General features: G+C 37.7%; 107 protein-coding genes and 5 pseudogenes (2 of these 112 running past the window's edge). 62 read left to right on the forward strand and 50 right to left on the reverse strand.

Features of this window, described 5'->3' with window-relative positions:
* The 3 genes from CZ809_RS01060 to CZ809_RS01075 form a co-directional block, all read left to right on the forward strand.
* Window positions 1-128: the final stretch of a UvrD-helicase domain-containing protein gene (locus tag CZ809_RS01060; protein WP_080155597.1), read on the forward strand. Its footprint begins 1,702 nt before the window's first position; only the last 128 of its 1,830 coding nucleotides appear in the window; the start codon falls outside the window, past its left edge; it ends in the stop codon at window positions 126-128.
* An 820-nt stretch (window positions 129-948) separates the two neighbouring features.
* Complete coding sequence (locus tag CZ809_RS01070; protein ID WP_080155599.1) at window positions 949-1,977, forward strand: CHAT domain-containing protein; 1,029 nt, start codon at window positions 949-951, stop codon at window positions 1,975-1,977.
* A gap of 145 nt (window positions 1,978-2,122) precedes the next feature.
* Window positions 2,123-2,758 carry a hypothetical protein gene (locus CZ809_RS01075; protein WP_080155600.1) on the forward strand — a complete coding sequence of 212 codons (636 nt, stop codon included), beginning with the start codon at window positions 2,123-2,125 and terminating at the stop codon, window positions 2,756-2,758.
* 165 nt (window positions 2,759-2,923) lie between these two features.
* Here CZ809_RS01075 and CZ809_RS01080 read toward each other — a convergent pair whose 3' ends face one another.
* The 4 genes from CZ809_RS01080 to CZ809_RS01095 form a co-directional block, all read right to left on the reverse strand.
* A complete protein-coding gene (locus CZ809_RS01080; protein ID WP_080155601.1) occupies window positions 2,924-3,910 on the reverse strand; it encodes a TniB family NTP-binding protein in 987 nt (328 codons plus the stop codon).
* 10 nt (window positions 3,911-3,920) lie between these two features.
* Window positions 3,921-5,732 (reverse strand): TnsB C-terminal domain-containing protein, encoded by a 1,812-nt coding sequence (locus CZ809_RS01085; protein ID WP_080155602.1) that lies wholly within the window; start codon window positions 5,730-5,732, stop codon window positions 3,921-3,923.
* A complete protein-coding gene (locus CZ809_RS01090) occupies window positions 5,725-6,411 on the reverse strand; it encodes a TnsA endonuclease N-terminal domain-containing protein (protein ID WP_144396128.1) in 687 nt (228 codons plus the stop codon). Before CZ809_RS01090 ends, CZ809_RS01085 begins: the two co-directional genes overlap by 8 nt.
* A gap of 151 nt (window positions 6,412-6,562) precedes the next feature.
* Window positions 6,563-7,606, reverse strand: coding sequence for a GMP reductase (locus CZ809_RS01095; RefSeq protein WP_080155604.1), 1,044 nt, complete (start codon window positions 7,604-7,606; stop codon window positions 6,563-6,565).
* Window positions 7,607-8,000: 394 nt separating this feature from the next.
* On the opposite strand from CZ809_RS01095, the gene CZ809_RS01100 reads away from it, so the two are divergent.
* A complete protein-coding gene (locus CZ809_RS01100; RefSeq protein WP_235865754.1) occupies window positions 8,001-8,327 on the forward strand; it encodes a hypothetical protein in 327 nt (108 codons plus the stop codon).
* A 130-nt stretch (window positions 8,328-8,457) separates the two neighbouring features.
* Here CZ809_RS01100 and CZ809_RS01105 read toward each other — a convergent pair whose 3' ends face one another.
* On the reverse strand, window positions 8,458-9,471 hold the full coding sequence (locus tag CZ809_RS01105) for an AraC family transcriptional regulator (RefSeq protein ID WP_080155606.1): 1,014 nt from the start codon (window positions 9,469-9,471) through the stop codon (window positions 8,458-8,460).
* A 210-nt stretch (window positions 9,472-9,681) separates the two neighbouring features.
* Here CZ809_RS01105 and CZ809_RS01110 point away from each other — a divergent pair, with 210 nt between their 5' ends.
* Together CZ809_RS01110 and CZ809_RS01115 are read left to right on the forward strand one after the other, a co-directional pair.
* Entirely contained in the window at window positions 9,682-10,035 is a 354-nt protein-coding gene (locus CZ809_RS01110; RefSeq protein ID WP_080155607.1) for an MFS transporter, read from the forward strand.
* Between the two features lies 1 nt (window position 10,036).
* Entirely contained in the window at window positions 10,037-11,260 is a 1,224-nt protein-coding gene (locus tag CZ809_RS01115; protein WP_080155608.1) for an HlyD family secretion protein, read from the forward strand.
* Window positions 11,261-11,365: 105 nt separating this feature from the next.
* Here the strand turns inward: CZ809_RS01115 and CZ809_RS01120 are convergent, their stop codons facing one another.
* Together CZ809_RS01120 and CZ809_RS01125 are read right to left on the reverse strand one after the other, a co-directional pair.
* Window positions 11,366-12,538 carry a cation:proton antiporter domain-containing protein gene (locus CZ809_RS01120; RefSeq protein ID WP_080155609.1) on the reverse strand — a complete coding sequence of 391 codons (1,173 nt, stop codon included), beginning with the start codon at window positions 12,536-12,538 and terminating at the stop codon, window positions 11,366-11,368.
* Between the two features lie 26 nt (window positions 12,539-12,564).
* Entirely contained in the window at window positions 12,565-12,888 is a 324-nt protein-coding gene (locus CZ809_RS01125) for a hypothetical protein (RefSeq protein WP_080155610.1), read from the reverse strand.
* A gap of 296 nt (window positions 12,889-13,184) precedes the next feature.
* Between CZ809_RS01125 and CZ809_RS01130 the strand changes: the two genes are divergently transcribed.
* A complete protein-coding gene (locus tag CZ809_RS01130) occupies window positions 13,185-13,502 on the forward strand; it encodes a hypothetical protein (RefSeq protein ID WP_080155611.1) in 318 nt (105 codons plus the stop codon).
* Between the two features lie 92 nt (window positions 13,503-13,594).
* Here CZ809_RS01130 and sstT read toward each other — a convergent pair whose 3' ends face one another.
* The 7 genes from sstT to CZ809_RS01165 form a co-directional block, all read right to left on the reverse strand.
* Window positions 13,595-14,836, reverse strand: a complete 1,242-nt coding sequence (gene sstT / locus CZ809_RS01135) for a serine/threonine transporter SstT (RefSeq protein WP_080155612.1) — start codon at window positions 14,834-14,836, stop codon at window positions 13,595-13,597.
* A 400-nt stretch (window positions 14,837-15,236) separates the two neighbouring features.
* On the reverse strand, window positions 15,237-16,910 hold the full coding sequence (locus CZ809_RS01140) for a BatD family protein (protein WP_080155613.1): 1,674 nt from the start codon (window positions 16,908-16,910) through the stop codon (window positions 15,237-15,239).
* A gap of 14 nt (window positions 16,911-16,924) precedes the next feature.
* Complete coding sequence (locus CZ809_RS01145) at window positions 16,925-19,159, reverse strand: VWA domain-containing protein (protein ID WP_080155614.1); 2,235 nt, start codon at window positions 19,157-19,159, stop codon at window positions 16,925-16,927.
* Window positions 19,152-20,117 (reverse strand): vWA domain-containing protein, encoded by a 966-nt coding sequence (locus CZ809_RS01150; RefSeq protein WP_080155615.1) that lies wholly within the window; start codon window positions 20,115-20,117, stop codon window positions 19,152-19,154. The genes CZ809_RS01145 and CZ809_RS01150 overlap by 8 nt, the downstream gene beginning before the upstream one ends.
* Complete coding sequence (locus CZ809_RS01155) at window positions 20,110-20,634, reverse strand: DUF4381 domain-containing protein (protein ID WP_080155616.1); 525 nt, start codon at window positions 20,632-20,634, stop codon at window positions 20,110-20,112. The genes CZ809_RS01150 and CZ809_RS01155 overlap by 8 nt, the downstream gene beginning before the upstream one ends.
* Window positions 20,634-21,584: a DUF58 domain-containing protein gene (locus CZ809_RS01160; RefSeq protein ID WP_080155617.1), complete on the reverse strand. Its 951-nt coding sequence runs from the start codon at window positions 21,582-21,584 to the stop codon at window positions 20,634-20,636. Before CZ809_RS01160 ends, CZ809_RS01155 begins: the two co-directional genes overlap by 1 nt.
* Complete coding sequence (locus tag CZ809_RS01165; RefSeq protein WP_080155618.1) at window positions 21,581-22,537, reverse strand: AAA family ATPase; 957 nt, start codon at window positions 22,535-22,537, stop codon at window positions 21,581-21,583. The genes CZ809_RS01160 and CZ809_RS01165 overlap by 4 nt, the downstream gene beginning before the upstream one ends.
* Window positions 22,538-23,229: 692 nt before the next feature.
* Between CZ809_RS01165 and CZ809_RS01170 the strand changes: the two genes are divergently transcribed.
* The 6 genes from CZ809_RS01170 (at window position 23,230) to CZ809_RS01195 (ending at window position 28,521) form a co-directional block, all read left to right on the forward strand.
* On the forward strand, window positions 23,230-23,970 hold the full coding sequence (locus tag CZ809_RS01170; RefSeq protein ID WP_080155619.1) for an SDR family oxidoreductase: 741 nt from the start codon (window positions 23,230-23,232) through the stop codon (window positions 23,968-23,970).
* Between the two features lie 58 nt (window positions 23,971-24,028).
* Window positions 24,029-25,234 carry an acetyl-CoA C-acetyltransferase gene (locus tag CZ809_RS01175; protein WP_080155620.1) on the forward strand — a complete coding sequence of 402 codons (1,206 nt, stop codon included), beginning with the start codon at window positions 24,029-24,031 and terminating at the stop codon, window positions 25,232-25,234.
* Between the two features lie 74 nt (window positions 25,235-25,308).
* On the forward strand, window positions 25,309-25,659 hold the full coding sequence (locus tag CZ809_RS01180) for a phasin family protein (protein WP_080155621.1): 351 nt from the start codon (window positions 25,309-25,311) through the stop codon (window positions 25,657-25,659).
* A gap of 114 nt (window positions 25,660-25,773) precedes the next feature.
* A complete protein-coding gene (phaC, locus tag CZ809_RS01185) occupies window positions 25,774-27,555 on the forward strand; it encodes a class I poly(R)-hydroxyalkanoic acid synthase (protein WP_080155622.1) in 1,782 nt (593 codons plus the stop codon).
* A gap of 193 nt (window positions 27,556-27,748) precedes the next feature.
* Window positions 27,749-28,153: a DUF4332 domain-containing protein gene (locus CZ809_RS01190; protein WP_080155623.1), complete on the forward strand. Its 405-nt coding sequence runs from the start codon at window positions 27,749-27,751 to the stop codon at window positions 28,151-28,153.
* Window positions 28,154-28,218: 65 nt separating this feature from the next.
* A complete protein-coding gene (locus CZ809_RS01195; protein WP_080155624.1) occupies window positions 28,219-28,521 on the forward strand; it encodes a DUF1496 domain-containing protein in 303 nt (100 codons plus the stop codon).
* Between the two features lie 97 nt (window positions 28,522-28,618).
* Here CZ809_RS01195 and CZ809_RS01200 read toward each other — a convergent pair whose 3' ends face one another.
* The 6 genes from CZ809_RS01200 to CZ809_RS01225 form a co-directional block, all read right to left on the reverse strand.
* Window positions 28,619-28,918 carry a DUF406 family protein gene (locus CZ809_RS01200; RefSeq protein ID WP_080155625.1) on the reverse strand — a complete coding sequence of 100 codons (300 nt, stop codon included), beginning with the start codon at window positions 28,916-28,918 and terminating at the stop codon, window positions 28,619-28,621.
* A gap of 126 nt (window positions 28,919-29,044) precedes the next feature.
* The gene (locus CZ809_RS01205; RefSeq protein ID WP_080155626.1) at window positions 29,045-30,970 is read right to left on the reverse strand and encodes a RecQ family ATP-dependent DNA helicase; all 1,926 of its coding nucleotides are present in this window, start codon (window positions 30,968-30,970) and stop codon (window positions 29,045-29,047) included.
* Window positions 30,971-31,182: 212 nt separating this feature from the next.
* Window positions 31,183-32,619, reverse strand: a complete 1,437-nt coding sequence (locus CZ809_RS01210; protein ID WP_080155627.1) for an amidohydrolase family protein — start codon at window positions 32,617-32,619, stop codon at window positions 31,183-31,185.
* 100 nt (window positions 32,620-32,719) lie between these two features.
* Entirely contained in the window at window positions 32,720-33,436 is a 717-nt protein-coding gene (locus CZ809_RS01215) for a LuxR family transcriptional regulator (RefSeq protein ID WP_235865755.1), read from the reverse strand.
* Between the two features lie 265 nt (window positions 33,437-33,701).
* The gene (locus CZ809_RS01220; RefSeq protein ID WP_080155628.1) at window positions 33,702-34,577 is read right to left on the reverse strand and encodes a phospholipase A; all 876 of its coding nucleotides are present in this window, start codon (window positions 34,575-34,577) and stop codon (window positions 33,702-33,704) included.
* Between the two features lie 169 nt (window positions 34,578-34,746).
* Window positions 34,747-35,790, reverse strand: a complete 1,044-nt coding sequence (locus CZ809_RS01225; protein ID WP_080155629.1) for an alkene reductase — start codon at window positions 35,788-35,790, stop codon at window positions 34,747-34,749.
* Between the two features lie 124 nt (window positions 35,791-35,914).
* On the opposite strand from CZ809_RS01225, the gene CZ809_RS01230 reads away from it, so the two are divergent.
* The gene (locus tag CZ809_RS01230) at window positions 35,915-36,490 is read left to right on the forward strand and encodes a TetR/AcrR family transcriptional regulator (protein ID WP_080155630.1); all 576 of its coding nucleotides are present in this window, start codon (window positions 35,915-35,917) and stop codon (window positions 36,488-36,490) included.
* Between the two features lie 88 nt (window positions 36,491-36,578).
* On the opposite strand, the gene CZ809_RS01235 is transcribed toward CZ809_RS01230, so the two are convergent.
* Window positions 36,579-39,632, reverse strand: coding sequence for an efflux RND transporter permease subunit (locus tag CZ809_RS01235; RefSeq protein WP_080155631.1), 3,054 nt, complete (start codon window positions 39,630-39,632; stop codon window positions 36,579-36,581).
* A 3-nt stretch (window positions 39,633-39,635) separates the two neighbouring features.
* Complete coding sequence (locus CZ809_RS01240; protein WP_080156516.1) at window positions 39,636-40,733, reverse strand: efflux RND transporter periplasmic adaptor subunit; 1,098 nt, start codon at window positions 40,731-40,733, stop codon at window positions 39,636-39,638.
* A gap of 195 nt (window positions 40,734-40,928) precedes the next feature.
* Between CZ809_RS01240 and CZ809_RS01245 the strand changes: the two genes are divergently transcribed.
* Window positions 40,929-41,534: a TetR/AcrR family transcriptional regulator gene (locus CZ809_RS01245; RefSeq protein ID WP_080155632.1), complete on the forward strand. Its 606-nt coding sequence runs from the start codon at window positions 40,929-40,931 to the stop codon at window positions 41,532-41,534.
* Between the two features lie 137 nt (window positions 41,535-41,671).
* Complete coding sequence (locus CZ809_RS01250) at window positions 41,672-42,082, forward strand: YgiW/YdeI family stress tolerance OB fold protein (RefSeq protein WP_080155633.1); 411 nt, start codon at window positions 41,672-41,674, stop codon at window positions 42,080-42,082.
* Between the two features lie 63 nt (window positions 42,083-42,145).
* Here CZ809_RS01250 and yidA read toward each other — a convergent pair whose 3' ends face one another.
* Window positions 42,146-42,955, reverse strand: coding sequence for a sugar-phosphatase (gene yidA, locus CZ809_RS01255; protein ID WP_080155634.1), 810 nt, complete (start codon window positions 42,953-42,955; stop codon window positions 42,146-42,148).
* A 219-nt stretch (window positions 42,956-43,174) separates the two neighbouring features.
* On the opposite strand from yidA, the gene CZ809_RS01260 reads away from it, so the two are divergent.
* The 5 genes from CZ809_RS01260 to CZ809_RS01280 all read left to right on the forward strand — a co-directional run bounded on the left by CZ809_RS01260 (window position 43,175) and on the right by CZ809_RS01280 (window position 48,692).
* On the forward strand, window positions 43,175-44,176 hold the full coding sequence (locus CZ809_RS01260) for a glycine betaine ABC transporter substrate-binding protein (protein ID WP_080155635.1): 1,002 nt from the start codon (window positions 43,175-43,177) through the stop codon (window positions 44,174-44,176).
* 294 nt (window positions 44,177-44,470) lie between these two features.
* Complete coding sequence (locus CZ809_RS01265) at window positions 44,471-45,199, forward strand: response regulator (RefSeq protein WP_080155636.1); 729 nt, start codon at window positions 44,471-44,473, stop codon at window positions 45,197-45,199.
* 77 nt (window positions 45,200-45,276) lie between these two features.
* Complete coding sequence (locus tag CZ809_RS01270; protein WP_080155637.1) at window positions 45,277-46,728, forward strand: ATP-binding protein; 1,452 nt, start codon at window positions 45,277-45,279, stop codon at window positions 46,726-46,728.
* A 13-nt stretch (window positions 46,729-46,741) separates the two neighbouring features.
* Window positions 46,742-47,998 carry an ABC transporter substrate-binding protein gene (locus CZ809_RS01275; RefSeq protein ID WP_080155638.1) on the forward strand — a complete coding sequence of 419 codons (1,257 nt, stop codon included), beginning with the start codon at window positions 46,742-46,744 and terminating at the stop codon, window positions 47,996-47,998.
* Window positions 47,999-48,032: 34 nt separating this feature from the next.
* Window positions 48,033-48,692, forward strand: a complete 660-nt coding sequence (locus CZ809_RS01280; protein ID WP_080156517.1) for an alpha/beta hydrolase — start codon at window positions 48,033-48,035, stop codon at window positions 48,690-48,692.
* Window positions 48,693-48,717: 25 nt separating this feature from the next.
* On the opposite strand, the gene CZ809_RS01285 is transcribed toward CZ809_RS01280, so the two are convergent.
* The 3 genes from CZ809_RS01285 to CZ809_RS01295 all read right to left on the reverse strand — a co-directional run bounded on the left by CZ809_RS01285 (window position 48,718) and on the right by CZ809_RS01295 (window position 50,922).
* On the reverse strand, window positions 48,718-49,416 hold the full coding sequence (locus tag CZ809_RS01285; protein WP_159447922.1) for a lipopolysaccharide biosynthesis protein: 699 nt from the start codon (window positions 49,414-49,416) through the stop codon (window positions 48,718-48,720).
* Window positions 49,347-49,976, reverse strand: a complete 630-nt coding sequence (locus CZ809_RS01290; RefSeq protein ID WP_080155640.1) for a hypothetical protein — start codon at window positions 49,974-49,976, stop codon at window positions 49,347-49,349. The genes CZ809_RS01285 and CZ809_RS01290 overlap by 70 nt, the downstream gene beginning before the upstream one ends.
* Window positions 49,977-50,058: 82 nt before the next feature.
* The gene (locus CZ809_RS01295) at window positions 50,059-50,922 is read right to left on the reverse strand and encodes a glycosyltransferase family protein (RefSeq protein WP_080155641.1); all 864 of its coding nucleotides are present in this window, start codon (window positions 50,920-50,922) and stop codon (window positions 50,059-50,061) included.
* 24 nt (window positions 50,923-50,946) lie between these two features.
* Here CZ809_RS01295 and CZ809_RS01300 point away from each other — a divergent pair, with 24 nt between their 5' ends.
* From CZ809_RS01300 to CZ809_RS01315, 4 genes are read left to right on the forward strand one after another with little or no spacing between them, the layout of a single operon-like run.
* Window positions 50,947-52,737, forward strand: a complete 1,791-nt coding sequence (locus CZ809_RS01300) for a WecB/TagA/CpsF family glycosyltransferase (RefSeq protein ID WP_080155642.1) — start codon at window positions 50,947-50,949, stop codon at window positions 52,735-52,737.
* Window positions 52,737-53,903, forward strand: a complete 1,167-nt coding sequence (locus CZ809_RS01305) for a polysaccharide biosynthesis/export family protein (protein ID WP_080155643.1) — start codon at window positions 52,737-52,739, stop codon at window positions 53,901-53,903. Before CZ809_RS01300 ends, CZ809_RS01305 begins: the two co-directional genes overlap by 1 nt.
* On the forward strand, window positions 53,897-55,222 hold the full coding sequence (locus CZ809_RS01310; protein WP_080155644.1) for a GumC domain-containing protein: 1,326 nt from the start codon (window positions 53,897-53,899) through the stop codon (window positions 55,220-55,222). Before CZ809_RS01305 ends, CZ809_RS01310 begins: the two co-directional genes overlap by 7 nt.
* A complete protein-coding gene (locus CZ809_RS01315; protein WP_080155645.1) occupies window positions 55,186-56,490 on the forward strand; it encodes an O-antigen ligase family protein in 1,305 nt (434 codons plus the stop codon). Before CZ809_RS01310 ends, CZ809_RS01315 begins: the two co-directional genes overlap by 37 nt.
* Here the strand turns inward: CZ809_RS01315 and CZ809_RS01320 are convergent.
* The 4 genes from CZ809_RS01320 to CZ809_RS01335 all read right to left on the reverse strand — a co-directional run bounded on the left by CZ809_RS01320 (window position 56,438) and on the right by CZ809_RS01335 (window position 61,390).
* The gene (locus CZ809_RS01320) at window positions 56,438-57,481 is read right to left on the reverse strand and encodes a glycosyltransferase family 2 protein (protein WP_159447923.1); all 1,044 of its coding nucleotides are present in this window, start codon (window positions 57,479-57,481) and stop codon (window positions 56,438-56,440) included. The genes CZ809_RS01315 and CZ809_RS01320 overlap by 53 nt on opposite strands.
* Window positions 57,450-58,745: an RraA family protein gene (locus tag CZ809_RS01325; protein WP_080155647.1), complete on the reverse strand. Its 1,296-nt coding sequence runs from the start codon at window positions 58,743-58,745 to the stop codon at window positions 57,450-57,452. The genes CZ809_RS01320 and CZ809_RS01325 overlap by 32 nt, the downstream gene beginning before the upstream one ends.
* Complete coding sequence (locus CZ809_RS01330; RefSeq protein WP_080155648.1) at window positions 58,742-59,689, reverse strand: KpsF/GutQ family sugar-phosphate isomerase; 948 nt, start codon at window positions 59,687-59,689, stop codon at window positions 58,742-58,744. Before CZ809_RS01330 ends, CZ809_RS01325 begins: the two co-directional genes overlap by 4 nt.
* Before the next feature lie 324 nt (window positions 59,690-60,013).
* A complete protein-coding gene (locus CZ809_RS01335; protein WP_080155649.1) occupies window positions 60,014-61,390 on the reverse strand; it encodes an MATE family efflux transporter in 1,377 nt (458 codons plus the stop codon).
* A 93-nt stretch (window positions 61,391-61,483) separates the two neighbouring features.
* Between CZ809_RS01335 and CZ809_RS01340 the strand changes: the two genes are divergently transcribed.
* The 5 genes from CZ809_RS01340 to CZ809_RS01360 all read left to right on the forward strand — a co-directional run bounded on the left by CZ809_RS01340 (window position 61,484) and on the right by CZ809_RS01360 (window position 66,185).
* Window positions 61,484-62,368, forward strand: a complete 885-nt coding sequence (locus tag CZ809_RS01340; RefSeq protein ID WP_080155650.1) for a LysR family transcriptional regulator — start codon at window positions 61,484-61,486, stop codon at window positions 62,366-62,368.
* Between the two features lie 32 nt (window positions 62,369-62,400).
* Window positions 62,401-64,314, forward strand: a complete 1,914-nt coding sequence (locus tag CZ809_RS01345; protein WP_080155651.1) for a metallophosphoesterase family protein — start codon at window positions 62,401-62,403, stop codon at window positions 64,312-64,314.
* Window positions 64,315-64,415: 101 nt separating this feature from the next.
* Window positions 64,416-64,730, forward strand: coding sequence for a hypothetical protein (locus CZ809_RS01350; RefSeq protein WP_144396131.1), 315 nt, complete (start codon window positions 64,416-64,418; stop codon window positions 64,728-64,730).
* 374 nt (window positions 64,731-65,104) lie between these two features.
* Window positions 65,105-65,659, forward strand: coding sequence for a hypothetical protein (locus CZ809_RS01355; RefSeq protein ID WP_080155653.1), 555 nt, complete (start codon window positions 65,105-65,107; stop codon window positions 65,657-65,659).
* Between the two features lie 85 nt (window positions 65,660-65,744).
* The gene (locus tag CZ809_RS01360) at window positions 65,745-66,185 is read left to right on the forward strand and encodes a copper resistance protein NlpE (protein WP_080155654.1); all 441 of its coding nucleotides are present in this window, start codon (window positions 65,745-65,747) and stop codon (window positions 66,183-66,185) included.
* Between the two features lie 110 nt (window positions 66,186-66,295).
* Here CZ809_RS01360 and CZ809_RS01365 read toward each other — a convergent pair whose 3' ends face one another.
* Complete coding sequence (locus CZ809_RS01365) at window positions 66,296-67,201, reverse strand: LysR family transcriptional regulator (protein ID WP_080155655.1); 906 nt, start codon at window positions 67,199-67,201, stop codon at window positions 66,296-66,298.
* A gap of 175 nt (window positions 67,202-67,376) precedes the next feature.
* Between CZ809_RS01365 and CZ809_RS01370 the strand changes: the two genes are divergently transcribed.
* A complete protein-coding gene (locus CZ809_RS01370) occupies window positions 67,377-68,633 on the forward strand; it encodes an adenylosuccinate synthase (protein WP_080155656.1) in 1,257 nt (418 codons plus the stop codon).
* Between the two features lie 209 nt (window positions 68,634-68,842).
* Here the strand turns inward: CZ809_RS01370 and pepT are convergent, their stop codons facing one another.
* Window positions 68,843-70,084 (reverse strand): peptidase T, encoded by a 1,242-nt coding sequence (gene pepT, locus CZ809_RS01375; RefSeq protein ID WP_080155657.1) that lies wholly within the window; start codon window positions 70,082-70,084, stop codon window positions 68,843-68,845.
* Between the two features lie 240 nt (window positions 70,085-70,324).
* Here pepT and CZ809_RS01380 point away from each other — a divergent pair, with 240 nt between their 5' ends.
* Window positions 70,325-70,486 (forward strand): DUF2256 domain-containing protein, encoded by a 162-nt coding sequence (locus CZ809_RS01380; RefSeq protein ID WP_080155658.1) that lies wholly within the window; start codon window positions 70,325-70,327, stop codon window positions 70,484-70,486.
* Here the strand turns inward: CZ809_RS01380 and CZ809_RS01385 are convergent.
* On the reverse strand, window positions 70,483-70,881 hold the full coding sequence (locus tag CZ809_RS01385) for a thiol-disulfide oxidoreductase DCC family protein (RefSeq protein ID WP_080155659.1): 399 nt from the start codon (window positions 70,879-70,881) through the stop codon (window positions 70,483-70,485). The two genes, CZ809_RS01380 and CZ809_RS01385, sit on opposite strands and share 4 nt — an antisense overlap.
* Before the next feature lie 169 nt (window positions 70,882-71,050).
* On the opposite strand from CZ809_RS01385, the gene trmY reads away from it, so the two are divergent.
* The 5 genes from trmY (at window position 71,051) to CZ809_RS01410 (ending at window position 77,181) form a co-directional block, all read left to right on the forward strand.
* On the forward strand, window positions 71,051-71,647 hold the full coding sequence (gene trmY, locus CZ809_RS01390; RefSeq protein WP_080155660.1) for a tRNA (pseudouridine(54)-N(1))-methyltransferase TrmY: 597 nt from the start codon (window positions 71,051-71,053) through the stop codon (window positions 71,645-71,647).
* 385 nt (window positions 71,648-72,032) lie between these two features.
* Complete coding sequence (locus tag CZ809_RS01395) at window positions 72,033-73,493, forward strand: peptide MFS transporter (RefSeq protein ID WP_080155661.1); 1,461 nt, start codon at window positions 72,033-72,035, stop codon at window positions 73,491-73,493.
* 175 nt (window positions 73,494-73,668) lie between these two features.
* Complete coding sequence (locus CZ809_RS01400) at window positions 73,669-74,988, forward strand: ABC1 kinase family protein (protein ID WP_080155662.1); 1,320 nt, start codon at window positions 73,669-73,671, stop codon at window positions 74,986-74,988.
* A 155-nt stretch (window positions 74,989-75,143) separates the two neighbouring features.
* Complete coding sequence (locus CZ809_RS01405) at window positions 75,144-76,133, forward strand: patatin-like phospholipase family protein (protein ID WP_080155663.1); 990 nt, start codon at window positions 75,144-75,146, stop codon at window positions 76,131-76,133.
* Window positions 76,134-76,203: 70 nt separating this feature from the next.
* Window positions 76,204-77,181 (forward strand): alpha/beta fold hydrolase, encoded by a 978-nt coding sequence (locus CZ809_RS01410; protein WP_306341413.1) that lies wholly within the window; start codon window positions 76,204-76,206, stop codon window positions 77,179-77,181.
* Window positions 77,182-77,303: 122 nt separating this feature from the next.
* Here CZ809_RS01410 and CZ809_RS01415 read toward each other — a convergent pair whose 3' ends face one another.
* Both CZ809_RS01415 and CZ809_RS01420 read right to left on the reverse strand, forming a co-directional pair.
* Window positions 77,304-78,149 carry a hypothetical protein gene (locus CZ809_RS01415; protein ID WP_080155665.1) on the reverse strand — a complete coding sequence of 282 codons (846 nt, stop codon included), beginning with the start codon at window positions 78,147-78,149 and terminating at the stop codon, window positions 77,304-77,306.
* A gap of 273 nt (window positions 78,150-78,422) precedes the next feature.
* Entirely contained in the window at window positions 78,423-79,361 is a 939-nt protein-coding gene (locus tag CZ809_RS01420; protein WP_080155666.1) for a Dyp-type peroxidase, read from the reverse strand.
* A 472-nt stretch (window positions 79,362-79,833) separates the two neighbouring features.
* Between CZ809_RS01420 and CZ809_RS01425 the strand changes: the two genes are divergently transcribed.
* The gene (locus tag CZ809_RS01425; protein ID WP_036791113.1) at window positions 79,834-80,031 is read left to right on the forward strand and encodes a hypothetical protein; all 198 of its coding nucleotides are present in this window, start codon (window positions 79,834-79,836) and stop codon (window positions 80,029-80,031) included.
* 998 nt (window positions 80,032-81,029) lie between these two features.
* Complete coding sequence (locus tag CZ809_RS01430) at window positions 81,030-81,494, forward strand: GNAT family N-acetyltransferase (RefSeq protein WP_080155667.1); 465 nt, start codon at window positions 81,030-81,032, stop codon at window positions 81,492-81,494.
* A 572-nt stretch (window positions 81,495-82,066) separates the two neighbouring features.
* On the opposite strand, the pseudogene CZ809_RS01435 reads toward CZ809_RS01430, so the two are convergent.
* A pseudogene (locus tag CZ809_RS01435) lies at window positions 82,067-82,471 on the reverse strand (site-specific integrase); the annotation flags it as partial.
* A 238-nt stretch (window positions 82,472-82,709) separates the two neighbouring features.
* On the opposite strand from CZ809_RS01435, the gene CZ809_RS01440 reads away from it, so the two are divergent.
* Entirely contained in the window at window positions 82,710-82,937 is a 228-nt protein-coding gene (locus CZ809_RS01440) for a DUF7661 family protein (RefSeq protein ID WP_080155668.1), read from the forward strand.
* A gap of 263 nt (window positions 82,938-83,200) precedes the next feature.
* Here CZ809_RS01440 and CZ809_RS01445 read toward each other — a convergent pair.
* Both CZ809_RS01445 and CZ809_RS01450 read right to left on the reverse strand, forming a co-directional pair.
* Window positions 83,201-83,407 (reverse strand): annotated as a pseudogene (locus CZ809_RS01445) (IS91 family transposase); the annotation flags it as partial.
* Window positions 83,408-83,533: 126 nt separating this feature from the next.
* Window positions 83,534-83,794 (reverse strand): annotated as a pseudogene (locus tag CZ809_RS01450) (site-specific integrase); the annotation flags it as partial.
* A gap of 309 nt (window positions 83,795-84,103) precedes the next feature.
* Between CZ809_RS01450 and CZ809_RS01455 the strand changes: the two are divergent.
* Window positions 84,104-84,334: a hypothetical protein gene (locus tag CZ809_RS01455; RefSeq protein WP_080155669.1), complete on the forward strand. Its 231-nt coding sequence runs from the start codon at window positions 84,104-84,106 to the stop codon at window positions 84,332-84,334.
* 233 nt (window positions 84,335-84,567) lie between these two features.
* On the opposite strand, the pseudogene CZ809_RS01460 reads toward CZ809_RS01455, so the two are convergent.
* Window positions 84,568-84,774 (reverse strand): annotated as a pseudogene (locus CZ809_RS01460) (IS91 family transposase); the annotation flags it as partial.
* Between the two features lie 349 nt (window positions 84,775-85,123).
* Between CZ809_RS01460 and CZ809_RS01465 the strand changes: the two are divergent.
* Both CZ809_RS01465 and CZ809_RS01470 read left to right on the forward strand, forming a co-directional pair.
* Window positions 85,124-85,792 carry an HNH endonuclease signature motif containing protein gene (locus CZ809_RS01465; protein WP_080155670.1) on the forward strand — a complete coding sequence of 223 codons (669 nt, stop codon included), beginning with the start codon at window positions 85,124-85,126 and terminating at the stop codon, window positions 85,790-85,792.
* The gene (locus CZ809_RS01470) at window positions 85,789-86,199 is read left to right on the forward strand and encodes a hypothetical protein (protein WP_080155671.1); all 411 of its coding nucleotides are present in this window, start codon (window positions 85,789-85,791) and stop codon (window positions 86,197-86,199) included. Before CZ809_RS01465 ends, CZ809_RS01470 begins: the two co-directional genes overlap by 4 nt.
* A 389-nt stretch (window positions 86,200-86,588) precedes the next feature.
* On the opposite strand, the pseudogene CZ809_RS01480 reads toward CZ809_RS01470, so the two are convergent.
* Window positions 86,589-86,828 (reverse strand): annotated as a pseudogene (locus CZ809_RS01480) (phage integrase N-terminal SAM-like domain-containing protein); the annotation flags it as partial.
* Between the two features lie 220 nt (window positions 86,829-87,048).
* On the opposite strand from CZ809_RS01480, the gene CZ809_RS01485 reads away from it, so the two are divergent.
* Both CZ809_RS01485 and CZ809_RS01490 read left to right on the forward strand, forming a co-directional pair.
* Window positions 87,049-87,555 (forward strand): P-loop nucleotide/nucleoside kinase family protein, encoded by a 507-nt coding sequence (locus CZ809_RS01485; RefSeq protein ID WP_080156521.1) that lies wholly within the window; start codon window positions 87,049-87,051, stop codon window positions 87,553-87,555.
* Between the two features lie 304 nt (window positions 87,556-87,859).
* A complete protein-coding gene (locus tag CZ809_RS01490) occupies window positions 87,860-88,276 on the forward strand; it encodes a GFA family protein (RefSeq protein ID WP_080155673.1) in 417 nt (138 codons plus the stop codon).
* A 144-nt stretch (window positions 88,277-88,420) separates the two neighbouring features.
* On the opposite strand, the gene CZ809_RS01495 is transcribed toward CZ809_RS01490, so the two are convergent.
* Entirely contained in the window at window positions 88,421-88,759 is a 339-nt protein-coding gene (locus CZ809_RS01495) for a cytosolic protein (protein ID WP_080155674.1), read from the reverse strand.
* Between the two features lie 189 nt (window positions 88,760-88,948).
* Complete coding sequence (locus CZ809_RS01500) at window positions 88,949-89,554, reverse strand: DNA-3-methyladenine glycosylase family protein (RefSeq protein WP_080155675.1); 606 nt, start codon at window positions 89,552-89,554, stop codon at window positions 88,949-88,951.
* A gap of 135 nt (window positions 89,555-89,689) precedes the next feature.
* On the opposite strand from CZ809_RS01500, the gene CZ809_RS01505 reads away from it, so the two are divergent.
* From CZ809_RS01505 to CZ809_RS01525, 5 genes are all read left to right on the forward strand, one after another.
* On the forward strand, window positions 89,690-90,256 hold the full coding sequence (locus tag CZ809_RS01505) for a GNAT family N-acetyltransferase (RefSeq protein ID WP_080155676.1): 567 nt from the start codon (window positions 89,690-89,692) through the stop codon (window positions 90,254-90,256).
* 55 nt (window positions 90,257-90,311) lie between these two features.
* Window positions 90,312-90,734, forward strand: coding sequence for a GNAT family N-acetyltransferase (locus CZ809_RS01510; RefSeq protein ID WP_080155677.1), 423 nt, complete (start codon window positions 90,312-90,314; stop codon window positions 90,732-90,734).
* Between the two features lie 131 nt (window positions 90,735-90,865).
* Window positions 90,866-91,171 (forward strand): hypothetical protein, encoded by a 306-nt coding sequence (locus tag CZ809_RS01515; protein WP_080155678.1) that lies wholly within the window; start codon window positions 90,866-90,868, stop codon window positions 91,169-91,171.
* A 209-nt stretch (window positions 91,172-91,380) separates the two neighbouring features.
* Window positions 91,381-91,815: a thioredoxin TrxC gene (gene trxC, locus CZ809_RS01520; RefSeq protein ID WP_080155679.1), complete on the forward strand. Its 435-nt coding sequence runs from the start codon at window positions 91,381-91,383 to the stop codon at window positions 91,813-91,815.
* Window positions 91,816-92,277: 462 nt separating this feature from the next.
* Complete coding sequence (locus CZ809_RS01525; RefSeq protein ID WP_080155680.1) at window positions 92,278-93,543, forward strand: NupC/NupG family nucleoside CNT transporter; 1,266 nt, start codon at window positions 92,278-92,280, stop codon at window positions 93,541-93,543.
* Window positions 93,544-93,648: 105 nt separating this feature from the next.
* Here the strand turns inward: CZ809_RS01525 and CZ809_RS01530 are convergent, their stop codons facing one another.
* On the reverse strand, window positions 93,649-94,518 hold the full coding sequence (locus CZ809_RS01530) for an NAD(P)-dependent oxidoreductase (RefSeq protein ID WP_080155681.1): 870 nt from the start codon (window positions 94,516-94,518) through the stop codon (window positions 93,649-93,651).
* 237 nt (window positions 94,519-94,755) lie between these two features.
* On the opposite strand from CZ809_RS01530, the gene CZ809_RS01535 reads away from it, so the two are divergent.
* The 4 genes from CZ809_RS01535 to CZ809_RS01550 all read left to right on the forward strand — a co-directional run bounded on the left by CZ809_RS01535 (window position 94,756) and on the right by CZ809_RS01550 (window position 98,827).
* A complete protein-coding gene (locus CZ809_RS01535; RefSeq protein ID WP_144396132.1) occupies window positions 94,756-95,373 on the forward strand; it encodes a hypothetical protein in 618 nt (205 codons plus the stop codon).
* A 255-nt stretch (window positions 95,374-95,628) separates the two neighbouring features.
* Window positions 95,629-97,443, forward strand: coding sequence for a protein translocase subunit SecD (secD, locus tag CZ809_RS01540; protein WP_080155683.1), 1,815 nt, complete (start codon window positions 95,629-95,631; stop codon window positions 97,441-97,443).
* 4 nt (window positions 97,444-97,447) lie between these two features.
* Window positions 97,448-98,350 carry a protein translocase subunit SecF gene (gene secF, locus CZ809_RS01545; RefSeq protein ID WP_080155684.1) on the forward strand — a complete coding sequence of 301 codons (903 nt, stop codon included), beginning with the start codon at window positions 97,448-97,450 and terminating at the stop codon, window positions 98,348-98,350.
* A gap of 162 nt (window positions 98,351-98,512) precedes the next feature.
* Window positions 98,513-98,827 carry a hypothetical protein gene (locus CZ809_RS01550; RefSeq protein WP_080155685.1) on the forward strand — a complete coding sequence of 105 codons (315 nt, stop codon included), beginning with the start codon at window positions 98,513-98,515 and terminating at the stop codon, window positions 98,825-98,827.
* A gap of 213 nt (window positions 98,828-99,040) precedes the next feature.
* Here the strand turns inward: CZ809_RS01550 and CZ809_RS01555 are convergent, their stop codons facing one another.
* Entirely contained in the window at window positions 99,041-99,313 is a 273-nt protein-coding gene (locus CZ809_RS01555; RefSeq protein ID WP_080155686.1) for a hypothetical protein, read from the reverse strand.
* A 250-nt stretch (window positions 99,314-99,563) separates the two neighbouring features.
* Between CZ809_RS01555 and CZ809_RS01560 the strand changes: the two genes are divergently transcribed.
* Window positions 99,564-100,169, forward strand: coding sequence for a DNA-3-methyladenine glycosylase I (locus tag CZ809_RS01560; RefSeq protein WP_080155687.1), 606 nt, complete (start codon window positions 99,564-99,566; stop codon window positions 100,167-100,169).
* Window positions 100,170-100,245: 76 nt separating this feature from the next.
* Window positions 100,246-101,175, forward strand: a complete 930-nt coding sequence (locus CZ809_RS01565; RefSeq protein ID WP_080155688.1) for a cation diffusion facilitator family transporter — start codon at window positions 100,246-100,248, stop codon at window positions 101,173-101,175.
* 61 nt (window positions 101,176-101,236) lie between these two features.
* Here CZ809_RS01565 and lplA read toward each other — a convergent pair whose 3' ends face one another.
* Both lplA and CZ809_RS01575 read right to left on the reverse strand, forming a co-directional pair.
* Window positions 101,237-102,256, reverse strand: a complete 1,020-nt coding sequence (lplA, locus tag CZ809_RS01570) for a lipoate--protein ligase (RefSeq protein WP_080155689.1) — start codon at window positions 102,254-102,256, stop codon at window positions 101,237-101,239.
* A 789-nt stretch (window positions 102,257-103,045) separates the two neighbouring features.
* Window positions 103,046-103,735, reverse strand: coding sequence for a MaoC family dehydratase (locus CZ809_RS01575; RefSeq protein ID WP_080155690.1), 690 nt, complete (start codon window positions 103,733-103,735; stop codon window positions 103,046-103,048).
* Window positions 103,736-104,063: 328 nt separating this feature from the next.
* Here CZ809_RS01575 and astB point away from each other — a divergent pair, with 328 nt between their 5' ends.
* A complete protein-coding gene (gene astB / locus CZ809_RS01580) occupies window positions 104,064-105,401 on the forward strand; it encodes an N-succinylarginine dihydrolase (RefSeq protein WP_080155691.1) in 1,338 nt (445 codons plus the stop codon).
* 47 nt (window positions 105,402-105,448) lie between these two features.
* On the opposite strand, the gene CZ809_RS01585 is transcribed toward astB, so the two are convergent.
* Window positions 105,449-105,931, reverse strand: coding sequence for a YidB family protein (locus CZ809_RS01585; protein ID WP_080155692.1), 483 nt, complete (start codon window positions 105,929-105,931; stop codon window positions 105,449-105,451).
* A 383-nt stretch (window positions 105,932-106,314) separates the two neighbouring features.
* Between CZ809_RS01585 and CZ809_RS01590 the strand changes: the two genes are divergently transcribed.
* The 3 genes from CZ809_RS01590 to CZ809_RS01600 all read left to right on the forward strand — a co-directional run bounded on the left by CZ809_RS01590 (window position 106,315) and on the right by CZ809_RS01600 (window position 109,139).
* Entirely contained in the window at window positions 106,315-106,836 is a 522-nt protein-coding gene (locus CZ809_RS01590) for a DUF2058 domain-containing protein (protein ID WP_080155693.1), read from the forward strand.
* Between the two features lie 327 nt (window positions 106,837-107,163).
* Entirely contained in the window at window positions 107,164-108,867 is a 1,704-nt protein-coding gene (locus CZ809_RS01595) for a phospho-sugar mutase (protein ID WP_080155694.1), read from the forward strand.
* A gap of 95 nt (window positions 108,868-108,962) precedes the next feature.
* Window positions 108,963-109,139, forward strand: a complete 177-nt coding sequence (locus CZ809_RS01600) for an ATPase (RefSeq protein WP_080155695.1) — start codon at window positions 108,963-108,965, stop codon at window positions 109,137-109,139.
* 142 nt (window positions 109,140-109,281) lie between these two features.
* Here the strand turns inward: CZ809_RS01600 and brnQ (CZ809_RS01605) are convergent, their stop codons facing one another.
* The 3 genes from brnQ (CZ809_RS01605) to yjjG all read right to left on the reverse strand — a co-directional run bounded on the left by brnQ (CZ809_RS01605) (window position 109,282) and on the right by yjjG (window position 113,583).
* Window positions 109,282-110,616, reverse strand: a complete 1,335-nt coding sequence (gene brnQ, locus CZ809_RS01605; RefSeq protein ID WP_080155696.1) for a branched-chain amino acid transport system II carrier protein — start codon at window positions 110,614-110,616, stop codon at window positions 109,282-109,284.
* Window positions 110,617-111,201: 585 nt separating this feature from the next.
* Entirely contained in the window at window positions 111,202-112,521 is a 1,320-nt protein-coding gene (gene brnQ / locus CZ809_RS01610) for a branched-chain amino acid transport system II carrier protein (RefSeq protein ID WP_080155697.1), read from the reverse strand.
* A 381-nt stretch (window positions 112,522-112,902) separates the two neighbouring features.
* Complete coding sequence (gene yjjG, locus CZ809_RS01615) at window positions 112,903-113,583, reverse strand: pyrimidine 5'-nucleotidase (RefSeq protein WP_080155698.1); 681 nt, start codon at window positions 113,581-113,583, stop codon at window positions 112,903-112,905.
* Between the two features lie 264 nt (window positions 113,584-113,847).
* On the opposite strand from yjjG, the gene CZ809_RS01620 reads away from it, so the two are divergent.
* Both CZ809_RS01620 and CZ809_RS01625 read left to right on the forward strand, forming a co-directional pair.
* Complete coding sequence (locus tag CZ809_RS01620) at window positions 113,848-114,096, forward strand: GlsB/YeaQ/YmgE family stress response membrane protein (protein ID WP_080155699.1); 249 nt, start codon at window positions 113,848-113,850, stop codon at window positions 114,094-114,096.
* A gap of 415 nt (window positions 114,097-114,511) precedes the next feature.
* Window positions 114,512-115,343, forward strand: partial view of a glycosyl hydrolase family 18 protein gene (locus CZ809_RS01625; RefSeq protein ID WP_080155700.1) — the 5' end (the start) only. It continues 1,517 nt past the right edge of the window; only the first 832 of its 2,349 coding nucleotides appear in the window; its start codon is at window positions 114,512-114,514; the stop codon falls past the right edge of the window.

Here is a 115,343-nt window from a genome sequence, read left to right on the forward strand (position 1 = left end):
TTGCATTAACGCGAGCAAAATATGACGTTCATTTTTACAAATCTGAATTCTTTTTGACTAGTAGAGGTGACAGAAGGTATTTCGGACAAAGCAAATTTCTAGATGAACTTGCTAGTCGAATGAGCTAAAGGGAAGATTAGTAATGAATCCATTTAAGAACTTTCAGCTAAAGCAACTTCCAGACTTGGTATTGGTCATTTTGGGAATATCATTTCTAGCAATTTTGGGAGCACTGATCCGCTCAGTAGTTCTTCCTGGAGGAACATTAGGCTGGCTATTGGTTATTGCGGCCTTTCTTAGTTTCAGTATTGCTTGGAAGAATACTCACTACAGAACTCACGACAAAGAAATACATAAGTGGGTAAATGCATGGCGGCATAATGGGTTGTCGAACGCATTTCTTTGTTTAGCCGTGGTAATGTTGATATCAGCATGCGCATACTTCAAGTAACGCTAGTTACAATCAAGGATAAGTTTCGCCCAGACCATGTATTATCTGGGCTTTGATCAAACCGCATTTTCTTTTATTTAGTAAATCGACCGAGCGTATCTGTTCAGCGAGTTTGTCTTATTAAAAATTATCCGTTAAAAGCTTACTTAGTGAAGTAATTGACACACTTTTGTCCAACAACGAGCTAGCTATTTTTGCTAGCTCAAATCTGCCCCATTATGAGTTAGATCTTTTACTCATTCATATATCATTAACGTGATTTTAGATTAGTTTTGTTGACTTATTTTTATGCAAATCAGTCTTACTTAATACATTTCTTACTCTGAATGTTTTCAATAAATACTTAGAAATAAAATAATGCAACCAAGCTCATGATATTTATGAATTAAATTGATTATTATTGCTGAACTTTAGTGGCATTATTTTGCATGAAAGTAAGAATGCCTACTAATAAGCTGCTAGCTCGTCCATTAAAAATAATTTAATAAGGCACATATATGGCATTGATTGATTCGTATAGAAGAAATGTTGCTCGAAAACAAGATGAAATTGCTCGTTTAACTGAGCAAAAAGCAAAAGAGTACACGAAAATTACTGGTTTTAATAATAAAATCCAAACAGCTACGCGTCAGATGAATTCTTCTAAATCAGTAACGACGATCAATAGTCGTTTAAAGGAAATTCACAGAAATCAAGAAGATATAGCAAGAATTGAAAAGAAAACAGCAGAATTTGAAACGAAAATTGCTAAGAAAAATAAGGAACTTCAAGCAGAACAACGTAAGTTGGGTAATGAAGAAATAAAGGAAGCGAAAAAACTACAGCAACAACAGGTTAAATTTCAACTTGATCAAGCAAAGGCCTTTAGTGCTGTAAACAGAACTCTAACTGAACATTCAGATGCTATTAACTCACTCAATGAACTTCCTGAAGAGATCACTGTACTATTTCTTGCTTCAAACCCAAGAGATCAGGGGCAGTTGAGTTTAGATGAAGAAGTGAGATCTATTAAAGAAATGATTACTAAATCACGTCACCGTGATGCGGTCAAACTTGAATCCTGCTGGGCAGTAAGGCCAGGGGATATACTTCAGTATATTAATGAATATCAACCAACAATTGTTCATTTTAGTGGGCATGGTAGCTCCGATAATGAACTCGTGCTTATGGATAACAATTCAAATACAAAACTAGTTTCTATGAGATCAATAGTTCAAGCAATGAGTGTTGCTAATGAAGATCTAAGGTTGGTATTTTTCAACACTTGCCACTCTAAGAACCAAGCTAGCAATGTCACTGAATATATCGAATGTGCGATTGGAATGAATACTTCAATCACTGATAATGCTGCACAAATTTTTTCGGCACAATTTTATTCTTCTTTAGGTTTTGGCTTATCGGTTGAAAAATCGTTTAATCAAGCTAAAGCTGCATTAATACTAGAGGGAATTCCTGAGGAAAATACACCTGCTTTGTTCGTCAAATCAGGCTGTGATGCTTCGGAAATTTGTATTGTTGCAGAGTAAGTTGGCTAAAAATCTGTTTAAGAGTGCTCCCAACGTTTGGCATTTCTCATTCCATCGTTAGGTTTTAGTGTTTAAGGTGGTATGCGGGAGCTTCGGTATTGCGTTGCTCACCACTTAACGAGGCGTTAGTACTCAGGAGTAAAAATTGGCTATAGAGGTAGCATGTTCAACCGCATCAGTGTGGATCGAACCCAAATATATAATTCCAGCATTTATGGTTTTGTTTTCGTCAGGTCTTTTCCCGTTTTTACTGCATAAATACAAGGTAAAACGAGAACGAGAGGAGAAACTCTTTGATACTAGAAAAGAAGAGTATCAGGGGTATTTTAAGAAAATGGAAGAAGCTGCGAGGTTAGCAGGGCAGGACTATGATAAATATTTAACTGAAACGTTGCCCAACGCTTCACGTAAGCTCTATGAAGCTCAATCTTCCCCTGAAGCTGTAGTTGAATATCAACAAACGCTAAATGCTTTCACCAAAGACATTAATGATGGATTTATGAAAGCTACAAATGAGCTAGTTAGTCTTAGAATCGTGTGTAGCAATAAACTTGCCGTACTGTTGGATGATTTTGAAGGGACGTACCAGGCAATGATGAGCCTGCAGCCTCAGATGCTTGAGGAAATTCGTCAGTCTCTTACCCCCGAATCGTTCATCACTGGTCAATTCAATTTTGAAACCCCAAGTAAAATAATGATGAATGAGTTAGGGACTTCTTTGGTTGAAACTAGAAATTTGATAATTAAGACAATGCGTAAAGAGTTAGGGTTTGAGTACTAACAAATAAGGATATGTGTCGCGCAGCCGACACCTATCCGAAGTGTTGGACAAGCCCAAGCTACCTTATATAAGTAAATATCATCAAGAGTAATGTCAAACCCTTACTTTTCCTAATATCTACCAGCCGAAAAGGAGCAATTAATCTAAGCAGTTTTTGTCCAAAAATTAGCTAAAGATCTTACTCTCATCGAAAGGTTTTCGTTTTCCTCTATTGTTGCGCATATAATCTTCCCAACCTAAGTCATTAGGTTGGTCTTGCAACATTCTATCTGTGATCTTGACGCCTTGAACAAAAGGGTTTTTCCATGTTGAGAGTTTATTACCAGATGTCAAATTAGATGCAAATTCCCAGTCGTTTTTACTTATGCAGTTATTGTCGTTTTCAATTGCATTTACCGCCGCATGAAAGACTAAATTTCGAAGTGAACGCATATTTCCTTGCGAAAATGCATAGATTTTTTTTGCTATAGGTTCTGATGCAAGGTTTGATAATTGATCAAAAGGTAAGGCTTCATCTAAACGTCTGAGAAAACCAGCATAAATGCCATAATTATTGATATAACTAAATGGTTTTAATTCAAACTGTATCGAAAAGCGACTTCTCAGCTGAGTGTTTGCTGCCAAAACTACTTTTGAATAGGGCATACCAAAAAGAATGACAGGGCATTTTGTCTTATTTATTAACATCTTTAGCCAGTCACCAACTCTTGAGAGTATTCTATTTGAAGATTTTTCTACTAAGTGTTGAAATTCATCAATGATAATAAGCTCTATTTTCATTGTTGGTACTAAATCTACTATTCGTTTTGTTAAAATAGTTAAGTCTGATTCATAAAGAGCTAAGGGATCTTCAAGGTAGAGCAGGAGTTCACGAGCGGCATCTACAGGTTTTGCATTCTCTGGTAATTCGATATAGACAACAGGGACAATATCTTGTCGTGCTGTTGAGTCTTTATCATTCGCTTTTAGGTATTTTCTTATAATTGAGGTTTTGCCAACGCCAGATGCGCCATATACCATCATACACGATGGTTCTGCCCCAAATTTAGAGAGCCTTCTGCATCGATCTATATTGTTTATGATAGCAGCTACATCAGGCGTAGATATAAACGCTTTTTTTGCTTTGGCAATTCTTGTAATGTTGTCATCCATAATTTAGATCCTATACATAATCAATATCCCATCCACTACTATCTTCTTTTTCAATATTTTTAGTTGATGTCTTTTGATTATTAGCAGATTTTTTTTCTTTAGGTTGTCGAGCATTAGCAGCCATTTGTTCGTTTTCTTGATATCGAGCAGCACGACGTTTATTTGTTATTGTTGTTTTTTTCTTTTGAATAGATTGATCAACAATTTCATCAATTCTTAATTCAGCATCAATTTCAGAGTCTAAGTTATGTTCGGTAATATTGAGTTCTTGTTTTATTTTTAGGTTTTTTTTATGCATCCATAAAGTTACTGTACTCGCATATTCATAATCAATAGCAGGGACTTTGAAATAAGATTCTGTATCTTCATCAAGAACCCATATGAAGCCCATATTTTCGCGGTTATATTTTATCGTAACTTTATGATTACCTTTCTTACCTCGGTATTCTGCTAATCGTTCACTGCTATAAAAAAGCTCTGTTGCTAGTCCAATCCCTTCTTTTCTTAACATTCGTTTATCTAACTTAGTAAAATAGAAATCAAGTTCTTCGTCGGTACCAAGAAATTCATTCGGAGGCCAGTTTTTTTCAGCGTGTTTCCATACTCTATTTGGGCAGTTTGTCCCTCTTGAATTTGGTCTAGGATGGAAAATATCAACAAGCCATGTAAGGTATATTTGTTTGATTTCACTTAATGTTAATGAGGCTTCGTCGCTGGAATTGTAGCCCTCTCTTTGTAAGTAATTACTAAATGTTTTACCAGGAAGATCATTAAGTAATTCAGTGTTAGTGGTTCCATACTGCCGTTCTGTATGCGGTTTATTATCAGGTGTTTCTACTCTGTTTTGATGAATGTTTATAAGTAAACTGTCACAAGCAAGAGTAAAGTCTTTAGACAAAAACTCTTTACCATTATCCGTAACAAGTAGGTCAGGGATTCCATAACATAACCATTCATTTTGAATTGATGGATAGTTTTGTAATAGATTATCTTTGCGTTTGATTGCATTTTTTAATGCTAAGGCAACAGACATGTAACTTGGAGGTTCAAAGCCAAGGTAGAAACCAATTACTGATTTACTATGACAATCTACTAGTTGAGTTAAATAAGGACGACCTATAGGTACTCGATGTTCTTCATGAACAGCAAATAAATCTAACCATGTATGATCAACTTCTACTCGTTCTAGTAAGTACTCAGTTTGGATTTTTTTCCCCATACGACGGAATTCTCGTTTTGCTATTCGATCTCCTTTGCTTGCAGCTAATTTTTCATAGGGGGTGATTTTTTTTACGCGCTTTCTTATGGCTTCATATGAAGGGTAGGTATGCTTTGTTTTATGGGTAAGATTATATTGTCTTACTTTTCTTCTGACTCGCCTAAAAGCTGTACTAACATTGATTTTATTGGCAGAAATTACTTGTTCAACAGCTTGATCAATATAGACTGATATTGTTTTAGGTACCTTAGTGTTTCTATTTCCCTTTTGCTTAGTCTTTGGTACTAAAGATAAAATACTAAAATTTGATTTTTTATAAGTTAGCCACCATCGATAGATAGTAATTGCACTTGGTATTGATCGCTCTTCTTGTTGTTGAAGATCAGCCCGTAAGCGTTCAATTAAAACTAAGTTTATTTCTGAACTTTTATTCAATATATTTCGAAGTATACTTAATCTGAATTTAGCTTCATTTTGAGCTTTTTTGCTAAATGATGTTAAATCTTGCAAATCATCATTTTCGATAAATGTGAGCTTACTGGAAGCATTTTCGCTATCAGATGTTGGGGTTCCATGAAAACTAGAAAATGATGTTCTAGACATAAGTTGTCTTTAATTCAGTTTGGTTATTCAGAAGAACTCTAAGATCAGTATTTATCAAGTACTTAGACAATAAATCATAAATCATCGGAATTATATTTTTACTATTACTAAAATGATCAATTATTGTTTCTAGCTTTGTTGAGCCATGTTTATTCAAATACTTAAGAATAGTTGTTTGCTCATAAGTTAATTCAGAATGAGATGCATATCTGTGCATGTGTTTTAAGTTTTTAAGAAGAGGAATATGTCTAATATCGTGTTCTTCAATCAATTCAAGATCTACATCAAAAAGTTTTCTCGCATACTGTCTTTTTGCCTCAAACTCTTTAGTAAAACGTTTTGAATTAACAGCATTTGGTGCCTTAACTTCGTATAGAACCATCTCACCACAATCAAATTCGCATAAAAAGTCAGGAACATAAGTACGAATAATTCCATCAATGACATAACTATATCTAATAGGTTGTGAGCAAAATCGAGAGATATTGTTATTAAAATCAAAATGAAAACAGGCATCGAATTCCAATGTCGATTCAACTGAAATGATAGTATTCATTTTAACGCTAGCATAACGATGTATATTTTTTCCTCGGGATTTGGTTAGCTTTCTGGCTGGATCAATAAATGCTAACTCAAGAGGAGAGTCTGTTTGATATGTCGCTGGAGGAATCGATTGCATAAAAATTGCCTCTTTCACCATATGTCGTAAACTTACGTAAGTATGGTACACAAAGAGGCAATATCAAGTTATGGTTGTATTAAATATCAACTTATGGTTGTAAATATCAACTTATGGTTGTTTCAACACTATTTACTGAAAATTATTAAGCTTATTCTTTACCGTAAACGTTATTTTCTTGTTCTTGAACGCGGATAAACGTTGCACGCTTTGTTAGCTCTTTAAGCTGTGCTGCACCAACATAAGTACAAGTTGAGCGCACACCGCCCATGATGTCTTGAATAGTAAAGTTCACAGAACCACGGTAAGGTAATAATACTGTTTTACCTTCAGCTGCGCGGTATGTTGCAACGCCACCTGAGTGCTTGTCCATCGCGCTCTGGCTCGACATGCCGTAGAACTTCATGAATTGCTTGCCATCTTGCTCGATAACTTCACCGTTGCTTTCAGTGTGACCTGCAAGCATACCGCCAAGCATAACGAAATCAGCGCCGCCACCAAAGGCTTTCGCAACATCACCCGCACATGAACAACCGCCGTCACCGATAATACGACCACCTAGGCCGTGAGCAGCATCTGCACATTCGATGATAGCTGAAAGTTGTGGGTAACCAACGCCAGTTTTAACACGCGTAGTACATACAGAACCTGGGCCAATACCGACTTTAACAATGTCAGCACCTGCAAGAATGAGTTCTTCAACCATATCACCCGTAACGACGTTACCTGCGCTGATTACTTTATCAGGGAACTGTGCGCGAACACGCTCAACGTATTCTACAAGGTGCTCTGAATAACCATTAGCAATATCAATACAGATAAAGATAATGTCGTCAGTTAACGCCATGATGTCTTTGGTTTTTTGGAAATCAGCTTCAGAGGTACCGGTTGATACCATGACGTTATTTAATACTGATGCATCGTTAGCGCTGATGAACTCAGCCCATTGCTCAACAGTGTAATGTTTATGAATCGCGGTCATGACTTTGTGTTGCGCTAAAGCGATAGCCATATCAAAGCTACCTACTGAATCCATATTAGCAGCAATAATTGGCACGCCTGACCATTGACGGCCACTATGTTTGAATGTAAAATCACGGGTTAAATCAACTTGAGAGCGACTTTTCAATGTTGAACGTTTTGGACGAAATAAAACATCTTTAAAGCCTAACTTTAGATCTTGTTCGATACGCATGATTTGTATTCCTTACAAATTAATAGAATGCAGCCCTCGTTAAAATCGTTACTGGCAGGTAACTTTTTTTCCTGTTGAGCGGGCGCAAAAAAACCGGAGCGTTGGCAGACGCTCCGGTTTTCAGCATTATAGGCAGAGATTTGTTAAATACAACCCCTAAAATGTAAACAAATATATCTCAATGCAAAAAAATTGAAGAAAATCCCGCCTTTTTTATGAATAATCTCTTATTTTTTATCATCTTTTAATTTATCTCCTTGGCTAATCTCTGCATAATTTATGTAATTGATGAGTTTGAAAATAAATTAAATTGCAGTTGGTATCTCTTTTTTTACCCGCTATGATTTAATTTTAGGATAACTTAAAGCATTAAATGGGCTGTGGAAGGGTTGAGTTGTTTAAGAGACGAAAGAGAAAAAATCAATTTCCCGTTGATTTTTATGGTGAAGAGGGGAGCTGGCGCTTTGTGATCCGTGCTATGCGTCAAGATGAGATCATTGATGCTATGTACTGGTGTGCGCATATTTCATGTCATCGTAAAGATTTTGATTTACTGCATATTGCGAGTGATAAGTTCGATTGTCGTTATAATTATTCAACAGCAGACTTATCAGATTTACAGTTTGGCCTAAGTGGTACACCATTGAAAGTAACCATGATGGGGCCGATTGTATTAATGTCGACCATTAATGAACATTTTGTTGATACAGAAATAGAGTAACAATCTGAACCATTGGTGCGAATACATTGGCGCATGTAGTGGTGTGGTTTAAGTTATAGACAATAGAAAAACGCTAAATAACAACCGTTATCTAGCGTTTTTTTATGACTTTTTTTGAGACATACGCCGTTTAGTTTAGGCTACGTTCCAATAATTTTTGTTGGTATTGTGCTGGTGTTAAACCACGATTACGTTTAAATGCTTTGCTAAAACTTTGGATATTACTGTAACCAAGTACAGTTGCTATTATGTCGATACTCATGCCTGAGAGCATATATTTTATGGCGATATTACATAAAATATAATTTGTCATACCAGTAAATGTCCAGCCGTTATCATGTAAGCGACGTTGTAATTGTTGGCGTGATAATCCTACCTTTTCAGCAACAAAATCCAATGTAGGAAAGCCGTAATAACGTGAATAGTTAATGATTTCAAACATGACCTTAGCAAGATCTAACGGTTGGGGCATATTGAGTAAATCATCCAATTGTAAATTTGAAACCAGAATGGGTTTTGTTATCGGCAGCGGGCGCTGGTTACCATGCTCCAACATTGAAAGATTTAACCAAACCTTTGTTGCAGATGATTGCCATGTGATCGGGCATCCAAAAAATTGTTGAATGGCGGGATCTATTATTTCAGCACCAGAAAGCTCTACTTTTAAAGGAACATAATCATCCCCCATGTAGTTACGGGTGACTTGGGTAAATAAAATCGCAATTTTTAAGCTGTCAAAACTCGCCGCACGCCCATGTGCATAGTTATTGTAATATACCCACTTAACAATTTTTCCTGATTGTTGACCATGAAAAGACGCCCCTCCTTGTAAACATGATACACCGTAGTTGATTCGTCGAAATGCTAATGCAAGATCAGGGCAAGTTACATACCAATTACCAATAGGCCCGATATTTTCAAAGGTGATATCTGTGGCAATTTTGATCATATAAGCCGAATCGTTGGTTAATTCTTCAATACGCTCTAACCACTGTAAATAATCATTAAAAGGGATCAAAGACATCGGTTCTCTGAGTAATTGAGTAGGAATACCTAATTCAGCTAAGCCGATTCCATAGTGTTTTTGTAAGCCAAGTTCTAATGGTTTAAGAAAGGCGGTTCGAATAAAGGCAATATTGATCATGATGTTCTTCTTATGGTGCTGATGGGCATTTGCTGAAATAAGTAAGATTATTATCGTTACTATAAGTCTAATTGTATCAATTATTGGCTATTTTCGATTTAAATAGACTCAAGTTATACCGTTAATGTGAGCTCTCTCCATAATGACGGCTGTTCATCACTGCATGAGTGATGCTTGTTAACTATTTTAGTTTTGAACCGGAGAGTGTGGATGAGCTTACTGAGTATGCCCTTTGTCGATACCAATGTAGACACAGTATTAAGTGTGTTTGCGGGGGTAGTATTAATTGCAACCATTGCTGCTGTTGCGATTGGTTTTTGGAAAATACACGAATTACCTATTCATAAAGCATCGACGAAAGAGCATCACCAAATAGGCTTAATAACCGCCCTAACATGGATTGGTTTTGTGTGGCATTGGGTATGGGTGTTGGCAGTCATTATTGCATTTGTTGATGGGGAAAAAGCCCTGTGTCGCTTGCGTGATATTTGGCATGGTGATCGCTTACCTGTCGCGCCTGCTACGTCTACAGATGCTATGACTACAGATACAGAGGAGAAGTAGTATGTTGGAAGGTTTAGCTGTTTGGGCGCTGTTTATTTATTTATTGCGTTTAGTGGGCATGCCATGGAATAAATTCACTCAAGCTTTTGCATATGTTGGTGGTGGCAGTTGGTTAGTCTTTGTATGGTTTGGTTTAATTACTTATGCGCCAATGGATTTATCTGGCGGCTCACTCGTTCAATCGCCGCATGTGCAGTTGCGTCCTGCATCCACATCAATCAATGGTCGTGTAAAAGCTATTTATGTGGAACCCAACAGCAAAGTAACCCAAGGCCAATTAGTGTATGAGCTTGACTCTGAACCGTACGTTATTGCGCTTAATAAAGCACATGCTAGCCTTGATGCCGCAAAAGTTGCTCGTGATATGGCGCAACAAGATATTGCAATGGCGCAAGCCTCAAAGACCGCAGCGGTGAAAGATATTGATATCGCAACAAAACAGTTATCCGCAGCCACCGCAGATCACCGTTTAAAAAGTACGATGCTTGCCCGTTATGTAAAGCAAAACAATGTTGTTAAACATACCGTCACTGCAAGCATGTTAGATGAACAACGCACTGCGGTTGATGTGGCTAAATCACAACAGATTATGTTGGATTCACAAATAGAAAAAGCCCATATTGCAGTTAAAAAAGCGCAGTTAGGAATAGAAAAAGCCGAGTTAACCTTTAACAGTCGTGATGTTGATGTGATCACAGCGAAAGAAAATGTCGCTAAAGCTCAGTGGGATCTCGACAATACTAAGGTTTATGCGCCTGCAGATGGTTTTGTCACCAATTTCATTATGCGTGAAGGTCAATATGTTGGCTCTGTTCCGCGTATCCAAATGTATACCGATGAAAAATATGTATTAATGCGAGTCAATCATCAAGCCATTCGAAATGTAAAACCAGGGCAGATGGCTGAATTTGCTTCTGCTGTTTACCCTGGAAAAGTCTTTGCGGCGGAAGTTGAAGGTATTGTTGAGGCAACGGGGGAATCACAAGGTAATTTGATTGGACGTGAAACCAATGTTCGTCAAACGACGGGTGCAAATATCGCCAATAAGCACCATTTTGTACGTTTAAAACTTTATGAAACAGATGGTTATGATATTCCAGTTGGCTCTGTTGGATTAGCTTGGGTCAGCGCTGAAAAACCCATTAGTTTCCTTGGTTTTCTGGACGTTATTCGTGGCATTATCATTCGAATGAAAGCACAGGTTTTCTATGTTTGGTCAATGTAAACGGTTGTAAATTATTATAATAATAGTCGTTGTATACCGGTTCACCTGCCACGGTTTATATCGTGGCAGGTTTTTTTATAAAATGATGAGATGTGAGTAAATCAGCTAATCTTGACGCAGGTTATTAACCATTGAAATCGGCGTTGGGTAACGGCGTACAACCCAATAGGTTGAAATAACAAATGTGGTAATAGTAACGGTTTCGATAAAAGTTTTACCTTGTTCTGATAGTAAACCTTGCGCTATGGCGGCATAAACTAACAAAAGTGAAAATTCACTGGCTTGACTTAAACGAGCACGAAGTTCGACACTTTCTATTTGATCTTCGTGGGCTAAGGTTAATGCGATTTTAAATCCCCATGCTTTTATGCGGATCAGACAAATACCAAAAACGACCCCCAAAACGGTATAAATATTACTGTCCCATAAGTTGATTTTTGCGCCAATGGCAAAGAAAAATAAGATCAGAAAAAATTCACGTAATGGTTTTAGATGAACGGCAATCGCTTGCGACACCGGACTGACTGCCAGAGTAATACCCGCGATAAAAGCCCCTGTCTCGTAAGATAAACCAATACTATTGCAGAGTAATGCCCAGAAAAAACACCATGCAAGTGTTGCGATAAAGCTATATTCCTGAATAACATCAAAGCGCTTTAATAATGGCAACATAACGTATTTTACCGCTAAATAAGCACTAAGAATGATAGCGATCAGCTTGATGACTAATAAACTCAAACTGAGACAAATATTATGCTCGGTGTTGATATTAAACAATAATAATACACTGATCGCGATAATATCTTGCATTAGCAAAATACTGGTCATCACTTCACCCATACGTAAATGGTGAAGGGTGGTGGTTGGAATCAGTTTAAGGCCTATTACAGTACTTGAAAACATCATTGCCGCAGCAGTAATGAGAGCATCCGTAACGGAAAGATTAATGATTAATGCAAATAAAAAGCCGCTAATAAAAAATAATAAACAGCTGATCAGTGTGATCACCGCACTTTGTTTAAATAAATGCAGTAAGCGAAGAGGTTGTAAATTTAGGCCTAAAATAAACAGCAATAGAATGACCCCAAGATGTCCCATTTGACTAATGCTGGTGGCATCGGTGACTAGCTGAAATCCATAAGGGCCGATGATAATACCGGTAAAAATGTAAGCGAGAATAATAGGTTGGCGAGTATAGAGAAAAAGACTACTGAAAATAGCCGTGATAATAATAATACTACAGAGCTCAGTGATCATGCTGGTTAGGTTTTCAAGCATATGACCCCTATAGTTTTATTATAACGTTAGAACTCGCAGCGATTGTAACGTTGGTAATGATTAATAATATCTTCAATAAGTTCAGGTTCTGAAAAATCATCAACAAAATAGCGTTTCTGATCATTTTTGATAAACACTTCGAGGTGTGTTTCATCACCATCAACACTGGGAATAAAGTGGATAGCATATTCATATGGCAATTGTTTATCGTTAGCGATCACTAACCTAAATCGACGATCCATACAGTATATATCTGTAAAATAACCCGCAGCAGAGAGTTGCTTACTTGCTTTCGTAACTGCGGATTTCGCAATGATATAGCCCATATTATGTGCTGTGATAGTTGTCATGACGACGCCCTCTTTATTGATGTTAATAGGGGTAACGTTTGTCTATATCATTCGATTTTATCGGGCGAATACACATACTTACCAACTAAATAATTCAATCATCGTCATTAGATCTTTTCATCAATATTTTAGTTTCGATATTTGCTTATTTTTTTCGAATAACGATTTGATTATGTATAAAAATGTAATAATGGCGGCCTTTTTGGAATTTATTATTACATTTTAGTCTTAAATCAGTGTTTTTGTAGGTAAGATTTGTACAATAAGAATGAATTTTCAATTGAGAGAAACACGCTATGGTACACAAAACACTTCGCATTATTCCCTTAGTTGCATTATTAGCAACGTCTATAACTGTGCATGCTGATGATGTAATTAATCGGCTTGATAATCAGCTTTCTCATATTGAAAATACAATTAATGGAACCCAACGTACTATTAGGCGTTCACAAAATAAATATGACAACACGCAAAGAACCATGACAGAACTTAAAGATGGTACCTATGCTGAGAAAAGTGTGGGACGTGCAGTGAAAAAGAAGAAAAGAAGAGCGGTGAATAGTTTAATTCATCGTTCAAATAACGCTATTCGTAAAGCGACTAATATCTACTAATTACAACGAAGATGATGGATAAAATAATGCGGCTATCATGTGCGTGATAGCCGCATTTTTAATGTTGTGTTTTTATATTGTTAGCAACGTACTTATGATTTTTGTAGGCGTACTTTTGCTTGTTTACGCTCAGCGGCTAAACATGCAGCTGCGGTAAAGACTACATCTGTTGAACTGTTCAATGCTGTTTCTGCTGAGTCTTGAATTACACCAATAATAAAGCCGACAGCAACAACTTGCATCGCAACTTCATTTGGAATGCCAAATAAACTTGCCGCAAGTGGAATAAGTAATAGTGAGCCACCTGCAACACCTGATGCCCCACATGCTGATACTGCAGCAACAACACTGAGTAATACCGCTGTTGCAAGATCCACTTCAATACCTAACGTATGCACTGCTGCTAACGTTAACACGGTGATTGTAATAGCTGCGCCACCCATATTAATGGTTGCACCTAAAGGAATAGAAACTGAATAGGTGTCTTCGTGCAGATCCAGATCCTTACATAATTTCATATTAACTGGAATATTGGCTGCTGAACTACGAGTAAAGAAGGCGGTAATACCACTCTCACGTAAACAACGAAATACCAGTGGGTAAGGGTTGGTTTTGGTTTTTACAAATACAATAAGCGGGTTAACAACTAATGCAATAATTACCATTGAACCAAGCAATACCGCAAGTAGATGAGCATAGCCTAATAATGCATTAAAGCCTGTTTGAGCAAAGGTATGCGCGACAAGACCAAAAATACCAATAGGAGCAAGACGAATAATAAAGCGCACAATTAATGTTACGCCATCAGACATGTCTTGAAAAACCTGTTTAGTAGCATCACTCGCTTGGTGTAATGAAAAGCCTAATGCAATCGCCCATGCCAAAATACCAATAAAGTTACCTGTCATTAATGCATTAATTGGGTTATCCACGATTTTAAAAAATAGTGAATTAATAACTTCAGCAATACCTTCAGGTGGTGCAATAGAGGTCGTGTTAGTAACAAGCGTCAAAGTGGTAGGAAAAAGGAAGCTCATTGCTACAGCGGTAAAAGCGGCTAATAATGTTCCTAATAAATAAAGAAAAATTATTGGCTTCATATTGGTATGAGTGCCTTTTTTTTGATTCGCAATCGATGAGGCGACCAAAATAAACACTAAGATTGGCGCAACTGCTTTTAATGCGGCAACAAATAGTCCGCCTAAAAAGCTTACGCTTGATGCTGATGATGGAAAAAAGACGGCTAAAGCAACACCGGCGATAATCCCCACTAATATTTGTATTACTAGACTGCCATTAGCGACTCTGGCAAGAAAGGGTTGTGATTGACTCATAGTTTATCCTGCATTTTTTATTGTTGTGTTTAAGTTTTATATTTTGTAACAGAAACATTTTTTAACAGGATCTGTTTAAAATAGCCAGCCTTCTTTTGATAAGCATAGTTATTGCTGTTTTTTAACAATTATTATTACGTCCATGTCACAATTTAGTATCAATATGAGTGTTTTTATTGGCATGTGTCACGTAAATAAAAAATATGAATTAAAGTGAGATGGTTAATTGTTGCTTGATTGTTAAATATATTTTTAAAGAAGGTAGTTGCTAATGTTGTGTTGTTTTACATTTAGTTACATAAAGCAAAACGCCCAAAATTAATTATTTCCACTTATGTGGTAATTAATATTAGGCGTTTTAGAGAGGCTATTAAAATAGCCTCATATTTTTAAATGACGCTTATTTAGGGTCTAAGCTAGATAAGGTCATAGAGGTACATTTTATTACTGTAAGTTGCTTTGCTTGGTTTAATAATGCTAACAATGTTTGCTTATTCCAGCTGTTATTTGATGCTGAATAATGGGCTGCCATCATTGCTTGTACTTCATGATCAAGTTGCTGTAATAGCGGTGGTTGAGCCATTAATGTTGTGTATTGCTGTTGACGCCATTGTTGATAATAAGTCTGTACTTTAATCGGCTCATTGGCGTTAATGGCAGCTTCAAGTATTGATATTAGATCTGTTGTTTGTGCCGCTGTTACGGTTGTTGTGACAACAGGTTGCTGACGCTTTTTAATGAATAATACGAGAGTAATTAACCACAATAGAGCAAAGGTCAGTGTTGTCCATGGCCAGATCTCCGCGGTAGTGATGGCTTTTGTTGAATGTATTGTTGCTGCGGGCGGCGTTATTGCTGCTGGTGGTGAAAATTGGTTATTTGCGGTTGGATCAGCAATAACATTTAAAATTAACCCTTTAATTTCACTTCGTTGTTGTTTTTCTGTGGTTGTGTTCCACCAATTAATGGTTAGCGATGGTAGTGTTACTTTGCCTGTTTGACGAGGAATGATGACTTGTTTTAACGTCATAACACTGTAACCATTCTCAGTACGATATTCAGGTTTTTCATTATAAATACGTACAGTTTCAGGGTAAGTCAGGTTTACATTTGGCATATTACTTTGAGCTACATCTTTAATTCGCAAAGTAATAGTGCGGGTGATGGGTTCGCCAACTTTAGTGGTTACGTCATTGCTATTTGAAACCTGTGGCTGCCATGTTTGTTGCAGCTGTAAGTCAGGGGTTGGTAACCATAACCCTTTGTAATCTGTTGGTTTAGGCTTTATGTTGATGGTGATATCTCGAGCATCTTCATTTACAGGAACGGTAATGCCTGAGCTAAAACCATTTGCGCCACGTACAGCATCACCACTGAACTTCGAACCGTGAATAATGATCTTACCCGCTTTTTCTGCTGTCAGTTGGTAGTTACGAGTGATGACTAAATAACGGCGGCCATTTTGGACAATATTATTTTGAGCATCTTGACCCACTTGTGACACTACTAGGCCGTCACCTGATGGTGCACTCAATGAGGCTTGAGATAGTTGCTCACCGATTACAATCTTCACGCGGTAATTAATACTTTCACCAACATAAAGTGTATTTTTGTCGATTTCAGCTGTCACTCGAACATTGGTTTGATTTGATACCGCGGTATTATTTTTTTGACTGCCTTTTAGAACACTAATCGTAATTGGTGTTGTTTGAGAACTACCAATTTTAAAGGCCGGTATAGTCGCAGTTCCAACCTTTTTCGCAGCTAGGGCCAGTGTCCAAGTAGTATTGCGTGACATTGCGCCGTTTATTAATGATGTTGAGCTACTGACGCTGGGTTGGCCATAAGCAAAGTCAGGGCTTAATATACTAAAGTCGACACTGTTAGGGTTGATCGCAGTATCAACTGATACGGTCAATTGAAATACTTGATTAACAGCAACAACATTTTTCGATACTGTCGCTTCTGCTTGTGCCGCCATTGCTTGCAGGGGTAAGAGTGCTACAAACATGGTTAAAAGTAATAACCATGGAGAGCGGCATTTTTTAGCCCAATTTATTTGATTTAGTGACATGTTCATTTTCTCTATTACCATGATTTATTACTTTGTTGCTGCTCGGCTCTTTGCTGTGCTTGCAACATTAATTGGGCTCGAATTAACTCCGCTGTATCGTTAGGTACTTGCTCAAGTTTTTTCAATATAGGATTACTAACTGAAAGTACTTGTTGCTGATCACCATTTGGTTTGCCTTGCTGCATCGTTATCGCTGATGGTTGCTGAACTTTACCATCTTGTTTTTGTTGCTTATTTTTCTGTTGAGCCTGTTGAGCCTGTTGAGCCTGTTGAGCCTGTTGAGCCTGTTGGCTTAGTGCTTGTTTTGCATTGTGTTCAGCTTGCTGTTTCTTTTCTGCCGCACTCATTGACGGTTGTTTTTCTTCTTTTCCAGCCTGTTGTTGTGTACTGTCTTGTCCTTGTTGTCCTTGTTGTCCTTGTTGTCCTTGTTGTCCTTGTTGTCCTTGTTGTCCTTGCTGACCTTGTTGCTGCTGTTGGTCTTTATTACCTTGCTGACTTTGTTGTTGCTGTTGGTCTTTATTGCCTTGCTGACCTTGTTGCTGCTGTTGGTCTTTATTACCTTGCTGACTTTGTTGTTGCTGTTGGTCTTTATTGCCTTGCTGACCTTGTTGCTGCTGTTGGTCTTTATTGCCTTGCTGACCTTGTTGTTGCTGTTGGTCTTTATTGCCTTGCTGACCTTGTTGTTGCTGTTGGTCTTTATTACCTTGCTGACCTTGTTGCTGCTGTTGGTCTTTATTGCCTTGCTGACCTTGTTGTTGCTGTTGGTCTTTATTGCCTTGCTGACCTTGTTGTTGCTGCTGGTCTTTATTGCCTTGCTGACCTTGTTGCTGCTGTTGGTCTTTATTGCCTTGTTGACCTTGTTGACCTTGTTGACCTTTTTCTCCTGATTGTTGCTTGTTTTCCTGCTTGTTTTTTTGCTGTTGTTTCTGCTTTTCAGCTTGCTCAACAATAGCTAGATTTTTTTTAGCATCAGCAAAGTCAGGTTGTTGTTTTAACAGCTTTTCATAAGTTGCTGCTGCTTGTTTATAATCACCTTTTTGAGCATAAGCATTACCAAGATTATATTGTGAGGTTGGATCTTGTAACGGCTTTAATGTCTCTATCGCTTGTTCATACTGCTTGGCTTTATATTCAGCAATGCCTTTCCATTGTGGTGACGTAAAATCTTGAGCTGCTTGTTTATAATTACCATCAGTAAATGTTTCATATGCTTGGCGGTTAGTGTTTGTCCATGGACTTGCTTGAGCATGGTCGATGGGCACTATAATAAACATTGCAGCTAAAACAATACCGCGACGAAAGCCCAATAGCGCCAATAATAGTAATGGAATAATTAACCAGAAACCGCCATTTAGACGTTCTTGCAGCTCTTTTTCATGGCCTTTTTTACCATTATCTAATGGTTTTGCTGTGAAGTTAGCAATAGCATTAACATCATTATCGGTTGTTTGTGCCATTTGTAATATGCCTCCAGTGCTGTCAGTAATTGACATCAGTGTATTGATATCAATTTTACTGATCACCGGTGTGCCATTTTCTGATAATAAACTGCCATCAGGAAGTTGAATTGGAGCACCTGCAACGGTTCCCATTGCCAGAATAGAAACGCGATAGTGAGTACCTTTGAGATCGGCTAATGCCTGCTTAGCGATAGCCTTTGTCATTCCATCGGTCATTAAAATAATATCACCAGTGTTATGACCCGCTTGTTTCAGTAGCCTGATCGCTTCAGCAATACCTGTGGCAGCATTATTTCCCGCAATAGGCATAACATCGGGTGATAAGCTTGGAATTAAATTACGTAACGTACTGCTGTCAGTGGTGAGTGGGCTAACTTCATAGCCATCGCCCGCAAAAGCGACTAAACCAGTGCTGCCTTCTTTCCAGCTCGGTAACATATCTAAAGCTTTAAATCTTTCTTGGGTTAAGCGATTAGGTTTTATATCCGTGGCATACATTGATTGTGACATATTCATCACGAGCACTCGTGCGCCACTAAGGTTATAAGCTGGCAGTTTTACTTTTTGCCAGCTAGGTCCTGCCATAGCAACAACCGCAATAAGCCAACCTAATGCTAATAAAGCTATAGGCCATATTTTTGGCTGTTGTTGTGTTAAACCCAATTTTTGCGCAAGGTGGGGTGCAATTAAGCCTGAATGCTGCGCTTTACCTTTTAACCATGGCAGAACAATGATCAAGGGAATGAATGCAGCAAACCACAATGGGTGCATAAAGGTAAAATCAGCCATGACGTTTCCTCATGAAAGCGATGATAACGGATAAAAGCAATGCTAACGCTAATGGATAACGGAATAGCTCATCACGTGGTCGCCACGTTTGTTGAGCATTATTAACGGGTTGAAGTTTATTGATCACATCGTAAATTTTTTCTAACTGTTGTGGATTTCGCGCACGGAAATATTCACCACCCGTCATTTCGGCAATCTTACTTAATGTTTTTTCATCCAGATCAGATGACGGATTGACAACACGATCGCCAAAGAAGCCTTTTTGGATCATTTTATCAGCACCAACACCGACGGTATAAATTTTAACATGGCTTTCTTGTGCCAGTTTAGCCGCTTCAATCGGATCGATAACACCTGACGTATTGCCACCATCGCTGAGTAAAATAATGACCCGCTGTGGTGCTTTACTGTCGATAAAGGTTTTTGTTGCAACCCCTAGCCCTTCACCAATTGCAGTACTTTGGCCAATTAATCCCAGTACGGTGCGATTAAGTTGTTGTTCAACGGTTTTGCGATCAAAGGTTAATGGTGTTTGTAAGTAGCCATGATCAGCAAAGACGACCAGTCCAATACGATCACCTTTTCGTTTAGCAATAAAATCAGCCAATACATGTTTAACTGCTGTGAGTCGATCAATACTTTGACCATCTTTCGTTACCATATCAGGGATCGCCATTGATCCTGAAAGATCGACAGCCAGTAGCATATCTCGGTGTTCTGGTTTAATTTCTATTGGGTCGCCATACCATACTGGTCGGGCTATCGCACACACAAGGCTTACCCATACTAAGGTCATTAATAGTTTTCGAATAATAGAACTGGGCTGTTTTTGGCCAACGCCTTGCGGTAACTGAGGTAAATGGATGGCCGCAGGTTGTGCAACGGGTTTACTGAATCGATAAACTAGCCAAGCTAATGGCAATAAGGCCCATGCCCATAGCCATACAAATTCAAACATTGGATGACTCCTTAGTGATCATCATTGAGGTATTACTATGATCATTGGATTTCGCGGGCAAGGCATGTTGTAGCCACAGTAATGCCTGCTGCTGGCAATCATTAAATTGCGGTTCTGTTAATGGTGTCGAGGAAAAAAGCCCTTGCTGCCACGATGATTGTTGATCAACAAAACCACGGTATTTAAGTGGTAACTGTTGATCAAGAAAGGTGAGCCATTGCATTCCCGTTAAAGGAGCAATAACTGTTCGTGGAAAATAGCTTAATGCGGCTTGTTTTAGCAGTGTATTAACTGCTGTAACACCATCATCAAAGCGATAGGTTTTTAAGATGCTGAGTGCTTCTTTTTTCGCGGCAAGATGATGATGGCGAGATCGAAAGCGATAACTTACGAGGCTTATAAGAATAAGGCTGACAATAATTACTGCCCACCATCCCCAAGCAAGAGGCCAAAAGCTCGGCTCGGTGTGAAGATGAATATCCGCCAATGGTAATGCTGGGGGGGTAAGTTGTGTCATTACCTTATTCCTTGAGAATGAGCGCCAAGCTGCTGCAATAGCGGTTGTGCCGCTGAGAGAGTATGTAATGGTATAGCAAGTGATGTCGCCATTTCATGAATAAAATACTGATGGGTTTGATATTGTTGACTGAGTGAGTCTCGTGTTTTTTTAGCGGAGAAATCCAGCCATGCTGATTGTTGATTATCAGTAACATGCTCATAGCCACGGAATTGTGTTTGTCCTTGTTCGAGTGGATCATGAATTTGAACAAATTGGATACGATTATGCTGTCGAAGTTGGCTTAAACGTCGTTTGTCAGTGGCTTTTAACGTATAAAAATCACTGATAATAATAATCTCACTGCCTTTAGGGCAGAGATAATGTAACCGTTTAAGTGCAGTTGAAAAACCATCATGCTTAGTGCTGTTTCCTGCTTGTAAGGCATCATGTTGAGCTGAAATTAATGCGTTAATAATTTGCAAAGGCCCACGTTGGCGCGCTGTAGGTTTACACTCTATGGTATTAATTCCATCGTAAATAATAGCACCAATACGATCTTGTTCATCAATAGCGAGCCAGCTTAATAAACTCGCAAAATGTGCAGCTTGTACTGATTTGAGAAGTAATTGCGAGCCAAATTGCATGCTATTGCTGAGGTCTATAAATAGCATAATCGGCTGTTCACGTTCCTCAGTAAATAACTTGGTGTGTGTTTTTCCTGTACGCGCAGTTACTCGCCAGTCAATAGAGCGAATATCATCACCCGCTTGGTAAGGGCGTACTTCAGAGAAGTTCATGCCACGCCCTTTATGACGGCTTTGATGGTGGCCATTGAGTTGTGACCAAATACTTTTGGCAGGTGCCAGCCATCTTACCGCTTGATTTTTATATTGCAGTAGCTCTGCTAGACACACATTGACGCCATCGCTATGGGGTGGCAGCGCTACGTTGATGTGTGTAGTTTTCATAAGCTAGCAACCTGCGAAATAAGTGTTTCAACAACACGATCTGCTGCAATACCTTCTGCTTGTGCTTCATAGCTTAGCAGTAAACGATGGCGTAATACGGGATAAGCCATTGTCTGAACATCTTCTGGTGTGACGAAATCACGACCACAAAGCCAAGCATGAGCACGCGCACAGCGATCGAGAGCCAAGGTTGCACGTGGACTGACGCCCATTTGTAGCCATGCCTGTAGCTGCTCATTAAAGCGATGTGGTTCACGTGTCGCCATCACTAAACGAATAATATAGTGCTCAACATCATCTGCCATATGGATATTTAAGATTTCTTTTCGTGCTGCAAAAATATCATTTTGGCTAATTCGAACCGGTTCTGTTTTTTCTATACCCAACGCTTCGCCACGATTAAGGCGGAGAATTTCAAGTTCACTTTCTGCATTAGGGTAATCAACATTTAGTTGTAGTAGAAAGCGATCTAGTTGTGCTTCTGGTAGTGGGTACGTTCCTTCTTGCTCGATTGGGTTTTGTGTTGCCATCACCAAAAATAATTCGGGTAGAGGATAAGTGTTGCGACCCGCTGTAATTTGTTTTTCAGCCATCGCTTCTAGCATTGCTGCCTGCACTTTGGCTGGCGCCCGGTTAATTTCATCAGCAAGTACTAATGAATTGAAAATAGGGCCAGGTTGAAAGGTAAATTCAGCTGTTTCAGGACGAAAAATGTCAGTGCCAGTTAAATCTGAAGGTAATAAGTCAGGCGTGAATTGGATGCGATGGAAGTCACCTTCAATACAATCTGACAATACTTTTACTGCACGAGTCTTTGCCAATCCTGGGGGACCTTCAACAAGAATATGACCGTCGGCGAGTAAAGCAATTAAAAGCTGTTTTACTAAATTAGGCTGGCCGATAACTTGACTTTGAAGGTAATCATTTAGACGTTTGAATGTACTAGCGAGCATACAAATATTTCCTTTGGTATTCAAAATACTGACGATGAAACAGTTTTTTCTCGGACTACTAAAACAGGATAAAGTTCAGACTTAATTCTGTTATTGATGAATTATATAATTATAAAAAGCGAGGTGTTAAACAAATAATGCGCATGATTAATCATATTTCGACAATTTTTATAAATTTAACACTTAGTTCATAAACTGTAATTTTGTGACTTTTTTGTAACATTTATGAAAATGATAAAAAAATAGCAATCGTTACCTTCTAAAAATGTCATCTGACCACCATTGTTTATTGAGCCTTGTTTATTGAACTTGTGGTTAACATTTACTTAACAATGTGGTGTTTGATGATTTTTTTGATATTATCTCAACCTTTTGAAAATTAGTTGTTTGTTTGGATTTTATATGTGTTTTATAGATAATTTTAATGTTAATGAAAATATTAAAATTACTTACTACTGATTTAATTGTTAATAAACAGGGTTCGTGGTTTAAAAAATGTTAACTCCTTTACTTGCTATGGATATGCATCTGTGTTGTTATATTTGGCATATGCAATATGTTTGTAATTAACGAGTGTTATATTTAATTCGTTGTCAAAACAATGATAACAAAATGTAATTGCACGTGACTGACAGCATGCTTAAAAAATCATTTAAATAAATACGATAAGATCAAAGGAAGGAGCCTTAGAAATGAAAAAAGTAGCATTAGTGACTGGCGCTAAAGGCGGTATTGGATCTTCAATTACTCAGGCCTTAGTTGATGCTGGCTTTCGTGTTATAGCGGCTCATCACCCTAAAAGTGAACAGTCAGCTAAAGAGTGGTTTAAAGAAAATAATTACTCCAATGAGTCAGTGAAATTATTTCCATTAGATGTAACTGATACTGCTTTCTGTAAAGAATCACTCACTGCATTATTAGAACAAGAAGGTCATCTTGATGTGTTAGTTAATAATGCGGGCATCACGAAAGATACCACGTTTAAGCGTATGACCGCTGAACAATGGAATGAAGTGATCAACACTAACCTCAACAGCTTATTTAATGTGACTCAACCTTTGTTTGATTCTATGTGCCAACACGGTAATGCGCGCATTATTAACATTACCTCTGTTAATGGTCTTAAAGGCCAGTTTGGTCAAACAAATTACTCAGCAGCTAAAGCTGGCATGATTGGTTTTACTAAAGCGCTAGCGGCTGAAGGTGCACGTGCTGGTGTTACTGTGAATGCGATTGCTCCTGGGTATACAGGCACAGCAATGGTAGAAGCAATTAAACCTGAAGTACTTGAATCAATTAAAGCAGAAATTCCAATGAAACGCTTAGCGCAACCTCAAGAAGTTGCGGCAGCGGTTGTCTTTTTAGCAAGTGATGCAGCGGCATATATTACTGGCGAAACATTGTCAGTAAATGGCGGTTTATACATGCACTAATAGTGCCTGTTATAACAAAGACAAAATAATAAATCATATTATAGAAAGGATGCAAAATATGGCTAAGGTATACATTGTTGCCGCAAAACGTACCCCAATCGGTAGTTTTAATGGTGCGTTAAAATCAGTTTCTGCAGCACAACTTGGTGCGGTTGCAATTAAAGGTGCACTAGCGCAAATCAATGTTCCTGTTGATGCGATTGATGAAGTTATTTTAGGTAACGTCGTTGGAGCAGGTCAAGGTATGGGACCTGGTCGTCAAGCTGCTATTTATGCGGGCTTACCCAATGAAGTGCCAGCGTACTCACTCAATATGGTTTGTGGTAGTGGCATGAAAGCATTGATGGATGCTGCTGCACATATCAAAGCGGGTGATGCCGACCTAGTGGTTGCTGCGGGTGCTGAAAATATGTCACAAATTCCATTTTGTGCATCAGCAAAGATTCGTGATGGACAAAAAATGGGTAACCTTGAGCTAACAGATCTTTTGATTGCTGACGGTTTAACGGATGTTTTCAATAATTACCATATGGGTGTAACGGCTGAAAATGTGGTTGCTAAAGTTGGTTTAACGCGTGAGCAGCAAGATAACTTTGCACTCGCGAGTCAGCAAAAGGCCGTTGCTGCTATTGAACAAGGACGTTTTGTTGCTGAAATCTGCCCTGTAGAAGTGGTTAGCCGTCGTGAGACTATTGTTGTTGATACTGATGAATATCCAAAAGCAAATGCTACGATTGAAGATCTGGCTAAATTACGTCCTGCTTTTAACCGTGATGGTTCAGTAACAGCAGGTAATGCGTCTGGTATTAATGATGGTGCCAGTGCAATTATTGTGGCATCTGAAGCTGCTGTAGCTAAATATAACTTAACACCATTAGCTGAAGTTGAAAGCTACGCCCAAGCGGGTGTTGCGCCCGAAATTATGGGTTTAGGTCCGGTTCCTGCAGTACTTAAAGCATTAGAAAAAGCAAATCTTTCAATTGAAGATATTGATCTTCTTGAATTTAATGAAGCCTTTGCTGGTCAAGCATTAGGCGTATTCCACGAAGTTGCTAAAGAAACTGGCACTAAAGTGGAAGATTTAGTTGAGCGTGCGAACGTAAATGGTGGTGCAATTGCACTAGGTCACCCTCTTGGTGCATCTGGTAGCCGTATTCTTGTTAGCTTACTGCATGAAATGTGTCGTCGTGATGATAAATACGGCATGGCAACATTATGTGTCGGTGGTGGCATGGGTACTGCAGTTATTTTAAAACGTGTGTAAGTAAATAAACTAATACAATCAGTGTGATACTGCTTATAGAGTCACACTTTATTACTATCAATGAGGAATGTTCTATGTATACGGAAATGTTTAAATCTTTTTCTGAGCAAACAGAAAAAACACTAGCACCATACGCAAAATTCAACAAAGTATTTGCTAAAAATGTTGAGCAACTAACTGAGCTTCAATTGTCAGCTGTTCGCGCTTACAGCGATCTTGGTCTGAAGCAACTTAAAGCTGTTAGCGAAGTAAAAGATATTCAATCGCTAACAGCATTTAATAGCCAACAGCTTGAGACACTAACTAAGCTTTCTCAGCAGCTTTTAGACGATAGCAATAAGTTCTCTTCTGTAGCGCAAAGCTTTAAAACAGAAGTTGAAGAGTTTGTTGCTGACAACGTTAAACAAGCAACACCTGCCATTTAAGTAACGGTAAATCAGGCTGCATTAATAGCAGTCTGATTATCTGATACTTATACCAATCAGCCATATAAGATGATTATATGGCTGATTACTTAGTCCAAGTACAGGGTTTTTGTTATGAACAATCACTTCTTTTCGGACTACTTTGCCAAGCTCCAAGATATGAACCAGTTATGGTGGAAGGAGTTAGACTCCGGCAAGGCAGCCATGAATACCCCAGTAACTAAAGCACTTAATGATGTTAACTTGGAAGATGCCACTGAATTTTTTGGAAAAGCAGCAGCTCAGCCCGGTGCTTTAGCTAAAGTCCAAATGGATTGGTGGGAAAATCAAGTTAAGATTTGGCAGAATGTTGCAATCGGTAATACGACAGCAGAAAGCGCCTTTATTAAGCCAGCAAAAGATGACAAACGTTTTAGCGATCCTGCATGGGAAAATGAAGCTTTTTATAATTATATTAAGCAATCATATTTACTATTCAGTAATACAATGCGTGAAACAATTGATTCAATTGAAGGTGTCGATGATAAAGCGAAAGAACGCTTAGGCTATTTCTCTCGTCAAGCCATCAACGCACTGTCACCAACTAATTTTGTAACAACCAATCCTGAATTAGCCAAATTGACTGTTGAAACAAACGGTGAGAATTTGATTAAAGGGATGGAACTGTTACAAGAAGATTTACAGAGCAGCGCTGATGTACTAAAAATTCGAATGACGAATGATAGTGCATTTGAACTTGGCGTAACTATTGCCAAAACTGAAGGTGAAGTGGTTTTTAAAAATGAATTATTTGAGTTAATTCAATATAAACCATTAACTGAAGCTGTACATAAAACACCATTGTTGATAGTGCCGCCATTTATTAATAAATACTATATCCTTGATTTGCGTGATCATAATTCAATGGTTCGCTGGCTTCTTGAGCAAGGCCATACCGTATTTATGATGTCTTGGCGTAATCCAGATGCATCAATGAAAGATATTGATTTTGATAATTATGTCTTAGATGGTGTTGTTAAAGCGGTTGATGCGGTAGAAGATATTACCGGCCAAAAACACATCAATACTGTTGGTTATTGTATTGGTGGAACGTTATTGGCAATCACACTAGCATATTATGCTGCGAAGCGAATGCGTAATCGTATTAAATCAGCGACATTCTTTACTACATTATTAGATTTCTCTCAGCCAGGTGAAATTGGTGCTTATATCAATGATCCAATTATTACGGCGATTGAAGCTCAAAATAATGCAAATGGTTATATGGATGGACGTTCGCTAAGTGTGACTTTCAGTTTATTACGTGAAAATAGTTTGTACTGGAACTATTACGTTAATAACTATTTGAAAGGCAATAGCTTAATTGATTTTGATTTACTTTATTGGAATGGTGATAGTACTAACGTTGCGGCTAAATGCCACAATACTCTACTACGTCAATTCTATTTAGATAATAAATTAGTCGAAAACAAAGGTTATAAAGTTGGTGGTGTGTATATTGATCTAAGTAAGATTAAAGTGCCTACATACTTTATCTCTACACAAGAAGATCATATTGCTTTATGGCAAGGTACATACCGTGGTGCTAAGCAATTAGGTGGTAAATCAACATTTGTATTAGGTGAGTCTGGCCATATTGCAGGTATTGTTAACCATCCTCAGAAGAATAAATATGGCTTCTGGGTTAATGATAGCAACGAAGAAAATGCCGAAGTTTGGCTAGCAGGAGCAAAGCGTGAAGACGGTTCTTGGTGGACACACTGGAATGGCTGGCTAACAGAATTTAGCCCTGCTGAGCAAGTATCACCACGAGCAATTGGTAGCGAAACATACGCACCATTATACGTAGCGCCAGGTGATTACGTGAAGCAAGTCTTACCACTTTCTGAATCTTAATCGCATCACTATTTTTGAAGCCCAGATTATTCTGGGCTTTTTTTTATCTGTTATTTATTAACATTATGATAGTAATAGTTTTCTTTTGATTAATTTGATTTAGATTGCTTTTTGTTGACAGGTGATGCGGTATTTTTAGTTTTATTGGCTATATTTTTCAAATAGGTATAACTAAAAAAGAGTAGGAACCATTATGACAAAGCTTGTTAGTGTGGAAGGAATTGGTGAAACTTACGCAGCAAAGTTAGCCACGATAGATGTAACCACCATTGAACAGCTGTTAGTGTTAGGCGCAAAACCCAGTGGTCGTAAAATATTAGCTGAAAAAACAGCAATCAGCGGTAAACTTATTTTAAAATGGCTTAATCGTGCTGATTTATCACGTATTAAAGGGATCAGTACTCAGTATGCTGATTTATTAGAATCATCAGGGGTTGATACTGTGCCTGAACTGGCACAACGAAATGCTGATAATTTACATACTAAAATGGTTGAGGTGAATGAGGCTAAAGCGTTAGTTCGCCAACTGCCATCACTTTCTGCGGTAGAAGATTGGGTTAAACAAGCAAAATTATTACCCCGTGCCATTGAGTATTAATCGAGCTTTCGTGTGAATGATTGTAATGAGTAGCGGGTATAAATAGTTGCATAGAAGGATTGCGTATGTATTTTTTTAGGCTGAAATGGTTGGTGATTATTGGATGTAGTAGTTTTATTACGATGGGTCATGCTAAGCAATATAGCACTGATAATATGCCAGTCATTCAACCTGTTACTGAACTTCAGCTAAATACATTACCGCAACGTCATTGTTTATATGCTGGAAAAGGGTACTCACTCGGGGCTATTATCACCACCGATAATATTGTATTGGAATGTCGCCCTGCACAAGAGGTTGAGCTAAACGGACCATTAAAATGGGTGGTACGCCAATCGTTGCCTGTAACATCAGTAGAGAATAAATAATAAAGCCAGTATCAGATTGTATGCTGTAGTAATAACATCATACGACTGTTTACTGGCTTCATTGATTATCAAGGCGGCAAGTTGCCTATTTGATAAATTATTTCGCTAGAGAGCGGCTTTTAAGTTCAAAAATTAACTTTTCAGCACTGCATTCAAATTGGATGCGTGCTGTTAATTCTGTACTTGTTTCATCAACAGGCGTTGTTTCTACTTTAAAGTTAGCATTAACTTGTTTTGCTAGCGTTAGGTAGTTCGCAAGTTCTAATTCTAATGCTTTTTTACCATTTGCAAATACATGCACATCGGCAACATCATCATGTTCTTTGATCATAAAGCCCATTTCTGCTGAAACACCACAAGCATCACAAGGTTGGTATTCTTCTTTTTCTGTAGTCATAACTTTACTTCCTATTAGTTAGTTTTTGTATTTTAAAGCGATGCGAGCCAGATCGCCATTGATTAATATGAAAAGTCAGTTTTTAGCTATTAAAGCATCAAACCAAATAAATTAATGGCTATTTATTCAACAGTTGCCATGGTATAAGCGGCAAATATGATCGAAAGTTTGTTGAAATGGATAAGCTTCTAATACGCCAAATCCTTCAAGCTGTTTTGCTTTTATTTTACTATTGAGAGGCGTGCTCATGCCATGTAAAAAACGAGTGATGGCTGCCATAGATGGCGCACTGTCATTTCGTTGAATAAAGCTATCAGCCCATATTGTTATTTGTTGATCGGTAATCTCTGGTAGTGTTGGTAATGCTGGTAAGGTGATGGTTTTACCTCGGCAAACAGAACAATGACCGCATTGTTTTGGTGCATGATGATCGGCGAAATAGCTGGCTAGTTTATGACTTAAACAACTTTTACTTTCAAAAAAGGCAATCATATTTTCAATACGATTAATTTCACTGTGCTCTTTTTGCTGAAATAATTGGTAAAGGGCTTCTGTTTCTACCTCAATATCAAAATGGTGTTGATTTATGCGATACACATCGGTCATTTGTTTACTTTCAAGGGTGATCCAACCTTGTTCGTTTAAATAGTCAATGGCTGCCACCACTCGCTTTCTATCGACTTGATAGCCTTGCCATAACGCATCCATATCCAATGTATGCCATACTCGCGCTTTAGGCGAACACGCAAAAATTGTTTCAATAAATTGTCGGCGCTCACCTTGAAAGCGTTGGGCTATTTCATACTGAGAAATATTCATTTTGTAACGATAATCTGCGAAATAAGTAAACATCGGTTCAATAATTTGGCGGATTTCAAGATAGACTAATAATGTTTTAAGTGGCAATAAACGAATATTACTGTCTTTAGACAAACGGCCACTCATGATTTCCCATTGTTGATCTTGGGCTTGTATTTCACGCAGAATATACGCAATAGCACTGCGATCTGGCGTATCCCCAAAGACAAAGTTTTCTAAAACATTGAGTCCTGATTTATTCGCGATAACTGTACATTGTGACACTTCACCATCACGTCCTGCTCGACCAATTTCTTGGCTGTAATTCTCAATTGATTTGGGCAAATCAAAATGAATCACTTGACGAATATTGGACTTATCAATCCCCATACCAAAAGCAATGGTTGCCACAATACAATTAATTTCCCCATTCATAAATTGTTGTTGAATGCTATGGCGGCGATCTGAATCCATTCCCGCATGGTAGGCTTGGGCTGGAAAGTGACTACGAGTAAGCGCATCAGCCACTTGCTCTGCTGTGTGTTGTAAGGTGACATAGACAATAGAAGGTTCATTATTACGTTGAGAAAGTTGATGTTTAAGGGTATCTATTTTCTCGTCTTCGTCTGCCGCTAATACGGTTAAATCAAGGTTATTTCGGTAAAAACCCGTCACGATAATATTATCTTTAGCAATGGCAAATTTGTCCTGCATATCTTGAATTACGGCAGGGGTTGCTGTTGCGGTAAGTAATAACACTTGAGGAATGTTTAAGGCCTGTTGGTAGTGTGGCAATTTCAGGTAGTCGGGACGGAAATTGTGGCCCCATTCTGAAATACAGTGTGCTTCATCGACGACTAATAATGAAATTGGAATTTGACCAATAAAGTGACGAAAGCGTTCGTTTTTGAGACGTTCTACTGAAATCATTAATACTTTAATTTCGCCTTGACGAATTTGTTGCATGACTTGCTGAGTTTGTTGCCATGTTTGGCTGGAATCAATGGATGCGGCAGGAATCCCTTTCGTAGCTAAAAAATCAAGTTGATCTTTCATTAAGGCTAATAATGGTGAAATGACCAACGTAAGATGGGGTAATTCAATCGCGGGTAATTGATAACATAATGATTTTCCAGATCCCGTTGGAAATATAGCGGCAGCTGAATGACCACTAAGAACGCGGGTAATTACTTCTTCTTGCCCTAAACGTAAAGAATCAAAGCCAAAATATTTTTTAAGTGTTTGGTGATACATGTCTTAATACCCGCTAACCATTGATTAGCCGCTATCATACCGTATTGATTTACGGAAAGATAAAAAGCACAACGAAAGTTACGTTATTTCTGATGCGGTTATTCTCATTTAAAACCAAGCCGATTCATTGTTGCATTAAAAATTGTTGAGTATGTAAGTGATTAGCGTCACTTACATACTGTATCTGGATAAATGAGTCGAGAGGATATTGCTTATTTCATCAGACTTGGTGATGTAATTGCTTTCTTTGACAACTCTTTAGCAAATGCCGCAATATCCGTTTCGATAGCACGAATATGACGAGTGATATCTGTTGTATCGACGTTCACCATTTGGCGCTGTTCCATCACAAGGTTACCATTGACGATTGTCGTTGTGACATTGCTTGGATTGGCTTGATAAACCAAGGTGGCATAAGGATTGTAATTGGGCATCATATTAGCCGATTGGGTTTCAACAATAATAACATCGGCTTTTTTGCCCACTTCGAGTGAACCAATTTTATCGTCCATATGCAGTGCACGAGCACCACCTATGGTTGCGAGTTCAATTACCTGCTCTGGGATCATAATAGTACGGTCATTATGTTTTAAACGTTGCATATTGGCGGCATAACTCAGTGTGCGCCATAAATCAACTTGGTTAGAGCTCATTGGCCCATCAGTCCCTAACCCCATTGGAATGCGCTGTTGATACATTTTCCATGCAGGAGCAATGCCTGTCGCACCTTTGGCGTTTGCCATTGGGTTATAAGCGATGCCTGCACCTGATTGTTTGATGAGATCGAGATCGGTTTGGTCAACATGAATTGCATGCGCCAATACCATTCGTTGATCAAGCACTCCGATGTCTTTAAGCCATGCTACTGGGCTAAGTTGTTTAGGATTGTCATTAATACGCGCAGCTTCATTACCAAATTCACCCACATGGATTAATACTGGAACATCTAATTGCTTCGAGAGTGCATTAATTTGCTGTAATTTTTGCTTTGAAACAGTATAAGCTGCATGAGGTGCAAAGGCTGGAGTGATCAGGGGATCTTGTTTGTATTCAGCAATAAATTTCTGCGCGTATTCAAGCCCGCCATAGGGTTGTTTTGCATCCACCACAGGGAATTTGATCACAGTTTCACCTAAAACTGCCCGTAGGCCGACTTCCTTGGTTGCTTTGGCCATTTCATCAACATGGTAGTACATGTCAGCAAAAGTTGTGACACCGCTTTGTGCAAGGTCAACTGCGCCAAGACGAGTGGCTTGATAAATGAGGTCTCGACTGAGTTTTTTACCTTCAAGAGGAAAGAAATAAGCAAATAATCGATTTTCAATGCCTTCTTCACCTAAGCCTCGAAAAGCAATCATTGGTAAATGGTTATGAGTATTAACCATTCCCGGCATTACAATCCCGTTTTGTGCATCAATGATACGAATAGCGGTATATTGAGATAATAATGATTGATCACCAACGGCTACAATGGTGTCGTTATTGATAACGACCACACCATTTTCAATCAGTTGTTTTTGACCATTCATGGTGATGACTTGACCATTTTTAATGATTAAGCTCGCTTGAGAATGGGGGGCAACTGATGATGATGAACCACATCCAGCAATAAGAAGTAACGTTGTTATTAAACTGATTTTTATACGCATAAATGACCAATGATAAGCAGCGAGAAAATTGGTGAGATTATAAGTGCAGATTAATGTAACTAAACAATCCTTTGCTTAAGTTACGGTAGTTTTTGTGAACTTAATCGCTTTGCTCATCATGGTTGATAATAAGAGACATGGGGATTTTAAATAATTGTGTTGGTATTAATGATAACCAACCATTCCCACGTGCATATTCTATTAATCCTGCACGACTGGAAATACCATAGTCAGAAAATCGAGAGATTAAATTGGCTATTTGTTTTTCAACAGCTTTGGGCGTTCGATGAATAAGTTGTGCTATTTGTTTTGTTTGTCGTCCACGTAATAACCAAAATAAGACAATTTCTTGAGATGACGTTAATTGTGGTGCTAAAGGCCGCGTTGTATGGAAAGATAAATGAGATTTATCAGTAGCAATAACCTCAACAAACGACGTCATATTTATTAAATCTCTTACTTTATTTGCTGTAAATTGAATCCCCCAAGGAACACCATTAATAATCACGGGTTGTTTGGTAAATATATATGCATCAACACCATTAGCGTAGTTGTGCACATCTATCGTTATTATGGTTTTATTGTGCGTCAATGATAATTTATCTTGCTCAATAAAAACGTCGCTAAATGCAGCGGTATCACATGGTAAGTCACTATCCTTTAATCCCTTCATTTCAAGTGGGGCATTAACAAGGTTACGATAGGCATCATTGGCATATTCAAAAATACCATCTTTCGTTTTTAACCCAGCAGGATAAGGAGATGACGATAGCATGTGAATAAGTACAGATAAGTATGTTGATTGATTAATATTCACAGGACCATTCTATCAATAAATTATTTCAATAGTAATATTTGTTGGTGGAATAAATATCTCTATATATAGTAATGCTATTAAAAACATATAATATTCGACTAGTAAAGAAATAACCACAAAATAAGAAATGAAATATTGTTTTATTATATTTTAAGTAACAGGATAAGTAATATATTGATAGAAATTTGTTTTTATCTCTAGTTGTTTTATGCGTATGGTTTATATGCTACTAAACACTAGAGATAAAATAAGTTTCATTGATTAATTAGAATGAAAAACCAATACCGCCAGCATTGTCGTAATGATTATAGTCTGAAATAGATATACCATAACCACTTTCAAATATTAAATAACCACGCAAACGTTTATAAATAGGGAAATTTAACGTCACTTTTTCATAACCACGAGAGAAACCACTTTCTAGTGCATTGCGTACTGTAAATGTGATCATACTTTTACCATCAATATTCCAATTCATGCTAACTCGGCCATAACCAAGGTAGTTATTGATGTCTTTGTTATAGTCTTTAGCCCCAAAATCAAGTCGTACCCAAGGCTTAACACTAAAAGTAAAAGCGTCTTTTTTGAAAGTCATATCAATAAAGGCACGGTTCCAACTCCGTTCTTGCTCACCACCACGACCATTAGATTGGTGAACTAAACCGAGTGTACTGCCTGCATAATGTAGACCATCGCTATAGGTCGTTTGGGTTGGAAAAGTCCAGAAAACCGACGGTTCATATTCTGTATCTCTAAAAAATGCAGATGAAGCGTAGGCTTGCCAGTTTGAACGTTGTGTGTAAGCAAAATATAACTGGTCGTTATCAGTTAAAATGCCGGAGAATAAACGGTATTTTAAGCTGATTTGAAAGTTGACATTATAGTTACTAAGCTTACCATCTTCAGGGATAATTGATTGATATTCTTTGTAATTTGGAGATTGAGTATAATAAAAAGGTAAAACAAAGTTATCTTTATATTGTTCTAAAAGTAGGCTGTTACTACTCGTATAATTTAATGCATTATTTAATGTTGAAGAGGCTGAAGTATCAGCATTAGCATATGAAGCATAGCCACTTGTAACAATAAATAAACTCGTTAATAGGACTTTCTGATGTGATTGTTGCAGTTTGATATTCATTATTATTTTCTATCATTATTATTTTATCTATTGTTATCATAAGAGCTAAACTGGGCTTTTGTCTATCGATACAAATGCAATCAATGATTTTTCGTAATTTAAAACTAAATAATGAAGTACAGCAAAATAAACGCCTTAATAACACAGTATTAAGGCGTAAAAGAGACCATTAAATTAGCTGAGCTAGCATAGTGTCGTCATAAGGAGTAAGTGCTTGACCTGATTGCACTTTATTAACATAGTCAGGATTCGCAATTAATGGACGACCAATGGCTAATAAATCAAATTTTCCCGCTTCAATAGCATCACTGCCTGTTTGTGGGGTATAGCAACCAACACCAATTAATGTTCCTTTGTAATGTGTTCGCATGTAATGAGATGCGCTGCCGTCAAGATACTCAAAATTCATGCTGTCATCAAAAATACCAACATGCAGATACGCTAAACAACGCTTTTCAACTTCAGGTAATAAGTAGTCAAACACCGCACGATCACGGCTATCACCTTCAAGATTGAAGTAACCGCCGGGTGATAAACGTAAGCCGGTACGATCACGACCAATGCGTTGGCTAATTGCATCAATAACTGCGAGTGGGAAGCGCGCCATATTCTCTGGTGCGCCACCAAATTCATCATCACGTTCGTTGGTGCTGAAATGTAGAAATTGATCGATCAAATAGCCATTTGCGCCATGAATTTCTACACCATCAAAGCCAGCGTCAATCGCATTAGCTGCAGCTTGACTAAAATCGGCAATAAGTTGTTCAATTTCAGTTTTCGTTGCAGGCTTAGGAACGGTATAAGTTAATTCCCGCATTCTTGGTAACGTGCCTTCAAGTGCTATCGCAGAAGGAGCAAGTACATACTCACCATTAAAAAAGAACGGATGAGCTACACGACCTGTATGCCACAATTGTGCAAAAATCTTACCACCATTGTTATGCACAGCATCTGTTACTTTATGCCAGCCATCAATTTGCTCTGGTGTAAATAACCCTGGCGTATGTGGATAACCTTGACCATCAGCACGAATTAAAATAGCTTCTGAGATAATAAGCCCAGTATCAGCGCGGCGTGCGTAATAGTCGATCATTGCTTGGGTTGGGACTAAATCGTCGTCAGCCATACAACGGGTTAATGGTGCCATGATAATACGGTTATTGAGTGTTAGCGTATCGTTAAGTACAACTGGGTGAAATAGAGTGTCGAGCATGATTGTTATCTCTTATTTGAATGCTCATTCAAGTTAGACCTGTTTGAACAATCATTCAAGAGTTTTTTGAATGATTGTTCAATATTAAGTAAACTAGAAGAAGATAAAGCAAAAGAGAGTGATTATGCGTAGTGCTGAATTTGATCGTGATCGAGTGTTACGCTCGGCAATGGATGTTTTTATAGCTAAAGGTTATAGCAACACCAGCATGCAAGATTTAAAACAAGCAACAGGGCTTCATCCTGGCTCTATTTATTGCGCGTTTAAAAATAAACGCGGTTTGTTATTAGCGGCGTTAGAACATTACCGTAATCAACGCTATACGCAGTTTGTTACGTTGTTTGCTGAGTCATCTTCAGTGTTAGGAGCGATCAGTGCTTATCTTGATCAGGTGGTTGATGAGTGTGAACGTGAGCAGATTAAAGATTGTTTACTACAAAAATCACTCAGTGAACTTGCGCAACAAGATGTCGAAGTTGCTGATGTTATCAGCCATATGCTAAAACAATGGCAGCAGACTTTGGCCGAGCAACTAGCATTAGCCCAACAGCATAATGAAATAAGCGATGCTCGCGATAGCCACCAATTAGCACAATTTTTAGTGATGGGAATTTATGGGATTAGAACGTTTTCACATACTCACCCAGAACCAGGCGTGTTACGTCGTTTAGCACAAGATCTTATTGATTATATTAAATAATGGTATTGATAAGAGCGCAGGTTATTTACGGTTATAAAAAAGGGAGTGTACATCAATGATGCCACTCCCTTTTATTTTGTGATGCTAATTATGCTGGTGGTGTTTCTTCTACTTTAACGCGGAACAATACCGCATACAGTAGTGGAATCACGACCAATGTTAGGATTGTCGCGAATAATAAACCAAACATAATGGTAACAGCCATACTCTTAAAGAATGGGTCTACCAATAATGGCGCCACACCTAAAATCGTTGTAAATGCACCAAGCAATACTGGTCGAGCACGACTAAGTGCTGAATCAATAATCGCCTGATATGGCGTTTTACCCGCTGCAATTTCGACATCAGTTTGGTCTACCAACACGATAGCATTTTTTACCATCATACCAATTAAGCTCAGGAAGCCCAGAATAGCCATAAACTCAAATGGTGTTTGGAAAATCACTAAACCTACGGTCACACCGACCAAAGCAAATGGTACGGTTAACCAAATTACTAATGGCTGACGAAGCGCGTTAAACATAAAGATTACCGCTAAAATCATTGCTGCAAAGCCGTAAGGGGCAGAGGTAGCAAGACCTTCATTTGCGTCATTTGATGCTTTGTATTCGCCATACCATGTCAATTCATAACCCGGAGGTAATTCAATTGCTTCAATTTTGCCACGCAAATCATTAAATGCATCCGCAGTGAATACACCTGGTGCAGGATCTGCCTGAACCAAAATCGTCGGAATACGATTAATACGACGTAAAATGGCATCTTCCCAAGCAACATTTACCGATTCCACTAATTGGCTAACAGGAATTAATCCATTGACCATACGGCTATAAACTTCCGTATTTTCAATCGCACGCTCATGAGTACGTTCGTTATCCGGCGCACGCACGATGATAGGGATTAAATCATTACCTTCACGGTAAACACCAATATTACGACCAGTTAATGTTTGTGCAATGGCTTGGCTTATTTCTTGATTTGTTAACCCAAAACGCTGTGCTTTTTCAGATGAATATATCGGTTTAATAACGGGTACTTGCTGACGCCAATCATCTTGAACTGCAATCAAGTTTGGATCATTAAGCATGATAAGTTTAGCTTGTTCTGCTAGATCGCGTAATACTTTGCTATCAGGGCCTTTAAATCCTGCTTCAATCTTTTTACCGCCGCCTCGACCAAGCATAAATTTCCATACTTTGATTGATGCTTCAGGATATTTAAGGTCAAGCTCTTTTTGTAGTTCAACTAATAATGGCGCAATATTACGGTAATCATCGATATCGATCAGTAATTGACCATAGCTTGGGTTACGTGCTTCTGGCGCGTAAGTCAGCATGAAACGTAAACCACCACCACCGATGAAACTTGAAATATTGCTGATACCTGGTTTCTTTTTAACGTCTTGCTCAATGCTGGCAACAACAGCCTCTGTATTTTGAATATCAGTACCTTGTGGAAGGTAAACATCAACTACAAATTGCGCGCGTTGTGATTCAGGCATAAAGCCAGGTGGTACATATTTCACACCCCAGATAGCACCAATAAGAGTAGCCACTAATAATAGGCCAGTTGTCTTACGATGAAGTAATACCCACGATAACAAACCTTTGTAGCCATTAACGACTTTACTTGGTTTATCTGCCGTTGTTTTCACTTTTACTTTTAGGAACTGGTGACATAGTAATGGCGTCACCGTTACAGCAAACAGCCAACTTAAAAGCATTGAGTAAAGGATAACCCAGAACAACGAACCTGCGTATTCACCCATATCTGATGGTGACAAGCCGATAGCACTGAATGCACAGATACCAACAACCGTTCCCCCTAATAATGGCCATTTAGTTGCATTAACAACTTCAGGAATAACCACTTCCCGATCTTCGTTATTTTGTAGGCGAACTAAAATACCATCGGTGACAACAATGGCGTTATCAACCAGCATGCCGAGTGCAATAATCAGTGCACCAAGAGAGATACGTTGCATTGCTATGTCATCAATAAGCATGATGCATAGGGTACCTGCAACGGTGAGTACTAATACAAAACCGATGATGATACCTGAGCGAACACCCATAAATAGCAATAGTACGATAAATACAATGACAACAGCTGCAATAAGGTTATCAATGAAGTTCGTTACTGAATCACGTACAGAATCTGATTGCATTGAGATGACATTCAGTTCCATACCTAGAGGACGTTGGCTTTCTAGTTCTGCGATACGTGCTTTAACAGCATCACCCATATCAACAACGTTACCGCCAGTGACATTTGAAATACCAAAACCAATAGCTCGCTCGCCGTTGTAACGCATTAGCATTGACGCTGGTTCTTGATAGCCTCGTTTGATGGTCGCAATATCTTTTAAGTGTAATACGGTGTGGTTGTCACCAATACCCACTTGAAGATTTTTTAAGTCATTAAAAGAGTTAACATTTGGCGTCGGCATTACCGGAATACGCATGCCATTTGCCGTTAAACTACCAGCGACTGTTACGATATTTTGCTTTTGTAATACTGACAAAACATTATCAACAGACAAGCCAAACTTAGCTAACCGCTCACTGGTAAACTCAACAAAAATGGTTTCTTGTTGTTCTGCAAGTGTTGCTGTTTTAGCAACGCCTGGAACTAAGACTAGTTCACGACGTAAACTATCTACATAATCAGACAGTTGTTTGTCAGAGAAGCCTTCACCTGTTACAGCAAAGAATAAAGCATAAACGTCAGAGAAATCATCGTTAACAATTGACGGACCTGCCCCTGGTGGAAGCGAGCGCTGTGCATCGTTAACTTTACGACGTAACTTATCCCAAACTTGTTGAAGATCAGCCTGACTTTTAGCAAATTCAAGCTTAATTTCGACTGTAACTTCAGACATGCCTTGTTTAGAAACTGATTTAACTTCTTTCAATTCCTGTAACGATTGCACTGCACCTTCAATAATGTCGGTAACTTCATCTGACACTTCTTGTGCTGTTGCTCCCGCATAAGGCGTAATAATAACGGCTTGGCGAATAACAAATTCGGGATCTTCAAAACGGCCTAATTTTAGGTAGCTAATGTAGCCACCGATTAAAATCAGAGCAATCATTACCCAAACACTGGTACGCTTGGCAATGGTATAGCGAGCGATATCCATTTCTTACACTCCGTTTTGAGTCGTGTCTGTGTATGGGCGGATTTCCATACCATTTTTTAGTTTTGATACGCCAGCAATAACAATACGCTCGCCTGCCTTCAGGCCAGAAGGCACAGTAATACAATTTTTATTGATAGTGCCCACCTTGATATAGCGTTTTTCAACGATGTTATTACTGCCAACAACCCAGACAAATTGTTGATTTTTATTGTCAGGCACAACGGCTGTTAATGGCACCGTTAGTGGGTTGTTATTTTCTTCTGGGCATTCGGTTAAGCTTGGTGAAACTTTCACAGACATACCCGGTAAGATATTAAGCCCTTTAAGATCGTCAAGCCCTAATACAACCGAGAAAGTTTGTGTAATCGGGTCGGCTTGGGTTGAGTAAGTACGTAAGCTCAACGGTAATAAATGCCCTGGAATATTGTTAATTTCAGCATTGGCTTTATCACATTGCATGCCAGTTAACATTACAATGTCAGGAATGTTAACGACAACTTCTAAATCATCAAGGTTATGCAGTGTTAAGACTGATGTATTTGCTTGAATCTGCACGTGATTATCAATTAATTTACGCCCAATAATGCCTGAGAAAGGGGCTTTTAATTGCGTGTAAGCAAGCTGGTTTTTTGCTTCTTCAAGACGGTTTTGAGCCAAATCGTAACGTGTTAGTAGTTCATCAAGATCACTTTTTGCAATAGCTTGTGAGCTTTCATAGATAGACTTACCACGTGAGTAGTCTTTCTTGGTGTTATTTAATTCTAATTGTGCCGCTGAAAACGCGGTTTGGGCATCTTTAGGGTCTAATTTTGCAAGTAACTGCCCTTTATGTACTTTGTCGCCTTCGTTAACAAAAATATGGCTAACACGGCCACTCACTTGAAATGATAAATCTGCGCGTTCAGCAGAACGGATCACACCATTAAAGGTTAAATTGGTATTTGTTTTTGGCGTTACAATTTCAGTTAACGCAAGATTAATGATAGGCGCGGTGACAGTTGTTTCTTTTTCACTGTTACATCCTGACAACAGCACTACCGCTAAAGATAAACTAACGGCCATCGCCAGTTTATTAATTGTTAACGATGTCACATTGGACATTGCTGAATGAGTTTTCACCGTGTTCTCCACTATCATTAGATTGATTAGTCATATTTATTGCTACAAAGAAGCAAACTTAAAGTGCATTTTAGTGATAAAAACAAGATTGTAAACTACACAGTGTACTTTTTTGTTTCAGATTGTTAGACTGCGCTCATAAACTGAAATAAAAATACTATGAGGAATCTCTGAAGGATGAAGCAAACGGAACGTAAGCACTTAGCAATCATTGAAGCGGCTAAAGAGGAATTTATAACTCATGGATTTTTAGCATCAAATATGGATCGTATCTCAACTGAAGCAGCTGTTTCGAAACGGACGCTATATCGTCACTTTGAGAGTAAAGAAGTGTTATTTGTTTCAGTATTGACCATTATTCAAGAGTCTGTGGCTGAAAATGTTAAGTATGAATTTGATCCAACTAAGACATTAACCGAGCAATTAACGGCTATAACTTGTCGTGAAGCCGATGTTTTGTATTCAACTTATGGTATTCCATTATCACGTACAATTGTGATGGAATTTTTACGTCAGCCAGAATTAGCATTAAATTTAATTAAAGATTTATACAGCACGAAAGCGATTACTGAGTGGTTTCAACAAGCAATTTCCGCCGGTTGTATCGTTGATAAAAATGTAATGTTATTAACAAATATTTATATTAGTTTGTTTCAAGGGCTTCTTTTTTGGCCTCAAGTAATGAATCTTGCTCCTAATAGTGAAGGCAAAGTGCTTGAAGATAATATTGAAACGATAGTGTCAGTTTTTTTAGCATCACATATGATTAAAGAATTACCATAGCCGTTATATATAAATTTATTCATTATGGCGATTAAAAAATAATCTTGTCGAATTTAATTTCCTAGCGTTATAATTTAAATATTATATGTGTTTGAGATATTATCATCTCATTGAATAATCCTGTGGAATATAGACAAATGAAAAAATTACTTGCAGCTTCCGTTCTTGTGTTTTCATCAATGTCAGTGATGGCTGCACCGCAATCAACTCAAGGTGGTTTTAGTGGACCGCATGAAGCGGCACCACTTACTCAGGTTCAAGGGGGATTTAATGGCCCTAGTGCTATTCCTGTATTAAATACCGTGAAAGCAGCATTACATGCAGACGACAATACTGCAGTAGAGCTGACTGGTCATATTGTGTCTTCGATTGGTAAAGACGACTATATGTTTAAAGATGAGTCTGGTGAAATAAAAATCGAGATCGATCATGATGATTGGCGTGGCGTTACAGTAACACCAACCACAAAAATTACTATTCGTGGGGAAGTAGATAAAGATTGGACTGTACGTACTATTGATGTTGATTCTGTTGTTCTTGCTAAATAATGAATAAACAGTATCACTAAAAGAAGCCAGCATTATTGCTGGCTTTTTATGATTTATTCTTAACTATGCATTAAGAATAAATTTTTCAATAACTTGTGCAACACCACTATTATTATTAGTGTCAGTAATATAGTTAGCAATTGCTTTTGTCTCTTCGGTAGCATTACCCATCGCTACACCTAAGCCTGCAAATTCAATCATATGGTGATCATTGCCGGCATCACCCATTGCAATCACTTCATCTTGTTTGATATTTAAGAAATCAGCTAATGCTTTAACACCCACACCTTTATTACTATTGGTGTGCATAAATTCCAGGAAGAAAGGCGCACTTCTTACAATAGTATATTGTTGATATAGCGTTGCTGGTAATTGAGCAATTGCTGCTTCAAGGCGATCTTCTTCATCAATGATCATCACTTTCATGATTTCTTCATTATCATCTAATTCAGCAAAGTCAGCGAGTGTGATAGTTAGACCATTAATTTTTGCTTCGTGATCTGTGTAGTAGTTATGTGCTGGTGTAATCAAACCCTGACGGCGAGAGAAAGCATGAACATGAACACCAAGATCATGAGCAATTGCAGCAATGGCTTTAGCATCACTACCAATTAAAGTTTGGCTTCTTACCACTTCTTGGCTTGCTACACGTTGTACTAGAGACGCGTTATATGACAGTACAAAATCATTGTCGCTATTCATATTGAGCTCTTTTAGTGCCCATGTCATGCCTTCAATCGGACGACCTGACGCTAACACAACATAGGTACCTTGTTCGCGCGCAGCAGCAATTGCTTGCTTATTATGTGCTGAGATTGTGCCATCGGAACTAAGTAAGGTGCCATCCATATCGAGTGCAACTAATTTGTACATTGTTATTGTCCATTACTAATGAATATAGGGACTATGATAGCAATATATGAGATGAAAACGATATAAAGTGGTATTTATCTTTAAACGTTATTATTCATACATATATATATGCTTAGTATCGATAGTTTTTGTTATTTCTTTTTGGTGTTTGATATTAAGGTTGTTTAGACTAAGCGTATAGAAAACACATCTAAATTATCCTAGAGAAGGAATGTATTGATGTTTAAGCAACTTATAATGTCGATTGTATTATCAGCGATAACATTTAATGCCCACGCCGTTGAATGTGGCAAGGTAACCATTGCGGATATGAATTGGGATTCTGCGACATTTGTTGCTAATGTGGATAGTTTTATTTTACAACATGGCTTTGGGTGTGAAACTCAACTTGTACCCAGTGAAACAGTCCTTGCGGCAAAGTCTATTTTAATGCAAGGAAAGCCAGATATCATTCCTGAGATGTGGCGCAATGCATTACAAGGAGGATTGGAACATGGAATTGAAAAAGATAAGATTAAATTTGTTGGTAAGGTATTGTACGAGGGTGGCTTAGAAGGTTTTTGGGTCCCGGCTTATATGGTAGAAAAAGAGCCTTCATTGGCAACGATTGAGGGGATAAGAAAACATGCTTATTTATTTAAACGGCCAGATCTCGGTAACAAAATGCCTTTTTTTAATTGCTCACCTAACTTACGTTGCCAAAATGCGGTGAAACACTTGTTTACCGCCCTAAATCTTAAGCAAGCTGGATTTGAGCTAACATCGACAGATAATGTCACCGGTCTATCAGGATCCATTGCTCACGCTTATGCTAAAAAACTGCCTTGGATTGGGTATTATTGGTCCCCTACGGCAGTATTAGGTTTCTATAAAATGGTACGGATAGATTTTAACTCTGGTACTCATCGTGAATATTTTAATGATTGTATAGATAAGCCTGTTTGTAAAAATCCTAAAGTGACGATGTTTCCTCCTCATGCTGTTGATACCATTGTGACTACAGAATTTGCTGGGCGAGCACCTATTGTTATTGATTATTTATCGACACGACGTTTTTCAAATCAAGATATGAATCAATTAATGGCATGGAAAGTGAGTCACAATGCTAATGGTGAGCAAATGATGGTGCAGTTTCTTTCTCAATATGAATCCCAATGGACACAGTGGGTTTCACCTAAAGTAGCGAATAAAGTACGAAAAGCACTTGCGGAGAAAGAATAATTATCAAGTAATTTTGATGAGATCAGATTGGTTGATATGAAGATAAAGTAAAAAGAGACAGTTTTATTATCGATGTTTTTTTCTACAATTACGTATATTTTTTGCTAGTAAGATAGCGGTTGGGTCACGAATATTGGCATATATTCTGACTTTTATGATTATAGATGGTCAAATGGAGAGTTGGTTAACAAGAACCGTATTAATCATTATGACGGCTAATAGGTAATAGAGTTCGAGATAAGTAATACATCAATGTGTAAATAATAAGCAATATATCTGTGAGGGATGAATAAAATGGGGGCAACTAAGACAGTTCTCGTTGTTGATGATGATCAAGAGATTCGTGAATTACTTGATGAATATTTAACTAAAAACGGGTTTGAGGTTATTACTGCGGCAGAAGGCGAGGAAATGAAACGGCGTTTAGCTGCCGGTTACCCTGATTTGATTTTACTTGACGTTATGATGCCCGGTGATGATGGTTTTACGCTGTGTCAGTATATTCGAAAAAACTCAAATGTGCCTATTATCATGCTAACCGCAGTATCTGATGAGATGGATCAAATTATTGGTCTTGAAATTGGTGCTGATGATTATATTGCTAAACCGTTCAGTCCTCGGCAGTTATTAGCTCGAATTAAAGCACTATTAAGGCGCATTAAACCAACAGAAAGTCAGCAACCCTTAGCCGACGCTCGATTTATTCGTTTCGCTCACTGGCGGCTTGATACCACCACGCATTGTTTATTTGATCTTGATAAAAAACAAGAGTTTGAATTAACTGGTGGTGATTATACATTATTGATGCTGTTTTTATCGCGCCCACAAGAAATACTCGATCGTGATACAATTTCCTATGCAACGCGAGGGCGAGATACCTTACCTTCAGAGCGTGGTATTGATGTTGCTTTAAGTCGGCTACGACAACGATTAGGCGATAAAGGCCGTACTCAGCGCTTAATCAGAACCAGTCGCGGCAATGGTTATATTTTTACTGCTGATGTGATCTACGAAGACGCATAACATAACAATAATGACGTTGGATAAAGTGTGATCGCTTGCATAAGCATCACACTTTTTTACTATATGGATAATGGTCAATGAATTGGAAAGTGTTGTACCCGAAATCATTGGTTTCGAGAACATTGTGGTTAACATTATTAGCGGTATTTTTAGCGCAAGTGATTGCGACGGGAATTTGGTATAGCCAATCAAAGCAACGCGATTTAGATGGGCTGCAATCGACATCTGCAAGTATGGCAACCATGTTTGCCTCAACGGTGACTTTCTTCCAATCATTACCGATGCAATATCGGCATATTGTGTTAGATCAACTGCGTAATATGGGCGGAACCCGTTTTTTTGTTTCTTTTAATGATGAAGAAATACGGATTGATCCCATTGCTCATTCAGAACAGAAACAGATGGCTGTGTCTGTGTTTGAAAAAGTGTTGCATCAAAAATTACCACGTTTGCCAACAATCAAAGTTGATTTTTCTCGGCCTGAAACATTACATGTTCTTAAAAATGATATTTTATTGAGTGATTTACCACGATCGTGGGTACACAACACGCTGAGTTTAGAGCCTTTAGATCCTCCTATTTTAGTGGTACAGATTGAATTAGAAAAAGATCAATGGCTTTATATTGCTGCATTATTACCAGCCCCTTATATGAACTTAAAAGATGAAGTGATCACTCACCAGCAAATATTATTTCTGGTGTTTATCACGGGTTTATTATTGGTGTTTACCTACATCATGGTACGACGCCAAACCAAGCCATTAAAACAATTGGCAGACGCTGCGAATGCGCTAAGTTTAGATATTTATCAACCGCCACTTAAAGAAGAAGGGGCGACAGAACTGGTGATGGCGACACAAGCATTTAATCGTATGCAGCTGCGTTTACGACGCTATATCGAAGATAGAGAACAATTATTCTCATCAATTTCTCATGATTTAAAGACCCCCATTACTCGATTACGGCTGCGGGTTGAACTTATTGATGACGATAAAAAAATAGATAAATTTAACCATGATCTTGATGAATTAGAGATGATGGTAAAAGGGGCATTACAATGTGTTAAAGATACAGATTTACACGAAAATATTGTCCCAATTGATTTAAATCTGCTTTTAGCCAGTATTGCTGAGCGCCATAATCACCGTGATACAAAAGTCACCTTACCAACATTGATCATAGCGCCAATCATGGGTAAAGAATTAGGGTTAAAACGTTGCTTGAGTAATTTAATTGATAATGGTGTTAAATATGGTCATCAGGTGACGGTCGCAGCAATAGATAAGCCAGACAAGATTATTCTGACAATCACTGATCAAGGTAAGGGTATTCCTGAATCGTCATTATCTGCAGTATTTGAACCTTATTTTCGCCTCGCGACGGATGCTGATGGGCATGGTTTAGGAATGGGGATTGCACGTAATATTATCCATGCTCATGGTGGTAAGCTGATTATCAAAAATAGTTTAACACAAGGGCTAATTGTCGTGGTGGTATTACCGCGTGTATTGCCCGTTGCATTAGCTTAAGGAAATAGAAAGCATGAAACTAGCGTATTTGATATTAGCCGTAGCAGCATCTTGGCTGCCAGCAACATTAGCACATGCATCAGGACAAGTTGAAGTATTGCATTGGTGGACCTCAAGCGGCGAAGCTAAATCAGTAAAAGTGCTCAAGCAAATGATGGAGCAACAACACCACAGTTGGAAAGATTTCGCGGTTGCTGGTGGCGGTGGTGAAAGTGCAATGACCGTGTTAAAAATGCGAGCAGTGTCGGGGAACCCACCTACTGCGGCACAATTAAAAGGTCATGATATTCAAGAATGGGGACGGTTAGGTTTTCTTACCTCATTAGATGATGTTGCTCAGCAAGAACATTGGGATAAAGTGCTTCCACCCGTTGTAGCAAATATCATGAAATATAATAATCATTATGTGGCTGTTCCTATTAATGTCCATCGTGTTAATTGGTTGTGGGTTAATCCTAAAGTATTTAAAGCCGCAGGTGCTGCTGTACCAACAACCTTAGCTGAGTTTTTTGTGGCAGCAGATAAAATTAAAGCTGCCGGGTTTATTGCGTTAGCGCACGGTGGTCAACCTTGGCAAGATGCCACTTTATTTGAAAGCATTGCATTAGCAGTATTAGGGTCAGTGGATTACCGTAAAGCCTTTGTTGATCTAGATATGGCGGTTATCAACAGCAAGAAAATGGTAGAAGTCTTTCAACAGTTTAAACGGATGAAGGCTTATATTGATCCTCAAGCAAGTGGACGTCATTGGAACTCTGCCACCGAAATGGTCATTAATGGTCAAGCAGCGATGCAGTTTATGGGAGACTGGGCTAAAGGAGAATTTGCACAAGTAGGCGACGTTCCCGGTAAAGATTATTTATGTGTACCAGCACCGGGTACGCAGCACCAGTTTACATTTAACATTGATAGTTTGGCTTTTTTTAAATTAAAAGGAACCGAAGCTGACAATATTGCGCAGCATGATTTGGCTAAAACCTTATTAACTCCGTCTTTTCAAAATGTATTTAATCTTAATAAAGGGTCGATTCCGGTTCGATTAGACATGGATATGTCAGCGTTTGATCAATGTGCATTAGATTCGATGCAAGCTTTTAAACAAGCGTCATTATCTGGGGATTTAGTACCCAGTTTTTCTCAAAATTTAGCGACAACAGCCGATGTACAATCCGCTATTGTTGATGTTGTGAGCGAGTTTTTTGATCAAACAAATCCTAATCCAAAATTAGCGCCATCACGACTTGCGCGAGCAATAAAATCAGCGATATAGTGACAACGGTTTATATAAGGATAAGAATATGAATATAACCTATTTACCTTGTGTTGAAGTAGAACCTACCGTTGAGGCGACAGCAAGTGTTATCTGGTTGCATGGTTTAGGCTCTAATGGCCATGATTTTGAAGCATTGTTACCAGAGTTACAGTTACCTACTGATATGCCAATACGTTTCATTTTTCCTCATGCAGCTTCTATCCCTGTTACCATTAATGGTGGCGCTGTAATGCCTGCATGGTATGACATTATCTCATTGGATGTAGCTCGCAAACTCAACATAGATCAACTCATTGATTCTGCACAAGGTGTGATGAATTTAATTGATCGAGAGATCAATCGCGGCATTGCCTCTGAGCGAATTATTTTGGCTGGGTTCTCTCAAGGTGGCGCTGTGGTCTATCATGCTGCTCTAAGCTATTCTAAACCGTTAGCAGGGTTACTAGCGTTATCAACGTATTTTCCAACAGCGAATATTATTCAATACAGTGAGTCAAACCGCCAGCTTCCGATCGAGATCATGCATGGTCGTTATGATCCTGTCGTGGTACCCAAACTTGGAGAAATGGCGCGTGATGATCTGATTGCTGCCGGTTATCAACCGCAATGGCGAACATATTCAATGGAACATCAAGTATGTATGCCTCAAATTAAAGATATTGCGCAATGGATTCGCGCACGTTTAGGGTAGAAAATGGATGGCGGATGAGACCTATTTATCCGCCTTTAATTGGCACTGGAATTACAGTTATTTTATAAACATTTAACCATGTTAATAAAAATTGAATGCATTTAGATAAACAAAAAGATAGTGCCGCACCAGTTATTCCCCAAAAGTATGATAATAAAGAAATTAATAATAAGTGAATGATACCTGATGAAATGGTTATTGTTGAAATTAACAGCGTCCTTTTGTCGTAAAATAAATAGTTATTGATCATCAAATACATGCCGCCAAATATTTGTCCAAGAAAAATAAGGCCTACAATATTATTATTGATAATATAATTTTGACCTGCGATGAACGTAATTAATGCAGAACCATGAAAAAAGAAAAACAGTGATATTACGAGTAAAAAAATAAAATAAATATAGGTTAAAACCCATAGTTTATTTTTAGTGATTTTATTGTTTTCATTTAATTTTTCAAATAGCCATGGGTAATAACTTTTGTTGATAGCGTCAAATACAAAAATAAAAACAGTGCTAATTTGAAATACAACAAGATATGATGAAATAGTAGTGAGACCAATAATGCCACTAATAATGAATTTATCAGCACCGGCTAAAATAAAGATTCCGACAGAATGGGGAACTAATGGCAAACCTACTTTTAAAATATCTTTTATGATGGCAATTGATACGTGAGAGAAAATGAGCCAATTATTTTTGATAATAATAAAAATTGAACACAAAAAAAAACCGCAGAAATAGTCAGTAAGGCGTAGATTCTTGCATCTATTTTATCGTGTAAGGCATATAGCAGCATTAATGTAAATAATGAGGAAAGTATAATGTAGCAGGAGTTATAGAGTGAATATTGATACGCTTGCTTTCTCATTTGCCACTGCCATAAACAAAATTGAATAAAGGTTTGTGCTATAGCAATGATCATCGCATATGGAATCCATAATTGTGGCAGTGATAATAATTCAGATAAAAATGATAAATGTGTAAATAATAGTAAGGTAAAAAGTAAAATAGAAAAAATAAGTATTATGATGCAACCACTATTATAGTGTTGAATATCTTTATGTGTGGTTTCTTGGTCAAAATATTTTATATTTGAAGCTTGAAAAACATTGAGGTGTATAAATGATAATAAACCAAAAATTAAGGTTTGGAATAATACAATCTGACTATATTCTTCGGCAGAAAGAAAGCGAGTTAAAAAGGGTAATAGAAACAGTAATGATAAACCATTTAAAATATTGGATATTAAATAAGCTGATGATTTTTTTAAAAAAGACGTCATAGAATATCCTATTCTTATATGATTCTTGTTTTTACAATACTAATATTAAGCAATATTAATACCAACAAAAGTATTATTTTATTTATTTTTTAAATTTGAAAAAAGCCAGTTTTATTCGATACCATAGCTGTCGTAAGGATGCGAATTTGTATCGACCTCGTGTCGTTATTTTCATTTTTGAACCGGTTATTTTTGCAAATTGCGATCTAAATTGTTTTTCCCATTGCTCGCCATATCTTTTTGCAAAGCATTTTTCCATCTCTACTTGTGCTTGGCAGCGATATTCATACGCTGATTCATCCGCAAGATTTAATTTATGTACTTGATTTGTCTTCCAATGTACCCATAGATCACGTGATATAACAGCCGTTAATCCATTATTTAACGCTATGTGTTGAAGCTCAATATCGATACCGTGTCCCCTTTTTAAGTCAGTGTTGAAATAAGCGGCATGTTTTTTGTAACAGATAGATAAAAGCTGGTGCGAAACTAGCGTCATAATCGGTTGGGCTGAATAGGTCGAACGATAGGGGATGTTGTGTTGAGTAAGATCATGGTGGGACTGTTCAGGACTGATTGTTTCTGTCTCTCCACCTTTTAGAGACGCCATAACAACGCCAAATGATGCTGATAGTTCATCAATCGTCTGATGACAGATATCAAGATAGTTAATGGTGGGATCAAGTTTTGCACTGGTTGTTATCAATAAATAGTAATCAGAAGGACGATAAGTCATAAGAAATTTGAGGGTTACATTTGCTTGCCCAGAAAAACGAACATTAAACGGCAATGCTAAATTGGTTGAAAGTGCTGGCGGTGCTTTATCTGAACCATTATCAACAACAATAATGTGATCTGGAGAAAAATTGTTCTTAATTAGACAGTCGTACGTCTCATCCGTTTGCTTTGGAAGATTATAGTTAAATATAACACATTGTATTTTCATTAATTATTATCCATAGGTTGCGTTATGAATAGAGTGATGAGTAAAGTAATGATTGTAGATGTATCCTTACTCGATCGTTTAATTGCATTGTTATACAGTGTAGTAAGTTTTCCAGTATGGGCTTGTTATGCCGTTCAAAACTATAGCTTATGTGGACGAGTAGTGAGTCGGTATGAGTATTGTTGCGGTTTTGATTATCGTTTTTATCAAACTAGCCGATTAGCGAGATTATTGGCTGTTGTAAAGGGAGAATTACATCTCATTGGCTTTTCACCGAAAATTGCTTATAGCAGTGATAACCAGTATGTTGGTGCTTTTTCTGCGCGAGATATTCATGAAAATTTAGGCATTACGCCACCAGAATATCATCATTTAAGTGATGATATGGAATTGAAGATGTATTGGTGGAAAAAGATGATATATCCGCTGTTATATGCTTATTCTTTATTATTCAAAGTGACACACAAACCCATTAATCAGAGAATAAAATGGTTTGGTATTGAGGTCTTTAATGGCCAACAAAGTATAGCATTAAACATCATTAAACAATTGATTATCGCAATACCTAAAAAAACACCAAGCCTAATTGGTTATGTTAATGCTGATTGTTTAAATAAGTTAAAGGATAGCCGTCGGTACCGTAAAAACTTAGCTAAATTTAATTTAGTACTGCCCGATGGCGTTGGACTTAAATGGGCGTTAAAACTGAAAGGTATATTGCCGGGTGATAATATTAATGGCACCGATTTTAGCCCTAAAATTTTAGAGTTAGCAGCACAAGAGAATTGGTCTGTATTTTTCCTTGGTGGCGAGGAAGATATTTCAAAAAATGCGCTCGCTAAATTTAAGACTATGTATCCTAATTTAAATGTTGCGGGTAGTCATCATGGTTTTTTTAATGATGATAAGTTGGTTATTGATTATATAAATGAATCAAAAGCTCAGATCTTATTTGTTGGATTTGGTTCTCCTATACAAGAGCAATGGGTTGCTGACAATTATAAATATTTAACAGTTAATCTCGTTATTTGTGTGGGTGGGATGTTTGATTTTTATGCGGGAAAAGTACAAAGAGCGCCTTTACTGGTAAGGCAGATTGGGTGTGAATGGCTATACCGACTATATCAAGAGCCTAAGCGGTTATGGAATCGCTATATCGTTGGCAATGCAAATTTTATATTTTGGAATATTTCACATGCATTAGATATTAGAATGTTTTTTTTGAATTTCTTTTCGCGAACTCTTGATATAATTATTTCTTCTATTGCATTAATAATGTGGGCGCCATTTCATATTATTTTATGTGGTTTGTTATTTATTACAGAACGAAAAAACCCAATATTTAAACAAGTAAGAGTTGGGAAAAATGGTCAACGGTTCATTATGTATAAATATACAACAATGGACAGTGATATTATTTTAGAAGAAGAGGAATTTAAACAATATGTGAGTGATGGAATCAGATATAAAAATAAATCAGACCCAAGAATAACAAGATTTGGATTTTGGTTAAGAAAGTTTTCTGTTGATGAAATTCCTCAATTTCTCAATGTATTAAAAGGTGATATGAAGTTGGTTGGTCCACGACCAGCTTTAGAGGATGAAGTTGATAAATATACCCAAGTGCATAAATTACGCTTACTTATTAAACCAGGAATGACTGGGTTATGGCAAATTTCAGGTCGTTCTGAATTATCATGTAAAAAGCAATTTGAGCTAGATTTAAATTATGTAATGACGAGATCAATAGTGTTAGATCTTACTATTTTAATTAAAACTATTCCTGCTGTTTTTAGTGCGAAAGGAGCAATGTAATGTATGCTCTTACTATTTTGTTAATTATTGGAATGTTATTAGGTTGTGCAAATGAGCGCACAATTAATAGTTATAGTTCTACTAAATGTTTAAATTATTGTAATGAAAATTGCAATTATCATGCAGACCAAAAATATACAAATAGTAATATCTCTGGAAATATTAACAATAATATAGATCGAATTTTGAATAAAAATGAAATATTATCAGCTGGTGATGTGTTAAATATTAATATTTTGAATAATATTACATTATCTAAAGATTATATAATTAAATCAAATGGCAATATATATCTACCTTGGATTGCTCCGATACAGGCTGAAGGGTTATCTATTGATGAACTAAATGAAAAAATACTAACTTCTTATATTGCTAATGATATTTTCAAAAAGGACAGTTTTTATCCTATTATCACTGTTATAAAATATGCTCCTATTTCAATAAAAGTTAATGGAGAGGTGTTTAAACCAGGATTTATAATTATTAATAAAAATGATCCTATACTTAATCATTATAAGGATTTAGGTATTTCTCATACAGAGGATAAGATGCTTACTTTAGCGATTAAACTAGCAGGAGGAATAAAACCGACGGCGGATATAACAAATGTTAGATTAGTTCGTGGTGGGGTAAGTTATATAATTGATCTTAATGGTGTTTTAAGTGATGGTGGTTTTAAAGATATTCCATTGGCAAATGGTGATGAAATTTATATTGGATCTTCATTATGTGTTGATGCTGATTTAATTCGAGTTTCAAAGATAACCCCAATTGGTATTAAGCTATTCTTATCTAATACAACAATTCCCGCAGAAAATAATAATTTAAGTAATATTAATCGTGATACGAGAGAGATGCCTTATGGATCTCGGCTTATGGATGCAGTATTTAATGCCAATTGTATGGGCGGAACGGAATCAACAAATAGTGGTCGAGGGGTTTTATTAATAACATCCTTAAATAATGACGATAATCTAGTGGCATTAAAAATTGGGACATATGATTTAGTTAAGCATAGGAATAATCCCCATTATAATCCTTATTTAATGAATGGCGACAAAATAGCTTGTTATGATTCAGGAATGACGAATTACTTGGCGATTGTTAAGTCATTAACTGAAACATTATTACCAATCACTCTTCTACATGGATTAATAGGATGGTAATTAAAGCATTGAAATATAACCTTCTTTTTTTTCTTGTTGGATTGATTTTCATATGGGGAGTATTAGTAGGCGCTTTGATGCTAAAGAATAAATATGAAGGTCGATTAACGATTATTTTCCCATCGTCTCAATCAGATACACGATTAAAGTTATTAAGTATTGGTGAGATGACAACGAATAATAAATCTATTTTTTCTAATATGAAAATAGATCCGAAAGAGACATATAAAGAAATTATTATGAGTAATGAGATGAGAGTTAATATTGCAGATGATCTTGATTTGACATTTTTTAATATACCGACACCGAAAATTACTAATGTTCCTCAAACACCATTAATAAAAATTTCTATGGTTAGTGATCATAAGAAAAATTTGGTGTCTATGCTAAATTCTTTACTTTATAATTTAAATAATAAAATAGAAAAAAAACGGAATAAGTATATTGAGTTTAGAAACATATCTAATCAAATAAAAATTGATAATTCTAAATTTAAAATAGATTTGTTAACAGAGAAAATAAAAAACATTAGAGTTGAATATAATCTATTACATGATAATTCTAATGATTATTATTCTGAAAAATTATTTAAGCTTGATGATGTTTTACGTAATAAAAAAATAGAATTAATATCATTGAGGACGAAATTAGAGCAATTTGATAAAATATTGAAATTATCAGCAGAAGAAGCTTCTTTAGCATTATATATTAATTCAGATTATATTTTAAAGCGACTGTATCAAGAAAGAGCAGAAGTATCATCAAAACTGTCATTATTAGCTGCCGTTAGTGGTGCGAATAATCCTGACTTGAAAAATATAAAAGAAGAATATCGCCAGTTAACAAATAATATAAATAATAGACTGTCTTTTTTAAATAAAGGCCTAAATGATAATAATACAAAAAGATTAATTCTTAATATAGATATTGATGAGCGTTCTGAAATATTTAAAGTTTATGTGCTAAATAAAATAGAATATCAAACAGTAGTGAATGAATTTAATCAAATAGATATTGAAATAAAAACATTAAAAAACACAGTAATAGAAATGTTAGATAAACAAAATCAATTAGAAATGCTAACAAAAAAATTAGAACTCCATGAGGCTATATACTTTTCAAAGTTAAGTAATGAACAGGCTTATATTGATGATGCAGAATATATTTATCCTGATATTCAATTATGGGAAGGTGCAAAAATAGTAAGCGAAAAAGGTAAATATACGCATATTATTATAATTGTTATTGGTATTATTACTTCTATTATTTGGGTTGTTATTTTATGTCTATTTTACAAGAAACAACATTTAAAAATCTAGATGAAAGAATAATATACTTTACGATAATCCTCACTTATCCATTATATTTAATAGGTGGTTTATACTTAGTCGGCCCGATTTTAGCTTGGATTTTGCTGTATCGTTCTTTAGTTATTATTTTTAATGTTAAAATAAAAATACATCATTTATCAATTGCTTGGATTGTTTCTATCTTATTAATTGAAGTTGTTGTTGTTATTGGTTCATTGAATACTGGTCATAGTATATTAATGACAATAAAGTCAACAATTGGTTGGGCTAAAGGGTGGGCATTAATCGGGATATTTATATTTATAGGGTCGATTTTACCTATTAGATATTATATATTTCAAAGAGCTATAATAAATATATTGTGGCAAAGTTTATTAATATCACCTTTCCTTATTGTTGTCGCTTTTCTTAATTTCCCAACTTTACTCTATATATCACCATTGAAATTTTTTGGTGGTGGAGGTGAACAGTTTTTTAAAGTGTGGTTATATTGGAATGATTCAAATACAGGGTTACCTAGGTGGCAATTATTTGCACCTTGGTCTCCTGCATTAGCATTTTATGCGTTATTAGCATTGTCCATTATTTTACCTCGACCATCAGATAAAACAAAATATGTTGCATTATTTTCTGCGATTGTTTTAGTCCTCTTATCTGAATCGAGAGCTGGAATTGTCATATTACTGATGTTGATATTTATATATGCAATTAGCTATTTTTTTGATGTGATATTTATTCTATTTATGATGCTTATTTGTTGTTTGTTGTTTGGTGTTTTTCTTAACGAAATAGTTGAAGGTGTTTCTGGTTTAGTGAATTATATTAATAGTATGCGATCAAAATCTAGTATGATAAGGCAAACATTAAATGATATTGGTTTGTATCGATGGTATAGCGAATCTTTTTGGTTCGGGCATGGGAATGTTGAACGAGGCCCTCATATTGTACAATTTATGCCAATAGGAAGTCATCATACATTTATTGGGTTATTATTCATAAAGGGAATAATAGGTTTGTTACTCTATGTTATTCCTTTAGTCGTAACTACTTTATATTTATTTATTAAGAGCTTTATACGGCGTGATTATTTGTCAGGATTTTTTGTTATTCTGATTTTTTTTATGTATTCATTTACTGAGAATATTGAGATTTTATCTTATTTGATGTGGCCGGGATGGCTATTTATTGGAATGACTTTACGAGCATGTTTTTATGATTGTCATTTTAATGAGATTGACTTTGAAGATAACGGCCAAGTGTTTGTTGTGCCAAAGTAAATATTCGAGAAAATATTATTTTTGGTAATATAACCAATAATATACTTGAACCTAGTGTCACGATAGTTCTAGTCGGCTCTTCAATTACTATTTTAGGATAAATTCGTATAGCTTTAAATATGTAGCAGATAGATTCTTTCTTTTTATTTTTTATTATAGCCCAGCGTGATATGTATCGTAATTGATAAGCGAGTGCTTTATGTCTATATTGTTTAATTAGATTAGGATTATAATTCCGCACTTTAGTATTCATTTTTAACCAATTCAAGAGCTGTTTTTTATAATCTGAAGACAAGCCCTGAACATTTATTCTATAAATTGTTAGTGGAAAAGCTAACCCTTTCATTTTTAGATTTGTAATAGTCGATAATCGCATCCAACATTCAACATCTTCAGATTGGGTTAATGATTCATCAAAAAATTGCATGTCAGCATGGTGATTTTGACAATAAAAGCCAATTTTTTTTAAGACAACTGTTTTAATCACGGCAGATGATCCATTACCTATAGGATTTCGGCAATAAAGATCACTAATTGTGATGTTATTTATTTTTGGCGTCTGCTGTAGGTTAATGGATTTATTATCCATGTTAATAAGCTTTGATTGGCTATAGCTCATAGAAATAGTTGGGTTCAGTTGGTGTAAATAATAATGGGCCTTTAACTTATCTTTATGCCATAAATCATCGCCATCTAGAAAAGCGATAAATTGACCTTTAGCGTGACGAATACCCGTATTTCTTGCACCACTTAAGCCTCGGTTTTCTTGCTCGATAAGTTGAAACCGCACATCTTTTTCTGCAAATTGTTTACATATATTAACGGAGTTATCTTTACTGCCATCGTTAATCATCAGCACCTCAAAATTTGAGAAGCTTTGCACTAATACCGATTTTAGGCTGTCACATAGATAATCCTCTACGTTATAGATCGGTATTACAATCGAAAAAAAAGGGGGATTAAAAGAAACCATATTTTGCCACCAATTCATCAACATGAATATCATTGGATATATCATTTAAAATATGTCGCTCATTACGGGTAAGCGTAAGAGCACGTTCAATTACTTTTCTCTCAACGTGTCGGGGTACAACAACAATACCTTCATTATCAGCATAAATTAAACAGTTAGGTTCAACAGTTACATTATCAAGCGTAATTGTTTTATTGAAATGTTCAACAACGGCTCTATTTTTAACATCTTGGCAGTTATAGCCTGTAGAAAAAACAGGATAATTGAGGTTTGCAACATTTTGGCTATCACGAGTTACGCCACCAACAATCGTGCCGATAGCACCAGAACGAATAGCGAGATTAGCATTCAACTCACCAAAGTAGGCATAATCAGAAATTTCATTTTCAACCACAATAATGTCATTAGGAACAATATATTTATAGGTATTTAACGCGTTGTAGATTCCTGATGGAGATTCATCTTGCTTTTTTTTGCGAAGCTTTAATGTTTTCGCACGACCAAAGATTTTAGTGGGTGTATAGGGTTTAAGAGTTGTAATTATTTGGTTTGGATAACCCAATTCATCTAATATGTCAGATAATATTGCGCTTGATATGGATGCTGAAATATTTTGTAGTAAGTGATTTTCTTTTTCTCGTATTCCTGCTGCGATGAGGTTGGCTAGTTGAAAATCTTCAGCCCAATTGACATCAATGGCTTCTATTGGTGTTGCGTATACAAGATAGGGGTTATCTCCGACGCGTCTTTTTAATGTAAGCGCATTGTCACGATACATAATATACATCCCCATAGTTTCTATGATCGTATCTGTAAGGTCGACACTATTGGGTATATGCTCAATATCATAAGCTGGACGATTATTATGCCATAAATATTGTTTTTCTTTTTTTACCATTACAGCACTGTCATAGTCAGGATTATTTATTAGTGTTTCTAAGGTATCTTCAATCGTTTGAATTTCAATAAATGGGCTGGTGCATAAAATTTGTAAATAAATATCAGCATCAATATGTGAAACTTCATTTAAAAATAATGCATTACCATCAGTTGTGTTACTGGCTAACTGGCGCTCTCGTTTCATGATGTGGATAGGGAGCTCGTTAGCTATTTCTATAAACTCATCGCTATCAGTATCCAGCCATACCTCATCAATAGATGGGCACTTTATTAGCTTCTCTAACATATTGATAAAAAGAGGTTTACCATCAAGCAATTGGCTGTTTTTTGATGGTATACGATCACTGTTACCTTTTGCTGGAACAACGGCGACTATTTTCATATTTTCTTCCTGTAAATACGAGTGTAAACACCTGATATATGCTGAGTGTTGTTATGATATACTATAACAATAGTATTAATATTGTGTTGTTGCATTAGTTGTTCTGCATCATGTACCGTATGACTATCATCTAAAGTCACCGGATTAGCTGACATAATTTCTTTTGCTGGAATATGTTGCCAGTGCTCAGGGTTATGAGAGATAGCACGATTTAAATCCCCTTCAGTAATCAGACCTTGGAGTTGTTGCTGGCTACCGACGAGGACACACCCTTGATGGCCGCATAATAATTGTGATAGCACTTGCTGTAGTGGAGTTGCTATATCAATAATAGGTACTGATTTTAATTGAGTTTTAATTGGCTTTAAGGCATGCAAACCAAGATTGCCATGTGGGTGATTATGAGCAAAAATATTTTTAGAAAAGGCATGATAGTTAGCGATTGCTATGGTGATAGCATCTCCCATCACTAAGGCACAAGTTGTTGATGATGTCGGTAATATGTTGTGTGGATCGGCTTCTATTGATGATCCCGCAATAAGATTGAGATCTGCCTGCATAGCGACACTGTTGGAGTGATTCCGCGTTAACGTAACGATAGGAATATGGCGATGTTTTAGCTGTGATTGTAAGGCGAGGATTTCCGTTGTTTCGCCAGAGTTCGAGATTAAAAAAGCCAGATCATGATGATTTAAAGGACCTATATCGCCATGCATTGCCTCGCTCGCATGAAGATACGTAGCATTGATACCGAGACTTTTGATGGAACTGGCGATTTTTTTTGCAATATGCCCCGATTTACCTATCCCGGCAAAGATTATTTGACCTGTCTGATGCTGAATCAATGTCGTCAGCGCTTCAGATTGAGTAGGCGTTAATTGGTGCTGCATATTTTGAAGTGCGCCAATTTGTAACGATATTGAATCAGAGATAAGTGAATGCATATTATGTTTTGCCTCAAATTTGATTATTATTCTTAAAAATAAGCAAATATTAAGCCAATAGCATAGTATTTTATTTGAGATATTGATTATCAATTGCTGATATATTGTCTCATTAAAGGGGCGGTTTCTATAAATAAGAGGTTTTATCTTATCTTTTATTTTGAATGTTTATTTTGCTTTGCTTTTTGCAAACGATATAGTAGATAACTATCATACTGATAATATATGTTATTTATAGATTTAAATTGCAGTAATAAAGGCAATACCTGGCAAACAATTATAATGGTAATAATTCAATGACAGATATTGACGTGGTATTGAAAATTAAGGCTGAAGTGATAGTGGTTCAATATCAGTTGTATTTTTTCTGCATCGCTGGCGAATATCTAACCATAGCATAGGAATAACGATAAAGCTGAGTAGAATCGTTGATAATGGCATCGATAACCAAACGCCTTTTACGCCAAGCCATTGTGGTAAAAAGTATAAAAAAGGAAGTTGTACTAGCATATTACTGACCGAAATAGCTAACGCTTTGCCCGCTTTGTCGACGGACATAAAGTACACGGTTGCTAATACAATTAAGCCATCTAAGAACATAGCAAATAAGTGTAATTTAATACCCGCGATCGCTTCACCTGCAAGTGCTGGATTATCGCTATTGAATAACCCAATTAATGTACGAGGGAAACTATGCAGTAATGCGAACCATGTAATACCAGCAATAATGGTAACTTTAATCGCTAAGTAAGCCGTTTTTTTGATATTTATCGGTTGTTTCGCACCATAATAATAGCTCACTGGTGGCTGCATACCCTCGGCAATACCTTCAGAGACTAAATAATATAAAGTCATCATATAGCCAACAATAGCAAATGCACCAACGGTCAGTTCTGTGCCATATTGCATAAACTGATAATTATGTAATGCAACAACAAAGCTAGCATAAAGGTACATAATTAATACAGATGAGCCAAGACTGATTATTTTCCAGCAGTGACTTAAGTGAATATTGATCATAGTGAAACGGATACGAAGGGGGGAATATGCCGAACAGAAATACACAATGCCGCCAATAACTGTAATGCTTTGTGCAATGATAGTTGCGATTGCTGCCCCTTTTAATTGCCAGTTGAATACACCAATAAAGAGGTAATCTAAGCCTATATTTGTTAATGCGCCCGCAATTAATAAACTTGTGGCTATTTTGGGACTATCATCATTACGTATTAACATTGGCATAGCGCCGGCAAAAATAGTAATAAATGCAGCCCATCCAAAGCTTTGCACATATTGTAAGGCTAATGCTTTGATATTGTGATTTGCACCTTGAATGGTTAATAATGATTCACCAAAATTAACAAATAATCCCAAAGCAATAACACTGACGATAGTAATCAAAAAGACAGCATGATCCAGTGCGCGTTGTGCATGTTGAGGGTTCTGTTCTCCTCGTGCAATTGAGATCAGTGTACCACTGCCGATACCAATCATTAGTCCTAAGCCGGATAGCAGATAAGTGATGGGCCATGCCATATTAATCGCCGCTAAGCCCTGATAACCGACATAGTGACCAACAAAAATACCATCAACTATTTGATATAGGCCCGTAACGAGCATTGCTGCAATTGATGGAATCGCATAACGCCAAAAATTTTGGCTGATAGTGAGGGATGGCGGTGGAGACTGAGCTAATTGCATAAGATATCTCATTATATTGGTAGCGGTATTATCCTTGTTTCTTAGATTGTTCAAAGATAATATCTATCTTATTTTCGGATGGTTTAAACGGTTATGGATTGGACATTAGATCAGCTCAATGCGTTTGTTATATCAGTAGAGCAGGGGTCGTTTTCAGGTGCTGCTCGGCGAATAGGCAAAGCACAATCACGCATAAGTACAGCGATCAGTAACCTCGAGGCAGATTTAGGGTTTGATTTATTTGATCGAAGTGCACGCTTACCTGTATTAACGCTTGCAGGGGAGCAGATGTATGAAGAAGCTAAAGTAGTGTTAGCTCAATGTGATCGGTTGCAATCTCGTGCATTAACATTAACCAAAGGTGAGGAAGTATCACTCACTATTGCCATGGATGAAGCGACGCCGACAACCGTCTTTGAAGAATTTTTTGAGCGCGTTGCTGCTAAATTTCCATTATTGAAATTGACGATTATTAGTGGTTCAAAAGATGATATAGCAAGTCAAGTTGATGATTTAACTGCTGATTTGGGTATTTTATTTTTTAGTAAAACACTGCCTAATAGTTTAGAGTTTACGCCTATTTGTGAGTTTAATTCTTCACTTATTGTGGCTAAAAATCATCCCTTAGCAAAAGTATCTGCACCCACAATGCAACAACTCAGTCAATATCGACAATTACTTATCTGTGATCGAATGGGTTATTACCATACTGACGCTCTTTCTGCTAATTACTGGCATATTGATAGTTATTATTCAATTACAGCGTTTGTATTGAGGAATATGGGGTGGGCATTTGTTCCCGATCATGTGTTTAATTATTCAATCTTTAAAGATGGTGTAGTGAGGTTATCGATTGAAAATATTCCAACCTCGCCTTGGATTGATATGGGGTTAGTAAAACGACGCGATCAAGGTAATGGTCCCGTGTTGCGTTGGATGTATCAAGAATTGAAGACAATGTTCGCCCAACATAACTAATGAATTTATATTTGTAAATGATAGAACAAAGTATGAAAAAAACGGTGATAAAAGAGCCTTTACCATTAATTGTAGCGGGACCAATTTTACGCAAAGCAACTGCGAAAGAATTAACCCTCTGGTTGGTTACGACACGTCAATTAGATGCTGATTTTTGTGTTTTTCTGGGGAAAGATGAGCAGCCTTTTTATGAGGCGAAATTTGATTTAGCGCATCAAATTCAAATTGGTAAGCATGCATGGGTTGTACTTGCTCATTTTAATGGTAATTTTCCACAAGATATGCCACTTGAATATCAGGTGACAACATCCGAAGGTTTGTTAACTGATCTGGTGCCTGATTTATTATACGGTGATGAATCACGATTAAGTGTCATGATTCAACAGCGAGCAGACTATGTATTACATGGCTCTTGCCGTAACCCACATTATCCGAGCAAAGACAGTTTAGTTGCGGCTGATCATAAAGTAAGTACGCTAGCCTTGAGTGAACGTCCGAGCTTATTAATGATGAGTGGCGATCAAATTTATGCCGATCATGTTGCAGGGCCAATGTTGGATGCGATTGAACAGGTAACAGCATTGTTAGGCTTACCTGATGAGACGTTTGAACAAGCGCCAATTGCAGATACTACCGCGTTGTATCAGCATCCTCATAATATTTATGGCCGTGATAAATTATTACCGCATTATGTTAATGATGAAAGTTGGTGGCGACGTTGTTTACCGACAACAACAACCCCTATTTTTAGTTCTCGCGAATGTGAAAATCATTTAATGAGCTTCAGTGAATTTTTTGCGATGTATTTGTTGGTATGGTCACCAACATTATGGTCGTTTGTCGATCGTGACCGTTTTGTGCGCAATGGCTATTGTAATGCGGGGGTTGCAGTATCACTGAAATGGCAGCAAACATGGCAACATGAAGCGCCGATTATTGATGATTTTGTTATGGGGCTAAAGAATGTACGTCGATTAATGGCACATATTCCAACCTATATGATTTTTGATGATCATGATATTACCGATGATTTTCAGCTTAATCGAGGTTGGGAAAAGGCAGCTCATGATAATTTATTTTCACGCCGTATTATTGGTAATGCTCTGATTAGTTATTGGTTATGCCAAGGGTGGGGTAATGCACCTGAAAAATTTCCCACTCAGTGTTTAACACTGGCTAGAACATTCTTTGAGCAACCGACATCGCAGGCTCATGATGCGCTAGCGGAGTATTTTTACCGGTTTGAAGATTGGCACTATACGATAGCGACGGTGCCTAAAGTTGTGGTGTTAGATACCCGTACACGACGCTGGCGCTCTGAATCACATGCTAATCGTCCTTCAGGATTAATGGACTGGGAGGCATTAATTGAGTTTCAACAAGAGCTTTTACATGAATCAGCGGTGATTATTGTTTCTGCTGCGCCAATGTTTGGGGTTAAATTTATTGAAACATTACAACGGATGATGACCTTGATCGGTCAGCCATTAGTGGTTGATGCTGAAAATTGGATGGCACATCCAGGCTCTGCTAATACGTTATTAAGTATTTTTACTCATACAAAAACACCCACAACGTTTATCATTTTATCGGGTGATGTACATTACTCGTTTGCTTACGATATAACGCTACGTAATTTGAAAGGGCAGTTTAAGATCTTTCAAATAACCTGTAGTGGATTGAAAAATGAATTTCCTAATAGATTACTCCGTTTTTGTGATTGGATGGATAGATGCCTTTATAGCCCTCATTCTCCTCTTAACTGGTTCACTAAACGTAAGCGGTTATTGATAGAGAAGCGAGATCCCGATACTGAAGGACACCATAGATTAATTAATCAAAGTGCAATTGGTGAATTGTTCCTCGATCAATATGGTACACCATTAATGATTGATATCTTAACAGCTGAAGGCAAGGTTATTCATTTTCCGCCCAAGGTTTCTTGACTGTAGAATTGCAGTGATTTTACTTGTAAATGACAAAGCTATCATTGTAATATGGTTGTGAATTATTTGTGATTTGTGTCTCGTTAGTAAGTGGAGATTGTATGCGTTTTTCACAGAAGGTTAGTCTGATGTTAGGCGTATCTTTGTTTCTACTTACACTTTTATTAATTAGTGTTGCAGGACGGACATATAAAACAGAGACAGCCATCGGGCGAGTTATTGATACCAATATTGATTTCTTTCAGAAGCAAGATCCGCTTCATTTGCAGGTTATGTCAGAGCAAACAAATAGTATGATTAATCTTAAGATTAATGATGGATTATATTGTCCGGTTGGTGCGCAAGTTGTATTTGTAAAAACAACATGCGCATTATTTGGTGATGATGCTTATGAGTTTATTTCGTGTGGACTTTAAGGTTTGGTCGTTATTAATAATGCATTAGAGGTTATTATTCTAATTTTATAACGATGCTTTAAATAGAATTAATCTTGAATATAATAATTAAAAAATAGAGTGCAAAATAAACAACCTGTTGTTTTTTTGATTCTTTATTGTCAAGATGTGATCTTATCAAGTGTTTTTGAAAATTTATCATTAATATTAATAAAGATGAATATAATTTCTCACTTTTATGATTTTATTTTTATAAATAAAACAGATTAAATACCGCAGAATGAAAAAAAATGACCTATTATTGACTTTGACATGACGTTAACTAGATATGTTTTTCATACTAATCGTGGATACTGTTAAGGTTATATTTTAATGTGGATTTTACAGGAGTTGATATGAAAAAAAGTATTATTGCTATCGCTATTGCGGGTTTAGTGCTTGTTGGTTGTGATCAAGCAAGCCAAGATTCGGCAAAAGAATCTGCGGCTTCAGTAAAAGCAACAGCGGTACAAGTTAAAGATAGTGCTGTTACCACAACAGATGCAGCGCTTGATTCAACAAAACAAGCGTTAAATGATTCTGCTGATGCTGTGAAAAATACCGTTAACGATGCGGTTGATAAAGTAAAAGAGATGAAGAATGGCGCAGTAGATAGCTCTGATGCAGCAATCACTGATTCTAAGCAAGCAGTATCAGATTCGGCTGCAAGCATTGAAAATAAAGCATCTGAATTGCAAACAAGTGCAGAAGATACGGCATCTGATGCAATGGATGCATCAAAAGATGCAGCTGACAGTGCTAAAGATGCAATGAATAATGCAGCTTCAGATGCTGCTGACACCGCGACGGCAGTAAAAGATAAAACAGAAGCAGCAGCGAGTGATGCCGCTGATATGATGGATAAATCTGTTGATTCAGCAGAGAAAAAAGTAACTGATTTAACAAATTAATTCATTTATAGTATTAATTTATATGTTAAGAAGCCGAGTGTTATGAACTAATGCTCGGTTATTCTTTTTTCACAAGGAGTCTAAGGTGAAAAAAAAATATTTAGTCGCTGCGATGTTTATAATTGCACTTGCCGGTTGTGATCAAGCGAAAGATGGTGCTAGTGATGCAGCTGCTCAACAAACTGAAGCACATAATGCACAGAACTCATTAGATTGGATGGGCGAATATACTGGTATTCAACCTTGTGGTGACTGTTCTGGTATTGAAACGAGCTTAACGTTAAATAAAGATGGTACGTTTGTTCTAAATGAAACCTATCAAGGTAAAGAGACGAAACCATTTGTTAATGAAGGTAAGTTTAAGTGGAATGATCGTGGTGATACCATCACATTAAACCTTACCAGTAACAAATCTGTGAAGTATTTTGTAGGTGAGCATCGTATTTTCCGGCTTGATCAAAAAGGCCAGCGTATTACAGGTGATTTAGCAGATGCTTATACCCTGAAACAAAACGATGATAATTAATTTTTAAGAAAATGCCCTGACGTCTTTTTTATTTTAAAATGGCCATCAGGGTATTTTTTTATCTAACGATTATTACTTATAAAGCTGATTACTGTTTATAAAGTAACATGTTATTGTGAACGTTGAATTTCATCATCAACCCAGCGTAATAACTGCTTGATTGCCCGTGATAACACTTGATTCTGGCGCACAATATAGCCCAAACTGGTCGTCGGAAAGTGTGGCAGTGGTGTGATCGTGGTTTTTAAATGTAATTTAGAATGCAATGAAAAACTGGGAACAATTGCTACTCCAAATCCAGCTTCAGCCCAGTCAATTTGAGCATCAACACTGCCAACTTCCATCACATGGTATTTAGCGAGCTGTAAACTTGGCAATGCTAAATCAATCAATTCACGAGTACGGGTATCATGGCCTAATAAAATTAAGGTTGGCTCATCTGCCGCAAGTGGTTGATGTTCAATTATTGCTTCAGGGTCTTGCGATAATCGTTGCCAGCGTTCTAATCCATTCCCTAAAGCACACCACTTAACTTGGCGTAATTCCATAAAATGTAAAGGTTGGCTTTCTTTTTGAGCGATAACAAACCCCAAATCTGCTTTAGCACTTTTTACTAATTCTGTTGCTTGGGACGAAGTGGTATTAAAAAGAGAAAGATCAATGCCTGGGTATTCTTTTTTAAAGGCTTGAAAAGGGCTGATAAGCAATAAGCGTGAGATAATATCACTAGCAGCAATGGTAAGTGTACCTTGGTTTAACTCATTGATTGCATTTAGATCTGCTTGGCAAATTTGCAGTTCCATTAAGGTGTTTTCAGCACTTTTAAGTAATCGTTCTCCCGCTTGTGTTAAACGAAACGGATTTCTTTCAATTAATTTTACTCGTGTAGTCTGCTCTAATTGTTTTATATGAAGGCTGACATTAGGTTGGGTCATATGAAGCGCGGCGGCTGTCTTTCCAAAATGCTGATGCTTAGAAAGTGCAACGAATGTATTAAGCCAATGCAAATCTATCATTTTTACCTTCTTAGTTGGGGGGAGACGCTATTACGGCTAGTAACATTACCTAAGTAAAGACAATAACTAATGTACGCTATATAAGAGATTCTTATCAAGTTAATAACGATTATTGATTATTTTTATTGGGCTATTGAGCATAGGATAACGTCATCGCTTTTGAGGAGTTAAAATTATGTCGTCTATTGTTGTTGTTGGTGCTAACTGGGGTGATGAAGGTAAAGGTCGTATTGTTGATTATTTAGCAGACCAAGCTTCAGCGAGTATTCGTTTCCAAGGTGGTAATAACGCAGGTCACACTGTTGTTAACGATTTTGGTACTTTTAAACTACACCAATTACCAAGCGGCGTATTTAACCCCGATTGTATTGCTGTTTTAGGCCCTGGTATGGTTATCAGCCCAGAGAAATTAAGCCTAGAAATTGAAGAAGTAGCAACATCAGGTGTTGAAGTTAAACTTTGTATCTCTGATCGTGCAACACTATGTCTACCATTACACGCACTAGAAGATACCCTAGAAGAACAACGTCTAGGTGATGGTGCTTACGGTTCAACTCGTCAAGGTATTGCACCTGCATATGGCGACCGTGTAATGAAGAAAGGTATTCTTGTTGGTTGGTTAAAGCAGCCAGAAGTATTACTTGAGCGTATTCAATTCATGATGGATTGGAAATTGCCACAGCTTAAAGCGTTATATCCTTCAATGGAGTTCACGCAAACAGCCGAAGAAATGACAGAATGGCTTCTTGAAGTGTCTCAACCTTGGCGTGACAGCATTTGTAACGTTACTGAGCCACTAAAAGCATTACAAAAAGAAGACAAAACATTATTGTTTGAAGCACAGCTAGGTGCTGGTCGTGACTTAGTTTACGGTGAATACCCATGGACTACATCATCTAACGTAACAGCAGCTTATGCTGGTATCGGTAGTGGTTTACCTGCGCTTCACCCTGAGCGTGTTATCGCGGTTGCTAAATCATTCAGCTCTTCAGTAGGTACTGGTACATTGATCACTGCAATGGAAGATCAAGACCAATTCCGTGAAGATGCAAAAGAATTCGGTGCAACAACAGGTCGCCCACGTGATATGGGTTACTTTGATGCAGTTGCAACACGTAATGGTATTGAATTACAAGCAGCAACAGAAATCGCATTAACTAAGATTGACTGCTTAAGTGGCATGAAAGATCTTAAGATCTGTGTTGCTTACAACGGTGATCATACTGAAAACCCAATTTGGCCTCAAACTGCATCACTAACAGCAGTTTACGAGCAAATGATGGGTTGGGATGAAGATATCACTGGTTGCCGTCATTTTGACGAACTACCAGAAGGTGCACAGCAATATGTACTTCGTATTGAAGAACTAATGGGTGTGCCAGTGAAGATGGTATCAGTAGGTCCTGAGCGTGAGCAAATGATCCTACGTTAATCGTAGCGTAATCAAAAATTATAACGGGCGAGTTACTCAGTAACTTGCCCGTTTTTTATTTGTTTTATTTATATATAACGTAAGTAAAAATAATCAATATAAGTGATGTGCTTATTATTAGAATGGCATATTATTAACCTCGAAACCTCGAAACCTCGAAACCTCGAAACCTCGAAACCTCGAAACCTCGAAACCTCGAAACCTCGTCCCTACCTCCCATACTGCTCCGCAGTAATACGGATCACATCAACAACCACATCACTTGCCGCTTGTAATGAAGGTACGGGTAAATACTCATAAATAGAGTGGAAGTTGTGCGCCCCCGTAAAAATATTTGGGCAAGGTAGGCCTTTTTGAGATAACACCGCACCATCATAACCACCGCGCATTGGGGTTGTTTTCATTACAATGTTATTGCGCTCATAAGCTTGTTTAGCGATTTCAATCGGAAAACTGGCATTACCTTGTAAACTATTCGCCACATTTTGATAGCGATCAGCAAGAGTGATTGAAACTGCTTGTTCTCCCCACAACGCTTGGCAGTTACTCGCTAGTGTAGCTAGAAATTGCATGCGTTGTTGATAGCCGTGTTGAGTAAAATCTCTTACATCCATTTTCAATACCGTTTTGGCACTGTTACCACTCATGTCTTTGACCCAATAGTAACCTTCACGGCCATCAGTGTATTCTGGGGCTTCTCCTGCGGGCAACATAGCAATAAACTTATGCGCCATTAATAATGAATTTTTAAGCTTACCTTTAGCCGACATTGGGTGTGCAGATTGACCTGTAAACGTGATGACAACATCCCCTGCGTTCCAGTTTTCATCAACAAACTCACCAATGCCGCAACAATCTAAGGTGTAACCAAAATCAGCCCCAAAAGTGTCAACATCAAAGGCTTTTGCGCCACGAAGGCCTTGTTCTTCATCAGGAACAAATGCAACTTTAACATCACCATGTTCAATATCAGGGTTGGCAATGAGCACTGTTAACGCATGCATAATGGCTGCAATAGCGGCTTTGTCATCTGCGCCTAATAAACTGGTACCGTCGGTGACGATAATATCTTGGTTTTGATATTGGCTAAGTTCAGGAAATTCAGCTTGTTTCAGTACGATATTTAATGCGGGGTTAAGAACAATATCACCGCCAGTATAATTTACGATATGGGCATGAGTATCATTGCTTTGTTCCGCACTGGTGTCTAAATGACCAAAGAAAGCCACGGTAGGGATTTTTTTCGCACTATTACTTGGCAACGTTGCCGTAATAATTGCACTCTCACGTAAGACAATATCTTGTAAGCCTAATTGAGTTAATTCGGCTGCGATTATTTTAGCTAATTCCATTTGCCCTAGTGATGACGGCATAATACCAGCGGCACCATTTTCACGATGAGTAGTGGTATTAATACGAGTGTAATTTATAAAGCGATCAACAATATTCATTATATTCATCCTGAAGAATAAATTATTGAGAATGGTGGTTAGTCAGTATTTTACTTATTATTTATTCAGATGAATAAATAATGATAACCAGATAAATGTGACCATTCATGATGAGAGGAATATTTCATTATTTATTGTTATTAACAAGAGAATTAATATGATGATCATGGTGTTTTGTGAGCGTGGTAGGATCTTAATCGTGAAGGACATACGAACTAGCCGTTTAACTGCTCACTCTATATGCTGACAGAACTAATATGGTGGTATTTTGTGAAGAAATCAGCGTTACCACAAAAAATGTGTATCGTATGCAAACGTCCTTTTTCATGGCGGAAAAAATGGCAACGGTGCTGGAATGACGTTAAATATTGCTCTGAACGTTGCCGCCGCCAGCGACATTAATCTATTTTGCAATTTTTACAGCGTGATTTTCCCGTAAATAAATAAGAGATTTTGTAGCGATTACGGGCGAAAAACAAATAACATTTATCTGCAAAAAAACGAATAATAGGCCAACGCAGTAATGCTATCCATCTCTTCTTTCCTATAGACCTCCAAGCTAGGTAAGTAACATCGAGCCCAAGTAATAATTGTGGTGATTGTTGCGGTTCAGGAAAATATAACCCATGTAATACTGTTGAAGCGTCAGTAATACTTATATAAGGGAAACGTTGGTTAAAATCAGAGGCAAGAATATCCTCAAAAGAAAGTTGTTGTTGATTATTGTGCTTTTGTAATTGACGCATTTCCTCAATACAGAGTGGGCAACTACTGTCATAGAATATGATTAATTTCATAATGTCCTCCTAATCTCTATTAATAATAGCGACTAATCGTTATTCTTTTGCTGATTTTATAATTTAAGGTTACATCGACTGTAAAACCTAGGATAATAACGGCAATCTATCGTTAATTATCTATAGATGATGATTAATGAGAAAAATTTAAACTGCTAGGATATTGATTATGCGCGCTTTTGTATTACGAGCCCGTTCTGCTCCAACAGATAGTAAGCTATTATTAGCATCAGTTGGACAAGATGCTCACACTGAGATTTTAGCTCACGTTTTGATGAATGCTATTTTTGTAGCACAGTCGCACCGCGAAGATATTATGGTACATTTAGTACTAGAAAGTACTCAAGATTTTTCTCGCACGATTAGCTTTAGCTCTAATGACATCACTAATTTATCTGGGTTTCATGAGCAAGCTTGGCTTGATAAAATTGCTCATGCTTTAGATAAATCGTTAGGCATGGCAAAAGAACAACAACGTAATGTTGAGCCTGGCATTGTCGTTCGAACCATTAGTTTTGAAAAATTAGTGACTGAGCTAGCAGAAGACTATCAGTTATATATGCTCGATAAAAAAGGTGACTTTATACGCGATATAGAGTTGGCTTCAAATCCTTGTTTTTTATTGACTGATCATATGCCAATGCCAAAGAAAAGCTTTAATAGCTTAAAACGCTTAGGTGCAGAAAAAATAAGCTTAGGGCCTAAAATGTTGTTCGCTTCGCAATGTATTGTCTTAATACATAATGAATTGGATTTAACGCTATAATTTTTATTGTTATAAGTTGGTAATAAATAAAAGCTGTTAAATGATTTGTTGATGTTTCAATAAATCATTTAACGGCTTTTTTTATATCGTCATAAATGAATAAATATGCACATATTGAGCTTTGTGTGGTTTTTTATGTGATATTGGTTGCAATAATGTAACTATAAGTAGATAATATCGCTAAATGGTATATAATCGATTGCCGTTTTTTATATACAATAATGTTCGTTTTATTTATATGAAAATTAAGATACTAAATATGGAGCAAGATTAAGCTTGAGCTTGCAGATGTTCAGTGTATTTTCAGTATTAAATACCAACGGTATTTCAAATCAAATAACAATTATTACCGTTAGCCTATATGGCCCCTTTATTAGGAAACAATATGCAATTATCCTCTCAGCCTAAAGGGCTTTTTCACCTCATTGCGATACAGATGTGGGAATTCTTTAGTTATTACGGCATGCGGTCGTTATTAATCCTCTTTTTAACTCAAAAACTTTTAATGTCTGACGACCATGCGTATGCCCTTTATGGTGCTTATACGTCACTAGTTTATGTTACCCCTATTTTAGGTGGCTATTTAGCTGACCGTTATTTAGGTAACTATTGGTCAGTTATTATTGGTGGTTCATTAATGGTTGCTGGGCACGCCGTGCTAAGTATTCCAAGCCATGACAATACGATGCTTTATGCAGCATTAGCATTGATCATTTGTGGTTATGGTTTTTTTAAAACTAACTCAAGCTGTCTATTGGGTGAGTTATATAAAGACCATGAAGATGCACGTGAGTCTGGATTCTCTATTTCTTATATTGGTGGCAACGTTGGTTCGGCATTAGCGCCGATATTCTGTGGTTATGCTGCGAGCCGTTGGGGCTGGAACGTCGGTTTTGCCTTAGCAGGTATTGGCATGCTTATTGGTTTGATTATCTTTAGTACTGGTCGTAAACACTTCGCTCATGTGCAAAAAGCAAATCTACCAGCATTGCGTAAAAAGACTGCAGGATTTAGCCATTGGCAATTGATTATTCTTGGCGTCATTGTGTGTGCTGCGGGTTTAGTTTTTGTGTTACAAGATTTACTTGCGGGTTATATTCTTGCTGTTGTTTTAGCTTTCTCTGCATTACAAATGTTTCGCTTATATCGTAAGAGTAGTACCGAAGATCGTAAGAAATTAAATGCGATTATTTACTTTATGTTATTTGGTATGGTGTTTTGGGCATTTGATCAGCAGGGTGGTAGTTCTATCAGCTTGTTTATTGAACGTAATATTGATACCGATATCTTTGGATACCATATTCCAACCGCGTTTTTCCAATCAGTAAACCCTGTTGCGGTTATCGTGGGTGGTATTGCTGTGGCGTGGCTATGGAAAGTATTAGCTGCTCGTCAAATTTCAGTCCGTACTCTAACTAAATTGAATATGGGTCTGTTTCTACTAACGGCTGGATTTAGCTTGATTACGTTATCATCTAAATTAGCCATGGTAAGTGGTCACACAACATTCTTATGGCTATTTATTGGTCTATTCTTAATTGGTATTGCTGAGTTATTTATTGACCCTGTGGCCTTATCTGCGATTACACGTATGAACCCTCAAGGTGCTACGGGTACAGTTGCAGGTATCTATATGTTAATGGGTGGCTCAGTCGCTAACTATTTAGCAGCAAATATCGCAGAATTGACATCAACAGGTACACAAGCTACCAATACTGCAGATTTAATTGCTTCAGCTACACAATATCACCATGTGTTCCAATCAATTTTAATTGTAACCGTCGTGGTATTAGTACTCGGTCTTTTAGTGAATTTTAAAAATCGTAACGAGCCTGAATACGATTAATTTACTCTGTTAGAAACGGCCGATAAGGTGAGCTATTTGTAGCTGGCTCTATCGGCTTTTTTTTGGCTGTTTATCACCATTTTGTGTCGAATTTCGATAATGTCTTCTGTGATATTATTAATAATAGTAATGAACGATAAAACAAAGACAGTTACTCAAAGTAAAGAGCCGTTAAATGAATGATAAAAAGCAATATTCAAAAGTACCAAGTAGTCGCTTATCTCGCTTAGCTAAACTGGGTTCATTAGCTACGCGAGTCGCTTCAGGCATGGTTGCAGAGGGAGCAAAGCAACTTGCAACTGGGCATCGACCACATATCAGCGACTTGATTTTAACGCCAAATAACGTAAAACGTGTTGCTGATCAATTAGCCGATTTGCGTGGTGCCGCGATGAAAGTTGGTCAGTTATTATCAATGGATAGTGGCGACTTATTACCCCCCCAATTAACCGAATTATTGTCGCGCTTACAAGCCAATGCGAAACCGATGCCGATCAGTCAATTAAATCATTCTCTAGAGCAACAATGGGGAAATGATTGGCAACAGCAGTTTAGTCAGTTCTCTTTTTATCCTATTGCTGCCGCCTCTATAGGGCAGGTGCATCAAGCAACAACCCAGGATGGGCGTTTATTGGCACTAAAAATTCAATACCCAGGCATTAATAAAAGTATCGATAGTGATGTAAATAACGTGGCGACGTTATTGAATATTAGTGGCTTAGTTCCCAAACAGATAGATGTATCTGAATTATTAAACGAAGCTAAAAAGCAACTTCATGCTGAAGCTGACTATTTACTTGAAGCGCAATATGTAAAGCAATATCGCCAATTATTAGCCTCAGATGCACGTTACGTATTACCTGAGATTGTTGATGATTTAACAACCCAACATATTCTTGCAATGACTTTTGTTGGAGGAATAGAGGTTGAGGCATTGGTACAGCAACCACAAGCTGTGCGTGATCGTGTTATCGAATTGGCCTTTAATCTTCTGTTTCGAGAGGTGTTTGAATTTAGATTGGTACAGACAGATCCTAATTTCGCTAATTATCGTTACGATCTTGATACTCAACAATTAGTATTGCTTGATTTTGGGGCAACACGCGTTTATCCAATCATTATTGCAGAAGGGTATCGTCAGTTAATGGCGGGGGCGGTAATGGATGATCAACCGCAAATGTTAGCCGCATTAAAACAAATTGGTTTTTTCTCTCAGCCAATTGAACCTCAAGCACAACAGGCATTATTAGCTCTGTGTTTAGAAGCATGTGAGCCGCTAAAATATCAAGGTGTGTATGATTTTGGCCGATCCGATATGGTGCACCGTATTCGAGACGCGGGTCAGCAGTTAAGCATGAAGCAAGGATATTGGCATACGCCACCCGCTGACGCTATTTTTCTACACCGTAAATTAGGTGGGCTTTACTTATTAGCCGCAAAGCTAAAAGCAAGGGTCGACGTCCATAAAATATTTTTACCCTATATGACTGAATAATTATATAGCTGGGCTTATTCATGGCGAGTCAAGCGGCTCATATTTAGAATATCAGTTATTATTTTGAGTAATTTATACTTAACGCAACAGTGATTATACTGACCACTTCCTAAATTAATTTGTATGACAAATGCCCACAAAAAAGTAATAATGTTATGAATGGTAAACACATCTCTTATGCAGTACAAAATATTGACGGATTTTCCTTCGATTCAAGCGACATTTCTAAAATAGCATTGGTTACTGAAGGCGGAGGCCAGCGTGGTATTTTTACTGCCGGTGTCTTAGATGCTTTTTTAGAAGCTGATTTTAATCCATTTTCGTTGATGGTGGGCACATCAGCTGGATCACTGAATTTAGCATCGTATATCTGCGGTCAATATAAACATGCATATAAAGTGATCACTCAAGCAACAACAGACCATCATTTTTTTGATGTTTATCGTTTTATTTTTGGCCGTGAAGGGTTAGATCTTGATTGGTTAATGAAGCAAACGCAGACCAGTTTTGAGCTTGATTGGCAACAAGGGCGTGAAAATATGCGTTCGCGTACAGTCTTAGCCTCAGCAAGTGGTACTACAAGCCACCAAGCGGCATATTTTAACTTAAACAGTGATAACTGGTCGCTGGCATTAAAAGCGTCTTGTGCCGTGCCTGTGTTAAATAAACAACCAATATATTCTCAAAATGAATTTTGGGTTGATGGGGGATTATGTGCTCCGATCCCTGTGCAAGAGGCATATGAACGTGGTTATCGTCATATTGTTGTAATACGAACCGTACCAATAGATACATCATTTGATCATTGTTGGATGACAAATATTCGTCGTGCTTTGGGGCATTCTAAAGCGGCGGGTATGATTGAAATGTTGTTAGAGCACGAAGATAATTACCGTAAAACCCAAGAATTTTTAAGCAATCCGCCAGATGACGTTACTATTTTTGAAATTCATCCGCAAAAGCCATTGAGTTCAAAAATGATCGGCAGTGATTTGGCATCACTTGATATGGATTATCACTTAGGGTATCAATCAGGTAAATATTTTTTAAATACTGTTGGTCGTCATATTAATATCAAAGATGCTCCTTATAAAACAGACTATAAGCATGACACAGAGAACGTAGATTTAATGAAATATGCTTAATGTTTATATTCAAATGATGCCAGTATGCCATGACATATTTGAGGAGCTTTTACTAAGAAGTTGCTAATCAATGAACCAGAGTAATGTTGAATTTTCAACCAAGGAGTCGGTGTTTACACAGTTAATGGAAAATGACGTTCATAGTATGTGGTTACATCGCAAGCAAAGTGCATTTAGTGGTAAAGATGGCGTTCAGATTCAGTGGATTAGCGTAACTAACCCCATAAATACCCGTTGTATTGTGATTGTAAATGGACGTAATGAAAGCTTTTGGAAGTACCAAGAAATTTTCTTTGAATTTTCACGACAAGGTTATGATGTTTATGGCTATGATCATCGAGGCCAAGGTGCTTCTGGGCGGTTAACGACAGATCCTGAATTAGGTCACGTAGATAACTTTGATGATTATGTAGATGATTTAAATGGGTTTATCACTAAAGTTGTAGATAAAGAAAAAACCTATCAACACCGCTTTTTATTGGCTCATTCAATGGGTGGTGCAATCACCACACTTTATTTAGAAAAATATAATAGTCAATTTGATGCGGTAGTACTGAATGCGCCGATGTTTGGCATTCATATGCCAGTACCGTTAAAGCTGGTGGCATCATCCATTGCCAAGATCATGGAACATTATCAACATGAGCCATCGTATGTGCTAGGGCAAAAGCCATACCATGAAGAGCCATTTGAAAATAACGCCTTGTGTCAAAGTAAATTACGCTATGTTTGGGCTAAGCATTTATATCAGCTCCATCCAGAATTACGGATTGGTGGTCCAAGCCCTCGCTGGTTATGGCAAGCAATTGAAGCGGCAGATCATTGTATTCGTGACGTTGAAAAAATAGAGATCCCAGTACTATTATTGCAAGCTGGTAATGACACAATTGTTGATAATAATAGTCATCATCGGTTTTGTGGTCAGAGTAAACATTGTCATATGAAAGTCATACGTAATGCGCGTCATGAAATTTTAATGGAAAAAGATACAATACGTAATCAAGCTTTGTGTGAAACTTTGGCATTTTTTAATCAATTTATAGTGTAAATTGATTAAATATATCAATACATAACCATAGAATACAAAATAGCGGCTGCATTTATTGATTAAATGCAGCCGCTATTATTTGGGTACTTTAAAAGCTAATTAATTGATAATTAAGCTAATTTTTATTGACAGATGAACCAAGATTTAGCATCAGCTTCTATAATGGCTTGTTTGTGCCATGGCAATGGTGTTGATATAGGCGCAATACGAACATCACCTTTAATCTTACGTGTTGCAAGTACACGCACACGGCCATCTTTTACGCTTTCAATCGTGCCTTTATACGTCACACCGTAAGCATCGTCTTTCGACTTTTTATATATACAGACACTCTCACCTACATGAGAGGCAATAAAGGCTGTCTCTTCTGTCCATGCTTCTTCTGCTGGTGCTGGAGAGGCATCATCAAGTTGCTCAATGGCTTTAGAGCTCATTAATGTACGATGCACTGAATAAGGTTGGTAGCCTAATAACGTTGCACCATCTACCCATGCTGATTGTGGAATATCACGGTTTTCAATAATACGCATCGTCACAAAAGGACCGCCAGAACAGATATCGGCCCACAGATCAATGGAAGAAATGCGTGCAGCAAAGAGGGGCGTTTCTTGATCAGTATTTGGATGTTGAACACACCATGTGCCAGTATCTAAATTAACCAGTGAACCTTTATTAATTGAACAAGTTTTGGCTGCCAATTGATTAAATTGTGCCATATCCTGTTGTGCTTGTTGATCGCTATTAGAGCAATAACGGTAGCTATAAGAAAAGGTTTCTTTCGGATAAAACATACCTTTATCAACAACAACACCATTACTGCGTGACTTATCAGCAGCGATAAATTTTTTGGCTACTGTTTTAAAGCTGTAATCAGGTGCTGGTTTTGGTGGTGGTGGTGTTGAACTACAACCCGCAATAACAGCAATAACTGCAGCGAGTGAGACGCGGGTAAAAAGGGTGTTGTACATTACTTGCCCCCAGAGAAAATGCTTTTTCATATACGAGATAAAAAAGCGCTAATAATAAATAAGTCTATAGGGGACAACAGAAATTGTTAGGAAGCAAGCCATTATTCTGTTAAATAAAATGAGCGTTAATAGATTCAATGAGTTAGTGATAACAAAGATTTACTTATGTGGTTCTATATTCACTTATAGCCGTGATTGTGGAGAGGGATAACGTAATCAGCCCATTGACGTTAAACGCCAATGGGCTGAAAAAGTGACTAATAATTAAATAGTTTAGTCAGCAAAAGTATCTAGCAATGTTTGCGAAACGATAAAGTAGTTAGTACCTGTTTTCGCTTCAACAAAATCAAGTAAACGGTCGTAATGGCCATTACTGTCAGCATTGATCATTTGTTGTAATGAAGTGCTCATTGTAACAGGCGATGCCGTTAAGCCAATAAACATGGTGCCATGTTCCATAGCATTGCCGTAAGGACGATTTTGGCGTAGCATTTTGATTTCTTTATCATCAACGATAACCTTACTCTTGTTGTTGTGTGCCCATACAGGCTTCACATCATCGTCAAGTTCAATATCATCAAGTTTAGTACGACCAACAACTTGTTCTTGGTATTCAGTCGATTGCTTGTCCCATAAGCCTTGACGGTCAATATAACGTTGAACCGTTAAGTAACTACCACCTTGGTGAATATCAAGATCATCAACCACTAATACCGCTTTCATGCGAGATTCATTTTTAGGGTTTTCAGTGCCATCAACAAAATCAATCATATCGCGGCTATCAAGGTATTTAAAACCTTGAATATCTTCAATTAATGTTGCCACATCTGCAAATGCTAACGCTAAATATTTAGCCGCTTGGTAGTTTAAATCCATACGTTCAGATTTAATCATGATAAACACATCACCAGGCGTGCTTGGGAATTGGCGTTCGCCATCAGCCATTGCTTCAAAATCTTTAAGTAAAGCTGGTGTTGGTGTTGTAGGGAAAGCCGTTGACCAACCATGGCGAGACACACCAATTGTAAAGCTAAGGTCTGCGGTTGCGTCTTTTTGCCCAATGGATTTTTCAATGATCTGAATTTTCGCAAAAGCGTCAGTTACCGCTTCTGGATTAGCATCTGCTTTAAAAACAAAAGTGAGATATTCAGCAAACGTATTTGGATTTGATAAAGCACCGGGTTGGGCACGTTCAGATGACATTGCATTCATAATAGTAGACCTTAATTAAAGCTATCTTGTTACGGTACGCTTTTTAGATAGCGAGCTATAGGTAAATTTTTGTAATGTAAAGTTTCACATTTTAGACTGTAAAATGATACCTAATCTGTTGTTAATAGTGAAACAACGAAGTGCATTAACTGTTTATATCGTTAATTATTTTTACTTCTAATGGTATTAACGTGACGTTATGAACTTAGTAGGGTGTTTTGTAGATAAAAGCACATAAAGGCATGAGGCAAAAAGACGACATAGTGAAATAAATCTTTGCGTTTAAGCATGGATTATTTGTAAGGCACGAATGATCAAAACTACGCAATAAATAGATTTATTACTAGTGTTTTTGGGTTATTTTCTTACGAATATGGCCTTGTTCACAAACTTGTTGTTATGTGCTTTTTTCAATTAAAAACCTTTGATACTAAGTACTGCATGTCGACACAGGTTTCTTTAGGAGGGTATTGTGTCTATTAACTCTATCGATTATTCAGAAATTTCTTCCGTTTCATCTAAGTGGGAACACAAAGACGATTCGGCGACCAACATCGCAGATAGCAAGAAGCAGCAAGGTGCTGCACGACGACGCATTGAGATGCTACGCGATATTCAAGCCAGTGGGCTAACCCTTGCCGAAGCGCGAGAGTTGGGTTTATTACACTAGATATGAGATAAATTAGCGCATTAGCCAACCGAGGCCAGATGCATGAAACGGTTAATTGTAAATTGTATGGCAACGCTAACAATGTTGAACATACAACATCAGAGGCAAGGTAAGGCAACTTACATTATTAACGCGAGGTATAAGCATACTGCTATAGCTCGCACTCTGAACTCTTCTTAGGGATACTTATCATAGTGTCCCTTTTTCTGGTCTTAATATTCCCAGTAAAGCAATTCTCTCTTATCTATTTCAGAAAACCCATGCCAAAACAATTGCCATCATTCCTTACCGTGAATACCCGCGAACGCGATAGAAATCTATTCACAGCGCGTTGAATGTTTAAAGTAATATATGGCTGTCCTGTATATTACGCGAACTCGCCTTAATCCTTTCGGTATTGTAATGAGTGGCAAACCCAACCCCGTCATTCCCTACAGTGAATGCCCGCGAGGACGATAGGGAATCTACTCACAGCGCGTTGAATGTTTAAAGTAAAGATGTGGCTGTCCTGTATTACGTATTGCAATGAACGACAACCCAACCCCGTCATTCCCTATAGTGAATGCCCGCGAGGGCGATAGGGAATCTACTCACAGCGCGTTGAATGCTTAAGTAAACATGTGGCTGTCCTGTATTACGTATTGCAATGAACGACAACCCAACCCCGTCATTCCCTACAGTGAATGCCCGCGAGGCGATAGGGAATCTACTCACAGCGTGTTAAATTTTTAAAGTAAACATGTGGCTGTCCTATCTTCGTTTGATGCAGATCTTTTATACTGTATTTATGCACAGCAGCAGTTATTAGTAGAAAAACTGGAAACTAAATGGCAAGTGCCCGATTTTGTGATTACTATCGGGATCCATAAGTAAAAATGCATCTGATTTATAACGTTTTTTATATTATTAAAAGATAAATACGGGCGTATGTTCAAAGAACAAATTCGGGCAAGTTGTTATATCGTTTTTTTTAAGTTTATTGTTTTAAAGGATTAGACATGATTCAACTCAGACCAATGACCTCAAATGAATATCCAGCGTATTGTGATTATTTCATTGATGATTACAGCCGTGAAATAGCTGAAAACTATGGCCACTCAATGGATAGGGCGGTCGAATTGGCTAATCAGGATCTTCTTCGTAGTTTTCCTAATGGTCTGGAAACGAATGATCATGAATTATTGTGTATTGAATCTGGCTCAAAATTGGTTGGTTATCTGTGGCACTCGATTAATGAAAATGATAAATCGACGTTTATTTATGACTTCTTCATTTTTCCAAATTGTCGCAATAATGGGTATGGGAAATTAGTAATTACAGCTCTTGAATCACAATTGAAATCGATTGGTATTGAGCAAATAAAATTACGAGTTGCGTACCAAAATCAAAGAGCGTTAAAACTGTATCAAGAAGTTGGTTTTACTATTTCTGGCTATAATATGTCAAAGAAAATAGTAAATTAGCATTCTCGATATAACAGATAAGGATATGTGTCGAGCAGCCGACACCTATTCAAGTGTTGGACAAGCCCGAGCAACCTTATATAAGTAAATATTGCGAATGTCATGAAGGGTGGTGCTGAAAAGAAATTGAGCGTTATCCTTGGTGTGAACCAATCAATTTAATTTATTGATTTATAATTAGATCCTCTTTAATTATTACGCGTTGATGCCATTATCCTTATTATTTTACACAAAAATATAGGACACCCATAAATTCCCCTTTAGAAAACAGAGAAGAATTAACGCTATTGTCAGGGCTGATTACCGTCATTCTCTACAGTGAATGACCACGAGGGCGATAAGGAATCTACTCACAGCGCATTGAGTTTTTAAAGTAAATATATGGTTGTCCTGTATTATCTTTGAGTAGATCACGGATAGTTTCGTGCCTCAACTTCCGAGATGATGGATATTGGGCAGAGTGAATGCCAAATCACCCCCGTCATTCCCTACAGTGAATGCCCGAGAGGGCGATAGGGAATCTACTTACAGCGCGTTGAATTTTTAAAGTAAACATGTGGCTGTCCTATATTCGCATATAAGGTCAGAAAAAAGACTTGGTAACGTAGTTGCTTGGTTGAATTTATTAAGTCGCTAACTTCTGCTGGCGTTAAAATATCAGGTAATGTTTTAACTTGTGGTGGCTTAACAATATTAAGCCATTTCCAGTCTCGTTGAAGTACATGCTTAAAGAAAAACTGTAATCCATTACGATCAATTCTGACGGTGCTCCATGAATGGGTTTTAATCAGTTGAGCAAAGTATTGCTTAAGATCCTCTGTGGTTAACGTATCAGGCGATTTATCTAAATGGTGAGTAATGCGACGAAGTGCACGACTATAACCATCAATAGTGGCAGGACGTTTACCTTGTAAGGTTAGGTGGGTAACATGTTGTTCATAAAGATAATCTGAACGTTGTTGTTGTTCGTTATTCATCATTAATACTCCATTATAAGGAGTATTAAAGGTAGCTTAATCGCTGTCTGCTTTACTCTGCCGCGCAGCGGCTTCGTTCAACAAGGCATTTAAGACGGATTCCCAACGCTTGGCATTTTCGGTTTAATTCGGCTTAAGTTTTTACAGCGCAATGGCTTAGGTCAGGTGGTAGGCGTTGCTCACCACTTAATGCATGCGGCGTTATGTAAATGAAGGCTATTTGGAGTGAGAGTGAGCTATGAGGCTGAAGTTCAACGTTTTTGGCAAAGTCATGTCAGTCTCACGGCAGTCTGAAGAGTGGGTGTTATTCCTTGAATCGGATGTCGGAATGAGAATCAGAATTTATGATGTCATTATCCCATCAGATCTTAATAAAGAAGAGTTAGCGCAATATCTTGATGATATCTATCATGAATCAGCAACGGCCAGCTATACGTCAGTATTCCAATTAAACGATAATCGGTAAACTTAAGTTATAGGCTTAACGACCGCGTAGGGTATTTACATAACAGATAAGGATATGTGTCGCGCAGCCGACACCTATCCGAAGTGTTGGACAAGCCCGAGCGGCTTTATATAAGTAAATATTGCGAATGTAATGAAGTGTGATGCTAAAAAGAAGTCGAGCGTTATTCTTGGCGTGAACCAATCAATTTAATTCATTGATTTATAATTAGATCCTCTTTAATTATTACGCGTTAATGCCATTATCCTTATTATTTTACGTTTTTATCTGGGTCGAAAAATCCCCGCCAATTGCATGACATGCTGACAGCATGGACAAAAGGGTTGTGCCGTTAAACGGACAATTTTTTGTTGTGATGGCAACGTCAGTTGCCCTGCTAACATAAAGGCATATTGGATCACTTGAAGTTGTTTCTTCTCATGTCCTCGTAATAAACCATAATCACGAACTCGCCTTAATCTTTTCGGTATTGCAATGAACGACAACCCACCCCCGTCATTCCCTACAGTGAATGCCCGCGAGGGCGATAGGGAATCTACTTACAGCGCGTTGAATTTTTAAAGTAAACATGTGGCTGTCCTATCTTCGCTATCTTGAAGTACATACTTAAAGAAAAACTGTAAACCATGACGATCAATTCTGACGGTGCTCCATGAATGGTTGTTAATCAGTTGAGCAAAGTACCGCTTGAGATCATCAGTGGTTAACGTATCAGGTGATTTATCTAAATGGTGAGTAATGCGACGAAGTGCACGACTATAACCATCAATCGTGGCTGGACGTTTACCTTGCAAGGTTAGGTGGGTAACATGTTGTTCATAAAGATAATATGAACGTTGTTGTTGTTCGTTATTCATCATAAATACTCCATTAAAAGGAGTATTAAAGGTAGCTTAATCGCTGTCTGCTTTACTCTGCCGCGTAGCGGCTTCGTTCAACAAATGCATCAACACGATTTGCTACATTCGGCGTTCTCAGTTTGCCTTTAGTTTCAATGATTAAGGCGGTAAGATTCAGTTAAGTCTGTATCGTAGCAAACGTGTTATGCAGGCGTTAGGTGTCATTATAGAATTGGTGACCATATCTCGTTTTTGTTAAGCATTTTATCGCATACTAAAGGCGTTTTTTTGAAGTTTCAGATTTATTCAGAATAAGAGGACTTAAGTATGACACCGTATATGAACCGTAATGGTAACTCTAATGTAGAGGCATATGAGATTGATGGTGATTCAATCACAGTAAAATTCATGTCTGGAAGATGGCAATATTATTTATATACGAGCCAGAGACCAGGGGCAGCAGTGGTTGAGCAAATGCAAGATCTTGCTAGACAAGGACGAGGCTTAAACTCATATATCTCACGAGTTGTCAGAACCAATTTTGAGCGTAAGTGGTAAACACCTAACAGATAAGGATATGTGTCGCGTAGCCGACACCTATTCAAGTGTTGGACAAGCCCGAGTGGCCTTAGCCTTATATAAGTAAATATTGCGAATGTCATGAAGGGTGATGCTGAAAAGAAGTCGAGCGTTATCCTTGGCGTGAACCAATCAATTTAATTCATTGATTTATAATTAGAACCTCTTTAATTATTACGCGTTAATACCATTATCCTTATTATTGAACGTGGTTATCTGGGTCGAAAAATCCCCGCTAATTGCGTGACATGCTGACAGCATGGACAAAAGGGTTGTGCCGTTAAACGGACAACTTTTTGTTGTGAGGGCAACGTCAGTTGCCCTGCTAACATAAAGGCATATTGGATCAGTTGAAGTTGTTTCTTCTCATGTCCTCGTAATAAACCATCATTACGAACTCGCCTTAATCTTTTCGGTATTGTAATGAACGACAACCCAATCCTGTCATTCCCTACAGTGAATGCCCGTGAGGGCGATAGGGAATCTACTTACAGCGCGCTGAATGTTTAAAGTAAAGATGTGGCTGTCCTGTATTACGTATTGCAATGAGCGGCAAACCCAACCCCGTCATTTCCTACAGTGAATGCCCACGAGGGCGATAGGGAATCTACTTACAGCGCGTTGAATTTTTAAAGTAAACATGTGGCTGTCCTATCTTCGCTATTTGATATTGTTAAGAGATAAATACGGGCGTATGTTCAAAGAACAAATTCGGGCAAGTTGTTAATATAATAAGTTGTTAAGTCTCACCATAAATTAGGAGGTAAAATGGCAATATCAGATGGAGATGCGAAACTCTTATGGGGACGGGCAGCCGGTATTTGCTCGAATCCAGATTGTAGAGCTGACTTAACAGCAGTGCTGGAAGAGGCTAGAAGCTACAATGTTGGAGAAATGGCTCATATAATTGCAAGAAGTGAGCAGGGTCCAAGAGGAGCAACTGGCGGTGGCGCAGATACGTATGAAAATTTAGTTTTGTTGTGCCCAACTTGCCATCGACACGTTGATAAGTCACCTGAGGGAACTTTTACAGTCGAACAGCTCCACGGTTGGAAAAATGACCACGAGCAGGCAATACGATCTTTATTTAGCGACAAAACATTTGAAACGTTTGAAGAGTTAAAGCGTCAAGTAGCAATGCTTTTAATTGATAACAACTCAGCATGGGAAAATTTTGGTCCTCAGTCAAAAGCTGCTGAAGATCCGGGCTCAAATACACATAAAGTATGGGCGTTGCGTAAACTAGATTTAATTATTCCAAATAATCGAAAAATCGTTAACATGATCGAAGCTAATAAACACTTACTTGAAGTCTCTGTTTTAAAGGTTTTTGCAACCTTTAAAAGTCATGTGAACTCATTTGAGCTGAATCAATATGAGCGAGTCGATCAATATGTAACATTTCCCAGTGAATTTTCAGAGGTGTTTGGGTTATGAGTAATGGTAATAATGATTGGAGTGTACCTTTTAGCCAAATTACATGGTTTGATAGGTTGTTAAACAATCACAGCAATGTTCAAAGTGTTAACCGTAGTAAAGATATATTCTTCGAAATCACAAGGAAAGCACAGGGCGACACTCTTAAGGTTCTTTGTTTGCGTGAATATACTATGGGTCTGACAATGGTTCAAAGAGCTCAAGAAGAGTTTGGGGATCTTGATATTATTTATATTGGTGGTGGTTGGAATGCAAGTACAACGGATGCCAAACAATATGGTATAGATAATAATATTGGTATTTACGTATCTGACGAAATGTCTGGAGCACTATGGAAAGATGACTTCTGGAATTACTTCAAGAAAGATCGTGACGGAAATAAGGTTAGCTTTATCCGCGAAGAATGATCTTTGGGGAGTGTATGGCTTCGGTTCATTTTTTCGTGGAGGGGACTATAATGACATTGATATCTTATTAGTTTCTACGCTAGATGCAACTTCACCTTTGAGCACATACAAAAGCTGTAGAGAGACATTGAAACAGCTGTCAAAAAAATGGAATGTTGAAATTGATATTACATTTTTGACATATGGTGAGCATCTACAAAAACCTTTGCGTGAACATGACTCATTATTTGAAATATGGCGTCTAGAAACTTAACAAATAAGGATATGTGTCGCGCAGCCGACACCTATTCGAAGTGTTGGACAAGCCCGAGCAGCTTTATATAAGTAAATATTGGGAATGTCATGAAAGGTGATACTGAAAAGAAGTAAGCATAGGACACCCATAACTTTTGCAATCCATTACGATCAATTCTGACGGTGCTCCATGAATGGTTGTTAATCAGTTGAGCAAAGTATCGCTTGAGATCATTAGTGGTTAACGTATCAGGTGATTTATCTAAATGGTGAGTAATGCGACGAAGTGCACGACTATAACCATCAATCGTGGCTGGACGTTTACCTTGCAAGGTTAGGTGGGTAACATGTTGTTCATAAAGATAATATGAACGTTGTTGTTGTTCGTTATTCATCATAAATACTCCATTAAAAGGAGTATTAAAGGTAGCTTAATCGCTGTCTGCTTTACTCTGCCGCGCAGCGGCTTCGTTCAACAATTGCATCAACACTATTTGCTACACTCGGCGTTGTCAGTTTGCTTTTAGTTTCAGTGAGTAAGGCGTTAAAATTCAGTTTAGTCTGTATCATAGCAAACGTGTTATGCAAGCGTCATATGCAAGGAATGGAGGTCAATTGAATTATTCTATTTTATACATATTTTCGGGTCTCCCAGCTTCAGGTAAATCGACTCTTGCTAAACTGCTAGCAGCTAAAACGGGTGCGACGTATGTTCGCATTGATACAGTAGAGCAAGGGCTTCGAGATCTTTGTAACTTCAAAGTTGAAGGTGAAGGGTATCGTTTAAGCTACCGTATAATCAGAGACAACTTAGAGCTTGGGATTAGCTGTATCTCAGATTCTTGTAATCCTATCGAGCTTACGCGACGTGAGTGGCAGGAAGTCGCAGAAAGTGTGGGGGCTAAATTCATCAATATTGAAATTAGTTGCTCAGATAGTAGTGAACACGAACAAAGAGTTATCACTCGTAGAAATGAAGTACCAAACCTAAAATTACCTGACTGGAAACAAGCGCAGAACCGCCATTACGAAGCTTGGAAAGCCGATATAATTAAAATAGACACGGCAGGCAAAAGCATTGAAATGGCTTTCGCAGAACTAACTGAAAAGCTAGGTATGTGAAAAAAACATAGGACACCCATAAATTCCCTTTTAGAAAACAGAGAAGAATTAACGCTATTGTCAGGGCTGATTACCGTCATTCCCTACAGTGAATGCCACGAGAGCGATAGGGAATCTACTCATAACGCATTGAATTTTTAACGTAAATATATAGCTGTTCTATATTCTTTGTTATTTTGGTTACTTTAAATATGTTTTTGAATAGCATTACAAAATATAACTGTTTTTATATACAGTATTTAATGTGTAATTATGATGACTGGATATCTATTTTTCTCTATCCATTAATTGACGGTGTTTTACTATGTTAGATTCAAAAGCAAGCTGCCTTTGCGGTGCGGTAAAAATTGTTGCAGCAGACGTTAATCCTAAGTTTTCAGTGTGCCATTGCCAATCATGCCGAACATGGGGTGGTGCGCCATTTTTTGCTGTTCAATGTGGTACTCAAGTAACCTTTGAAGGTGAAGAGAACATCAAAATATATCCCTCATCAGCTTGGGCTTCGCGCGGTTTTTGCACTGAATGTGGCACTCATTTATTCTATAAAGTAAAAGCCAGCGGTGAATATAATATGCCTGTCGGTCTGTTCCCTGATATAAAAGGGCTAACAATGGATATGCAGTATTTCAGCGATGCTCGCCCTAGTTATTATTGCTTTACTAATCAAACCAAAGAAATGACAACCGCTGAAATCATGGCGTACTTTGCCGATAAAATGTAATTGAGGTGGAGTGGAGCTAACTTGTTTATGGCCCTGACATTGCTAAAGATTCGACGCATTCAGTTAGCTCCTGTTTATAAATAAAATGGTTGCAGATAAATGGCTGGGGCAGCCAATGCGTCTATTTAATTTATAGGAAAATTTTCAGTTCATTCGAGTAATAAAAGTTTGCTCGTCATTCACAAAAGCCACAAAACCGCCGTGATAGATAAATACTCGACCACGCCCCTCAACTAGGCAGGCAAGCTGTGGGTCTAAATCAGCTTCGTTATTCTGGCTTTGAAATGTTCCTGTGTCGGTGATTACACCGCTGAGTGTAGGCAAATATCCATAACTACGCTTGGCTTGATCAATCAGGCTTAATTCGCTGGTGGTAGAGAAGCAACCGGGGATCGCACCAGCTTCTTCGATAAATAAAGTTTTCAGTTCTTCAAAAGCTGTAATCACTAGCCAGTCGATGTCATTAACGTGATGGATAAACATAGAGTTTCTCGGTAATTTTGATGCGGAGATTCTATCACTATCAGAGGTTGAGTGTAGTAGGGATTTAGTTGAAAAACAAAGGATAGCCATAACCTTGCACATCAACAATGAGCTACTATATTAAAATATCTTTGATTTTGAAATAGGCTAGGGGGAGCTGGTGGCTATTCCCTGGGTGTTTATCAGTCGTTAATTCTGATGATAATAATGCCATAAAAATAGTGAGCCAACACTTCGCCACGGTGCCCAATGCGTTACCATCTCACGAGCTTCTTTTGGGGTTGGTTTTGATGCTAATCCTTTTAGTTTTTGCAAACCTAAAAGGATACCTAAGTCATCGGCAGGAAAAATATCATGTCGGTCTAAAGCAAACATTAAGTAGATCTCTGCGCTCCAGCGACCAAGGCCTCGCATATTAATGATGGTTTTGATTGCACGTTCATCATCAAGGTGCTGCAATCCATCGATATCAAAATTGCCTTCTACTGCTGCGGTTGCAATACCTTGTGTATATTCAATTTTTCGGTGTGATAAGCCTGCATCTCTTAATGATTGCGTTGAAATTTGAATAAATTGTTCTGGAGTGCAAGCTGGCATTAACGCTAATACTCGATCAGTGATTGTGATCGCCACTTTAGTCGATAATTGTTGACTAATAATAGTAAAAAGGAAAGCTTCAAACCCTTTAGGGTAAGTACGACCATCAGGCAAACCATATTGCTTAACGGCTTGTGCTATATCTTGATCGATAAGGCTTAATGCTTCTATTCCTTGGTGTATTAATTTCTTATCCATAATCGTTAATCTCAATCTAGAAATATAAATATTCAAAGGTTATCGTCCAAATTATGATGATTAGATGTTGTTGATGCAACTCATCGTTGATATATCTCTATGTGGTAAGGATAAAGAATATAACAAGGAGTAAACATGCATATGGAAACACAGCGCCTTATTCTTCGGCAATGGAAGCCGAATGACTATCGTGTTTATGCTCAGTTGAACGCAGATCCTCAAGTAATGCGCTATTTCCCTGCAATATTGGCCAATAATGAAAGCGATGCACAAGCTTCTAGAATAGAAGAACTTATAGCACAACGTGGATGGGGATTTTGGGCGGTGGAACTAAAATCAACCGGGAAGTTTATTGGGTTTGTGGGGCTACATAGTCAAGATGAAACTAGTGGCATTCCTAATGCTCCCTTTATCGAAATAGGTTGGCGATTATCAGCTGAATATTGGGGATTAGGTTATGCGTCTGAAGCGGCAACAAAAGCATTACAGTTTGCTTTTGAGGTTCTTAAAGCCCCGTCAGTTTTTGCTTTCACTGCTTTGCAGAATCAGCCTTCGCAACGGGTTATGGCTAAAATCGGAATGAAAAATACACGGCAGGATTTTAATCATCCTAAATTGGATCAAGGACATCGGTTAGAGCGACACTGCTTATATACAATTACTCAGCAACAGTGGCTAGCGATTGTTAACAAGCCCGATTAATGAAGCTTACATAGTGTTGTGGTAATGAGCGTCGTGATAATAAAGGAAAGAGCCGATGATTTTATACCAATCAACCCGTGATTTATCAGCGTCAGCTCAGATCACATATAACAATATGCGTACCTATTATGAGTATTATGCTGTTAATTGGGAGCAACCAACAATAGTAGAGCAAATAGCCGGGTTAGAAAATTGGGACATAGTGTGTGATGGTGAAGTGGTAGGTGCTATTCGATTAGCTGTTGGTGATGACGAATGCTATTTACGCGATCTTCAAGTTAGCGCTCAATATCAAAATCAAGGTATTGGTGCTCAAGCTATTACGGAGTCTGTTCGATTAGCACGTGAATATGGTGTAAATCAGTTGAGGTTAAGAGTGTTTAAAATCAGTCCTGCTTATCACTTATATACTCGATGTGGTTTTACCATTGCGAGCGAAGATGACCGCTTTTTTAATATGATTCAGAATATTACGTAATAGTCGACGGTATAATAGTTGTTAATCAGCTGTACATCATACAAATGTTAGTATTATAAAATGTGAGGGATTGAAGTGTTAATCCTCAAGCCGACTAAACTTAATACGAAAGTTCTTATCCTGAGGTTGTTATGAAAGTAATGTTATTGTTGATGTTGTCTATTTTATCTTTTCAAGCATCAGCACAAGAGGCTTATGTTTGTAAAAATGGTACAGCAGAGCGCACTGTTGAAGTCGTTTATAGTCAACCGGGTAACAAAGTACCTTGTGATGTGCAATATATAAAATCGAGCGGTAGCCAAGTGTTATGGAGTGCAAACCATGAGGTCGGTTATTGTGAAAGTAAAGCTCAAGCATTTGCCACCAAACTAGGTACGCTAGGTTGGACTTGCTCTAAAGTAAACAATGTTGCAGCAGAGCAGCCATTAACTGAATAAGGCTGTGAAATTGCTTAAACGGATTAAAATGCTAACCTTTTAATCCGTTTAGTTTTTTAGGTTTATTATTGTTGTTGGTTGTTGATATAACGCCGTTCTTAATCCATAGGTTTTCCCTATTAGCTTAATCAGTAAAAACAGCTTTTGTTTTGAGAATGATAAGGATAGATTAAATAGCAATAGTTTAGAATTAGATTCGGAAATTCATTATGACAACCATGACAACTCGCTGCCCACATTGTAAAGCATTGAACCGTTTACCCCTTGATCGTGTAAACGATGAAGCGACATGTGGAACTTGTAAAGAAAAATTACTTGATGGTATGCCAATTGAAGGTACTGCTGATAACTTTGCAAACCTAATTAATGGTGATAAACCTGTTGTTGTCGATTTTTGGGCCCCTTGGTGTAGTCCATGCGTAGGTTTTGCTCCTGTATTTGCTGATGTGGCGAATGAACGTAGTGGTGCTGCTCGTTTCGTTAAAATCGATACAGAAGCGCAACAAGCATTGGCTGGCCAATACCGCATTCGTAGTATTCCAACCATTATGGTGTTTAAAGGCGGTAAAATGGTCGACATGCTCAATGGTGCCATGCCTAAAACTGCATTTGATCAATGGCTAAACACCGCATTAACTAAATAATTACCAATGGCAGTATTTGCTGGTGGTATTTTTAATTCTTAAAGCCTAGTTATATCAAAGTAACTGGGCTTTTTTGTGCGCATTTTTTAAGGAAAAGGTTAAGAAAAGCAGTATTTAGCATATTATTTGTGCTAATTATGTATAAATGTAAAAAAACACTATACTAAATTTTTAATGTGACCAAGATCTCTATATACTCTCGCCTCGGCCAGAACAATTACGTTCAGCCACCTTATTACAAGCTGTCACTAGGATATGTGAACGACCCACGGAGTTGGACCGGCGTTAACTATAGCTTGTTAATTTAGGTGACTTGTATGTTGTACCATTGGACGAACACCCCTTTAGTTATTTACGCATATTGGCGTAATATCCATTTTTTGTTGATCCTTCAGCAAATGTTTTTCCGATGCCACAACACAATCAATACCTACATTATTCGCAACACAATAGGACGAAATAATGCAGTTGTTAATTAGTTTGGCCGGTATTGTCGTACTGGTTTTATTCGCAATTTTACTTTCAGATAACCGCAAAGCTATCAACTGGCGCACTGTGCTGGGTGCTTTAGTATTACAAGCGGGTTTTGCTGCATTGGTATTGTATGTGCCTCTTGGTCAAAAAATGCTTGGCGCTATGAGCCATGGTATTGCTGGCCTATTGAGCTTTGCTGATGTTGGTATTCAGTTTGTTTTCGGTGATTTGTCTAATATTGAAAAAAGCGGTTTTGTGTTTGCGATCCGTGTATTGCCATTGGTGATCTTTATTAGTGCCTTAATTTCACTGTTGTACTACTTCGGTATTATGCAATGGGTAATTAAAGTGTTGGGTGGCGGTATTCAAAAACTATTGGGTACTAGCCGTGCGGAATCATTAGTCGCGACGGGTAATATCTTTTTATCGCAGGGTGAATCACCATTATTGGTACGTCCATTCTTAGCTAAAATGACCCGCTCTGAACTTTTCGTTGTAATGACATGTGGCATGGCATCTGTTGCGGGTTCAGTTTTAGGTGGTTATGCAGGCTTAGGTGTTGATCTTAAATTTTTGATTGCAGCTAGCTTTATGGCCGCACCTGGTGGTTTGTTAATGGCTAAGATTTTAGTGCCTGAACAACAAGTACCAGAAGAACAAGTTGAAATCGAGATGGCGACCAGTGAGCACAGTAATGCGATTGATGCATTGGCTGCGGGCGCAATGAATGGTATGAAAGTCTCAGTTGCAATTGGTACGATGCTAATTGCGTTTGTGAGTGTGATTGCAATGGCGAATGCTGGCCTTGAGCAAGTGGGTTATGGTCTTGCGAGTTTAACGTCTGCAATTGGTATGGATACCGCATCACAATGGTTTGCAACTACGCCACTGAGCATGCAACTTATTCTGGGTTATATCTTTTCACCATTAGCGTTTGTTATTGGCGTGCCAACTCATGAAATGATGGCTGCGGGTACCTTCATTGGTGAAAAACTGATTCTTAATGAATTTGTTGCCTTTATGGATTTTGCATCGGTAAAAGAAACATTATCACAACATACTCAAGTTATTATTACCTTTGCATTATGTGGCTTTGCTAATATTGGCTCTATTGCGATTCAGATCGGTTCTATTGGTGTTATGGCACCAGAGCGTCGTAGTGATGTTGCTAAATTGGGCTTTAAAGCAGTAATGGCGGCAACGTTAGCAAACTTAATGAGTGCTACGCTAGCGGGTATTTTCGTTACGTTATAATCGAGATGTAACAAGTTAATCAAGCTAGAAATAGCGTAAGAACAAAGCCGTAGCAATGGTTGTTGCTACGGCTTTGTTGTATTTATTGATGGGGGTTTTCAGTCGCTACTTATCAAATTGCTTGATTAAGACTGAGGTATCAGCGCGATTAAATCCACGCTGTTGTAACTTTTCATATTCGCTATCAACTTGTTTTGCTAATGGTAATGCCACGTTAAGTTTTTCTGCCGCATCAAAGCAGATAGCGAGATCTTTACGCATCCAATCAATAGCAAAGCCAAAATCAAACGAATCAGCCGCCATGGTTTGCGCTCGATTTTCTAATTGCCATGAGCCAGCAGCACCGTGCTTTAATACTTCGGTCATGGTGTGAATATCAAGCCCTGCTGCTTTCGCAAGTGTTACCGCTTCGGATAAGCCCTGTAATACACCTGCGATACATAACTGATTAGCCATTTTTGTTATTTGGCCATAACCTGTTTCGCCCATTAATGTTGTTGCTTTTGCATATTGTGAAATAGCATGTTTGGCTTTATTAAATACTGCTTCATTGCCGCCAACCATAACGGTTAAACAACCATTAATCGCACCAGCTTCACCGCCTGAGACGGGAGCATCTAAAAAGTCACAGCCAATAGCATGTGCGGCATCAGCAATTTCACGCGCCACATCGGCTGATGCCGTGGTATGGTCGACCAAAATAGCTCCCGGCTTTGCGGTGACTAAAATTCCCTGTTGACCTTTATAAATTTCACGGACGTCATCATCATTGCCTACACAAGTGAAAATAATGTCAGCATTTGTTACCGCGTCACAAGGTGTGAGGGCAATAGTGCCATTATATTCTTGAGTCCAAGCGTCGGCTTTTGCTTGAGTTCGATTATAAACAGTTACATGGTAACCCGCTTTGGCAAGGTGGCCGGCCATCGAATAGCCCATAGTTCCAAGCCCTAAAAAAGCAACGTTTGCTGTCATCGTTAATACTTCCTTGATTTTAATTGTGAGCAGTTTGTAACATCATAACAGACTGCATTATTGCGTAAATGGCTATACCTTGTATGTGTTTTATGTAAATAAGTGAGGTTTATCAATAGGATTAATTATTTGAAATTAATCGCTTGTAACAATTTGTGTTGGCAATTATCATAACACTCACTTTTATTTTATGGATTGGTTTAGTCAAACCTAATGTTGACAGGTGTGTTACGTATAATGTTATTGGTGTTATGTCTAGGAGCAAGTTCATTTGCTTCGGCATCGACACATACAAACATTATGCATTTCACCTCGACCAGTCCTGTATATACGGATGTTCTTGAAGCACCAGTACTTAACCTAAAGGTGGTTAATGCTACAAAGGTGACGATAGAGACTGCGAGTTATATTGATCGTGCTCTGCATCATGAGACGAATCAAACGCCGACACAAAAACATCCAACGGATCGCTATGTAAGTAATAATGGTTTACCCGTTTCTTTTTATAACACGCGATTAGTATGGAATTTTCCATCACCAACCAATCTTAAATTGCCACCTCATAGTGGTAAGCATCATCGTGTTGAAGTGATTAATTTACAAAATATGATTAATACTTCGACACGATCGTTGAATAGTTTTTATCATAGTGCTGATGAAATTGCGCCGACATTTGAATTAGCCTTTGAATTCCCCTTACTCCCTATACCTATGCTTGCCATTGGGTATGCCGAGCCCCTCAGCCCACAAAGTGATTGGATTTTAAATATAAAACCCTCATCATCACGCGTATCTGGCTGGAAAGACTCAAATTTACTCTATTCACATTACGGACATTCGTTCGTTACCGCATAAGACATTACGGGCACTTATGTCATTTATGGCATGGTGTGCTTTACTTAGTGATGTTGCTTTCATCGACACATAAAACGTTTTATTAATTTATGTATTAAATCTATCAATAGCTATTATTAATACTCAATATTATCGGCTGTGAATATGGTAATAACGGGTTGCTTTCTCAAATTCCATGAGAAAAGTTAATAATAATTATTGATGTGTTATCGGTCGCAACAATATGATTTGTTGCTAGAGATATGGCTTAAAATAATGAGAAAAAAGAATAATAAACAGATTCTGAATCATTACTCAGCATGGAAATATGTTGTGTTAATTGTGACGGTCTCGATTATGTTGCTTAGTGCTATTCCAACATGGTATGGCGAAAATGCAGCAGTACAAATCAGTGCGAAAGGCGGCGCAATGCCAACACCTTTTGAGATTCAACGTGTTCTAAAAGAAAAAGGCATTGAAGCCAAAACTATTGAACAGCAGCCAACTCGTACGATTGTGGTGGTTAATTCAACCAAAGAACAAACTAATACTAAAGAAGCGTTAAACAGCATTATTCATAATGAAGACCGCTTAACGTTAGCATTAGAACCTGCGGCACCAAAATGGCTATTAGGCCTAGGTTTTGAGCCTATTAAGTTAGGTCTTGATTTACGTGGTGGTGTTCAGTTCTTACTTGATGTCGATATGAAAGAAGTTTACAAGCAGCATGCACAGCAGCTGACTGACGATCTTCGTAGTGATTTCCGTAAGCAAGATATTCGTGCTGCACGTTCAGAAATGACCACTAACAACCAAGTTATTGTGCGTCTGCCAACTGAAGAAGCGAATGATAAGATTCGCACATACCTTCGTACCCAATACCCACAATGGCAAGCGAAGAATGGCGAAGGCAATAATTTAGTATTGTCTATGCGTGAAGATGAGCAAACTAACCTGCGTAACCTAACCGTACAGCAGAACTTGCAAACGATGCGTGGCCGTATTGAGCAGCTTGGTATTACTGAAGCGTCTGTACAGCGTCAAGGTGAAAACCGTATTCGTATCGAGCTTCCTGGTGTTCAAGATCCAGCTGCTGCGAAAAATGTTATCGGTGCAACGGCAAGTTTGGCTTTCTATGCTGTTAAGCAAGAGGGCACTGGTAGCACCATGATCATTGACGACAAAGATGGCCGTCCTGTACGTGTTAGCCGTAAGCCTGTATTAACGGGTGATCACATTATCGATGCTCGTGCGAGTATGGGTGAGATGGGTACGCCTGAGGTTAATATTACCTTAGACAGTGCTGGTGGCAGCATGATGTCAGACTTCTCTCGTAATAACGTAGGTCAGCCAATGGCGACTTCGTTTAGCGAATATACTCGTAACGCGAAAGGTCAAACAGTACAAACCAACAAGATCATCAGTGTTGCAACCATTCAAACTCAGTTAGGTAGTCGTTTCCGTATTACGGGTGCGGGTTCACTAGCTGATGCACAACAATTAGCATTACTACTACGTGCAGGTTCATTAACTGCGCCAGTAACTATCGTTGAAGAGCGCACAATTGGTCCAACATTGGGTGCTGAAAATATTAAAAATGGTTTCGCAGCGTTAGCGCTAGGTTTAGGTGTGACATTAGTCTTTATGGCATTGTGGTACCGTCGTCTAGGTTGGGTTGCAAATATTGCGTTGATCACGAATATGATCATGCTATTCGGTTTACTTGCTTTGATTCCTGGTGCGGTATTAACCTTACCGGGTATTGCTGGTCTGGTATTAACCGTGGGTATGGCGGTGGATACCAACGTGCTTATTTTTGAACGTATTCGCGATATGGTTCGAGATGGGCGCAGTTTTGCTCAAGCGATTGATCGTGGTTTCAGTAGTGCATTTGGTACTATTTTCGATGCCAACTTTACAACAATGATCACCGCAGTGGTTCTTTACTCTATTGGTAATGGTCCAATTCAAGGCTTTGCATTGACGTTAGGTCTAGGTCTTCTAACCAGTATGTTCACTGGTATATTTACTTCCCGCGCCATTATTAACTTGGTTTGGGGTCGTGATTCTCGTCGAGATGTAAGGGTTTAACGCAATGAAAAATTGGATTATTACAAACTTAACTAAATTGCGTTATATGACAGGTATTGTGTCAATTGCGCTAATGGTTATCTCGATCAGTTTCATCTGTATTCGTGGTTTAAACTGGGGTCTTGATTTTACTGGCGGTGTTGTTAGTGAAGTACAGATGAACAGCCAAATCACCAGCAGTGAAATTGAACCACTGATGGATGCGGGCTTTAAGCAAGATGTTGTAGTAATAGCCGCTGATGAACCTGGCCGTTGGATTCTACGTTATGCTGTTCCACCAAAAGGTGTAACGTACCCAGACATCACGCAAGTACTTGATCCGCTACATGCACAAGTACAAGTCTTAAATACCAGTATTGTTGGCCCGCAAGTGGGTGCTGAAATGGCATCTCAAGGTGGTTTAGCATTACTTGTAACAATGCTTTGTATTCTAGGTTATCTAAGCTACCGTTTTGAATGGCGTCTTGCTGCGGGTGCATTACTTGCCCTAATGCACGATGTTATTTTAGCTGTTGGTTTCTTTGCTATGACGCAAATGGAATTTAACTTAACCGTACTAGCCGCTATCTTAGCTATCTTGGGTTATTCATTGAATGACTCGATTGTTATTGCCGACCGTATTCGTGAACTTCTGATTGCGAAACCAAAGCAAGACATTGAAGCAACCAACAACGAAGCGATTATTGCAACGTTCTCACGTACGATGGTGACATCAGGTACAACGTTGATGACGATCAGCTCATTATGGTTATTGGGTGGTGCGTCGCTACAGGGCTTCTCAATTGCGATGTTTATTGGTGTGTTAACCGGTACATGGTCATCAATTTCAGTAGGTACATTACTTCCTGAATTTGTAGGTTTAAAACCTGAACACTACCTACCAAAACCTGAGTCACAAGATCCTTAATCGTTAACGATATTTTATTAACGATAAGTAATAAGCCAGCCGCCAGCAGTAATGTTGGCGGTTTTTTTTGCATTAGCTCAAAGAGATGGGTTTATTTTCAGTGATAAATATAATTTATTGCTACACTGAGAAGAGTTAAATAAGCATGGTAAAGGAGATAACATGCAACCTAAAATAATAGCTATTTGTAGCATGGCACTATTCGTTGTTGGCTGTACACATACTGATGACGGTGAAATGCGATTTTTACCCGACGAATATATAAGTGACGTTAAGTACAACAGCATTTATCACTATGGCTATAATCAAGGCTGTGAGTCGGCTCTTGCTAAGGCAAACGTTGCTGGATATAGCCACATTCAAGACATGACGTTAGAGAATAGATCGAAGCAGTTTACTGATGGCTGGCAGCAGGGATATTCTGCTTGTGAAGCAGGAAAAGAAATCATGCTATATAATTTATCGAAAACACAGTAAAGCTTTCGATGCACGTCACTTTTTTATAAATTAAGATTTGTTTTATAACTAAATAATGTTTATTATAACCAACAAGAAGCATATGTATTGTTGGTTTTAATTACGTTTAGTAATTAGACATTTCATAATGAAAGAAATTAAAAAAACAGACCATATGATCTGTTTTTATTATAAATGCAAACTAGCCTAAGTTTTCATTATTATTTTAATTGTTTATGCTGCAAGAGACGTTACTTTTTGATTATTAAACCCAATATGAGTCACAACATTAATTTCTGGCAATAATAAATAGTTGTCTAAATTATTATTGTTTAATTCAACGACAATTTGTAAATGGTATTCAGTAATCTCCTTAAGGTATGAATAACAATTTATAGTATTACTACACTTTAATTGTTTATAGCATCCTTCTTTTTCGTATACCCAAGCATTATATGTGCACTTATCACGTTCTATTTGTGCGATAAATTCCGCAATATTTTTCATACTTAATCCCTTAATGAACCAATCTATGCTATAGACATCATTAGTATGCAGTAAAGTAACCAAACTAAAACTACATATTGATAGTTAATATAGATAATGTGATGTAGATAAGTGTTTTGAAGTAATAATGATGCTTGCAAACAACTTCTATTAAAATAATTTAAGATTAAATGAATATAATCTTAGGTATACTTATTAATGTTTTTAAGTATTTTATAAAATTCAAAATAATATAATTTATAGGATTGAAATGGCAGAGTTACAAACACGTTGTTATTGGGCAAATCATTCAAATATAGAAAGCCAATATCATGATGAAGAATGGGGGAAAGTGCATAAAGATGACCGCTATTTATTTGAGTTTTTAACATTGGAAGGCGCTCAGGCTGGGCTTAATTGGTATACTATTTTAAAAAAACGCGCGAGTTATAATGAAGCTTTTGAGAATTATGATATTGATAAGCTTGCTGCCTATAGCGATCAAGAAATTGAATCACGCATAACGACAATCGTTGAGAGTTATGATGTTGTTCGGCACCGTAGTAAGTTACGATCGGTGTTTACAAATGCACGTGCTGCACAAGCCTTACAACGTCAGTACGGCAATTTAGCAACGCCACTCTGGCAGTTTGTTCATAATGAGCCTCAAATCAACCAGTGGTTATCACAAGATCAGGTTCCCACGACGACCGCAACCTCACAGGCACTGAGTCAATTTCTAAAGCAGCATGGATTTAAATTTATTGGCAATATAACTTGTTATGCTTTTATGCAAGCGGTGGGAATGGTGAATGATCATACAATTGATTGTCATTGTTATCATGGTATTTCAAATGACACAATAAAGTCGCTATAAATATAAAAAAGATCACATTTAATGGGCTAAATTCGTTATCATAATCGAATCCATTCTTCCTTTTTTATGGGGCGTTATGTCTACAACGGCAGTGAAGTTAATTCAGAAAGTTACCTGGGTCGGATCTATTGCAAACATTGCTTTAGCATTTATAAAAATTACGATAGGTAAACTTACTGGCAGTCAGGCACTTATTGCCGATGGTGTACACAGTTTCTCTGATTTAGTAACAGATACGGCAATTTTGATTGGCTCTCGTTACTGGACGGCACCAGCAGATAAAGAACACCCTTATGGTCATGGTCGGTTTGAAACGTTAACTAATATTTTTATAGGTGTTATTTTAGCGCTTGTGGGACTTGGTATTGGCTGGGATTCCTTGCATTCAATAAGTACTGAGTCACATTTACAGCCAGGAATATTAGCATTTAGTGCGGCTGTAGTGTCTATTGTTGTCAAAGAAGTACTGTATCGGTGGACTGTTATTCAAGCTAAAAAAATTAATAGTCGCGCTCTATATGCAAATGCTTGGCACCATCGTTCAGATGCATTGAGTTCATTACCTGTTGCGATTGCTGTTATTGCTAATTACTTTTTCCCAACATTTCATTATTTAGATCAAATTGCGGCATTAATCGTTACAGCAATGATATTAAAAGCCTCGTTTGATATATTATGGCCTGCAATTTTAGAGTTGACTGAAGCTAAAGCAGATTCTGATATTGAAAAACAAATTCAAGCATATGCAACTGAAGACAAAGATATTAAAGAAGTTCATGAGATAAGAAGTCGTCGTACAGGTAGTATTATTTTGTTAGATTTTCATTTACTGGTTGATCCTGAAATGACCGTTGATCGTGCACATAATATTACTGAGAACTTTAAAACACATTTATTAAATGAATTAGATGAAGTTGCCGATATTATTATTCATATTGAGCCATACAATTGTCAGGAGAGAAAGCTAAATCCGTGTTGTGATGATTGTGATCAGTTGAAGAAATAAAATCAGTAACAAGACCGTGATTAAAGCGGTCTTGTTATTATTTTTCATGATAATAATTATATTAATTAATGGTATTTTGTAGCCAATAAGCAATATCCATTAATACGTCATTATATTGTGGATATTCTATAGCAAGGTTATCTATGGCCGTATTTATTGCTGTCGCATTATAAGGTAAATTAAGCAATCGTTGTTCTAGCAACTCCAATGGCATAAGCTCTAAACTGTCGGTGAAGAGTTTCACTTCTGTAATCACACCTTTATTTACATCAAGGTGCAATTCGATACCACCCCAAGTAAAACGTTCATCAATAGTGTGTGTGAATTGGGGCGTATTACCAAAATTCCAATCCCAGCGACTAAATTTCGCGAAGGTTTCAGTAAAGCCCGTTAATTCTGGCACGGCTTGTGGTGAAATATGTTCAATTTTAGCCTGTTCATGATAGTAATCACAAAAGGTCTCAATAATAGCGTCACAGACCATTTGATGATCAATATTTGTGACAATTTGGTTGAGATTAGTGACTCGTGAACGAACGGAAGTGATCCCTTTTGCTGCTAGTTTCTTTTTATCGGGATTGAGGTAATTTGCTAGTCGAGTTAGATCAGCACTGAGCAGTAAGGTACCATGGTGAAAGCCTCTATCCATCGTCTCACGGTAGGCTGAACCTGAAAACTTACGCTCGCCTTCAGTATCCTCAACAACTAAATCATTACGGCCTGTGGCTTTACCGTGTATACCTAGTTTTTTTAATGCGGTCAGTACAATGTCGGTTGAAATCGTTTTATTGTAGTCGGGTTTACCAGCCATAAAAGTGAAGTTGGTATTACCAAGATCATGAAAAACAGCACCACCACCACTTTGACGACGAGCTAGCGTAATGCCATCTTGTTCCATTTTTAGAGTGTTACATTCTTTCCATGGATTTTGTGCTCGGCCAATCACAACGGTATTGTCATTACGCCATAAGAATAAGACTTGTTGATGGGGAGACATTGTACGGAAAATAGCATCTTCAACAGCAAGGTTGAACCATGGATTGGTTGAGTCTGAAATCAGCACTCTAATTTTTGAAGACATCACGCATACCTAACTAAATGTGGATGTCATGAATTTACCTTGTCATTTGAAAGAGGTAAAGCAGTCAATACAGAATAGGAAATTTTGTTGGCGAGAAATGTAAAAAAACCAAATCACACTCATAAACTGGAATAAATGTGATTTGGTAAAATGATTTTAATTATGGTATGTCTAGAGAATCTTGTTGTTTTCTAGATTATGTAATGAGGATAGCATCACATTTTTGATATGCAAATACCGATAATTGCAAGGTAAGGTTACTATTTGTTGTGGCTTAACACTATAACTGTAACGGATAGGTGAGTTTTAATGGTGAATTTTGTAACGAGATGTGGAGTGAGGGTTGGGCGCGGTGTAAAAAAGAGTCGTCAGTAAGAGCATGGACAGATTACCATGCTACCTCTAATCTATTGGTACTATAAAAATATTATTAGGACTAGATTAGTTACTGATTGTTCGTTGTTTGTTCTGTTGGTGTCGATTGACTTGCTTGGTTAAAAACATCATAAGTGATGAAATAGCCAATCAATAAAATGAGGGGAATAAATTTTATCCACTTGTTCATGATGATACCCAGCCAAAAAATGTTCGGCTACCATACCAGTCTTCTTCTGTAGGTAAATAACCATTAATGAAAAGTTAGGTTTTAAGTTGTAAGCCTATGTAGTTTAGAATAGCTAAGGTTATGAAAGTGGTGTTTTTTTGCTTTTGTTCTTTAATAAATCGTAAATAAAGAAAAAGCCGACATCGCGGCTTTTTCAAATAAATGTTATGTATTAGCCTTAAAAACTAAAAATAAAGACGCATAACAGATTCTGCAACACAAGCAGGGCGACGGCAGCCTTCGATTTCAACAGTAATTTCTTGCACTATTTCTAAACCACGTTTTATCGGTGTTACAGATTGAATTTTTGTTCTAGCACGAATATTTACGCCAGATTTAACGGGATAAGGGAATCGAACTTGGTTTAAGCCATAATTCACGGTCATTTTTGCAGATGGAAATTTTGGACTAGCAGGATCAACACTGTCTGTTAATACAGAGAGGAGTGAAAGCGTTAAAAAACCATGAGCAATGGTTGTTTTAAAAGGAGATTCTGCTGCTGCTTTTTCTGGATCTGTGTGGATCCATTGATGATCGTCTGTGACATTGGCAAAATTATTAATACGTAATTGATCAACGGTCAACCATTCGCCAACATGAATCTCTTCACCCAATGATGCAGTGAGTTCATTCATGACTTTGGTTGCTTCCGGATGCATTTCAATCTCAATGGGATCAGATACCGTTTCACCATTAGATATTGACACGAGGTTATGATCTTTTACCCAAGTTGCAAAGTGACTGCTGTTGGCTTTATTGAGAAATTCGATCCAGTAATCGCGAATTGATGGTGATAGCCAGTCTTTAAATTCAAACTGGTGATGTGATAACACTTCACGCTTACGTTTGATAAAATCGACTACTTTTACTTTCATAGAGCATAACCTTAGTTTGAAATGCCACGCTTTGGTTTGGGGCTGGGCATTGTAGCTATTATTTACAGTAGTACAACTGGTAATTGTTATAATAAATATTTATAAGACTCATCGGATGAGTTAATTTTAGGGATGTTGATGCTATTACGCAATAATTAAATGGCGTTTTTTTCGATTTTTATAAAACACTGAGCAGAATTACACCGATTCCAGTCCGACCTTAGTTTTGAGCATGATAAACCATGGGTCTTAACTGAGGCTGAAATTAATTAAATAGGCACAAGCTATAATAATAATACATGTCTTATATTCGTCATGGAGGAAGTGAATGATGGCACATGAAGCTAATTTTGATGGGTTAGTCGGACCGACGCATAATTATAGTGGTTTATCGACAGGTAATATTGCATCTTTGACCAATAGTCATCAAGTTTCAAATCCTAAAATGGCGGCTTTACAAGGTTTAAAAAAAATGCGATTTCTCGCTAATTTAGGCTTGATACAGGGGGTGATAGCACCTCAGATGCGACCAGATATAAAGATGTTACGTCGATTAGGCTTTAGTGGCAGTGATCGTAGAGTATTACAACAAGCGGCACAACATGCACCTAAGCTATTAACCAGTTGTTATTCGGCATCAAGTATGTGGGCCGCTAATGCAGCAACAGTATCGCCGTCAGCAGATACGCAAGATCAACGTATACATTTTACGCCCGCAAATCTAGCGAGTCATTTTCATCGGTCCATTGAACCGCAAACAACGGCACGTATTTTAGCTGCGATGTTCAATGACGATAATCACTTTTGCCATCATTCACCATTACCAACCTCGGCACAATTAGGTGATGAAGGTGCTGCTAACCACACTCGTTTCTGTGCTCAACATCAAGATCAAGGTGTGGAAATGTTTGTTTTTGGGCGTTATGGCTTTGATCATAGCCAACTATCCCCATCTTGTTATCCAGCAAGACAAACTTACGAAGCCAGTGCTGCTATTGCACGATTGCATCAGCTAGATCCTCAGCAAGTTATTATGGTTCAACAAAATCCATTATTGATAGATCAAGGTGTATTTCATAATGATGTTATTGCGGTTGGAAATCAGCAAACCTTATTTTGTCATCAATATGCTTTTTTAAATCAAGCGGATGTCTATTTACAACTTCAACAAAAAATGGGTGGCAAATTAACAATTATTGAAGTACCAGATAATAAGGTGAGTGTGAATGATGCGATAAGTAGTTACTTGTTTAATTCGCAATTAGTTACTTTACCTAATGGTGATATTAGTTTGATTTTACCGCAGCAATGTCGAGATAACCCTCATGTATGGCAGTATATTCAACAGTTATTACAAGTAAAACAAGGAATTAATCGGGTTGATTTATTTGATTTGAATCAGAGTATGCAAAATGGTGGTGGGCCTGCGTGTTTACGGCTAAGAGTCGTATTAACGGAAGCCGAACATCAAGCAATGAACCCTGCGGTCTTATTAACTGATAGCTTGTTTAGACGTTTACAACAATGGATCGATTTACATTATCGGGATCGTTTAGTTGAAAATGACTTCACCGATCCTGCATTATTGTTAGCATCGCAAACGGCATTAGATGAATTGACCCATATTTTAAAATTGGGCTCGGTGTATGATTTTCAACGAGTATAAGCCGCAGCGTCATTTAGATGCTGCGGCTTATAAATAGAGCTAACACATCATTTTTTATTAAAAATAGTTGAGGCGAAATTTTTAAGATTATTGATATCCATTAAATCATCAATACTATTAATTTCTCCTGTGGGTTGAACAAGTAAAGTATGGTCAATATCACCACCAGGGCTGGCTTGATCTATCATAGTCGGCAATGCATCTTGTAGGCCAATAATGAGATCTGGCTCTTCCATATGCAGTTGTGAGGCTAATGTAGTCAGCTTTTGTGCACCAAAGAGGGTGGTAATATTGGCAGCTGAAAGAGTAGCATTCATATCGTTACTTAGCCAAGAGTTAGCGATATGGGATAAATTTGATTGATGAAGGGTTTTGATAAAAGCTTGAAGATCAACGTGTTGACCTTGTTCATTCCCTCCTAGTAAAGATGATAATGCAGCGAAAATACTGTTTTCATCGGTAGATTGAGTATTTGCACGTGATTGATTAAAAAATTGTGCCCCAAGACGAATAATTTCTACCATATTCATAATTAAGATCCTTTGCTCGATAAGATTATTATGCGGTTACTAAAAATCGTGATATATAAATGCCACGCACAAGATCTAATAAGCTCATATGATGTTCCTTATTAAATGTATTAATTACAGCTATTAATAAGCATGTTATTAATAATAATACAAAAATAAGATTAAATATTCAGCATTTTATGACATTTTAATGTAAAAATAAGCCATGTTGTGATGATAAGCATTCCTGCTTAAATGTGATCAGGGTGACAAAATTATTTTGGAAATAATGACCACAATGTGCAGCAATGCTTGACCTGTTTTAGAGCAAACAGAGATAATGGCGTTCATTAATCAATGAGTGGAAGAGTCACTCGTCGTAACGAATAATTGATGGAGTTTCAATGGCAAAGCTAAGCCTACAAGAGCAAATGCTAAAAGCAGGTCTTATCGATAAGAAAAAGCTAAAAAAAGCCGGTAAGACAACAAAGAAATCACGCACACAAGCGAAAGAAGCAAAGGCTGCTGTTGAGGAAAACCGTGTATCTCAATTAGAGAAAGACAAAGCACTCAATCGTCAGCGAGATGAAGATGCGCAACAGAAAGCATTTTTAGCACAAGTTAAGCAACTAATCGAAATGAACCGTTTAGATCGTAATAACGGTGATATTGGTTATAACTTTACCGATGGTACGACGGTGAAGAAAATTTATGTTGATACTCTAATACAAAAGCAGCTTGTTAATGGCCGCCTTGCGATTGCCCGTTATCTTGATGGTTATGAAGTTATTCCTGCCGCTGTTGCCGATAAGATTGCATTACGTGACCAAGAATCAATTGTGCTTAATAATGTGGTTGATGACAGTATTGTCGATGAAGATGACCCATATGCAGATTTTGTTATTCCAGATGATTTGATGTGGTAAAACTGTAATTTGAAAAAAGCCTCGATTGAGGCTTTTTTTATATTCAAAATATTTGGCGGAGAGACGTTTTAGGTATTACTGTTTTAATATGATGCATAATTAGTACGAATATACTCAAATAAAAGTAATCGTTTGCTCACTAAATGTTGCCTCAAGGCTGTTGTAATTGAAGCCAATAGAGCATATTTTAATGAGAGTATTTATCATTTACATTGCTTAAACGATGATAATGATAAATAGATGTACGATGATAGTGTCTGTAAACACCCTCATGGTCAGTCATTATCATTGCATTGTTATGATGATAAACGTACTAGGATAACAATAATGAATAATGAAATAACACGTTGGCTGCAACGTGACTCTGACCCTAAATCACGTCAAGAATTACAACAATTAGTTGCAGATAATGCGACAGAAGAATTAGCCGATCGCTTCAATGGTCGTTTAGAGTTTGGTACTGCAGGTTTACGAGGTGTTGTTGGTGCAGGCCCTAATCGCATGAATCGATTAGTTATTCAAGAAACAGCGACAGGTCTTGGTCAATATTTACTTCGTACTGATAGCAACGCTGCTCATAAAGGGGTAGTGATTGGTTATGATGGGCGCCCTGATTCACGCCAATTTGCTCACGATACGGCAGCAGTATTAGTTGCACAAGGCATTAAGGTTTATCTTACTATCAAAGTAGCGGCAACCCCAATTGTGGCTTTTGGCGTTAAGCATTTACACACCGCCGCCGCTGTTGTGGTGACTGCTAGTCATAATCCACCGGCTTATAATGGCTTTAAAGTGTATTGGAATAACGGCGCACAAATTATTCCACCTCATGATGCCGGTATTGCTGCTGAAATAGATAAAGCTACCCAATCTGATTTACATCTCATGGATTTAGCAGAGGCGGAAGCAAAAGGGTTATTAGTGTGGCTTGATGATGCTTATTATCAAGATTATCGACAAGCTATAAACGTAACACCATTATTAAATAATCATCATAATCCACAAGCGATAAACTTAGCTTATACGGCTATGCATGGTGTTGGCGCTGAGATGGCTGAAACCTTATTAGCAGATGCGGGTTTTACTCATGTTTATAGTGTTGCAGCTCAGCGAGAGCCCGACGGCGCTTTCCCGACGGTTAAATTTCCAAATCCAGAAGAACCTGGCGCGATGGATCTTGTTATTGCAGAAGCCAAACAGCATGGTGCTATCTTAGCATGTGCAAATGATCCTGATGCCGATCGTTTCGCCGTTGCTGCTCGCTGTATTGATGGTGAATATCAGATGCTAACAGGGGATCAAGTGGGGACTTTATTTGGTTATTATTTACTTAACCATGTTCAACCATCTGCGAGCCTAGTTGGTAATACGATTGTTTCTTCAACCTTATTGGGAAAAATAGCCACGGCGCTTGGAGCACAATATTACCAAACACTAACGGGCTTTAAATGGCTAACCAATGTTGCAATGGAGCGTCAAACTGACACTCATCAATTCTTATTTGCTTACGAAGAAGCCTTAGGTTATACCATTGGCTCAACAGTATGGGATAAAGATGGCTTGTCTGCATTAGTCGCATTTGCACAATTAACAGCGGAATTAACTGCAAAAGGGCAAACGGTTTGGGATCAATTAGAAGCTATTTATCGTGAATACGGTTTATATATTAATGCTCAACGGAGTATTGCTCTTGATCCAACCGCGGCTCCAATTGGTGATTCATTACGCGCTATGCCACCACAAGCGATTGCAGGATTAGCAATTCATAGTACGGAAGATTTTAAAACATCATTACGTACATTTGCAGATGGTTCTGTAGAAGCAATTAATTTACCGATCAGTGATGTATTGATTTATCATTTAGAAGATGGTGCACGTGTTGTTGTGCGTCCTTCTGGCACTGAGCCTAAATTGAAATGTTACTATGAAGTGGTTGAACCAATGAGCCAAGAAGAAACATTTGAACATGCTCAATTACGCGCACAAGAAACAATGGATCGATTAATTGCTCAACATCAAGCATCGTTGTAATTCAGCTGTCACAATGTGGTAAAGCTGAACTCTGGTCGATTTTCAGTGTATAATCGCATGAGTTTTAATTTGTTTTAGATAACCAAGGGTTTACCATGCACGATCTTAATATATCGTTACCTGATGATTATGAAAAAGAGCCAGAATTGCCGATTCCATCGATTGATGATCAAAAGAAAATTGTGGCAGAGCTTAAGCGTTTAGAAGAAGCGGGTGAATTAACGCCTGAAATCTTACACGCATTCATGACAGGTGAACGTTTACCTGAATAAGATCATGTGATCTTGGCGTAATAAAAAGCCTCTTACTGCCTCAATCATTAATGAAGAGCAGTAAGAGGCTTTTTTATGGCAGCTTAATGTGGAATTTAAAAGCGCGCTGTGATAACCCCAATTATCATTACGCGCTTGTAAATTAATTGTTTGTTACTGAATCTAAACGGTAATCAACAATATTAAACTTACGTGCGACGATAGGTAATCGTGCCATTATTGTTGTCATAACTAAAATCAATAATGTTGGTAATAACCAGCTAGCATGCGCTTGGTATAGTGGTAATGCTTCGTTAAAGAATTGGTTAAGATCTGCAGGCATTTTGCCTAAAATACTTATGGCATCGATAGAACCAAAGACCATTGCAGTGACTAATACCGAAGTATGTGTCAACGTTGAAACATTCACGGCTGATGCTGTTAATGATGCTAAAACTAAGGCTATGGCAATCGGACATAGAACTAAGATAGCAGGTAAGCTGACTTTCAAAATATCATTAAGACCGAAGTTAGCAATAATACCGGTTAATACCACTATAATTGTTGCAGTAAACCCAAACGAAGCTTTGAAGGTTTGCTGATAATATTCAGCACAAGCAGTGGTTAAGCCAACGGTAGTGGTTAAACATGCCATGATAATGATCGCAGCTAATATCCATTGTCCATAGGCGCCAAACTCACCTGCAACATAACGGGTTAAGATCACACTGCCGTTCATACCGTGGGTTGCAATTGAGGTTGATGTTGCACCAACATACCCCATCGCAATATAACAACCACCCATAAGAACAAAATAGATCATCGCAACTTTAAACGAGATATTTGCAATGCCTTTTTGTGAAACAACACCTTTTTCTTTAATCGCCTGAATGATAACCCAACCAAAACCAACGGCTGCGATAGCATCCATAGTCATGTAACCTTGGATTAAACCACTGGTAACAGCGCTATGTTGATAATCCCCATAAGGTGCAGCTGGTACGCCTAGTGGTGAAAAGAATGCGGCAAGTCCTAAACCCGCTAAAAGTAAAATCAGTGCTGGTGTCATTACTTTACCAATGTAACTGACTAAGTTGCCGGGCTTAAACGCTAAAATTAAGGTTAAAGCTGAAAAGACGATAGAGAACGCAACGAGATGATCGGCTTTGAAAAAAGGTTTTAATCCCATTTCATAAGCAACGGTAACGGCACGTGGCATACCAAATGCTGGGCCAATTGCAGTAAACAAGAGTACCCAAAATGTTGTTCCTAACCATTTAGGTAATGCTTTAGTCAGGTTTTTAGTACTACCAATGCGGCCAAGCACGATAATAGTAAAAGCGGGTAAACCCACCGCGGTGACTAAGAAGCCGCTCATAGCTGACGTTAATGATGTACCTGCATCTAAGCCCATCGCCGGAGGGAAGATTAGATTACCAGCGCCTAGAAAAAGGGCGAAGGTCATGAGACCGATAGCGAGTAAGTCTTGTGTTTTCAAATGTTATACCTGCATTGTAGTAAATATTGAATAGTAACTAATAGCTTAAAAGTATTATATTGCTGTTACTTCGTTAATAAGGGTTCCGCAGGTTTGCTGAAAGAAGATATGAAGAGTTGAAACTATCTCCCATCAGCATGGCTGACGGAAGCTTGCCCGCCAGCCTAGCGAATAATCACTAGGATAAAAGCGGAAATAATTCGTGATGTTTTTTTTATCGTTATAGAAGCAACACCAACCCAAGCGTTAGCCGCTATCGTTGATGTTAAGTATCTTTGTTTTCTATATTCAAATCGTATTGAATGCATAAGTTAACAACTTCTATTAATAAATAAGTGAATTACGAGTTAAAAATATAAAGAAAACTTAGTGTTGTAAATAACTTTCTTTAATTTTTTTTGGATTATTATAATGCTATAAGGATAATATTCTTTCTTATCATATGGTTATGTTGTTTCGGGGTTGTTTTTTTTGGGGGGTGATATCGATTGCTTTTATTGTTAGTTATCGTTGTTTTTTATTTAATATATAAATGCTAGGGCTAGTAATTTACTAGCCCTCTTAATGATAATTTGTGGTTACAGTTTAGTTTATTGCAACCTTATCAGGACTTTTGTACTCGCGTGAACATAATTTACTGATAAGAATAGTGATGGCAACAGGGGCGAGCCAAGAAGCATGTGAGCTAAATAACGGTAACCAATGTTCAGCAAATGATACGATGTTAGCTGGTAGCTTACCTAAAATATTTAACGCATCAATGCTGCCAAATAATGTTGCAACAATAACGACGATTGTTTGGCTAATCGAGATTTGACGCTGTTCTGGTGTTGAATGATTACCAATAAAGAAAGTAGAAATAATCAACGAAATTGCAATTGGGCATAAAATTAAGATCGCCGGTAGACTTACTTGAATAATGGTTTCTAAACCTACGTTAGAGATAATGGCAGTGAGTACCATTATTACCGTTGCACTAAGTTTAAATGTTATACCGTAGGTGTTTTTATAATATTCACCATTAGCATTAGTTAAACCAACAGTCGTCGTTAAACATGCCATTAGAGTGATTGTTGCTAATAACAGTTGACCTAATGTTCCAAACTCACCAGCAGCATAGCGGGTAAGAATTTCGCCACCATTGGTTGCTTGCGGTGCAATATCAGAAGAGGTTGCGCCTAAATATCCCATTGCAAGATAGCAAAGTGACATAAGAAATGCGTAAATAAGGGCGATGCGAAGAGTGTAGTAAGAAATGGCTTTGTCGCATTTCACTCCTGTATTACGAATTGTTTGAATGATAACCCAACCAAAAGCAACCGCAGCGATAGCATCTAATGTCATGTAACCCTGAATAAGTCCATTCACAGTAGGAGCTTGACGGTAAGTTTCAGTGGCGGTTGTCGGTGAGCCTAATGGATTTATTACTGCTGAAATGGCCAGTAGTGCTAGCATTGCAATCAGTGCAGGGGTCATTACCTTACCAATATAATCAACAAGTTTACCAGGCTTGAGAGCTAGTGCTAATGTAAGAGCACAAAAAACAGCAGAGAAAACCATTAATCCATTACCAGAATAAAACGGTTTTATTCCCATTTCATAGGCAACGGTCACAGCACGAGGCAATACAAAAGCAGGCCCAAGTGTTGTTAATACTAAAAACCAAAACGAGCGATCCATCCATTTGGGTAATGCCGCCGTTAATTTGTCAGCAGAAGATAAACGACCAAGAACGACAAGTGTTAATGCGGGTAAACCAACAGCAGTTAGTAGAAACCCAGCAATAGCAATGAGCCAGTTTTCACCCGCTTGCTGTGCCATAAGGGGAGGGAATATTAAGTTACCAGCACCGAGAAATAATGCAAAGGTCATAAAACCGATGGCTGCAAGTTCTTTTCTTTTCAAATGACATACCTTAATTCAAATAAAACAATCTGAGTCAGTATGCTGGAAGAGATAATTTAGAAGTGAAATTCATATCCGCCAGCGTTACTGACGAATAAGTTAACCGTCAGCGTCAGAGAATGACGACGACGACAGAGTTTAGCGCACAAGCAATCTGTAAGGTTGCTGTGGTTGTAGCATCCTGATTGTTGTTAATGTTCTGAGACATAGCTTATACGCTCTAAATAAAATGAGGTTTAAACTTAATCGGTATTGCCACACTTGTAAAGCGTGATGAGAAAATAAACGGTACTTTTTTTACCTTCACTGACCAGATGCCATATAAACAACTGAATTACTGTCATTATGAAATAGCATCTGGTCACTTATAAAGGTGGATCTTTATTGTTGGTTTAATAGCAGTACTTGTAATTCAGCAAGTGAAGATACGGTGTAGGTTGGGTAAATACCTTCTGGTTGTGATTTTTGTTCACTATTAAGCCAACAAGTATCCATTCCGGCGTTGATTCCACCTAAAATATCTGATTGCGGGTTATCACCAACCATTAGAATATTTTGACGTTGCGTCATGTTCATTTTCTGACAAGCATAATCAAAAATTTGAATATCAGGTTTTGCGACACCTACTTGTTCTGAGATAACTAGCACATCAAAAAAATCTTTAAACTCGGTGCGTTGTAATCGAATTTCTTGTAATGCAGTAAAACCGTTGGTGATAATACCCAATTTCGCATGTGGCTTTAATGCCTCTAGAAGTGACTTGGCTCCGGTTAATGGTGTACAAATATCAGCCATTGCCATTAAGAAATCATGATTAAGCTGTTCTGTTGATAGAGAAAGGGTTGCTGCCCATGATTTAAAACGAATATTTTGCAATTCCGTTGCTGATATTTTTCCGTTTTGATAATCAACCCATAATGGGCGGTTAATGGTTTCATAATGTTCAAAATCAGCGTGAGTGAACGTGACATTATGGCGAGAAAACATCAGTTGAAGGCCGTGAAATGCATCAAAGTGAAACAAAGTTTCATCAGCATCAAATAAAATCCATTGGTACTTCATTAAATGTCACTCTCTATATTTATTGAATAAAAAATGTGCGTCATTAACGCTTATTGAACAGGCTGTAGTTTACTTGAAACACGAAACTATAAGCCAGTAAATCGCTATTAATAAGTCTATAAATGATGATGAATAAGTTTGATCTATGATTTTTTTCTATTGATATGAAATTTTTATTGAACTCAATAGTGTGATATATGTCTATTTGTACCATAATCACATCATCTCTTTAAGAGTGAAGAATTAGCCAATTGAGGAAAGAAAATGGGCATTATATCTTGGATTATTTTAGGTTTAATTGCTGGTGCATTAGCGAAATGGTTAATGCCAGGTGAAGATGGTGGCGGTTGGATTGTAACAATGGCACTGGGTATTGGTGGTGCTTTTGTGGGTGGTTTTGTTGGTCAGTTTATCGGACTTGGTCACGCAACAGGCGTAAATATTGGTAGTATCATTACTGCCACATTGGGCGCTTTCATTCTATTATTTGTTTATAATCGATTTATTCGTTAATAATCAATATATTGTTGCAATTATTAATTAAAAAATAAGCGGGTCGTTTCGTACGATTCGCTTTTTTTATGCTTCATATTTCCCTGCTGACGAATATTGTCCTAGAAGCCCCTTTTTTATTTGTAGAATGATATTTTTATATAAATATTATCTCTGTTTGCTTTTGTATTTTTAGCTTTAAAACGCGATTTTATTTGAATCTTGTGGCTAAAAATAGATGTTATTCCACTTGTTTGTTGCATAAATGTTAGCTATTGAGCCTAAAGATATGATTTTTTTTCGCTAAACTAAAAAAGATCGATCACACTGTGTTCTGGTTATTAATGAGAAATATCATTACTGATCGTTATAAAAACAGTTGAAATTATAAAAACTGAAATGGCAATTAGCTATTAATCATAACGTGGAGCACAAAATGGAAAAGGGATTTAATAAAACCAAAGTTGCGAGCATTATTGCGGGTTTCTTATTGGCAAGCACTGCGGCTCAAGTGCAGGCTGCCCCTAGTCATAATAAAAACGTGATTGGTTATTTAACGCAATGGGAAGCATGGAAAGGCACTAATGCTGGTTTTTCAGTAAAAGGTGAAGCGACCCATTTAAACGTAGATATGGATATCTATTCTATTCTTAACTTCTCATTTTTTGGGGTCGCTAAAGACGGAACTTTACACAGTGGTGATTTACGTAATAAGCAAATTTATAAGCCAGGTAGTGTCCAAGAGCCGGGACCATTATTACATCCTGATGTGTATTCCAGCTGGGATTTCCATATTTTGTGGGGTGAGTTGGAATATATTCATCAATACCCTGTTGATGAACCATGGGATGCGGAGAATTTAGCAAAAGTTAAAGCACAAGGTTTTGTTAAAAGTGGCCAAGGGTGGCTTCATACTCCAACGGGTATTGAAGGTAATATGCCTATTCCTCTAAAAAAAGAAGGTGGCGCACCAGGTTTGATTGATCTTGCTAATCAGAAAGGTGTTAAGGTTATGGCATCACTCGGTGGTTGGAGTATGTCTAAGCACTTCCCTGAAATGGCTGCCGATCCTGTTAAAAAAGCCCGTTTCCTGAAAGATCTCGATAAGTTAATGGCATTAGGTTTCCACGGTATTGATATTGATTGGGAATATCCAGGGTTTGGCGGAATGAACTTTGCAGGCGATCCTACTGATTTTGCTAATTTCGAACAGCTAATGGAAGATATTCGTAAACGTATTGGTCCTGATAAATTATTGACTGCCGCAT

The sequence above is a fragment of the Photobacterium piscicola genome (genome assembly GCF_900166965.1).
GTDB lineage: Bacteria > Pseudomonadota > Gammaproteobacteria > Enterobacterales > Vibrionaceae > Photobacterium > Photobacterium piscicola.

Coding starts and splice junctions, on each gene's coding strand:
- CZ809_RS01070 (WP_080155599.1), top strand. CDS start 949: ATGGCATTGATTGATTCGTATAGAAGAAATGTTGCTCGAAAACAAGAT.
- CZ809_RS01080 (WP_080155601.1), bottom strand. CDS start 3,910: ATGGATGACAACATTACAAGAATTGCCAAAGCAAAAAAAGCGTTTATA.
- CZ809_RS01085 (WP_080155602.1), bottom strand. CDS start 5,732: ATGTCTAGAACATCATTTTCTAGTTTTCATGGAACCCCAACATCTGAT.
- CZ809_RS01090 (WP_144396128.1), bottom strand. CDS start 6,411: ATGCAATCGATTCCTCCAGCGACATATCAAACAGACTCTCCTCTTGAG.
- CZ809_RS01095 (WP_080155604.1), bottom strand. CDS start 7,606: ATGCGTATCGAACAAGATCTAAAGTTAGGCTTTAAAGATGTTTTATTT.
- CZ809_RS01105 (WP_080155606.1), bottom strand. CDS start 9,471: ATGATCAATATTGCCTTTATTCGAACCGCCTTTCTTAAACCATTAGAA.
- CZ809_RS01110 (WP_080155607.1), top strand. CDS start 9,682: ATGAGCTTACTGAGTATGCCCTTTGTCGATACCAATGTAGACACAGTA.
- CZ809_RS01115 (WP_080155608.1), top strand. CDS start 10,037: ATGTTGGAAGGTTTAGCTGTTTGGGCGCTGTTTATTTATTTATTGCGT.
- CZ809_RS01120 (WP_080155609.1), bottom strand. CDS start 12,538: ATGCTTGAAAACCTAACCAGCATGATCACTGAGCTCTGTAGTATTATT.
- CZ809_RS01125 (WP_080155610.1), bottom strand. CDS start 12,888: ATGACAACTATCACAGCACATAATATGGGCTATATCATTGCGAAATCC.
- CZ809_RS01130 (WP_080155611.1), top strand. CDS start 13,185: ATGGTACACAAAACACTTCGCATTATTCCCTTAGTTGCATTATTAGCA.
- sstT (WP_080155612.1), bottom strand. CDS start 14,836: ATGAGTCAATCACAACCCTTTCTTGCCAGAGTCGCTAATGGCAGTCTA.
- CZ809_RS01140 (WP_080155613.1), bottom strand. CDS start 16,910: ATGTCACTAAATCAAATAAATTGGGCTAAAAAATGCCGCTCTCCATGG.
- CZ809_RS01145 (WP_080155614.1), bottom strand. CDS start 19,159: ATGGCTGATTTTACCTTTATGCACCCATTGTGGTTTGCTGCATTCATT.
- CZ809_RS01150 (WP_080155615.1), bottom strand. CDS start 20,117: ATGTTTGAATTTGTATGGCTATGGGCATGGGCCTTATTGCCATTAGCT.
- CZ809_RS01155 (WP_080155616.1), bottom strand. CDS start 20,634: ATGACACAACTTACCCCCCCAGCATTACCATTGGCGGATATTCATCTT.
- CZ809_RS01160 (WP_080155617.1), bottom strand. CDS start 21,584: ATGAAAACTACACACATCAACGTAGCGCTGCCACCCCATAGCGATGGC.
- CZ809_RS01165 (WP_080155618.1), bottom strand. CDS start 22,537: ATGCTCGCTAGTACATTCAAACGTCTAAATGATTACCTTCAAAGTCAA.
- CZ809_RS01170 (WP_080155619.1), top strand. CDS start 23,230: ATGAAAAAAGTAGCATTAGTGACTGGCGCTAAAGGCGGTATTGGATCT.
- CZ809_RS01175 (WP_080155620.1), top strand. CDS start 24,029: ATGGCTAAGGTATACATTGTTGCCGCAAAACGTACCCCAATCGGTAGT.
- CZ809_RS01180 (WP_080155621.1), top strand. CDS start 25,309: ATGTATACGGAAATGTTTAAATCTTTTTCTGAGCAAACAGAAAAAACA.
- phaC (WP_080155622.1), top strand. CDS start 25,774: ATGAACAATCACTTCTTTTCGGACTACTTTGCCAAGCTCCAAGATATG.
- CZ809_RS01190 (WP_080155623.1), top strand. CDS start 27,749: ATGACAAAGCTTGTTAGTGTGGAAGGAATTGGTGAAACTTACGCAGCA.
- CZ809_RS01195 (WP_080155624.1), top strand. CDS start 28,219: ATGTATTTTTTTAGGCTGAAATGGTTGGTGATTATTGGATGTAGTAGT.
- CZ809_RS01200 (WP_080155625.1), bottom strand. CDS start 28,918: ATGACTACAGAAAAAGAAGAATACCAACCTTGTGATGCTTGTGGTGTT.
- CZ809_RS01205 (WP_080155626.1), bottom strand. CDS start 30,970: ATGTATCACCAAACACTTAAAAAATATTTTGGCTTTGATTCTTTACGT.
- CZ809_RS01210 (WP_080155627.1), bottom strand. CDS start 32,619: ATGCGTATAAAAATCAGTTTAATAACAACGTTACTTCTTATTGCTGGA.
- CZ809_RS01220 (WP_080155628.1), bottom strand. CDS start 34,577: ATGAATATCAAACTGCAACAATCACATCAGAAAGTCCTATTAACGAGT.
- CZ809_RS01225 (WP_080155629.1), bottom strand. CDS start 35,790: ATGCTCGACACTCTATTTCACCCAGTTGTACTTAACGATACGCTAACA.
- CZ809_RS01230 (WP_080155630.1), top strand. CDS start 35,915: ATGCGTAGTGCTGAATTTGATCGTGATCGAGTGTTACGCTCGGCAATG.
- CZ809_RS01235 (WP_080155631.1), bottom strand. CDS start 39,632: ATGGATATCGCTCGCTATACCATTGCCAAGCGTACCAGTGTTTGGGTA.
- CZ809_RS01240 (WP_080156516.1), bottom strand. CDS start 40,733: ATGTCCAATGTGACATCGTTAACAATTAATAAACTGGCGATGGCCGTT.
- CZ809_RS01245 (WP_080155632.1), top strand. CDS start 40,929: ATGAAGCAAACGGAACGTAAGCACTTAGCAATCATTGAAGCGGCTAAA.
- CZ809_RS01250 (WP_080155633.1), top strand. CDS start 41,672: ATGAAAAAATTACTTGCAGCTTCCGTTCTTGTGTTTTCATCAATGTCA.
- yidA (WP_080155634.1), bottom strand. CDS start 42,955: ATGTACAAATTAGTTGCACTCGATATGGATGGCACCTTACTTAGTTCC.
- CZ809_RS01260 (WP_080155635.1), top strand. CDS start 43,175: ATGTTTAAGCAACTTATAATGTCGATTGTATTATCAGCGATAACATTT.
- CZ809_RS01265 (WP_080155636.1), top strand. CDS start 44,471: ATGGGGGCAACTAAGACAGTTCTCGTTGTTGATGATGATCAAGAGATT.
- CZ809_RS01270 (WP_080155637.1), top strand. CDS start 45,277: ATGAATTGGAAAGTGTTGTACCCGAAATCATTGGTTTCGAGAACATTG.
- CZ809_RS01275 (WP_080155638.1), top strand. CDS start 46,742: ATGAAACTAGCGTATTTGATATTAGCCGTAGCAGCATCTTGGCTGCCA.
- CZ809_RS01290 (WP_080155640.1), bottom strand. CDS start 49,976: ATGACGTCTTTTTTAAAAAAATCATCAGCTTATTTAATATCCAATATT.
- CZ809_RS01295 (WP_080155641.1), bottom strand. CDS start 50,922: ATGAAAATACAATGTGTTATATTTAACTATAATCTTCCAAAGCAAACG.
- CZ809_RS01300 (WP_080155642.1), top strand. CDS start 50,947: ATGAATAGAGTGATGAGTAAAGTAATGATTGTAGATGTATCCTTACTC.
- CZ809_RS01305 (WP_080155643.1), top strand. CDS start 52,737: ATGTATGCTCTTACTATTTTGTTAATTATTGGAATGTTATTAGGTTGT.
- CZ809_RS01310 (WP_080155644.1), top strand. CDS start 53,897: ATGGTAATTAAAGCATTGAAATATAACCTTCTTTTTTTTCTTGTTGGA.
- CZ809_RS01315 (WP_080155645.1), top strand. CDS start 55,186: ATGTCTATTTTACAAGAAACAACATTTAAAAATCTAGATGAAAGAATA.
- CZ809_RS01320 (WP_159447923.1), bottom strand. CDS start 57,481: ATGAATTGGTGGCAAAATATGGTTTCTTTTAATCCCCCTTTTTTTTCG.
- CZ809_RS01325 (WP_080155647.1), bottom strand. CDS start 58,745: ATGAAAATAGTCGCCGTTGTTCCAGCAAAAGGTAACAGTGATCGTATA.
- CZ809_RS01330 (WP_080155648.1), bottom strand. CDS start 59,689: ATGCATTCACTTATCTCTGATTCAATATCGTTACAAATTGGCGCACTT.
- CZ809_RS01335 (WP_080155649.1), bottom strand. CDS start 61,390: ATGCAATTAGCTCAGTCTCCACCGCCATCCCTCACTATCAGCCAAAAT.
- CZ809_RS01340 (WP_080155650.1), top strand. CDS start 61,484: ATGGATTGGACATTAGATCAGCTCAATGCGTTTGTTATATCAGTAGAG.
- CZ809_RS01345 (WP_080155651.1), top strand. CDS start 62,401: ATGAAAAAAACGGTGATAAAAGAGCCTTTACCATTAATTGTAGCGGGA.
- CZ809_RS01350 (WP_144396131.1), top strand. CDS start 64,416: ATGCGTTTTTCACAGAAGGTTAGTCTGATGTTAGGCGTATCTTTGTTT.
- CZ809_RS01355 (WP_080155653.1), top strand. CDS start 65,105: ATGAAAAAAAGTATTATTGCTATCGCTATTGCGGGTTTAGTGCTTGTT.
- CZ809_RS01365 (WP_080155655.1), bottom strand. CDS start 67,201: ATGATAGATTTGCATTGGCTTAATACATTCGTTGCACTTTCTAAGCAT.
- CZ809_RS01370 (WP_080155656.1), top strand. CDS start 67,377: ATGTCGTCTATTGTTGTTGTTGGTGCTAACTGGGGTGATGAAGGTAAA.
- pepT (WP_080155657.1), bottom strand. CDS start 70,084: ATGAATATTGTTGATCGCTTTATAAATTACACTCGTATTAATACCACT.
- CZ809_RS01380 (WP_080155658.1), top strand. CDS start 70,325: ATGCTGACAGAACTAATATGGTGGTATTTTGTGAAGAAATCAGCGTTA.
- CZ809_RS01385 (WP_080155659.1), bottom strand. CDS start 70,881: ATGAAATTAATCATATTCTATGACAGTAGTTGCCCACTCTGTATTGAG.
- trmY (WP_080155660.1), top strand. CDS start 71,051: ATGCGCGCTTTTGTATTACGAGCCCGTTCTGCTCCAACAGATAGTAAG.
- CZ809_RS01395 (WP_080155661.1), top strand. CDS start 72,033: ATGCAATTATCCTCTCAGCCTAAAGGGCTTTTTCACCTCATTGCGATA.
- CZ809_RS01400 (WP_080155662.1), top strand. CDS start 73,669: ATGAATGATAAAAAGCAATATTCAAAAGTACCAAGTAGTCGCTTATCT.
- CZ809_RS01405 (WP_080155663.1), top strand. CDS start 75,144: ATGAATGGTAAACACATCTCTTATGCAGTACAAAATATTGACGGATTT.
- CZ809_RS01410 (WP_306341413.1), top strand. CDS start 76,204: ATGAACCAGAGTAATGTTGAATTTTCAACCAAGGAGTCGGTGTTTACA.
- CZ809_RS01415 (WP_080155665.1), bottom strand. CDS start 78,149: ATGTACAACACCCTTTTTACCCGCGTCTCACTCGCTGCAGTTATTGCT.
- CZ809_RS01420 (WP_080155666.1), bottom strand. CDS start 79,361: ATGAATGCAATGTCATCTGAACGTGCCCAACCCGGTGCTTTATCAAAT.
- CZ809_RS01430 (WP_080155667.1), top strand. CDS start 81,030: ATGATTCAACTCAGACCAATGACCTCAAATGAATATCCAGCGTATTGT.
- CZ809_RS01440 (WP_080155668.1), top strand. CDS start 82,710: ATGAGGCTGAAGTTCAACGTTTTTGGCAAAGTCATGTCAGTCTCACGG.
- CZ809_RS01455 (WP_080155669.1), top strand. CDS start 84,104: ATGACACCGTATATGAACCGTAATGGTAACTCTAATGTAGAGGCATAT.
- CZ809_RS01465 (WP_080155670.1), top strand. CDS start 85,124: ATGGCAATATCAGATGGAGATGCGAAACTCTTATGGGGACGGGCAGCC.
- CZ809_RS01470 (WP_080155671.1), top strand. CDS start 85,789: ATGAGTAATGGTAATAATGATTGGAGTGTACCTTTTAGCCAAATTACA.
- CZ809_RS01490 (WP_080155673.1), top strand. CDS start 87,860: ATGTTAGATTCAAAAGCAAGCTGCCTTTGCGGTGCGGTAAAAATTGTT.
- CZ809_RS01495 (WP_080155674.1), bottom strand. CDS start 88,759: ATGTTTATCCATCACGTTAATGACATCGACTGGCTAGTGATTACAGCT.
- CZ809_RS01500 (WP_080155675.1), bottom strand. CDS start 89,554: ATGGATAAGAAATTAATACACCAAGGAATAGAAGCATTAAGCCTTATC.
- CZ809_RS01505 (WP_080155676.1), top strand. CDS start 89,690: ATGCATATGGAAACACAGCGCCTTATTCTTCGGCAATGGAAGCCGAAT.
- CZ809_RS01510 (WP_080155677.1), top strand. CDS start 90,312: ATGATTTTATACCAATCAACCCGTGATTTATCAGCGTCAGCTCAGATC.
- CZ809_RS01515 (WP_080155678.1), top strand. CDS start 90,866: ATGAAAGTAATGTTATTGTTGATGTTGTCTATTTTATCTTTTCAAGCA.
- trxC (WP_080155679.1), top strand. CDS start 91,381: ATGACAACCATGACAACTCGCTGCCCACATTGTAAAGCATTGAACCGT.
- CZ809_RS01525 (WP_080155680.1), top strand. CDS start 92,278: ATGCAGTTGTTAATTAGTTTGGCCGGTATTGTCGTACTGGTTTTATTC.
- CZ809_RS01530 (WP_080155681.1), bottom strand. CDS start 94,518: ATGACAGCAAACGTTGCTTTTTTAGGGCTTGGAACTATGGGCTATTCG.
- CZ809_RS01535 (WP_144396132.1), top strand. CDS start 94,756: ATGTTATTGGTGTTATGTCTAGGAGCAAGTTCATTTGCTTCGGCATCG.
- secD (WP_080155683.1), top strand. CDS start 95,629: ATGAGAAAAAAGAATAATAAACAGATTCTGAATCATTACTCAGCATGG.
- secF (WP_080155684.1), top strand. CDS start 97,448: ATGAAAAATTGGATTATTACAAACTTAACTAAATTGCGTTATATGACA.
- CZ809_RS01550 (WP_080155685.1), top strand. CDS start 98,513: ATGCAACCTAAAATAATAGCTATTTGTAGCATGGCACTATTCGTTGTT.
- CZ809_RS01555 (WP_080155686.1), bottom strand. CDS start 99,313: ATGAAAAATATTGCGGAATTTATCGCACAAATAGAACGTGATAAGTGC.
- CZ809_RS01560 (WP_080155687.1), top strand. CDS start 99,564: ATGGCAGAGTTACAAACACGTTGTTATTGGGCAAATCATTCAAATATA.
- CZ809_RS01565 (WP_080155688.1), top strand. CDS start 100,246: ATGTCTACAACGGCAGTGAAGTTAATTCAGAAAGTTACCTGGGTCGGA.
- lplA (WP_080155689.1), bottom strand. CDS start 102,256: ATGTCTTCAAAAATTAGAGTGCTGATTTCAGACTCAACCAATCCATGG.
- CZ809_RS01575 (WP_080155690.1), bottom strand. CDS start 103,735: ATGAAAGTAAAAGTAGTCGATTTTATCAAACGTAAGCGTGAAGTGTTA.
- astB (WP_080155691.1), top strand. CDS start 104,064: ATGATGGCACATGAAGCTAATTTTGATGGGTTAGTCGGACCGACGCAT.
- CZ809_RS01585 (WP_080155692.1), bottom strand. CDS start 105,931: ATGAATATGGTAGAAATTATTCGTCTTGGGGCACAATTTTTTAATCAA.
- CZ809_RS01590 (WP_080155693.1), top strand. CDS start 106,315: ATGGCAAAGCTAAGCCTACAAGAGCAAATGCTAAAAGCAGGTCTTATC.
- CZ809_RS01595 (WP_080155694.1), top strand. CDS start 107,164: ATGAATAATGAAATAACACGTTGGCTGCAACGTGACTCTGACCCTAAA.
- CZ809_RS01600 (WP_080155695.1), top strand. CDS start 108,963: ATGCACGATCTTAATATATCGTTACCTGATGATTATGAAAAAGAGCCA.
- yjjG (WP_080155698.1), bottom strand. CDS start 113,583: ATGAAGTACCAATGGATTTTATTTGATGCTGATGAAACTTTGTTTCAC.
- CZ809_RS01620 (WP_080155699.1), top strand. CDS start 113,848: ATGGGCATTATATCTTGGATTATTTTAGGTTTAATTGCTGGTGCATTA.